Origin of the sequence: Streptomyces sp. CB02009 (assembly GCF_001905825.1) — a bacterium.
Taxonomy (GTDB): Bacteria; Actinomycetota; Actinomycetes; order Streptomycetales; family Streptomycetaceae; genus Streptomyces.
The window spans coordinates 56,406-169,362 of record NZ_LIVV01000004.1; the positions used below are offsets into that span (position 1 = coordinate 56,406).

Annotated in this window: 101 protein-coding genes, 1 tRNA gene and 1 pseudogene (2 of these 103 only partly in view); 37 read left to right on the plus strand and 66 right to left on the minus strand. The window is 73.2% G+C overall.

Going from position 1 to position 112,957, the window contains the following annotated elements; genetic code table 11:
* Positions 1 to 509, minus strand: partial view of an ABC transporter permease gene (locus AMK27_RS16530; RefSeq protein ID WP_073907886.1) — the 5' portion only. The gene continues 193 nt to the left of window position 1, outside the view; the window shows 509 of its 702 coding nt (coding positions 1-509); its start codon is at positions 507 to 509; the stop codon falls past the left edge of the window.
* Position 510: 1 nt separating this feature from the next.
* Complete coding sequence (locus tag AMK27_RS16535) at positions 511 to 1,197, minus strand: ABC transporter permease (protein ID WP_073907889.1); 687 nt, start codon at positions 1,195 to 1,197, stop codon at positions 511 to 513.
* Positions 1,198 to 1,340: 143 nt separating this feature from the next.
* Between AMK27_RS16535 and AMK27_RS16540 the strand changes: the two genes are divergently transcribed.
* Positions 1,341 to 2,408 (plus strand): ABC transporter ATP-binding protein, encoded by a 1,068-nt coding sequence (locus AMK27_RS16540; protein ID WP_073907892.1) that lies wholly within the window; start codon positions 1,341 to 1,343, stop codon positions 2,406 to 2,408.
* A 13-nt stretch (positions 2,409 to 2,421) separates the two neighbouring features.
* Here the strand turns inward: AMK27_RS16540 and AMK27_RS16545 are convergent, their stop codons facing one another.
* Complete coding sequence (locus tag AMK27_RS16545) at positions 2,422 to 3,534, minus strand: alpha/beta hydrolase (RefSeq protein WP_073907895.1); 1,113 nt, start codon at positions 3,532 to 3,534, stop codon at positions 2,422 to 2,424.
* A gap of 165 nt (positions 3,535 to 3,699) precedes the next feature.
* Between AMK27_RS16545 and AMK27_RS16550 the strand changes: the two genes are divergently transcribed.
* The 6 genes from AMK27_RS16550 to AMK27_RS16575 all read left to right on the plus strand — a co-directional run bounded on the left by AMK27_RS16550 (position 3,700) and on the right by AMK27_RS16575 (position 8,546).
* Positions 3,700 to 5,544, plus strand: coding sequence for a phosphatidylglycerol lysyltransferase domain-containing protein (locus tag AMK27_RS16550; RefSeq protein ID WP_198955887.1), 1,845 nt, complete (start codon positions 3,700 to 3,702; stop codon positions 5,542 to 5,544).
* 28 nt (positions 5,545 to 5,572) lie between these two features.
* The gene (gene folP, locus AMK27_RS16555) at positions 5,573 to 6,433 is read left to right on the plus strand and encodes a dihydropteroate synthase (protein WP_073907902.1); all 861 of its coding nucleotides are present in this window, start codon (positions 5,573 to 5,575) and stop codon (positions 6,431 to 6,433) included.
* Entirely contained in the window at positions 6,430 to 6,897 is a 468-nt protein-coding gene (locus AMK27_RS16560) for a nuclear transport factor 2 family protein (protein ID WP_073907905.1), read from the plus strand. The genes folP and AMK27_RS16560 overlap by 4 nt, the downstream gene beginning before the upstream one ends.
* 144 nt (positions 6,898 to 7,041) lie before the next feature.
* Positions 7,042 to 7,401 (plus strand): dihydroneopterin aldolase, encoded by a 360-nt coding sequence (folB, locus tag AMK27_RS16565; RefSeq protein ID WP_073907907.1) that lies wholly within the window; start codon positions 7,042 to 7,044, stop codon positions 7,399 to 7,401.
* Positions 7,398 to 7,997 carry a 2-amino-4-hydroxy-6-hydroxymethyldihydropteridine diphosphokinase gene (gene folK, locus AMK27_RS16570; protein ID WP_073907910.1) on the plus strand — a complete coding sequence of 200 codons (600 nt, stop codon included), beginning with the start codon at positions 7,398 to 7,400 and terminating at the stop codon, positions 7,995 to 7,997. The genes folB and folK overlap by 4 nt, the downstream gene beginning before the upstream one ends.
* Before the next feature lie 63 nt (positions 7,998 to 8,060).
* A complete protein-coding gene (locus tag AMK27_RS16575) occupies positions 8,061 to 8,546 on the plus strand; it encodes a DUF3180 domain-containing protein (protein ID WP_073907913.1) in 486 nt (161 codons plus the stop codon).
* Between the two features lie 27 nt (positions 8,547 to 8,573).
* Here AMK27_RS16575 and AMK27_RS16580 read toward each other — a convergent pair whose 3' ends face one another.
* The 7 genes from AMK27_RS16580 to dacB all read right to left on the minus strand — a co-directional run bounded on the left by AMK27_RS16580 (position 8,574) and on the right by dacB (position 16,590).
* The gene (locus AMK27_RS16580) at positions 8,574 to 9,104 is read right to left on the minus strand and encodes an SMI1/KNR4 family protein (RefSeq protein ID WP_073907916.1); all 531 of its coding nucleotides are present in this window, start codon (positions 9,102 to 9,104) and stop codon (positions 8,574 to 8,576) included.
* 143 nt (positions 9,105 to 9,247) lie between these two features.
* A complete protein-coding gene (folE, locus tag AMK27_RS16585) occupies positions 9,248 to 9,853 on the minus strand; it encodes a GTP cyclohydrolase I FolE (protein ID WP_073907919.1) in 606 nt (201 codons plus the stop codon).
* Between the two features lie 100 nt (positions 9,854 to 9,953).
* Positions 9,954 to 11,972: an ATP-dependent zinc metalloprotease FtsH gene (gene ftsH / locus AMK27_RS16590; RefSeq protein ID WP_073907922.1), complete on the minus strand. Its 2,019-nt coding sequence runs from the start codon at positions 11,970 to 11,972 to the stop codon at positions 9,954 to 9,956.
* Between the two features lie 172 nt (positions 11,973 to 12,144).
* Entirely contained in the window at positions 12,145 to 12,684 is a 540-nt protein-coding gene (gene hpt / locus AMK27_RS16595; RefSeq protein WP_030219931.1) for a hypoxanthine phosphoribosyltransferase, read from the minus strand.
* Positions 12,685 to 12,725: 41 nt separating this feature from the next.
* A complete protein-coding gene (gene tilS / locus AMK27_RS16600; protein ID WP_073907925.1) occupies positions 12,726 to 13,745 on the minus strand; it encodes a tRNA lysidine(34) synthetase TilS in 1,020 nt (339 codons plus the stop codon).
* Between the two features lie 208 nt (positions 13,746 to 13,953).
* Positions 13,954 to 15,093 carry a zinc-dependent metalloprotease gene (locus tag AMK27_RS16605; RefSeq protein WP_073907928.1) on the minus strand — a complete coding sequence of 380 codons (1,140 nt, stop codon included), beginning with the start codon at positions 15,091 to 15,093 and terminating at the stop codon, positions 13,954 to 13,956.
* 93 nt (positions 15,094 to 15,186) lie between these two features.
* Positions 15,187 to 16,590: a D-alanyl-D-alanine carboxypeptidase/D-alanyl-D-alanine endopeptidase gene (gene dacB / locus AMK27_RS16610; protein WP_073907931.1), complete on the minus strand. Its 1,404-nt coding sequence runs from the start codon at positions 16,588 to 16,590 to the stop codon at positions 15,187 to 15,189.
* A gap of 102 nt (positions 16,591 to 16,692) precedes the next feature.
* Between dacB and AMK27_RS16615 the strand changes: the two genes are divergently transcribed.
* Positions 16,693 to 17,184 (plus strand): inorganic diphosphatase, encoded by a 492-nt coding sequence (locus AMK27_RS16615; RefSeq protein WP_024758444.1) that lies wholly within the window; start codon positions 16,693 to 16,695, stop codon positions 17,182 to 17,184.
* A gap of 116 nt (positions 17,185 to 17,300) precedes the next feature.
* A complete protein-coding gene (locus AMK27_RS16620; RefSeq protein ID WP_073907934.1) occupies positions 17,301 to 18,971 on the plus strand; it encodes a threonine/serine exporter family protein in 1,671 nt (556 codons plus the stop codon).
* A gap of 108 nt (positions 18,972 to 19,079) precedes the next feature.
* On the opposite strand, the gene AMK27_RS16625 is transcribed toward AMK27_RS16620, so the two are convergent.
* A complete protein-coding gene (locus tag AMK27_RS16625; protein WP_198955889.1) occupies positions 19,080 to 19,790 on the minus strand; it encodes a DedA family protein in 711 nt (236 codons plus the stop codon).
* A gap of 157 nt (positions 19,791 to 19,947) precedes the next feature.
* Between AMK27_RS16625 and AMK27_RS16630 the strand changes: the two genes are divergently transcribed.
* The 3 genes from AMK27_RS16630 (at position 19,948) to AMK27_RS16640 (ending at position 23,238) form a co-directional block, all read left to right on the plus strand.
* A complete protein-coding gene (locus AMK27_RS16630; protein WP_073907940.1) occupies positions 19,948 to 20,316 on the plus strand; it encodes a YbjQ family protein in 369 nt (122 codons plus the stop codon).
* A gap of 169 nt (positions 20,317 to 20,485) precedes the next feature.
* Positions 20,486 to 21,769 (plus strand): ion channel protein, encoded by a 1,284-nt coding sequence (locus tag AMK27_RS16635; RefSeq protein WP_073907943.1) that lies wholly within the window; start codon positions 20,486 to 20,488, stop codon positions 21,767 to 21,769.
* Between the two features lie 47 nt (positions 21,770 to 21,816).
* Complete coding sequence (locus AMK27_RS16640) at positions 21,817 to 23,238, plus strand: glutamate decarboxylase (protein ID WP_073907945.1); 1,422 nt, start codon at positions 21,817 to 21,819, stop codon at positions 23,236 to 23,238.
* A 40-nt stretch (positions 23,239 to 23,278) separates the two neighbouring features.
* On the opposite strand, the gene AMK27_RS16645 is transcribed toward AMK27_RS16640, so the two are convergent.
* The 7 genes from AMK27_RS16645 to AMK27_RS16675 form a co-directional block, all read right to left on the minus strand.
* Complete coding sequence (locus AMK27_RS16645; RefSeq protein ID WP_241847522.1) at positions 23,279 to 24,385, minus strand: sialidase family protein; 1,107 nt, start codon at positions 24,383 to 24,385, stop codon at positions 23,279 to 23,281.
* Positions 24,386 to 24,704: 319 nt separating this feature from the next.
* Positions 24,705 to 25,469, minus strand: coding sequence for an ABC transporter permease (locus tag AMK27_RS16650; protein WP_073907948.1), 765 nt, complete (start codon positions 25,467 to 25,469; stop codon positions 24,705 to 24,707).
* Complete coding sequence (locus AMK27_RS16655; RefSeq protein WP_073907951.1) at positions 25,466 to 26,527, minus strand: ATP-binding cassette domain-containing protein; 1,062 nt, start codon at positions 26,525 to 26,527, stop codon at positions 25,466 to 25,468. The genes AMK27_RS16650 and AMK27_RS16655 overlap by 4 nt, the downstream gene beginning before the upstream one ends.
* A gap of 143 nt (positions 26,528 to 26,670) precedes the next feature.
* Positions 26,671 to 27,285 (minus strand): PadR family transcriptional regulator, encoded by a 615-nt coding sequence (locus AMK27_RS16660; protein WP_073907954.1) that lies wholly within the window; start codon positions 27,283 to 27,285, stop codon positions 26,671 to 26,673.
* Positions 27,286 to 27,330: 45 nt separating this feature from the next.
* Positions 27,331 to 27,870: a DinB family protein gene (locus AMK27_RS16665; protein WP_073909407.1), complete on the minus strand. Its 540-nt coding sequence runs from the start codon at positions 27,868 to 27,870 to the stop codon at positions 27,331 to 27,333.
* A gap of 88 nt (positions 27,871 to 27,958) precedes the next feature.
* Entirely contained in the window at positions 27,959 to 29,416 is a 1,458-nt protein-coding gene (locus AMK27_RS16670; protein ID WP_073907957.1) for an aldehyde dehydrogenase family protein, read from the minus strand.
* A 101-nt stretch (positions 29,417 to 29,517) separates the two neighbouring features.
* The gene (locus AMK27_RS16675) at positions 29,518 to 30,390 is read right to left on the minus strand and encodes a helix-turn-helix domain-containing protein (RefSeq protein ID WP_073907960.1); all 873 of its coding nucleotides are present in this window, start codon (positions 30,388 to 30,390) and stop codon (positions 29,518 to 29,520) included.
* A 306-nt stretch (positions 30,391 to 30,696) separates the two neighbouring features.
* Between AMK27_RS16675 and AMK27_RS16680 the strand changes: the two genes are divergently transcribed.
* Complete coding sequence (locus AMK27_RS16680) at positions 30,697 to 31,194, plus strand: ATP-binding protein (protein WP_073907963.1); 498 nt, start codon at positions 30,697 to 30,699, stop codon at positions 31,192 to 31,194.
* A gap of 101 nt (positions 31,195 to 31,295) precedes the next feature.
* Here the strand turns inward: AMK27_RS16680 and AMK27_RS16685 are convergent, their stop codons facing one another.
* The 5 genes from AMK27_RS16685 to AMK27_RS16705 all read right to left on the minus strand — a co-directional run bounded on the left by AMK27_RS16685 (position 31,296) and on the right by AMK27_RS16705 (position 36,298).
* A complete protein-coding gene (locus tag AMK27_RS16685; RefSeq protein WP_173861569.1) occupies positions 31,296 to 31,508 on the minus strand; it encodes a DUF397 domain-containing protein in 213 nt (70 codons plus the stop codon).
* Positions 31,509 to 31,717: 209 nt separating this feature from the next.
* A complete protein-coding gene (locus tag AMK27_RS16690; RefSeq protein WP_143204861.1) occupies positions 31,718 to 32,521 on the minus strand; it encodes a hypothetical protein in 804 nt (267 codons plus the stop codon).
* Complete coding sequence (locus AMK27_RS16695; protein ID WP_389808248.1) at positions 32,518 to 33,219, minus strand: SigE family RNA polymerase sigma factor; 702 nt, start codon at positions 33,217 to 33,219, stop codon at positions 32,518 to 32,520. The genes AMK27_RS16690 and AMK27_RS16695 overlap by 4 nt, the downstream gene beginning before the upstream one ends.
* A 113-nt stretch (positions 33,220 to 33,332) precedes the next feature.
* On the minus strand, positions 33,333 to 33,995 hold the full coding sequence (locus AMK27_RS16700) for a hypothetical protein (protein ID WP_073907969.1): 663 nt from the start codon (positions 33,993 to 33,995) through the stop codon (positions 33,333 to 33,335).
* Between the two features lie 233 nt (positions 33,996 to 34,228).
* Positions 34,229 to 36,298, minus strand: coding sequence for an FUSC family protein (locus AMK27_RS16705; protein WP_073907972.1), 2,070 nt, complete (start codon positions 36,296 to 36,298; stop codon positions 34,229 to 34,231).
* A 64-nt stretch (positions 36,299 to 36,362) separates the two neighbouring features.
* Here AMK27_RS16705 and AMK27_RS16710 point away from each other — a divergent pair, with 64 nt between their 5' ends.
* Positions 36,363 to 37,250 carry a hypothetical protein gene (locus AMK27_RS16710; protein ID WP_073907975.1) on the plus strand — a complete coding sequence of 296 codons (888 nt, stop codon included), beginning with the start codon at positions 36,363 to 36,365 and terminating at the stop codon, positions 37,248 to 37,250.
* A gap of 125 nt (positions 37,251 to 37,375) precedes the next feature.
* Here AMK27_RS16710 and AMK27_RS16715 read toward each other — a convergent pair whose 3' ends face one another.
* Together AMK27_RS16715 and AMK27_RS16720 are read right to left on the minus strand one after the other, a co-directional pair.
* A complete protein-coding gene (locus AMK27_RS16715) occupies positions 37,376 to 38,626 on the minus strand; it encodes a DUF2786 domain-containing protein (protein WP_382501548.1) in 1,251 nt (416 codons plus the stop codon).
* Positions 38,623 to 39,012 (minus strand): winged helix-turn-helix transcriptional regulator, encoded by a 390-nt coding sequence (locus tag AMK27_RS16720; protein WP_073907978.1) that lies wholly within the window; start codon positions 39,010 to 39,012, stop codon positions 38,623 to 38,625. Before AMK27_RS16720 ends, AMK27_RS16715 begins: the two co-directional genes overlap by 4 nt.
* A gap of 83 nt (positions 39,013 to 39,095) precedes the next feature.
* Between AMK27_RS16720 and AMK27_RS16725 the strand changes: the two genes are divergently transcribed.
* From AMK27_RS16725 to AMK27_RS16735, 3 genes are all read left to right on the plus strand, one after another.
* On the plus strand, positions 39,096 to 39,914 hold the full coding sequence (locus tag AMK27_RS16725) for an NAD(P)H-binding protein (protein WP_073907981.1): 819 nt from the start codon (positions 39,096 to 39,098) through the stop codon (positions 39,912 to 39,914).
* 348 nt (positions 39,915 to 40,262) lie between these two features.
* A complete protein-coding gene (locus AMK27_RS16730; protein ID WP_241847542.1) occupies positions 40,263 to 41,015 on the plus strand; it encodes an ABC transporter ATP-binding protein in 753 nt (250 codons plus the stop codon).
* A complete protein-coding gene (locus AMK27_RS16735; RefSeq protein ID WP_073907984.1) occupies positions 41,009 to 43,123 on the plus strand; it encodes an FtsX-like permease family protein in 2,115 nt (704 codons plus the stop codon). Before AMK27_RS16730 ends, AMK27_RS16735 begins: the two co-directional genes overlap by 7 nt.
* Before the next feature lie 322 nt (positions 43,124 to 43,445).
* Here the strand turns inward: AMK27_RS16735 and AMK27_RS16740 are convergent, their stop codons facing one another.
* Together AMK27_RS16740 and AMK27_RS16745 are read right to left on the minus strand one after the other, a co-directional pair.
* Complete coding sequence (locus AMK27_RS16740; protein ID WP_073907987.1) at positions 43,446 to 44,036, minus strand: GNAT family N-acetyltransferase; 591 nt, start codon at positions 44,034 to 44,036, stop codon at positions 43,446 to 43,448.
* Positions 44,037 to 44,205: 169 nt separating this feature from the next.
* Complete coding sequence (locus AMK27_RS16745) at positions 44,206 to 45,183, minus strand: NADP-dependent oxidoreductase (RefSeq protein WP_073907990.1); 978 nt, start codon at positions 45,181 to 45,183, stop codon at positions 44,206 to 44,208.
* 141 nt (positions 45,184 to 45,324) lie between these two features.
* Between AMK27_RS16745 and AMK27_RS44180 the strand changes: the two genes are divergently transcribed.
* Together AMK27_RS44180 and AMK27_RS16755 are read left to right on the plus strand one after the other, a co-directional pair.
* Positions 45,325 to 46,569, plus strand: a complete 1,245-nt coding sequence (locus AMK27_RS44180; protein WP_073907993.1) for a helix-turn-helix transcriptional regulator — start codon at positions 45,325 to 45,327, stop codon at positions 46,567 to 46,569.
* Between the two features lie 142 nt (positions 46,570 to 46,711).
* The gene (locus AMK27_RS16755; RefSeq protein ID WP_073907996.1) at positions 46,712 to 48,403 is read left to right on the plus strand and encodes a bifunctional 3'-5' exonuclease/DNA polymerase; all 1,692 of its coding nucleotides are present in this window, start codon (positions 46,712 to 46,714) and stop codon (positions 48,401 to 48,403) included.
* A 125-nt stretch (positions 48,404 to 48,528) separates the two neighbouring features.
* Here AMK27_RS16755 and AMK27_RS16760 read toward each other — a convergent pair whose 3' ends face one another.
* Both AMK27_RS16760 and AMK27_RS16765 read right to left on the minus strand, forming a co-directional pair.
* Entirely contained in the window at positions 48,529 to 49,860 is a 1,332-nt protein-coding gene (locus AMK27_RS16760; protein WP_073907999.1) for a hypothetical protein, read from the minus strand.
* A gap of 188 nt (positions 49,861 to 50,048) precedes the next feature.
* Complete coding sequence (locus AMK27_RS16765; RefSeq protein ID WP_073908002.1) at positions 50,049 to 50,558, minus strand: SigE family RNA polymerase sigma factor; 510 nt, start codon at positions 50,556 to 50,558, stop codon at positions 50,049 to 50,051.
* A 151-nt stretch (positions 50,559 to 50,709) separates the two neighbouring features.
* On the opposite strand from AMK27_RS16765, the gene AMK27_RS16770 reads away from it, so the two are divergent.
* Positions 50,710 to 51,090 (plus strand): DUF6479 family protein, encoded by a 381-nt coding sequence (locus tag AMK27_RS16770; RefSeq protein ID WP_073908005.1) that lies wholly within the window; start codon positions 50,710 to 50,712, stop codon positions 51,088 to 51,090.
* Between the two features lie 30 nt (positions 51,091 to 51,120).
* A complete protein-coding gene (locus tag AMK27_RS16775) occupies positions 51,121 to 52,098 on the plus strand; it encodes a hypothetical protein (protein WP_073908008.1) in 978 nt (325 codons plus the stop codon).
* A gap of 119 nt (positions 52,099 to 52,217) precedes the next feature.
* On the opposite strand, the gene AMK27_RS16780 is transcribed toward AMK27_RS16775, so the two are convergent.
* The 5 genes from AMK27_RS16780 to AMK27_RS43050 all read right to left on the minus strand — a co-directional run bounded on the left by AMK27_RS16780 (position 52,218) and on the right by AMK27_RS43050 (position 56,544).
* Entirely contained in the window at positions 52,218 to 52,916 is a 699-nt protein-coding gene (locus AMK27_RS16780) for a pyridoxamine 5'-phosphate oxidase family protein (protein ID WP_073908011.1), read from the minus strand.
* 201 nt (positions 52,917 to 53,117) lie between these two features.
* A tRNA-Thr gene (locus AMK27_RS16785) sits at positions 53,118 to 53,191 on the minus strand.
* A gap of 85 nt (positions 53,192 to 53,276) precedes the next feature.
* A complete protein-coding gene (locus AMK27_RS16790; RefSeq protein ID WP_073908014.1) occupies positions 53,277 to 54,839 on the minus strand; it encodes an alpha/beta hydrolase in 1,563 nt (520 codons plus the stop codon).
* Positions 54,840 to 55,056: 217 nt separating this feature from the next.
* On the minus strand, positions 55,057 to 56,259 hold the full coding sequence (locus AMK27_RS16795; RefSeq protein ID WP_073908017.1) for a DNA polymerase III subunit delta': 1,203 nt from the start codon (positions 56,257 to 56,259) through the stop codon (positions 55,057 to 55,059).
* 111 nt (positions 56,260 to 56,370) lie between these two features.
* Complete coding sequence (locus AMK27_RS43050) at positions 56,371 to 56,544, minus strand: hypothetical protein (RefSeq protein WP_198955890.1); 174 nt, start codon at positions 56,542 to 56,544, stop codon at positions 56,371 to 56,373.
* Between the two features lie 192 nt (positions 56,545 to 56,736).
* On the opposite strand from AMK27_RS43050, the gene AMK27_RS16800 reads away from it, so the two are divergent.
* Both AMK27_RS16800 and AMK27_RS16805 read left to right on the plus strand, forming a co-directional pair.
* Positions 56,737 to 57,957, plus strand: a complete 1,221-nt coding sequence (locus AMK27_RS16800) for a sensor histidine kinase (protein WP_073908020.1) — start codon at positions 56,737 to 56,739, stop codon at positions 57,955 to 57,957.
* Positions 57,945 to 58,589, plus strand: coding sequence for a response regulator (locus AMK27_RS16805; protein WP_073908023.1), 645 nt, complete (start codon positions 57,945 to 57,947; stop codon positions 58,587 to 58,589). Before AMK27_RS16800 ends, AMK27_RS16805 begins: the two co-directional genes overlap by 13 nt.
* Positions 58,590 to 58,624: 35 nt before the next feature.
* Here the strand turns inward: AMK27_RS16805 and AMK27_RS16810 are convergent, their stop codons facing one another.
* The 13 genes from AMK27_RS16810 to AMK27_RS16865 form a co-directional block, all read right to left on the minus strand.
* On the minus strand, positions 58,625 to 61,045 hold the full coding sequence (locus AMK27_RS16810) for an FtsX-like permease family protein (RefSeq protein WP_073908026.1): 2,421 nt from the start codon (positions 61,043 to 61,045) through the stop codon (positions 58,625 to 58,627).
* Positions 61,042 to 61,941 carry an ABC transporter ATP-binding protein gene (locus AMK27_RS16815; RefSeq protein WP_073908029.1) on the minus strand — a complete coding sequence of 300 codons (900 nt, stop codon included), beginning with the start codon at positions 61,939 to 61,941 and terminating at the stop codon, positions 61,042 to 61,044. Before AMK27_RS16815 ends, AMK27_RS16810 begins: the two co-directional genes overlap by 4 nt.
* 108 nt (positions 61,942 to 62,049) lie before the next feature.
* Positions 62,050 to 65,553, minus strand: a complete 3,504-nt coding sequence (gene tmk, locus AMK27_RS16820) for a dTMP kinase (RefSeq protein ID WP_073908032.1) — start codon at positions 65,551 to 65,553, stop codon at positions 62,050 to 62,052.
* Between the two features lie 146 nt (positions 65,554 to 65,699).
* Positions 65,700 to 68,540 carry a type I DNA topoisomerase gene (topA, locus tag AMK27_RS16825; protein WP_073908035.1) on the minus strand — a complete coding sequence of 947 codons (2,841 nt, stop codon included), beginning with the start codon at positions 68,538 to 68,540 and terminating at the stop codon, positions 65,700 to 65,702.
* Between the two features lie 237 nt (positions 68,541 to 68,777).
* A complete protein-coding gene (locus tag AMK27_RS16830) occupies positions 68,778 to 68,975 on the minus strand; it encodes a hypothetical protein (protein ID WP_073908038.1) in 198 nt (65 codons plus the stop codon).
* A gap of 203 nt (positions 68,976 to 69,178) precedes the next feature.
* Positions 69,179 to 69,970, minus strand: coding sequence for an ABC transporter permease (locus AMK27_RS16835; protein ID WP_073908041.1), 792 nt, complete (start codon positions 69,968 to 69,970; stop codon positions 69,179 to 69,181).
* Between the two features lie 256 nt (positions 69,971 to 70,226).
* Complete coding sequence (locus tag AMK27_RS43705; protein WP_241847523.1) at positions 70,227 to 70,676, minus strand: ArsR/SmtB family transcription factor; 450 nt, start codon at positions 70,674 to 70,676, stop codon at positions 70,227 to 70,229.
* Positions 70,664 to 71,086, minus strand: a complete 423-nt coding sequence (locus AMK27_RS43710; protein ID WP_241847524.1) for a hypothetical protein — start codon at positions 71,084 to 71,086, stop codon at positions 70,664 to 70,666. Before AMK27_RS43710 ends, AMK27_RS43705 begins: the two co-directional genes overlap by 13 nt.
* A 175-nt stretch (positions 71,087 to 71,261) precedes the next feature.
* A complete protein-coding gene (locus AMK27_RS16845; protein ID WP_073908044.1) occupies positions 71,262 to 72,824 on the minus strand; it encodes a N5-glutamine methyltransferase family protein in 1,563 nt (520 codons plus the stop codon).
* Between the two features lie 338 nt (positions 72,825 to 73,162).
* Positions 73,163 to 73,834, minus strand: a complete 672-nt coding sequence (locus AMK27_RS16850) for a small secreted protein (protein ID WP_073908047.1) — start codon at positions 73,832 to 73,834, stop codon at positions 73,163 to 73,165.
* Positions 73,835 to 74,100: 266 nt separating this feature from the next.
* A complete protein-coding gene (locus AMK27_RS16855) occupies positions 74,101 to 76,410 on the minus strand; it encodes a sodium-translocating pyrophosphatase (RefSeq protein WP_073908050.1) in 2,310 nt (769 codons plus the stop codon).
* A gap of 166 nt (positions 76,411 to 76,576) precedes the next feature.
* On the minus strand, positions 76,577 to 77,035 hold the full coding sequence (locus tag AMK27_RS16860; RefSeq protein WP_073908052.1) for an ATP-binding protein: 459 nt from the start codon (positions 77,033 to 77,035) through the stop codon (positions 76,577 to 76,579).
* Positions 77,036 to 77,050: 15 nt separating this feature from the next.
* Complete coding sequence (locus tag AMK27_RS16865) at positions 77,051 to 77,404, minus strand: STAS domain-containing protein (protein WP_015034520.1); 354 nt, start codon at positions 77,402 to 77,404, stop codon at positions 77,051 to 77,053.
* 82 nt (positions 77,405 to 77,486) lie between these two features.
* Here AMK27_RS16865 and AMK27_RS16870 point away from each other — a divergent pair, with 82 nt between their 5' ends.
* Positions 77,487 to 80,051 (plus strand): DEAD/DEAH box helicase, encoded by a 2,565-nt coding sequence (locus AMK27_RS16870; protein WP_073908055.1) that lies wholly within the window; start codon positions 77,487 to 77,489, stop codon positions 80,049 to 80,051.
* 40 nt (positions 80,052 to 80,091) lie between these two features.
* Here AMK27_RS16870 and AMK27_RS16875 read toward each other — a convergent pair.
* From AMK27_RS16875 to ssd, 7 genes and pseudogenes are all read right to left on the minus strand, one after another.
* A pseudogene (locus tag AMK27_RS16875) lies at positions 80,092 to 80,367 on the minus strand (Rv3654c family TadE-like protein); the annotation flags it as partial.
* The gene (locus tag AMK27_RS16880) at positions 80,364 to 80,750 is read right to left on the minus strand and encodes a TadE family type IV pilus minor pilin (protein WP_073908058.1); all 387 of its coding nucleotides are present in this window, start codon (positions 80,748 to 80,750) and stop codon (positions 80,364 to 80,366) included. The pseudogene AMK27_RS16875 and the gene AMK27_RS16880, both read right to left, overlap by 4 nt.
* Positions 80,737 to 80,943: a DUF4244 domain-containing protein gene (locus tag AMK27_RS16885; protein WP_073908061.1), complete on the minus strand. Its 207-nt coding sequence runs from the start codon at positions 80,941 to 80,943 to the stop codon at positions 80,737 to 80,739. Before AMK27_RS16885 ends, AMK27_RS16880 begins: the two co-directional genes overlap by 14 nt.
* A 77-nt stretch (positions 80,944 to 81,020) precedes the next feature.
* Positions 81,021 to 81,842 carry a type II secretion system F family protein gene (locus tag AMK27_RS16890; RefSeq protein ID WP_241847525.1) on the minus strand — a complete coding sequence of 274 codons (822 nt, stop codon included), beginning with the start codon at positions 81,840 to 81,842 and terminating at the stop codon, positions 81,021 to 81,023.
* On the minus strand, positions 81,839 to 82,729 hold the full coding sequence (locus AMK27_RS16895; RefSeq protein WP_445194855.1) for a type II secretion system F family protein: 891 nt from the start codon (positions 82,727 to 82,729) through the stop codon (positions 81,839 to 81,841). Before AMK27_RS16895 ends, AMK27_RS16890 begins: the two co-directional genes overlap by 4 nt.
* Complete coding sequence (locus AMK27_RS16900) at positions 82,726 to 83,895, minus strand: TadA family conjugal transfer-associated ATPase (protein ID WP_073908064.1); 1,170 nt, start codon at positions 83,893 to 83,895, stop codon at positions 82,726 to 82,728. The genes AMK27_RS16895 and AMK27_RS16900 overlap by 4 nt, the downstream gene beginning before the upstream one ends.
* On the minus strand, positions 83,892 to 85,064 hold the full coding sequence (gene ssd / locus AMK27_RS16905) for a septum site-determining protein Ssd (RefSeq protein ID WP_079188485.1): 1,173 nt from the start codon (positions 85,062 to 85,064) through the stop codon (positions 83,892 to 83,894). The genes AMK27_RS16900 and ssd overlap by 4 nt, the downstream gene beginning before the upstream one ends.
* 451 nt (positions 85,065 to 85,515) lie before the next feature.
* On the opposite strand from ssd, the gene AMK27_RS16910 reads away from it, so the two are divergent.
* Positions 85,516 to 86,382: an HAD family hydrolase gene (locus tag AMK27_RS16910; RefSeq protein WP_073908070.1), complete on the plus strand. Its 867-nt coding sequence runs from the start codon at positions 85,516 to 85,518 to the stop codon at positions 86,380 to 86,382.
* 361 nt (positions 86,383 to 86,743) lie between these two features.
* Here the strand turns inward: AMK27_RS16910 and AMK27_RS16915 are convergent, their stop codons facing one another.
* Complete coding sequence (locus tag AMK27_RS16915) at positions 86,744 to 87,562, minus strand: oxidoreductase (RefSeq protein WP_073908073.1); 819 nt, start codon at positions 87,560 to 87,562, stop codon at positions 86,744 to 86,746.
* Between the two features lie 102 nt (positions 87,563 to 87,664).
* On the opposite strand from AMK27_RS16915, the gene AMK27_RS16920 reads away from it, so the two are divergent.
* Positions 87,665 to 88,648, plus strand: a complete 984-nt coding sequence (locus AMK27_RS16920; RefSeq protein WP_073908075.1) for an ATP-binding protein — start codon at positions 87,665 to 87,667, stop codon at positions 88,646 to 88,648.
* 180 nt (positions 88,649 to 88,828) lie between these two features.
* On the opposite strand, the gene AMK27_RS16925 is transcribed toward AMK27_RS16920, so the two are convergent.
* Entirely contained in the window at positions 88,829 to 90,160 is a 1,332-nt protein-coding gene (locus tag AMK27_RS16925; protein WP_073908077.1) for a hypothetical protein, read from the minus strand.
* Positions 90,161 to 90,473: 313 nt separating this feature from the next.
* Here AMK27_RS16925 and AMK27_RS16930 point away from each other — a divergent pair, with 313 nt between their 5' ends.
* The 6 genes from AMK27_RS16930 (at position 90,474) to AMK27_RS43715 (ending at position 98,531) form a co-directional block, all read left to right on the plus strand.
* The gene (locus AMK27_RS16930) at positions 90,474 to 92,825 is read left to right on the plus strand and encodes a SulP family inorganic anion transporter (RefSeq protein ID WP_073908079.1); all 2,352 of its coding nucleotides are present in this window, start codon (positions 90,474 to 90,476) and stop codon (positions 92,823 to 92,825) included.
* 242 nt (positions 92,826 to 93,067) lie between these two features.
* Complete coding sequence (gene acs, locus AMK27_RS16935; protein ID WP_073908081.1) at positions 93,068 to 95,023, plus strand: acetate--CoA ligase; 1,956 nt, start codon at positions 93,068 to 93,070, stop codon at positions 95,021 to 95,023.
* 258 nt (positions 95,024 to 95,281) lie between these two features.
* A complete protein-coding gene (gene nhaA / locus AMK27_RS16940) occupies positions 95,282 to 96,676 on the plus strand; it encodes a Na+/H+ antiporter NhaA (RefSeq protein ID WP_073908083.1) in 1,395 nt (464 codons plus the stop codon).
* A gap of 57 nt (positions 96,677 to 96,733) precedes the next feature.
* Complete coding sequence (locus tag AMK27_RS16945; RefSeq protein WP_073908084.1) at positions 96,734 to 97,231, plus strand: phage holin family protein; 498 nt, start codon at positions 96,734 to 96,736, stop codon at positions 97,229 to 97,231.
* Positions 97,228 to 98,166 (plus strand): alpha/beta fold hydrolase, encoded by a 939-nt coding sequence (locus AMK27_RS16950; RefSeq protein ID WP_073908085.1) that lies wholly within the window; start codon positions 97,228 to 97,230, stop codon positions 98,164 to 98,166. Before AMK27_RS16945 ends, AMK27_RS16950 begins: the two co-directional genes overlap by 4 nt.
* Before the next feature lie 167 nt (positions 98,167 to 98,333).
* On the plus strand, positions 98,334 to 98,531 hold the full coding sequence (locus tag AMK27_RS43715) for a hypothetical protein (RefSeq protein ID WP_073908087.1): 198 nt from the start codon (positions 98,334 to 98,336) through the stop codon (positions 98,529 to 98,531).
* A gap of 45 nt (positions 98,532 to 98,576) precedes the next feature.
* Here AMK27_RS43715 and AMK27_RS16960 read toward each other — a convergent pair whose 3' ends face one another.
* The 3 genes from AMK27_RS16960 to nth form a co-directional block, all read right to left on the minus strand.
* A complete protein-coding gene (locus tag AMK27_RS16960; protein ID WP_073908089.1) occupies positions 98,577 to 99,776 on the minus strand; it encodes a MarP family serine protease in 1,200 nt (399 codons plus the stop codon).
* A gap of 66 nt (positions 99,777 to 99,842) precedes the next feature.
* Positions 99,843 to 100,547, minus strand: a complete 705-nt coding sequence (locus AMK27_RS16965; protein ID WP_073908091.1) for an NUDIX hydrolase — start codon at positions 100,545 to 100,547, stop codon at positions 99,843 to 99,845.
* Positions 100,534 to 101,682, minus strand: a complete 1,149-nt coding sequence (gene nth, locus AMK27_RS16970; protein WP_241847526.1) for an endonuclease III — start codon at positions 101,680 to 101,682, stop codon at positions 100,534 to 100,536. The genes AMK27_RS16965 and nth overlap by 14 nt, the downstream gene beginning before the upstream one ends.
* 269 nt (positions 101,683 to 101,951) lie before the next feature.
* Here nth and AMK27_RS16975 point away from each other — a divergent pair, with 269 nt between their 5' ends.
* Positions 101,952 to 102,626: a Crp/Fnr family transcriptional regulator gene (locus tag AMK27_RS16975; RefSeq protein WP_015034542.1), complete on the plus strand. Its 675-nt coding sequence runs from the start codon at positions 101,952 to 101,954 to the stop codon at positions 102,624 to 102,626.
* 76 nt (positions 102,627 to 102,702) lie between these two features.
* Here the strand turns inward: AMK27_RS16975 and AMK27_RS16980 are convergent, their stop codons facing one another.
* The 5 genes from AMK27_RS16980 to AMK27_RS41855 form a co-directional block, all read right to left on the minus strand.
* The gene (locus tag AMK27_RS16980; protein WP_073908093.1) at positions 102,703 to 103,587 is read right to left on the minus strand and encodes a prohibitin family protein; all 885 of its coding nucleotides are present in this window, start codon (positions 103,585 to 103,587) and stop codon (positions 102,703 to 102,705) included.
* A 139-nt stretch (positions 103,588 to 103,726) separates the two neighbouring features.
* Positions 103,727 to 104,557, minus strand: a complete 831-nt coding sequence (locus AMK27_RS16985) for an MBL fold metallo-hydrolase (protein ID WP_073908095.1) — start codon at positions 104,555 to 104,557, stop codon at positions 103,727 to 103,729.
* A complete protein-coding gene (locus AMK27_RS16990; RefSeq protein ID WP_073908097.1) occupies positions 104,554 to 105,420 on the minus strand; it encodes an NUDIX hydrolase in 867 nt (288 codons plus the stop codon). Before AMK27_RS16990 ends, AMK27_RS16985 begins: the two co-directional genes overlap by 4 nt.
* Before the next feature lie 120 nt (positions 105,421 to 105,540).
* Positions 105,541 to 106,011 carry a RidA family protein gene (locus tag AMK27_RS16995; RefSeq protein WP_073908099.1) on the minus strand — a complete coding sequence of 157 codons (471 nt, stop codon included), beginning with the start codon at positions 106,009 to 106,011 and terminating at the stop codon, positions 105,541 to 105,543.
* The gene (locus AMK27_RS41855) at positions 106,008 to 106,166 is read right to left on the minus strand and encodes a DUF4177 domain-containing protein (protein WP_015034547.1); all 159 of its coding nucleotides are present in this window, start codon (positions 106,164 to 106,166) and stop codon (positions 106,008 to 106,010) included. The genes AMK27_RS16995 and AMK27_RS41855 overlap by 4 nt, the downstream gene beginning before the upstream one ends.
* 122 nt (positions 106,167 to 106,288) lie before the next feature.
* On the opposite strand from AMK27_RS41855, the gene AMK27_RS17000 reads away from it, so the two are divergent.
* Together AMK27_RS17000 and AMK27_RS17005 are read left to right on the plus strand one after the other, a co-directional pair.
* Positions 106,289 to 107,251, plus strand: a complete 963-nt coding sequence (locus tag AMK27_RS17000) for an ArsA-related P-loop ATPase (protein ID WP_198955891.1) — start codon at positions 106,289 to 106,291, stop codon at positions 107,249 to 107,251.
* Between the two features lie 179 nt (positions 107,252 to 107,430).
* On the plus strand, positions 107,431 to 108,741 hold the full coding sequence (locus tag AMK27_RS17005) for an ArsA family ATPase (protein ID WP_073909423.1): 1,311 nt from the start codon (positions 107,431 to 107,433) through the stop codon (positions 108,739 to 108,741).
* Between the two features lie 73 nt (positions 108,742 to 108,814).
* On the opposite strand, the gene AMK27_RS17010 is transcribed toward AMK27_RS17005, so the two are convergent.
* The gene (locus tag AMK27_RS17010; RefSeq protein WP_015034550.1) at positions 108,815 to 109,159 is read right to left on the minus strand and encodes a WhiB family transcriptional regulator; all 345 of its coding nucleotides are present in this window, start codon (positions 109,157 to 109,159) and stop codon (positions 108,815 to 108,817) included.
* A 416-nt stretch (positions 109,160 to 109,575) separates the two neighbouring features.
* Between AMK27_RS17010 and AMK27_RS17015 the strand changes: the two genes are divergently transcribed.
* Positions 109,576 to 111,819 (plus strand): transglycosylase domain-containing protein, encoded by a 2,244-nt coding sequence (locus tag AMK27_RS17015; protein WP_073908105.1) that lies wholly within the window; start codon positions 109,576 to 109,578, stop codon positions 111,817 to 111,819.
* Between the two features lie 134 nt (positions 111,820 to 111,953).
* Here the strand turns inward: AMK27_RS17015 and AMK27_RS17020 are convergent, their stop codons facing one another.
* Positions 111,954 to 112,418, minus strand: a complete 465-nt coding sequence (locus AMK27_RS17020; RefSeq protein WP_073908107.1) for a GatB/YqeY domain-containing protein — start codon at positions 112,416 to 112,418, stop codon at positions 111,954 to 111,956.
* 74 nt (positions 112,419 to 112,492) lie between these two features.
* Here AMK27_RS17020 and AMK27_RS17025 point away from each other — a divergent pair, with 74 nt between their 5' ends.
* Positions 112,493 to 112,957, plus strand: the start of a protein-coding gene (locus AMK27_RS17025) for a metallophosphoesterase (RefSeq protein ID WP_073908109.1). Its footprint extends 474 nt past the window's final position; only the first 465 of its 939 coding nucleotides appear in the window; it begins with the start codon at positions 112,493 to 112,495; its stop codon lies off the right edge, out of view.

Below are 112,957 nucleotides of genomic sequence, written 5' to 3' on the forward strand. Positions count from 1 at the left end.
CCGACCATCGCCGCGACCGTCGCCGTGGCCACCACCTGCACCGCCGCCGAGCGCACCCCGGTCATCACCACCGGCCTGGCCAGCGGCAGTTCGACCTGCCGGAACAGCTGCGCGCCGGTCATCCCCATGCCCCGCGCGGCCCGTACCGCGGCCGGATCCACCTCCCGCACCCCCACGTACGCGTTGGTGAGGAGCGGGGGTATCGCGAACAGCACGAGGGCCACGACGGTCGGCACGTATCCGGCGTTCCGCAGGGGGGACACCATGAACAGGGCGAGGACCGCGAAGACCGGGATCGCCCGCCCCACGTTCGACACGTTCACCGCGAGGGCGCCGCCCCTGCCGAGGTGGCCCAGCCAGAGGCCCAGCGGCAGCGCGAGCGCCGCGGCGATCAGCAGCGCCGCCCCGCTCACGTACACGTGCTCGGCGAGCCGCTGTCCGACGCCCTCCTCGCCCGTCCAGTGCGCGCCGGTGGTGAGCCAGCCCCAGGCATCCGTCACTACGCCCATCTCACCCACCTCCCGGCGCGGTCCGTATCCGGGTCCACGGCGTCAGGAGCCGCTGGAGTCCCAGGAGCAACAGGTCGGCGGCGACGGCGAGCAGCACGCACAGCACCGAGGCGGCGAGCATCTGCGCCTTGAAGAAGGTGGGCAGCGCGTCCTCGATGAGATTGCCGAGGCCGCCGCGGCCGACCACCGAACCGACCGTCGTCAGCGCGATGGTGGAGACCGTCGCCATCCGTATCCCCGCCATCAGCACCGGCAGCGCCAGCGGAAGTTCGACCTGCCACAGCAGGCGCAGCGAGCCGTACCCCATGCCCCGGGCGGCCTCCCGGGTCTCGGCGGGCACGGCGGCGAGACCCGCCAGCGTGTTCCGCACGAGGATCGTCAGCGCGTACAGCACGAGGCCGGTGACCACGAGCGCCGACGAGAGCCCGAACAGGGGCAGCAGCAGGGAGAACATGGCGAGCGACGGCACCGTGTAGAGCAGGGTGGTCAGTCCGAGGACGGGGCCCGCGAAGCGGGGCCTGGCCCGGACGAGCAGCGCGAGGGGCACGGCGACGGCGAGCGCGATCAGCACCGACACGACCGTGATTCCCACATGCTGGAGCGTGGCGTCGGTCAACTCCTGGGAGCGGGTGCGCAGGTACTCACCGCAGATCCAGTCGTTCGTGACCAGACAGTTCGGTGCGCTCATCCGTCCCTCCCCCCGGGTCGCCGATCTTCCGAACGCATGTCTGACGACCCTAACCCCCGGCACCGACAAACCCCGAGACCCGCCACAATGCGGCAACACGCCCTTCACACACCCCCGGCGTCCAGGGGCCAGAATGGGGAACCATGATCCGGTTCGAGCACGTGACCAAGCGGTATCCGGACGGCACCACCGCCGTCGACGACCTCTCGTTCGAGGTGGCGGAGGGCGAACTCGTCACCCTGGTCGGGCCGTCCGGCTGCGGCAAGACGACCACGATGATGATGGTGAACCGGCTCGTCGAGCCGACCTCGGGCCGCGTCCTCGTCGACGGCGAGGACATCGCCGGCGTCGACCCCGTCGCCCTGCGCCGCAAGATCGGCTACGTCATCCAGCAGGTCGGGCTCTTCCCCCACCGCACGGTCCTCGACAACACCGCGACCGTCCCCGCCCTCCTCGGCTGGAAGAAGGCGGCGGCACGCGCGCGTGCCGCCGAACTCCTCGACCTCGTCGGCCTCGACCCGGCCGTCTACGGCTCCCGCTACCCCGCGCAGCTCTCCGGTGGCCAGCGCCAGCGCGTCGGCGTGGCCCGCGCCCTCGCCGCCGACCCGCCGGTCCTCCTCATGGACGAGCCGTTCGGCGCGGTCGACCCGGTGGTCCGCGAGCGCCTGCAGAACGAGTTCCTCGCCCTGCAGGCCACCGTCCGCAAGACCGTCCTCCTCGTCACCCACGACATCGAGGAGGCCGTCCGCATGGGCGACCGCATGGCGGTCTACGGGCAGGGCCGCATCGAGCAGTTCGACGCGCCCGCGACCGTCCTGGGCGCCCCCGCCACCCCGTACGTGGCGGACTTCGTCGGCAACGACCGCGGCCTGAAGCGGCTCGCGGTCACGCCCGTCACGGAGGCCGACCTCGACCCCGTACCGGCGGCAGGCCCCGACGCGGCAGGTCCCGCGGCGACCGGTCCGACGGCGACCGGTTCCACAACGACCGGTCCCGCGGCGACGGACAAGGCCGGCAGCCGCGACGGCGCCCCCGACCCCGTCCCGCTCGGGACCTCGCTCAAGGACGCCCTCGCCGTGCTCCTCCAGCACGACACGGGCCGGCTCACCGTCACCGGCGAGGACGGCCGGCCGCTCGGCGTCCTCACCCCGGAGGGCGTCCACCGCGCCCTGCGCCGGGCGTCGGCCTCCGCCCCGACCCCGGCTCCCTGAGCCCGGCCCGGGCTCAGGTGGCGCTGAGCTTGCCGCTCATCCAGACCAGACCCGGCGGGATCTCGCGGTTCCACGTGTTGAAGTTGTGGCCGCCGCTCTCCAGCGTGATCGACGAGACCTTCGCCGGGCTCTTCACCTTCTTGATGAAGTCGAGCGTGCCCCGGCGGTTGCCCTCGCCCTGCTTCGACGTCGTCACCAGGAACGACGACCGGCCCTGCGGCCGGTGGTCCAGGCTCCACAGCAGGTCGCCCCGCTTGCGCAGGCTGTCGTCCCCGTGGAAGAGGTCACCGGTCGTCACGTCCTCCGCCGCCCGGTAGTACGCGGAGAACCCCGCCCCGGCGGCGAACCGGTCGGGGTGGTGCAGGGCGATCTTCAGCGCGCAGTACCCGCCGGTGGAGTTCCCCATGAAGCCCCAGTTCCGGGGCTTCGTGCCCACCCGGTACGTCTCCGAGACCGCCTTCGGCAGGTCCTCCGCGAAGAAGGTCTCCGTCTGCGGGCCGCCCGGGATGTCCACGCACTCGGTGTCCCGCGGCGGCGCCACCGTCGGACGGAGCATCACCAGGATCATCGGCTGCATCCGGCCCTCCTTCGCCTGGAGGTAGGCCGTCTTCGGGTACTTCAGCCCTTTGATCAGGTTCTCCGCCGTGCCCGGGTACCCCGTCAGGACCACCGAGGCCGGGAAGGTGCGCTGGGCGTACTTCGGCTGGAAGTACTCCGGCGGGAGGTACACGTAGGCCGGCGAGACGATCCCGGACCGCTCCCCCGCCACCACGACCTTCTGTATCTGGCCCGCCGTCGCCGGACGGCCGCCGCCCGGCACGTCGAGCCCCTGCCTGCCCACCACCCTGAGGTCCTTCGAACCGGCCCCGTGGTCGACGACCACCCCCATGTCCTGCTCCTGCCCGAACAGGTCGGCCCACGAGCCGTAGAAGAGGAAGGAACGGTTCGCCGCCAGGCCCACCGCGGCGAACAGCGCCAGCTGCGTCACCAGCAGCAGCCCGATCCGCCCCACCACCGCCCGCCAGCCGCGCCGCGCCAGCCGGGGCCAGAACCAGACCGTGACGAGGAACAGCGCCACGGCGAGGACGACCGCCACCACGAGGACTTTGTTGCTGGTGAGACCCATGGGACGACCGAGCCTTCTTTCTGAGAATTTCCTGTGCACCGATGAACCCGACTCCGCACGGCTCCGTCCTAGAAGGCGCACCAACCGGAACGGCCCGCCGAACGCGCCGCAGGGCCCGACCGGAGTCAAGGACCCTTCGCAGGACCACGGGAAGCACGGGAAGCCATGTCTGTGACAGTAGATGGGGACAAATCAGGATTGGTTCCGGTTCGAGTACGCCGGATTCTCCGCGGCCCCCGCCCCGAGAAGGTCCCCGCGCTCGTCGGCACCGCCTGCACCCTGATCGGCCTCATCGACATCGCCGCAGGCGTCTTCCCCCGCTTCCGCGCCAGCCGGATGCACGCCGTGGCCGAAGTCCTCCCCGGCACCCTCGGCCCCCTCTCCGCCGCCCTCTCCCTCAGCGCCGGCGTCCTCCTGCTGCTCCTCGCCCACGGCCTCAAGCGCCACAAGCGCCGCGCCTGGCGCGCCGCCGTCGTCCTCCTCCCCCTCGGCGCCGCCGCCCAGTTCGTCTGGCGCCACTCCGTCCTCGGCGCCCTCCTCTCCCTCGTACTCCTCACCCTCCTCCTGCGCCACCGCGGCGAGTTCGCCGCCCTGCCCGACCCGCGCAGCCGCTGGCGCGCACTCGCCAACTTCGTCGTCATGGGCGCCGGCTCCATCGCCCTCGGCCTCGTCATCGTCAGCGCCCACCCGCGCCGCGTCATCGGCAGCCCCAGCCTCGCCGACCGCCTCGAACACGTCCTGTACGGACTCTTCGGCGTCGAAGGCCCCGTCGGCTACAGCAACGGCGTCGACTGGACCGTCGGCTACTCCCTCGGCGCCCTCGGCATGCTCACCGCCCTCACCACCATCTACCTCGCCTTCCGCCCCGAGCACCCCGCGGCCCGCCTCACCGACGAGGACGAGATCCGCCTGCGCGCCCTCCTCGACCAGCACGGCGGCCGCGACTCCCTCGGCCACTTCGCGCTCCGCAGCGACAAGGGCGTCGTCTTCTCCCCCAGCGGCAAGGCCGCCGTCTGCTACCGCGTCGTCTCCGGCGTCATGCTCGCCAGCGGCGACCCCATCGGCGACGTCGAAGCCTGGCCCGGCGCCATCGAACGCTTCATGGACGAGGCCAAGGCCCACTCCTGGACCCCCGCCGTCATGGGCTGCTCCGAGACCGGCGGCCAGGTCTGGACCCGCGAGACCGGCCTCGACGCCCTCGAACTCGGCGACGAGGCGGTCGTCGACGTCGCGGATTTCTCCCTCTCCGGACGGGCCATGCGCAACGTCCGCCAGATGGTCAAGCGCATCGAACGCAACGGCTACACCACCCGCGTCCGCCGCGTCCGTGACCTCGACGACGCCGAACTCGAACAGGTCCGCCGCGCCGCCGCCGACTGGCGCGGCACCGACACCGAACGCGGCTTCTCCATGGCCCTCGGCCGCATCGGCGCCCCCGGCGACGGCGACGCCGTCATAGCGACCGCCCACAAGACCGACACCGACGACACCCCCGACTCCGCCTACGGCGACCTCAAGGCGATCATCCACTTCGTCCCCTGGGGCCCGGACGGCATGTCCCTCGAACTCATGCGCCGCGACCGCTCCGCCGACCCCGGCATGAACGAGCTCCTCATCGTCGCCGCCCTCCAGGCCTCCACCGGCCTCGGCATCGCGCGCGTGTCCCTCAACTTCGCCATGTTCCGCTCGGCCCTCGCCCGCGGCGAGAAGATCGGCGCGGGCCCCGTCCTCCGCGTCTGGCGCGGACTCCTCGTCTTCCTCTCCCGCTGGTTCCAGATCGAGTCGCTGTACAAGTTCAACGCCAAGTTCCGGCCCCGCTGGGAACCCCGCTTCGTCGTCTACCGCAAGAGCCGCGACCTCCCCCGCATCGGCTTCGCCGCCATGCAGGCCGAAGGCTTCGTGAACCTCGCACTGCCCCGCCCCTTCACCCGCAGGCGCCCCGCCCCGGCCCCCCGCCCCTGCGCCCACATCGTCGCCACCCCCGCCGAGCGCGAGGTCCGAGCGGCCTGACCGCACCCCTGGGCCCTACGCTGGACACATGAGTACGACGATCGACCGGGGCACCGCCCGAGGCCTGCCGGAGTGGGACCGCTGCGCGGTCATGGGCGTGGTCAACGTGACCCCCGACTCCTTCTCCGACGGCGGCCGCTGGTTCGACACCACGGCCGCCGTCAAACACGGCCTCGACCTCGTCGCCGAAGGCGCCGACCTCGTCGACGTCGGCGGCGAGTCCACCCGCCCCGGCGCCAGCCGCGTCGACGAGGAGGAAGAACTCCGCCGCGTCGTCCCCGTCGTCCGCGGCCTCGCCGCCGAAGGCGTCACCGTCTCCGTCGACACCATGCGCGCCCGCGTCGCCGCCCGCGCCGTCGAAGCCGGCGCCCTCCTCGTCAACGACGTCAGCGGCGGCCTCGCCGACCCCGGCATGGTCCCCGCCGTCGCCGCCGCCGAGGTCCCCTTCGTCGTCATGCACTGGCGCGGATTCAGCCAGGACATGAACAGCCTCGCCGTGTACGACGACGTCGTCACCGAGGTCGTCGGCGAACTCCGCACCCGCCTCGAAGCCGTCATCGACGGCGGCGTCGACCCCGAGCGCATCGTCGTCGACCCCGGCCTCGGCTTCGCCAAGCTCGCCCCCCACGACCTGGCCCTCGTCGCCCACCTCCCCGAACTCCGCGCCCTCGGCCGCCCCCTCCTCGTCGCCGCCTCCCGCAAGCGGTTCCTCGGCCACGTCCTCGCCCGCGAGGGCGCCGCACCCCCGCCCGCGCGCGAACGCGACGCCGCCACCGCCGCCGTCTCCGCCCTCGCCGCCCACGCGGGCGCGTGGGCCGTCCGCGTCCACGAGGTCCGGGCCACCGCCGACGCCGTCCGCGTCGCCCGCGCCGTCGAGGGAGCCGCGTGAGCCGCAGCGCCGACGAGGCGGCCGTCGAAGCCGCCAACACCGCCTTCTACGAGGCGATGGAGACCGGCGACTTCGAAGGCGTCTCCGCCCTCTGGCTCGACGACGGAGCCACCCCCATCACCTGCGTCCACCCCGGCTGGCCCGTCCTCACCGGCCGCGGCGAGGTACTCCGCTCGTACGCCCTGATCATGGCGAACACCGAGTACATCCAGTTCTTCCTCACCGACCTCAAGATCTCCCTCGCCGACGGCACCGCCGTCGTCACCTGCACCGAGAACATCCTCAGCGGCGGCCCCGCCGAGGACGGCGCCGAACTCGGCCCCCTCGTCGGACAGCTCGTCGTCGCCACCAATGTGTTCCGCCACACACCCGACGGCTGGCGCATCTGGTCCCACCACGCCTCCCCCGTCCTCACGGACACCGAGGAAACACCGGACGAGGAGCCCGGCGGCGACACCCCGTGACCACCCCGCCACCCGCCCCGGGGACCCGCCCACGGCCCCCGCAGGCAAGCCCTGTCGGTCCCCGCAGGTAGATTCGATGCTGGACACCCGGCCGTCCGCACCCGGCTGCGTGGCCACCGAACTACGACAGCAGGAGTGATTCGCGTGGATCGTGTCGCGCTGCGCGGCCTCAAGGCCCGGGGCCACCACGGCGTCTTCCCCAAGGAGCGCGAGGAGGGCCAGACCTTCATCGTGGACCTGGTCCTCGGCCTGGACACCCGCCCGGCGGCCGCCGACGACGACCTGGCGAAGACCGTGCACTACGGGATCGTCGCCGAAGAGGTCGTCGACGTCGTCCAGGGCGAGCCCGTCGACCTCATCGAAACGCTCGCCGAGCGCATCGCCCAGCAATGCCTCAGCCACACCGGGGTACAAGAGGTGGAGGTCGTCGTCCACAAACCGGACGCGCCCATCACCGTGCCGTTCGACGACGTGACCATCACGATCACCCGGAGCCGACGATGAAGCCGATGCAGAGCGATCCCACCGTCCAGCCCGTACCGGCCTCCGTCGTCGCCACCGTCGACGCCGCCGACTCGACGCTGTCCAACCCCCGCTGGGCCGTCGTGGCCCTCGGCGCCAACCTCGGCAACCGCCTGGAGACCCTCCAGGGGGCCGTCGACGCCCTCGCGGACACCCCCGGCCTCCGGGTCAAAGCCGTCTCCCCCGTGTACGAGACGGAGCCCTGGGGCGTCGAGCCCGACAGCCAGCCCTCGTACTTCAACGCCGTCGCGCTCGTGAAGACGACCCTGCCGCCCTCCTCCCTCCTGGAGCGCGCCCACGCCGTCGAGGAGGCCTTCCACCGCGTCCGCGAGGAGCACTGGGGCGCCCGCACCATCGACGTCGACATCGTCGCCTATGCCGACGTGGTCTCCGACGACCCCGTCCTCACCCTGCCGCACCCCCGCGCCCACCAGCGCGCCTTCGTCCTCGCCCCCTGGCACGACGTGGACCCCGAGGCACAGCTGCCCGGCCGCGGCACCATCGCCGCCCTCCTCGCCTCACTCGGCGACGAAGGCATCGCCCGCCGCGCCGACCTGGAACTCCGTCTGCCCGAGTAGTCGTTACGCTTCGTGGCAGACCGCACAGCGGAGCACGACCGACGACCAGGAGAAGGACACCCGGTGAAACAACTGCGGCTGAAGGTGCTCGCCGGACTGTTCCTCGTGGCCGGCATCCTCTCCTGGGGCGCCGCACGGCTCTGGGAAGCGGTCGGCACCCTGCCCAGCGTGCCGATCGCGGCGCCCATCGTCCTCACCGTGATCGCGGCCGTCCTCACCGCGACCGCCCTCTCCCTGCGCGCCCGCCTCAAGGCCCAGCGCGAGCGGCGCCCCGGCGCCAAGGGCGTCGAACCCCTGATGGCGGCCCGCGCGGTGGTCTTCGGCCAGGCGAGCGCCCTGGTGGCCGCCCTCGTCGCCGGCATGTACGGCGGCACGGGCGTCTTCCTCCTCGGCTCCCTCGACGTCCCGGCCCGCCGCGACCAGGCCCTCTACGCGGCCTTCTCGGTAGCGGCGGGCATCGCCGTCATCGCGGCCGCCCTCTTCCTGGAGCGCGTCTGCCGCCTCCCGGAGGACGACGACGAGAACGGCCCGGGCAAGGCCCGGGTCTAGCTCCCCGTCCGGCCGGAAGACCGGCGCTCAGCGGCAGAGCGCGTCGATGCCCTCCGAGAAACCCGCGAACTCGGCCTGCGCCTCCCCGACGATCTCCCGAGCACCCCGGCGCGGCGTCGTCGCGAACCGCCCGGCCAGCTCGGCCAGGTCCGCGTCCGGGCGCGGCTCCCGCTCCACGTACAGAGCGGCCTCCATCGGCCCGTAGCCGTCGGCGAGCACCCACAGGAAGTCGGACAGGTTCCCGGCGACGACACCGCGCTCGCCCTCCGACCCCATGAACACCACGGGCTGCTCGGCAAGCGGCTGCCCGGGCCGCACACACCAGATCGCCGCGAGACCGCCGGTCCCGTCCTGCCCGAAGACGCGGTAGTCACCGCCGTCGAGCGCGTGGTTGCCGGTCCAGTGCCGGAGCCAGTCGGTGGTCTCCTCGGCGGAGTCGAAGGCGTTGTACGGCTCGAAGTCGACGCCCTCGCCCTCGTCGCCGTAGTCGAACTCGACCCGGGCGACGGCGGCCAACGCGTCAGGAAAGCGGCGGTCGCCGCCGAACGTCTCGATCATGGCCGCAGGCTAGCCGCCCCCACTGACACCACCGGCCGCCGACCCCGCACCGGGGCCCGGCCCGTACCCCATACCGGTCCCCCTTGATCAGCGATCCACTCCACTGATCGGGGACGGTATGGAGCAAGGGGGACAGCCCGCTGCTAACGGGCCAATATCAGGGACATGGCCTCAGCACGGGTAGTAGCGTCACGAAGTTGACCACGTACCGCCGAGGTCGTCGTCTTGGCGCCCGGCTTGCGGATGCCCCGTACCGACATGCACATGTGCTCGGCCTCGATCACGACGATCGCGCCGCGCGCCTCGAGAATCCGCATCAGCGAATCGGCGATCTGCGTCGTCAGGCGCTCCTGGACCTGCGGGCGCCGTGCGAAGACGTCGACGAGACGCGCCAGCTTCGACAGGCCCGTGATCTTGCCGGTCTCCGCCGGTATGTAGCCCACATGGGCCACGCCGTGGAACGGGAGCAAATGATGTTCGCAGAAGCTAACGAGTTCGATGTCCTTCACGAGCACCATCTCATCGTGCCCGAGATCGAAAGTCGTGGTCAGGACATCCTCGGGCTCCTGGCGCATCCCGGCCAGCAGTTCGCGATACGCACGCGCAACGCGCGCAGGCGTCTTCTGCAGACCCTCGCGGTCCGGGTCCTCGCCGACCGCGATGAGGAGCTCGCGTACGGCTGCCTCGGCGCGCTTCTCGTCGAACTCGCCGATCGTGCCCTCGCCGTCCAGCGTCACCGGGTCGGTCATCTCTGTGCCTCGTTCCGTCTGACTGATGTGCGCGAAATGCCGCGCCCCCACAGGCTAAAACCTGTGGGGGCGCGGCAGCCATTCCGGGGGTGCGGGACGGTCAGTCCTCCGGGGTGTCCACCGGGGCGATCTCGATGCCCTTCGTGGTGTCGACCGCGGGGGCCGCCGAGCCGTTCGCCGTGTTCGTCAGGGCGAGCTCCTTGGGGGAGAGCACCGGCGGACGCGTGGACGGGGTACGGCGGGAGGAGCCGGTCCAGGCCGGGCGGGCCGGGCGCTTGGTGATGGCGGTGAAGATCTCGGCGATCTCCTCCTTGCCCAGCGTCTCCTTCTCCAGGAGGGCGAGGACCAGGTTGTCGAGGACGTCGCGGTTCTCGACGAGGATCTCCCAGGCCTCGTTGTGCGCGGTCTCGATGAGCTTCTTGACCTCTTCGTCGACCAGCGCCGCGACCTCTTCCGAGTAGTCGCGCTGGTGCGCCATCTCTCGGCCGAGGAAGGGTTCGGTGTTGTCGCCACCGAACTTGATCGCGCCGAGCCGCTCGGTCATGCCGTACTGGGTGACCATCGCGCGGGCCGTGGCCGTGGCCTTCTCGATGTCGTTGGCGGCGCCGGTGGTCGGGTCGTGGAAGACCAGTTCCTCCGCCGCACGGCCGCCCAGCATGTAGGCCAGCTGGTCGAGCATCTCGTTGCGGGTGGTCGAGTACTTGTCCTCGTCCGGCAGGACCATCGTGTAGCCCAGGGCGCGGCCGCGGGACAGGATGGTGATCTTGTGGACGGGGTCGGAGTTCGGCGAGGCCGCCGCGACGAGGGCGTGGCCGCCCTCGTGGTACGCGGTGATCTTCTTCTCCTTGTCCGACATGATCCGGGTCCGCTTCTGCGGGCCCGCGACCACTCGGTCGATCGCCTCGTCCAGTGCCGCGTTGTCGATCAGCTTCTGGTCGCTGCGGGCGGTGAGGAGCGCCGCCTCGTTGAGGACGTTGGAGAGGTCCGCGCCGGTGAAGCCGGGGGTGCGTCGGGCGACGGCGCCGAGGTCGACGTCCGGTGCGACCGGCTTGCCCTTCTGGTGGACCTTGAGGATCTCCAGACGGCCCTGCATGTCCGGACGGTCGACGGCGATCTGCCGGTCGAAGCGGCCGGGGCGCAGGAGGGCGGGGTCGAGGATGTCGGGGCGGTTCGTGGCGGCGATCAGGATGACGCCGCCCTTCACGTCGAAGCCGTCCATCTCGACGAGCAGCTGGTTGAGGGTCTGCTCGCGCTCGTCGTGGCCGCCGCCGAGGCCGGCGCCGCGGTGGCGTCCGACCGCGTCGATCTCGTCGACGAAGACGATGGCGGGCGCGTTGGCCTTGGCCTGCTCGAAGAGGTCGCGGACTCGGGAGGCGCCGACGCCGACGAACATCTCGACGAAGTCGGAGCCGGAGATCGAGTAGAACGGGACCCCGGCCTCGCCGGCGACGGCGCGCGCGAGGAGCGTCTTGCCGGTTCCGGGCGGGCCGTAGAGCAGGACGCCCTTGGGGATCTTGGCGCCGACGGCCTGGAACTTGGCCGGCTCCTGGAGGAACTCCTTGATCTCGTGGAGTTCCTCGACGGCCTCGTCCGAGCCCGCGACGTCGGCGAAGGTGGTCTTCGGCGTGTCCTTGGTGATGAGCTTCGCCTTGGACTTGCCGAACTGCATGACGCGGGAGCCGCCGCCCTGCATCTGGTTCATCAGGAAGAGGAAGACGACCACGATGAGGACGAAGGGGAGGAGGGAGAGCAGGATCGAGACGAAGGGCGACTGCTTCGTCGGGGAGACGGTGTAGCCCTTCTCGATCTGCCCGGCCTCGAACTTCTCCTGCAGCTTGTCCGCGACGTCGACGCCCTGGGAGCCGATGTAGCTGGCCTGGACCTTGCTGCTGTTGTCGATCTTCTGACCGTCGACGAGCTCGATCTTGATGATCTGCTCGTCACCGGTGGTGACCTTTGCCTGCTTGACCTGGTTCTTGTCGATCGCCTGGACGACCTTGCCGGTGTCCACCGTCTTGTAGCCCTCGGACGAGCCGACGACCTGCATCAGCACGACCACGGCGAGGACGGCCAGCACGATCCACATGACCGGCCCACGGAAGTATCGCTTCACGTCCATCCATACGGAGCGAGAACGCCCCGTCCCTCCTGCCCGTAGGAAAATGCTGCTGTGAGAGCTGCTGTGTGAAAAAGCTGTTCTTCGGACGGTACCTCAGCATCGTCGCCCGCGACCGCCTTCCCGTGGTTCAACGGGGGGAAGGCGGTGCGGGTTCCCCGAACGGCGCCGGCGTTCAGCCGCCGTAGACGTGCGGGGCGAGCGTGCCGACGAACGGAAGGTTCCGGTACTTCTCGGCGTAGTCGAGGCCGTAGCCGACGACGAACTCGTTGGGGATGTCGAAACCGATCCACTTGACGTCGATCGCGACCTTGGCGGCCTCGGGCTTGCGGAGGAGCGTGCACACCTCGAGGGAGGCGGGCTCGCGCGAGCCGAGGTTCGACAGCAGCCAGGACAGCGTCAGGCCGGAGTCGATGATGTCCTCGACGATCAGGACGTGCTTGCCCTTGATGTCGGTGTCGAGGTCCTTGAGGATTCTGACGACGCCCGAGGACTGGGTGCCGGCGCCGTAGGAGGACACGGCCATCCAGTCCATGGTGACGGGGGTGGAAAGGGCGCGAGCCAGATCCGCCATCACCATCACGGCGCCCTTGAGGACGCCGACGATGAGCAGGTCCTTGCCCGCGTATTCCGCGTCGATCTTCGCGGCCAGCTCTGCCAGCTTGGCGTCGATCTCTTCCTTGGTGATGAGCACCGACTGGAGGTCGGTGCCCATGTCCTTCTCGTTCACCCGGGTCACTTTCGTTGCAGCGTGCGTCAGCCTTGCCGGATGACCAGTCTGCCACCCTGGCGGCGGGCTTCGACGCGGCCGGGCAGGTTGATGGCCCCTTGGCCGCGCCAGCCGGTGATGAGCCGGTCGACTTCTTCGATGTGGCGGGCGAAGAGGGAGCCGGCGGGTGCGCCCTCGGCGATGACGGCGCGGCGCAGGACGCGGCGGCGTACGGCGGGGGGCAGTCCGTAGAGCTTGGCGCACTCCAGGGTGCCCGCCTCGTCGCGTACGCGGGTCTCGGCGTCGGCGGCCCAGGTGTCGAGGGCATCGGCGTCGTCGCGGGAGAGCTGGGCCGTTCGGGCGAGGGCTTCGACGACGCCCTTGCCGAGGGCCTTCTCGAGGGCGGGGAGGCCCTCGTGGCGGAGCCTGGAGCGGGTGTAGGCGGGGTCGCTGTTGTGGGGGTCGTCCCAGACGGCGAGTTCCTGTGCGACGCAGGCCTTGCGCACGGTCTGGCGGTCGAGCTGGAGGAAGGGGCGCCGGTAGCGGCCGGAGGCGCCGGAGATCGCGGCCATGCCGGAGAGCGAGCGGATGCCGGAGCCGCGGGCGAGCCCGAGCAGGACGGTTTCCGCTTGGTCGTCGCGGGTGTGGCCGAGGAGGATCGCGGCGGCTCCGTGCCGTTCGGCGGCGGCGTCGAGGGCCGCGTAGCGCGCGTCGCGCGCGGCGGCCTCGGGTCCTCCTTCGCGGCCGACGGTGACGGCGACGGCCTCGGAGGGGGTGAGGCCGAGGGCGGTCATGCGCGCGACGACCTCGCCCGCGCGGGTGTCGGAGCCGTCCTGGAGTCCGTGGTCGACGGTGATGCCGCCGGCGCGCACGGGAAGCTTGCGGGCCTCGAAGGCGAGGGCGGAGGCGAGCGCCATGGAGTCGGCGCCTCCGGAGCAGGCGACGAGCACGAGGGGGGTGTGTGCGTCGCGTGCGGGGGCGGGGTCGGTCTGGTGCTCGGTGAGAACGTCGTGGAGTACGCGGCGGACCGCCAGGCGTATCGCCGCGACCGCAGGATGGGGACCCATGTCCGGTGCCCTTCGTGAATGGGGTGGGGTGCCTCGGTCGGAGTCTTAACGGTCGGAAAGGGGGGTTCGGTCACTCAGAGTGCGTCGATGGTGACAGAAACCCGGCCGTTACCCGAGCATTGCACGCCTCACCCCATGCCCAGGGTCCCTCGGATGGGTGATTGGTGGGGCGTTCCGACGTGTTCCTGTGCCGTGTGCCGCACCTGTCTCACGAGTCTGCCTTACGGTGCACCCTCGCGATCCAGTCGGCGGGGGCGGCGATCTCGGTCTTGGTGGGGAGCGTGTTGGGCGAGGTCCAGACGCGGTTGAAGCCGTCCATGCCGACCTGGTCGACGACGGCGCGGACGAAGCGCTCGCCGTCGCGGTACTGGCGGAGCTTGGCGTCGAGGCCGAGGAGCTTGCGCAGGGCGAGGTCGAGGCGGGAGGCGCCGCGGGCGCGGCGCTGCTGGAACTTCTCGCGGATCTCGGCGACGGAGGGCACGACCTGGGGTCCGACGCCGTCCATGACGTAGTCGGCGTGGCCTTCGAGGAGGGACATGACGGCGGTGAGGCGGCCGAGGATCTCGCGCTGTTCGGGGGTCTGGACGAGTTCGACGAGGGAGGGGGCGGGTTCGCCCTCCTCGCCCTCGGGGCGGCCGCCGGCGAGGGTCTGGGCGGCTTCGCGGAGGCGTTCGACGACGGTGCCGGGGTCGACGTCGGTGGCGGCGAGGAACGACTGGATTTCGCCCTGGAGGTGGTCGCGGAGCCAGGGGACGGCGGTGAACTGGGTGCGGTGGGTCTCCTCGTGGAGGCAGACCCAGAGCCGGAAGTCGTGCGGGGAGACTTCGAGTTCGCGTTCGACGTGGACGATGTTGGGCGCGACGAGGAGGAGGCGTCCGCCGCCGTTGGCGCCGGCGGGGAGGTCGCGGGTGGCGGGGGCGAAGGTCTCGTACTGGCCGAGGATGCGGGAGGCGAGGAACGACAGGAGCATGCCGAGTTCGACGCCGGTGACCTTGCCGCCGACGGCGCCGAGGACGGCGTTGCCGGGGGTGGTGGAGCGGCGGTCCTGCATCTTGCCGAGGAGCGGGTTGAGGAGTTCGCGGAAGCCGGCGACGTTGGCCTTGATCCAGCCGGCCCGGTCGACGACGAGGACGGGCGTGTCGTGGAGCTCCATGCCCTCGGGGATCATCCGGGTGTAGGCCCGGACGTGTTCCTCCGAGGCTTTGGCGTGCTTGCGGAGTTCGGCGACGACCTCGCGTGCCTCGTCGCGGCTGACTTCGGGTCCGGGCCGCACGAGGCGGGTCGCGGTCGCGACCGCGAGGTTCCAGTCGACCATCCCGGATGTGCCTGCGCCACCGATGCTCGTCATGCGTCAACCGTACGGTCTCGAAGGCTGTTCGGGGTGGGTTCGGGACGGCTTCCGTGCGGGTCCGGGCGGTGTCGTCGCCGTGCCGGGGGGTGGTCAGTGCTGTGCGGCGAGGGCGGCGGAGAGGCGGTCGAGGGCGGGTTGCGCCTCGTACGGGGAGAGGGTGCTGCCGGCGAGGAACGCGAAGGCGAGGAGGCGTCCGTCGGCGGTGACGACGGTTCCGGCGAGGGTGTTGACGCCCGTCAGGGTGCCGGTCTTGGCGCGGACGAGTCCGGCGCCCTCGGTGGCGGGTGCGGTGTCGAAGCGGCCGGCGAGGGTGCCGGTGAAGCCGCCGACGGGCAGTCCGGTGAGGAGGGGGCGCAGGGCGGGGCGGGCGGGGTCGGCCGCTCGGGTGAGGAGTCCGGTGAGGAGGGCGGCGGAGACGCGGTCGCGGCGGTCGAGTCCGCTGCCGTCGGCGAAGCGGGCGCCGGCGACGGGGAGGCCGAGGCGGGCGAGTTCCCCGCGGACGGCCTGGGCGGCGCCGTCGAAGCTCGCGGGCTTCTTGCGGGCGAGGGCGGTCTGCCGGGCGAGGGCTTCGGCGAGGTCGTTGTCGCTGTGGGTGAGGGTGCGTTCGACGAGGTCGGCGAGGGGGGCGGAGTACGTGCGGGCGAGGGGGGCCGCCTCGGGGGTGCGGCCGGGGGCCGGGGTGCCGGTGATCTCGACGCCGGCTGCGGCGAGGTGGCCGGCGAAGGCGGTGGCGGTGTCGCCCGCGGGGTCGGCGGTGCGGGGCGCGGGGCCGCTCTCGCTGTCGTCGAGTCGTCCTTCGTCGGTCATGAGGGCGACGACGGGGGCGAGGTTCTCGTTGGGGCCGATGGGGTGGACCGGGGGGCCCTGGTAGAGGCTCGTGTCGTAGGCGAGGCGTACGGAGGTGTGGCCGCGGGCGGTGAGGGCGCGGGCGGTGTCGGCCGCGAGGGCCTTGAGGCGGGCCGGGTCGAGCGTGGGGTCGCCGCCGCCGGTGAGGGTGACGGTGCGGCCGTCGGGGGCGGCGGTGACGGTGGTGGCGATGCGGTGGTCGGGGCCGAGGGCGGAGAGCGCGGCCGCGGTGGTGGCGATCTTGACCGTGGACGCGGGGGTCATGGGGGTGCCGGCCCCCTCGCCGTACAGCTGCCGGCCGGTGGCGGTGTCGACGACGGAGGCGGTGCGCAGGGGGCCGAGCCCGGGGTCGGCGAGGAGCGGTACGAGGAGGGCGGCGAGGTCCGCGGGGCGGGTGGCGGGCGCCGGGGCGTGCAGGGCGGTGAGGACGCCGGGGGCGCTCGGGGCGGGTGCGGGGCGCTCGGGCGGGGCGGGTGCGGGGGGCGGGGCGTGACGTGCGCCACCCGTCGCCGGGGCGGCGGCGCGGGCCCGCTCGGCCGTACGCTGGCCCGAGTCCCACGGACCGGCCGCGGTCACCGCCACGGCGGCCAGGGCCAGTCCGAGGGCGGCGGAGCCCGCCGTGAGCTGCCACATCCTCGGCTCGGGCATTGCTGACCAGCCCCTTTCGCGATCACACACCTGCGTGAGGGACACTTAATCACCGCGCGTCGTCGCGAGCATTCAGTTGTGTTGATTCAGGAGGAGCCACCCGTGGAGTTCGACGTTCTCATCGAGATCCCCAAGGGATCGCGTAACAAGTACGAGGTCGACCACGAGACGGGTCGCATCCGTCTGGACCGTCGTCTGTTCACGTCGACGGCCTACCCGACCGACTACGGCTACGTCGAGAACACCCTGGGTGAGGACGGCGACCCGCTGGACGCGCTCGTCATCCTCGACGAGCCCACCTTCCCGGGCTGCCTGATCAAGTGCCGCGCGATCGGCATGTTCCGCATGACGGACGAGGCGGGCGGCGACGACAAGCTGCTGTGCGTCCCGGCCACGGACCCGCGCATGGAGCACCTGCGGGACATCCACCACGTCGCGGAGTTCGACCGCCTGGAGATCCAGCACTTCTTCGAGGTCTACAAGGACCTGGAGCCGGGCAAGTCGGTCGAGGGCGCGGACTGGGTCGGTCGCGCCGAGGCCGAGGAAGAGATCGAGAAGTCGTACGCGCGTGCCAAGGAGCAGGGCGGCCACTGAGCCTGTTCTGTTCTGAGCGTGTGAAGGCGGTGCACCCGTTGGGTGCACCGCCTTTCGCACATCCGTCGCACGCTCATACTGGAATCTACGGTTCCCGGGAAAGTGAGGCGGACAGAGTGGTGGCGGAGCCGGACGGCTCGAAGAACGGTCCGGGAGGGGTTCCGGAGGACCGGAAGCCCCAGTCGGACGAGGCACGGAGCGCGTTCGCGCCGCCGGTCGGGGTGGAGCAGCCCGCGCCGCCGGAGGAGGAGCATCCGACCTCCGAGTTCGCCCTTCCGCCGGGGCTGACGGCGGAGCCGCCGGCCGAGCAGGAGGGTTCGGCGTTCGCGCCGCCCGCCACGTACTCGGCCAAGAACTCGCCGCCCGCGTTCACCCCGGCGTACGGGGTGCCCCTGGTGCGGCTCTCGCAGAACGCGCCGTGGCAGGACCGGATGCGGACCATGCTGCGGCTGCCGGTGGGTGAGCGGCCGGTGCCCGAGGCGGCGCGCAAGGAGGACGAGAGCGGTCCCTCGGTGCCGCGCGTGCTCGACCTGACCCTGCGTATCGGCGAGCTGCTGCTCGCGGGCGGGGAGGGCGCGGAGGACGTCGAGGCGGCGATGTTCGCGATCTGCCGCTCGTACGGTCTGGACCGGGTCGAGCCGACGGTGACGTTCACCCTGTTGTCCGTCACGTACCAGCCGTCGCTGGTGGACGATCCGATCACGGCGAACCGGACGGTACGGCGCCGGGGCACGGACTACACGCGGCTCGCGGCGGTGTACACGCTGCTCGCGGACATCAACGCGCGGGCGCACGAGGTGACGCCCGAGGAGGCCTACGGGCGGCTCGCGGAGATACGGCGCAACCGGCACCCGTACCCCGGCTGGGTCCTGACGGCGGCGGCGGGTGTGCTCGCCGGCGCGGCCTCGGTGCTGCTGGGCGGCGGTGCGACGGTGTTCTTCGTGGCGGCGCTCGGCGCGGTGCTCGGCGACCGGCTGGCGTGGCTGTTCGCGGGGCGCGGCATGCCGGAGTTCTACCAGTTCCTGGTGGCGGCGATGCCGCCGGCGGCGATGGGCGTGCTCCTGACGATGCTGCATGCGGATCTGCGGCCGTCGGCGGTGATCACCGGTGGCCTGTTCGCGCTGATCCCGGGGCGGGCGCTGGTGGCGGCGGTGCAGGACGGTCTGACCGGCTTCTACATCACGGCCTCGGCCCGGCTCCTGGAGGTCGCGTACTTCTTCGTCGCGATCGTGGTGGGCGTGCTGTCGGTGCTCTACATCGCCGTGCAGTTCGACGCGCAGCTGAACCCGGAGGGGAAGCTGGAGGCGGTGGAGCGGCCGGTGACGCAGATCCTGGCGTCGATGGTGCTGTGCGCGACCTTCGCGATCCTGTTGCAGCAGTCGCGGGCGACGGTGCTCTTCGCGACCCTGAACGGCGGGGTGGCGTGGGTGATCTACGCGTCGATAGCGGTGACCGCCAACGGGTCGACGGTCATGGCGACGGCGGTGGCGGCGGGTCTGGTGGGCCTCTTCGGGCAGCTGATCGCCCGTTACGAGCACACCTCGTCGCTGCCGTACGTGACGGCGGCGATCGGCCCGCTGCTGCCCGGTTCGGCGACGTACTTCGGGGTGCTCGCGATCGCGCAGAACAACCTGGACCAGGGCTTCGCCTCGCTGGCGAAGGCGGCGGCCCTCGCGCTGGCGATCGCGATCGGGGTGAACCTGGGAGGCGAGCTGGCCCGCCTCTTCATGCAGGCGCCCGGCGCCGCGGCGGCCCGCCGCGCGGCCAAGCGGACGAGGGGCTTCTAGGGCGCGCGTACGGGGGCCCGGGGGCGGCGCGCGGACCGGGACGGCACAGAGGATGAGAAAGGGCCCCGCACGGTGTGCGGGGCCCTTTCGGCGCTTCGGGGGGCGGGGTCAGCGCTTGGCGTGCCGGCCGCGGGGCGGGTTGGGGGTGCCGGGGGCGTCGTGGTCACCGGGGGTGTGGTCGCCCTTGGCCTGCTCCTTCTTCGACTGGGAGCGGGACCTCAGGACCTCGATCACGATCGGCACGACGGAGATCAGGACGATCCCGACGAGGATCATCTCGATGTGCTGGTGCACGAAGTCGATCTTGCCGAGGAGGGCGCCGAGGATGGTCACACCCGCGCCCCACAGGACGCCGCCGATGATGTTGTACGTGATGAACAGGCGGTAGTTCATGCGGCTGACGCCGGCGATGATCGGCGTGAACGTGCGCACGATGGGGACGAAGCGGGCCAGGATCAGCGACTTCGGGCCGTGCTTCTCGAAGAACTCGTGCGCCTTCTCGACGTTCTCCTGCTTGAAGAGCTTCGAGTCGGGGCGCTTGAAGAGGGCCGGGCCGACCTTGCGCCCGAAGAGGTATCCGACCTGGTCGCCGAGGACGGCCGCGGCCACGATCAGCGTGCACATCAGCCACAGCGGCATGTCCAGCTTGCCGGTCGTGATCAGCAGGCCGGTGGTGAAGAGCAGCGAGTCGCCGGGCAGGAAGAACCCGATCAGGAGGCCGGACTCGGCGAAGACAATGGCCAGGACACCGATCGGACCAAAGGTCTGGATCAGATAATCCGGGTCCAACCAGCTCGGTCCGAGGGCAAGCGTGTTCACGGGTTCCGGGCTCCTGCGGTCAAGGGGGCATGGGGGCATGGGGGACGGCTGGCCCCAAGCTATCAACGTGGACCGAACCCGACCGGTTCCACCTGGCGCCCACAGGATGCGGAGAGGGCCCGCTCCCCGGAGGCTGTGGGCCAGGAGGTGTATGCCGATGGGCATCGAGGAGTACGGAGGCGGCCAGGGGTCGCACCCCGACGTACTGGTCGTGACGACGAACGACGTGCCGGGCTTCGAGATCCGGCAGGTGATCGGTGAGGTCTTCGGGCTCACCGTCCGCTCCCGCCATCTGGGCAGCCAGATCGGCGCGGGCCTCAAGTCGATGGTCGGCGGGGAGCTGAAGGGTCTGACGAAGACCCTCGTGCAGACCCGGAACCAGGCCATGGAACGGCTGGTGGAGCAGGCGCGGGCGCGCGGCGCGAACGCCGTGCTGATGTTCCGCTTCGACGTGACGGACGCGGCGGACGTGGGCACGGAGGTGTGCGCGTACGGCACGGCGGTGGTGATCGCCCCGCGCGCCTGACCCTGCGACCCGTCCCCCTTGCTGCCCGGCCCCCGGGGCTCATGCCCCGGGGCCGGGCCTCGGCCGGTTCGGGCGTCGGCGGCCCCGGGCCTGACGCGGTGTGAGGTGCACGTCCGTTCGACCCGAATTTCGGGATGTTGTGCGGCATTTGCTCACTTATGGTGGGTCGGTGGCCACCGATCATGCTCCGCCCCCTCCCCCCGCCGACGCGACCCCGCTGCGGATCCTGCTCCCCCAGGTGCTGCCCGCGCTCGTGGTCGGCGTCGCGGCGAGCCTGCTGCTCCTCGGGATCGAGGCCCTCGCGGATCAGCTCCAGGACGTCCTCTGGCACGACCTGCCGGGTGCGCTCGGCATCGGCGACTACTCCTCCCTCTGGATCATCAGCATGCTCACGGCGTCCGGCATCGCCGTGGGCCTCGTCGTCTGGAAGGTCCCCGGGCACGCCGGGCCCGACCCGGCCTCCCTGGGCCTCGGCGGCGCGCCGCTCGCCCCCGGGGTCGTACCGAGCCTGCTGCTCGCGGCCACGCTCACGCTCGCCGGCGGCGTCAGTCTCGGACCCGAGAACCCGATCATCGAGGCCAACATCGCCCTCGCCTACTGGGTGGGCCGCAGGATGGCCCCCGCCGTGCCGGGCGCCTTCTGGGTCGGCCTCGCCTCGGCCGCCACCATCGGCGCCCTCTTCGGCACCCCGGTGGCCGCCGCCCTCGTCATCTCCGAGGCCCTCGTCGGCCAGCCGGGCCGCGGCTCGCTCTGGGACCGGCTCTTCGCCCCGCTCGTCGCCGCCGGCGCCGGGTCCATGACCACCCAGCTGCTGGCCGACCCCACCTTCGACATGGGGCTCCCGCCCCTCACCGACCCCGGCTGGAGCGACCTGCTCGCCGCCCTGGTGATCGCCTCCGCCGCGGCCGTCTTCGGGCTCGCCGCCTGCTACCTCTTCCCCCATGTCCACGCCGCGTTCGGACGTCTGCGCCACCCCATGCTGATGCTGCCCGTCGGCGGCCTCGTCCTCGGCCTCCTGGGCGCCGCCGGCGGACAGATGACCCTCTTCAAGGGCCTGGACGAGGTCAAGGAGCTCTCCGCCTCGGTCGGCAGCTGGTCCTCCGGCGAGCTCGCCAAGATGGCCGTGATCAAACTCCTCGCCCTCCTCGTCGCCGCCTCCTGCGGCTTCCGGGGCGGCCGGATCTTCCCCGCCGTGTTCATCGGCGCCGCGTTCGGGCTACTCGCCCAGGCCCTCGTCCCCGAGGTCCACCCGGCGGTCGCCGTCTCCGCCGGCGTCCTCGGCGTCCTGCTCGCCACCACCCGGCAGGGCTGGATCAGCCTCTTCGTCGCCGCCGTCGTCGCCTCCTCGGCCTCGATGCTCGCCCTGCTCTGCCTGGCCTCCCTCCCCGCCTGGCTGATCGTCACCGGCCGCCCCCAGCTCGAACTCGACGCCCAGGGCAAGTCCCTGCACTGACCCCCGCCCCTCGGGGGAGCCTCCCCACCGGACAGAAGGAGTCCCCCATGCCGCTCCACAAGGGTCCTGCCGCCTCCCCCGCCGAGCCCGCCCGCCGGCTCTCCCTCAACCCGTTCTTCGGGGAGGCCGCCAACCCGGTCGGCGGCATGACCGAGGCCCCGCCCCACCACCGGCTGCCCGACGGCCCCCTTCCCCCGGCGAGCGCCTACCAGCTCGTCCACGACGAGCTGATGCTCGACGGCAACTCCCGGCTCAACCTCGCCACCTTCGTCACCACCTGGATGGAGCCCCAGGCGGGCGTCCTGATGGCCGAGTGCCGCGACAAGAACATGATCGACAAGGACGAGTACCCGCGCACCGCCGAACTGGAGCGCCGCTGCGTCGCCATGCTCGCCCAGCTGTGGCACGCCCCGGACCCGGCCGCCGCCGTCGGCTGCTCCACCACCGGCTCCAGCGAGGCCTGCATGCTCGCCGGCATGGCCCTGAAGCGCCGCTGGACCAAGCGGAACGCCGACCGCTACCCCGGCACCGCCCGCCCCAACCTCGTCATGGGCGTCAACGTCCAGGTCTGCTGGGAGAAGTTCTGCAACTTCTGGGAGGTCGAGGCCCGGCTCGTCCCCATGGAGGGCGACCGCTTCCACCTCGACGCGGAGACCGCCGCCGCGCTCTGCGACGAGAACACCATCGGTGTCGTCGCCGTCCTCGGCTCGACCTTCGACGGCTCCTACGAACCCGTCGCCGAGATCTGCGCCGCCCTCGACGCCCTCCAGGAACGCACCGGCCTCGACATCCCCGTCCATGTCGACGGCGCCTCCGGCGCCATGGTCGCCCCCTTCGTCGACGACGACCTGGTCTGGGACTTCCGGCTCCCCCGCGTCTCCTCGATCAACACCTCCGGTCACAAATACGGCCTGGTCTACCCGGGCGTCGGCTGGGCCCTGTGGCGCTCTCCCGAGGAACTCCCCGAGGAACTCGTCTTCCGCGTCAACTACCTGGGCGGCGACATGCCCACCTTCGCCCTCAACTTCTCCCGGCCGGGCGCCCAGGTCGTCGCGCAGTACTACACCTTCCTGAGGCTCGGCCGGGAGGGCTACCGGGCGGTGCAGCAGACCTCCCGCGACATCGCCCGCGGCCTCGCCGAACGGATCGAGGCCATGGGCGACTTCCAGCTCCTCACCCACGGCAACGAACTGCCCGTCTTCGCCTTCACCACCGCCCCCGACGTCACCTCCTTCAACGTCTTCGACGTCTCCCGGCGGCTGCGCGAACAGGGCTGGCTGGTCCCCGCCTACACCTTCCCCGCCAACCGCGAGGATCTGTCCGTGCTGCGCGTGGTCTGCCGCAACGGGTTCTCCGCCGACCTCGCCGGACTCCTCATCGAGGATCTGGTCCGGCTGCTGCCCGAACTGCGGAGCCAGTCCCAGCCCTTCACCCAGGACACGAGCGCGGCGACCTCCTTCCACCACTAGGGGATGTCCTGCCGGCCGGGCCGGGCGGCACTCTGACCCGTCAGTCGCCGACCGCGTCGTCGCAGGCCAGCCGGAACTCCGACCAGCGCACCCCGTCCGCGGTCAGCGCGTACGCGCAGCGCGACCCCTCCCGCAGCAGGCCCAGCGGGGTGCGGCGGGTGTGGTGCGTCCCCTCGCCGAGCCCGACGAACGTGCGGCCGCCGTCCACGCTCTCGTATCCCGAGAGCTCCGCCCCGATGCCCACCCGGCCACCGGGACCCGGCACCGGCAGGCCGAGCAGGCTGCGGGGCTGCTCGCTCGGCCCCGTCGTCCACATCCGCTGCCAGGTCCGCCCGCCGTCCACCGAACGGTGCAGCGCCCGCATCGGGTTCTTGACGGGCTCACCGCCCACCAGTTCGCCCATCTCCGCCGCGTACACCGCGTCCCTGCCCACCGCCACCGCCGTGTGCCACCCGGGGCTCGTGACGGGACTCGGCAGCCGGCTCACCGTCCAGCCGCGCCCCCCGTCCCGGGAGACGGCGACCGCCGCCCGCCCCGACAGCGGGTCCGTGCCCGACACCCACCAGGACCCGTCGGGCTCCGGCTGCTCCTGGGGCCGGGGATGCGCCCCCAGGAGGGGAGCCCGGGCCAGCGCCCGGCGCCGCCCGTCCTGCGGCGAGACCACCACGATCCGCTCCCGCTCGCAGTCGTCGGGCAGGGCATCGGGGGGCTCGGCGCAGTCGGTGCCGAGCACCGCCCCCTCGGGTATCTCCGGGGTCGTCCCGACCGTGCGCCGGTCGCCCGCCCGCCAGGTGCGCCCGCCGTCCCCGGTGAACCAGGTCCGCGAGCCCGGCCCGGCACTGCCCTCCTCGACGAGCGCCCGGCCTGGGCCGAGGGGCAGCAGGTTCGCCGATATGCCGTCCGTCCCCAGGACCCGCGGCAGCGGGGACCGCCGCAGCACCCATTTCTCCGCCCCGGCGTCCCGCACGGCCACGTGCTGCCGGCAGAAGCCGTTCTCCGGGGCCGCCGGGTCGCTCACGCACGAGGCGAGCAGCGCGAACCCGCTGCCGTCCCGCGCGAAGCCCAGACTGTGCGCCCAGCCGGGCAGCCCCGGAGCGGACGGAATCCGGGGCGGCGCCCCGAACAGCCCCGGATCCGGGCGCGCCACCGGCCCCTCGCCGCCCCCTCCCGAAGCACCCGGAGCGGACGGAACACCCGAAGCCCCCGTAGCACCGGGGCCGGCCGAAGCCCCCTGGCTCCCGGAGGCCCCCGGGCTCCTCGAACCGCCCGGGTCCACCGCCGGCTTCGACCCCGAACACCCGCTCAACACCACCAGCACCAGCGCCACGACGGCGCCGGCCGCTCCTCCCACGGGCCTGCGCATCGCACGTCCCCCTGTCCTCCCTCGGGCGGTCCGCGGTGAACCGCTGCTTTCAATACACCGCTCACCGCCCTCGGGTTCCCACCTCCGCGCCGCCGGTTCCCGGCTACTTCCCGAGCCGCCCGAACTTCCGTACCGCCAGCGGGAAGAAGACCGCGAGCAGCACCAGCGGCCACACCACCGCCGCCCAGACGTGCCCCGGCTCGCCGCCCGGGTTCCCGAAGAGGTCACGGACCGCCGTCGCGGTCGCCGACATCGGGTTCCACTCCACGAACGTGCCGAGCCAGCCCGGCATCGAGTCCGGCGACGCGAACGCGTTGGAGAGGAAGCCGATGGGCCAGACCAGGATCTGCACCGCCTGCACCAGCTCGGCGCGCCCCGCGACCAGCGCGAGGAAGATCCCGATCCACAGCATCGCGAACCGCAGCAGGAGCAGCAGCCCCAGCGCCCCGAGGGTGCTGCCGAGGCCGCCGTTCGCCCGCCAGCCGATCGCGTACCCGACGCCGACCATCACGAGCAGTCCCAGCGCCGACTGGAGCATGTCGGCGGCCGACCGCCCCACGAGCACCGCGCCGTCGGCCATCGGCATCGCCCGGAACCGGTCGATGACCCCCTTGTTCAGGTCCTGCGTCACCGCCGTCATGGTGCCTTCGAGCCCGAAGACCATGGTCAGCGTGAGCATTCCGGGCACCAGGAAGTCGACGTAGTCGCCGTCGACGCTCCGCCCGCCGCCGACCAGGTAGCCGAACATCAGCAGCATCATCACCGGGAACACGAGCCCGACCAGGACCTGCACCGGCTGTCGCGCCCAGTGCGCCAGCTCCCGGCGGGTCATCGTCCAGCAGTCGCTCACCACGTACGCGGCACTCATGCCGTCACCTCCCTCTCCCGACCCCCGACAGAACCGCCCGCCGCACCCGACCCACCTGAAGCACCCGAAGCACCCGAAGCACCCGGGGCATCCGACGCCTCCGACCCGTCCGACCCGTCCGACGGCCCCGTCAGACGCAGGAAGACCTCGTCCAGCGTCGGCCGCCGCAGGGCGATGTCCTCCGCGTCGATCCCGGCCGCCCCCAGCACCCGCACGGTCTCGGTGAGCGAGGCCATCCGGTCCGCCACCGGCGCGCTCAGCAGCCTCCGGTCGGCGTCCACGCTCACCTCGGCCCGCGGCACGGGCAGCAGCCCGGCCGCCTCGTCGAGCCGCGCCGCGTCCCGTACGACCACGTCGATGCGGTCGGCGCCGACGCGCGCCTTGAGTTCGTCGGCCGTGCCGTCCGCCACGACCCGCCCCTGGTCCACGACCGAGATCCGGTCGGCGAGCTGGTCGGCCTCCTCCAGGTACTGCGTGGTCAGCAGCACCGTGGTGCCTCCGCCGACGAGCGAACGCACGGACTCCCAGACCTCGCCACGCCCGCGTGGGTCGAGCCCCGTCGTCGGCTCGTCGAGGAAGAGCACCTCCGGCTCCGTGATCAGCGAGGCGGCCAGGTCGAGCCGCCGCCGCATACCGCCGCTGAACTGCTTGACCGGCTTGCGGCCGGTGTCGGTGAGGCCGAAGCGCTCCAGGAGCTCGTCGGCCCGCACGCCCGCGTGCCGCGCGCCCAGGTGGTGGAGCCGGCCGAACATCTCCAGGTTCTGCCGGCCGCCCAGCTCCTCGTCGAGGGCCGCGTGCTGCCCGAGCAGCCCGATCCGCCGCCGTACCTCCCGGGCCTCGGTCCGTACGTCGTGGCCCGCCACCCGCACCAGGCCCTCGTCGTGCCGGAGGAGGGTCGCGAGAATCCGTACGGTCGTCGTCTTGCCCGCGCCGTTGGGCCCGAGCAGGCCGTGGACCGTGCCGCGCCGGACCGTGAGGTCGAGCCCGGCCAGGGCGTCCTTCTCGCCGTACCGCTTGCGCGCGCCTTCCACGAGGATCGCGTCCCCAGTCGCCGCCATGTCGATTCCTCCAGAAATCTTTGTAGTCAAACTTGACCAGTCGCCACCGACGGAGCAACGTATGCCCTTCCGGCGGGTTAGTCAAACTTGATTAGTGGATTGCCTCGGTCGATCCGGCGGTGCCGATCGACCCGTGCGCGCGATCAGGTCGCGAAGGGGTTCTCCTCGCCCTCCGCCAGCACGCCCACGAAGGGATCGCCCTCGCCCGCGAACACGTACGCCCCGCCCTCGATCCGCTCGATCAGACCGAGCGTCCACTCCTTGCCGGCGTCCGCCGAGTGGACCCACATGTGCATGATCTCGCCGATGTGCCCGAGCTGGCCGGGGCCGCCCTCCGGCGTGTAGTACTCCGTGACCGCGGTCCGCCACTCGTCGAGCGCCCGCACCCGCTCCCGCAGCAGCTCCGCGGCCTCCGCCCGGGGCAGGTCCACGATGAAGCCGATGCCCGCCGACAGGACGTCCATCTTCTGGTCGTACGTGGTCAGCGCCTCGCGCAGCAGGGCGTAGTACTCCTCGACGCCGCTCGCCGTCAGCTCGTACTCGACGCGCGGCGGCCCGCCCACCGCGCTCGGCGCCACCTCGTGCGCGTGCAGCAGTCCCTGCTTCGCCATCTGCTTCAGCGCGTGGTAGATCGAGCCGGGCTTGGCGTGGGACCACTCGTGCGCGCCCCAGAACTCCAGGTCGTTGCGGACCTGGTAGCCGTGGGCGCGGCCGTGCTGCTTGACCGCGCCCAGGACGAGAAGACGGATCGCCGACATCCCACGTACCTCCTAGTCAATTTTGACCAGGGTACGCGCGCGGGGTCACCGCCCCTGCTCCGCCGCGATCAGCTCGAAGGAGCCCTTGCCGTCCAGGGACTCGCGGATGACGTCGGCGTGCCCGGCGTGCCGGCCGGCCTCCTGCACCAGGTGGAGGAGCATCCAGCGGACCGAGACCCGGCCGTCCTCGGGGAACCAGGGCGCCTTGGGCAGCGGGAACGTGTCGTCCAGGCTCGGCACCGAGCGGATGTACTCCTCGGTCTCCTTCGCCACCCCGGCCCAGAACTCCACGATCTCGGGGATCGTCTCCCCGCCCACGAGCCGGAAGCCCTCGTCCCAGGTCTCCTGGGAGCGCTGCCGCTCGTTCGGCTGCTGCTGGGCCAGCCGGAGCCAGTTCAGCTCGACCTCGGCGACGTGCTTGAGCAGCCCGGAGAGGCTGAGCTCGCTGGCGCTGGGGCGACTCGCCGCCTGCTCCTCGGTGAGACCGAGGAGCGAGCGGCGGATCGCGGCACGCTGGGCCTCGACGAAGTTGAGGAGCGCGCCGCGCTCGTCGCCGTGGGCCTCCGTGGGAACCAGAGCCACCATGATGTCCGCCTTCCGTAGCTGAACCTTCTCGACACCGACCACGCTACGGAGGCTTGCGGACAGGGAGTGTCCTCAAGTGGCGACGGGATCAGAAGGGGAAGCGGCTCCGGCCGTGCTGGATCGAGATCCACTTCTGGGTGGTGAAGCTCTCCACCATGGCCTCGCCGTTGAGCCGCCCGACGCCCGAGTGCTTCTCGCCGCCGAAGGGCACGATCGGCTCGTCGTGCACGGTGCCGTCGTTGATGTGGATCATGCCGGTGTGGATGCGCTTGGCGATGCGCACGCCGCGCTCGACGTTCCCCGTGTGGACGGCGCCGCTGAGCCCGTAGGGGGTGTCGTTGGCGATCCGTACGGCCTCGTCCTCGCCGTCGAACGGGACGATCAGAGCGACCGGGCCGAAGATCTCCTGGCCGAGGACGGGGGCGTCCGGGGCGAAGCCGGTGAGGACGGACGGGGAGACGAGGTTGCCGTCGACCGTGCCGTGCAGGAGCGCCGTGGCCCCGGCCTCGACCGTCTGGTCGACGAGCGAGGAGACGGCCTCGGCCTGCTGGGAGTTGATGAGCGGACCGATGTGGGTGGCCGGGTCGGCGGGGTCGCCGACGCGCAGGGTCTTCACCTTCGCCACGAACTTCTCGGTGAACTCCTCCTCCACCGTGCGGTCGACCAGGATGCGGTTGGCGGCCATGCAGACCTGTCCCTGGTGCACGAAGCGGCTGAAGACGGCGGCGTCGACCGCGTAGTCCACGTCGGCGTCGTCGAGCACGATCAGGGCGCTGTTGCCGCCCAGTTCGAGGACGGCGTGCTTGAAGTTCTGCGCGCAGACCGTGGCGACGTGGCGGCCGACCTTGTCGGAGCCGGTGAAGGAGATGACCTTCGGCACGGGGTGGGTGAGGAGCGCGTCGCCGATCTCGGCGATGTCGGTGACGACGACGTTCAGCAGACCGGCCGGCAGACCGGCCTCCTCCAGGACCTTGGCGACGAGGGTGCCGCCGCAGATCGGGGTGTTCTGGTGCGGCTTGAGGACGACGGCGTTGCCGAGGGCCAGCGCGGGCGCGACCGACTTGATCGACAGGAGGAAGGGGAAGTTGAAGGGGGAGATGACACCGACGACGCCGACCGGGACGCGGTAGACGCGGTTCTCCTTGCCGTCGACCGGGGACGGCAGGATGCGTCCCTCGGGGCGCAGCGCCAGCTGCACCGCCTCGCGGAGGAACTCCTTGGCGAGGTGCAGCTCGAAGGCCGCCTTGAGGCGGGTGCCGCCGAGCTCGGCGACGATCGTCTCGGCGATCTCCTCCTCGCGGTCCTCGACGATCCGCAGCGCCCGCTCGAAGACGAGCCGGCGGGTGTACGGGTTGGTCTCGGCCCACTCGGCCTGGGCGCGCTCCGCGGCGCGGTACGCGCGGTCGACCTCACCGGCGGTGGCGACGGTGATCGAGGCGAGCTTCTCCCCCGTGTAGGGGTTGAAGTCGATGATGTCCCACGAGCCGCTGCCGGGCTTCCACTCGCCGTCGATGTACTGATGGGCCAGGTCGGTGAAGTGCGACATGGATCGAGACCCCTCTACCCGCTCTACTTCCGCACGGATGACAGAAGTGACGTCGAAACGCCGAAACGTCGGAACTGATGTCACGTCATCGTACTGATGTGTCAGATGAGTTGGAGGAGTCCTCGAAGAAGGTCACGGCTTTCGGCCGGATCCGGCCCTTCCTTCTGCAGTCGCTCCATCACGCGCTGGTACTGGGCGACCTCCTCGCGCTTGTCGAGGTAGAGGGCGCTGGTGAGCTGCTCCAGGTAGACGATGTCGGAGAGGTCCGACTCGGGGAAGCTCAGCATCGTGAAGGCGCCGCTCTCGCCGGCGTGCCCGCCGAAGCTGAAGGGCATGATCTGGAGCGTGACGCCGGGGTGTTCGGAGATCTCGATCAGATGCCTCAACTGGCCCCGCATGACGTCCCGGTCGCCGTAGGGGCGGCGCAGCGCGGCCTCGTCGAGGACGGCGTGGAACTGCGGGGCGCGCTCGGAGACGAGGACCTTCTGCCGTTCGAGGCGGAGGGCGACGCGGCGGTCGATCTCGGCGGCGGGGGCGTCGGGCATGCCCCGGGTGACGACGGCCTGGGCGTACGCCTCGGTCTGCAACAGGCCGTGCACGAACTGCACTTCGTAGACGCGGATGAGGGAGGCGGCGCCCTCCAGGCCGATGTACGTCTGGAACCAGCCCGGCAGGACGTCGCCGAAGCTGTGCCACCACCCGGCGACGTTGGCCTCGCGGGCGAGCCCGAGGAGCGAGCCGCGCTCGGCCTCGTCCCCGACCCCGTACAGCGTGAGCAGATCCTCGACGTCCCTGGCCTTGAAGCTCACCCGTCCCAACTCCATACGGCTGATCTTGGATTCGGACGCGCGGATCGAGTAACCGGCCGCCTCGCGGGTGATCCCGCGGGACTCGCGCAACCGCCTCAGCTGTGAGCCCAGCAGGATGCGCCGCACCACACTCCCGCTCGCTCCGCCCGATTCGCCTGCGGTCACGGCTCCCAGCCTCCCCTTACGGTGTCGAGCCCCCGTCGAGCCCCGGATTCTGCCACCAAACGCTTCAGCGCGTACACATTCGATTACGGAAAGACGGCGAGTTCCGGGCAGTCGCGGAAAGTTCGCCTCCCGCGGCGGACGACTTATGCACAGATTAGGCACGGGGACGGACAGGTCCGGCGCGTGCACGTGCATCTGCCCTTGCATCCAGTGGACGCATTCGGAACCATGGACCCCGCGCAGCCGCGTACTCGTTCGTGTTGTCGTGTTGTCGCACCACAGTCGCGATTCCCGGGAGTGCCTCGCATGGGGACGAATGGATCGACCGTGCTCGAGCCGTTACGGCAGGGCCTTCCGCCGATCGATCCCGGCGCCGTCTCCACCTCCGCCTCGTGCGCGCTGCCCGCGCGGTACGAAGCCGTGCGGGGAGCCCGGAAGTTCACCAGCGCGACGCTCGACCGCTGGCAGCTGACCGAGCGCTTCGACGACGTGGCCCTGGTCGTCTCCGAGCTCGTCACCAACGCGCTGCGCCACGCGGTGCCCGCCGACGCGCCCCAGGAAGAAGGCCAGAACCCACCGGTTCGCCTGCATTTGATGCGCTGGTCCTCGCGCCTGGTGTGCGCCGTGCGCGACCCCAGCAAGGAGAGCCCGGAGGCGCGCGGCGGCGAGGAGGACTTCGCCGCCGAGTCGGGACGCGGACTGTTCCTGGTGGACTCGTTCAGCGACAGCTGGGGGTGGCATCCGCTCGCCGGCACGCTGCGGGGCAAGGTGGTGTGGGCGCTGTTCCGGATCGGTCCGGAGTAGCCGCGCCGCACCGCGCACCGTACGTACGGAGGAAAGGGGAAGGGCCCCGGCCGCATCGGCCGGGGCCCTTCTTCTTCTCGCGCGCCCACGCGGGGTCGCGCTCACACCAGGTGGTCGAACTCGCCGTCCTTGACGCCGAGGAGGAGCGCCTCTATCTCCGCCGGCGTGTAGACGAGGGCGGGGCCTTCGGGGTGGCGCGAGTTGCGTACGGCAACGTTTCCCCCCGGCAGTTTGGCGAACTCCACGCAGGATCCCTGGGAGTTGCTGTGTCTGCTCTTCTGCCACACGACGCCTCGCAGCTCCGTGGCCGCCATGCCGTTGTACGCGCGATGCGCATGATGCACTGGAAGCTCCCCGAGTTGCTAGGTGCAGGTGTCAACTTCCTCGGATCATAGCTGTGTTCATATGCCCATGCATGAGCAGATGCACGTGCACGGGGGGTGGCGTAGCGGCTACGCGACAGAGCGTGCCACCTGCGCGTACGGCGCCGCGCCCCGCCTCACCCTACGGGTCGCGTCCCCGCTCAGGAGGGACCGCTCCTGGGGATCAGGGGCAGCTCGGAGAGGAGCTTTCCCGACCGGTCGTACAGCGCCGTGCCGACCTCGCCCATTCCCGGCCCCGTGTGCACGTACCAGACGCCCCAGCCCGGCCTGCCCGGCAGTTCGAGCAGGGTGGCGACGGCCGTGCGGCCCTCGGCGTTCCTCAGCTCGACGCGGCCCGCCGCACGGGTCCCGTAGTAGAGCCCCGAGTGGAAGGCCCCCTTCGGGCCGCCCTCGCTCTGATGGCTCACGCCCGGCTCCGCCACGTCGACGTTGCCGTCGGTGACGCTGCGGGTGTTCTCGTAACCGTCCGGCCCGACCCAGTGCTTGCCCTCCGCCGTCAGCCAGACCTGCCAGCCCTTCCCGGCGTTCACCCGCTCGCCGGAGGCCACGGTCCTGATCGGGGTCGGGTCCGGCGTAGGCGGCGCGTCGCTGGTGCGGACGGACGGCGCCGAGGTCGGGACGACGGTCGGCGGGACGGCGACGGGGGCCGGTCCCGGGGCCGCCGGCGACGGGCGTACGGGGGTCAGGGTGACGACGACGGCCACCACGGACGTCGCGACCGCCAGCACCGAGAGAGTCGACAGCACGGTCGTTCGGCGCCGTCGCCGCGCCCGGCCCGCACGCCGGACGGCCTCCAGCGGGAGCGGGCCCGGGGTGACGTCCGAGGCGGCCCGCGCGAACACCGCGTGCAGGTCGGGCCGCGGGGGGCCTTGCGGGCCGGGCCGGGGCGCGCGTCGCGGGTCGGGCTGGGGGTCGGGGGGTGTCGTCGGCCGTGCGGGGGTCATCGTCGGGCTCCGGTCGGGGCGGGGAGAGTCGGGGCGGGGACGGTGACGAGCCCCGGGTGGGCGCGGAGCGCGGCCAGACCTCGCCGGGCGTGGGTCTTGACCGTGCCGATCGAGCAGTTGAGCACGCTCGCGATCTCCAGCTCGGTCAGATCCTCCCAGTAGCGGAGCACCATGACCGCACGCTGGCGGACGGTCAGATCAGCTAACGCGGCGAGGAGCGCCGTGCGTTGCTCGACCGCCTCCGCGTGACCCGCGGAGGTGTGGCGCAGCGACTCCGGCAGGACCGGCGTCAGGAGGTGGACGACCCGCTTCCGGCGGACCCTGCTGAGGTTGTTGTTGATCAGCGCCCGGCGCACATAGAGGTCGATCTCCCCGCGCGGAACCCGCCGCCACCGCGCGTACACCTTGGCCAGCGTCGTCTGCACCAGGTCCTCGGCCTCGTGGAAGTCCCCAGTCAGGAGCTGGGCCGTACGCACCAGACGCGGCCAGGCGGCGACGGCGAACTCGGTGAAGCCGTCGTCGTCGGAGGTCCCGGTCGTCCTGGTGATCCCGGTGGTCTCAGTCGCCCTGATGGTCCCGGTCGCCCCGGCAGTCCCGGCGGTCGAGGTCGTCCCAGCGGTCCCGGCGGTCCCGGCGCCCGTCCCGGCCTCGGCGACGCGGGTGAGCTCGGCGACCTCGGTGACGGACTCGTGCGGCACGGTGTCGGACCTCGCGATCGGTCGGTGGGCGGTGGCTCGACGGAGCCGTGGAGCGGATGAGGTGAGGCGGCGGGGCCCGCCCCGTGCCGGGCCCCGCCACGTTTCTGCCCGGGTCAGCCGCGGCCGGCCGGGAAGTCGAAGCCCGGGAGCTCGGCCAGGGGCCTGCCCGCGCGGTCGTAGAGAGTGACGCCGAGGCTGCTGCCGCCGTTCCCGTCCGCCGGGCCGGTGTGGGCGTACCAGACGCCCCAGTCGGGGCGGCCGGGCAGGGCGATGAGGGTGGCGACGGTCTTGTGGCCCTCGTCGTCGCTGAGTTCGACGCGGCCGGCCTTGCGGGTCCCGTAGTAGAGGCCGGAGTGGAAGACGCCGGTCGCGTCGCCCTCGCTCTGGTGGCTCACGCCGGGCTCGGAGCGGTCGATGTTGCCGTCGACGACGCTGCGGAAGTTCTCGTAGCCGTCCGGGCCCGTCCAGTGCTTGCCGTCGCGGGTCAGCCACACGGTGAAACCCCCGCCGGCGTCCACCCGCCGGCCCGGACGGACGGTACGGACCGGCTTCGCGGCGGGCGCGGCGGACACGGCGGCCTTGGCCGGGGTCACCTTCGCGGGCTCGGCCCGGACAGCGGTACCGGCCGCCGGGGAAGCGGTGGAGTCCGGGGAGCCCGGGGAAGCGGCGGCGGCCGTGGAGGCGGTGGAGGTCTCGGTGGGCGCTCCGACGGCCGACGGTGCCGCGACCGCCACGGCGGCCACGACGCCGGCCGCCGCCAGCCAGTACTTCTTCATGCGGGTGCTCCTGGGATGGATGTCGGTGGAGGACCGCGTCCGTCCGCGCCCTCTTCCCCTACCAACTCCTCCCGGCCCCGCGCCGGATGACATGCTCGCGAAATTCGTACGGGACGACTCCCCGCCGCCACGACCCGCGCTGTGCCGCCCGGTGCGGCCCACCGTGCCGCCCACGCCGCGGCCCGCCCTGCGGCCCGCCCGACATCCCGCCGTGCGGGAGGGACGGCCGGTCGCTACCGCGCACGCGCCCGCGTGGAGTCCGTCAGCGCCGTCGTGACCTCGTCCAGGGCCTCCAGGAGGAGGACCGCGCCCTTGTGCAGCAGGAAGTGGTCCGGTGCGTCGTCGGCCCACGCGTCCACCGTCTCGCGCAGCTCGTCCCAGCCGGGTGCCCTGCGCTCCCGTACGTCCTTGGCGCCCCGTTCCGTCGCCCGCCGCAGGGACTCCGCGAGGGTCGCCGCGGCGGGCACGGGCGGGGCGCCGGGCTCCGGCAGGTGCGCCTCCATGAGCATCGCCACCCGCCCGAACTCCGCGAGCGCGTGGTCGGCCTGTTCGGTCGCCGCGTGCGAGAGGCCCCGGTGCCGCACGGGCTCGTGCGTGGCCCGCTCCACGGCCTCCTGCCAGGCGACGCGGGCCGCGCGGGTGTTCAGGAGCGCCTCACGGACATCGGGGCTGCCGGGACCGAGCGGATCGGCGTACCGCGCGATGACGACCGCCCCGTACCCGCCGACGGACGCCAGCCAGTCCGCGAGCCGGCCGCGCAGCCGGGGCGTCTCCCAGGCCGGGTAGACGGCGTACGCCAGCATGGCGAGGATCCCGCCGAGCAGGGTCAGCGTCACCCGGTCCCGTACGGTCTGGCCGACGCCGACGCCCTCCATGCCGAGCAGGAAGACCACGTACGCGGCGACGAAGACCTGGCTGACGGCATACCCCGTCCGGATGAACAGGTACATCCCGAAGGCGCACACGACCGCGAGCCCGGCCGACAGGTACACGCCCGGGTGGGCCGACTGCACGACGGCCGTCGCCAGGGCCACCCCGACGAGGGTGCCGCCGAACCGCGCCACCGACCGCGCGTACGTCTGCGAGAAGTCCGGGCGCATCACCATCACCGAGGCCATCGGCGCCCAGTAGCCGTGTCCGAGGGGGAGCGCCGTGCCCAGCAGGTAGCCGGCGGCCGTGACCGCCGAGACCCGGAGCGCGTGGCGCATGACCGGCGAGTCCCGGCGCAGCTCGGCACGGACCTGCGCCGCGACGATCGGGGTCAGCCGGACGAGGGTGGGGCGCTCCCGGGGTGTGGCGCCGTGGCCCGAGGTCTCCGTCCTGGGATCGGCCGTGTCGACGACGTCGCCGAGCAGCGCCGTGAGGCGGATGGCGGCGCGGCGGGGCGGGCCGTGCAGGATCGACAGGGTGTCCGGGGAGTGGAGGGTGGCGACGGCGGGTGCGGGGAGGGTGACCGGTTCGCCGTGCCGGATCGCGTGCGCGGCGGCGTCCAGGACGGTGCCTGCCGCCCCGAGCAGCTCCCGCACGCGCTCGCGTGCCGCGCCCTCCTCCGGGACGCCGACGGCCGGGTCGGCGAGGGAGGCGAGGACCGGGCGGATGCGCTCGGCGAGGCCGCGGGCGCCGTGCAGCTCCGCCGGGCGGCGACGGGCCTGGGCGGGTGTCACGGCGGCCGCGCTGCGGGCGGTCATGAGGGGCAGGGGGTCGAACGGCGCGACCGGGTCGTGGCGCAGGCGGCGGGCGTAGTCCCCCTCCGCGGCGAGCGCGTCCGCGAGGGCGTCGCGCTGGGCGCCCCAGGGGCGCACCGGGAGGAGGACGACCAGACCGGCCTGGACGACACCGCCCGCGAAGATCATGGCCGCGTGGCCGGCGGCGGTGGCGACGGAGGTGGGGAGGGTGACGGTCACCAGCATGATCGCCACGTTGGAGGAGGCGATCATGCCGGCGGTGGGCCCCGCGGCCCAGGCGAGGCCCGAGAGGAAGGTCCAGAGCACCAGCAGGGCCAGGAAGAAGACCTCCTCGGTGCCGACGAGATAGCCGAGGAAGGTCGACAGGGCGAGGCTGGCGCCGGAGGCGAGGGCGAGGGTGGGGCGGGGGCGCCAGGAGCGCTGGAAGGTCGCGATGGCGGCCTGGAAGGCGCCGAACGCGGAGGAGGCGGCGACGGCGGGGCCGAAGACGGCGAGCGAGAAGCCCACCACGAGGGCGAGCCCGAGGGCGGCGCGGGCGGCGATGACGGGGGCGAGCCGCCGCCGCTCGACGGTGAGCCCGGAGCGGGCGGTCTCCTTCAACGCCCGGAGCCAGCTCATGCCCCGAGCGTATCCGTGACCGGACATAACGACCCATTCCACCCGCGCATGGGATTCTGTGTGCATGACGTCCGATGTCACGGCCGCCGACTGGGCCGTGCGGCAGGTCGCCTCCGTCCGGGACGACCCGGCCGGGCGGATGGCCCTGATGGAGCGGTGCTACTACGGCCCGTTCGGCACGGCGCCCCAGCACCTGCCGTTCCGCCGGGCGGCGATGTCCTTCATGCGCTGGCAGCTGCGGCGGGGCGTGCTCCAGCCGGGCTTCGCCGACCGGCCCGGCAGCCCGTGGTGGCGCGCCGTGAACGAGCGCATCCTGCGGGACGGCTGCGAGGCCGTGGGGCTGAGCGGAGGGCTTCCCGGGCGGACCTCGTCCCCCTCGGTCCACCACTGGCTGTCCTTCGTCCACTACCCCACCGCCCGCGCCTGGTACCGGGCGCACAACGGGAGCGTCGTCGCCGGCTACCTCGACCACCGCGACCTCGCGCAGGCCGAGACCGAGGCCGAACGGTTCTTCATGAACGTCGTCCTCTGCCGCGTGCTCTACTCCCACGCCCTCGTCGCCGCACCAGGCCTCTCGCTCGGCCCGCTGCGCCCGCTCGCGCCGTTCCTCGGGGACCCGAGGCTGGGCATGGCCGGGGTCTTCCTCCAGCTGTCCCGCGTGCTCCCCGACGAGTACCCGCTCCGCGACGGCGTGCGGACCTATCTGCGCGGCGAGGTCGGCTTCGGCCGCCTCGTCGACTTCGGCGTGATCGTGCCGCGCCTCCAGCAGCTGTACGAGTGGTCGGCCCACGAACTCGCGGCGCCCGGCCTGCTCGACTGCGTCCGCGACGGCTCCCTGGTCTACGCCTGGGCGTACGAGGACCGGAACGTCTGGAAGCCCCCGGACACGTTCGCGATCCGTCTGGCCCACCGGGCGCTGCCACCCGAGGGGCGGGCCGGGCGGCGACGCTGACCCGCGCCGGCCGGCCGACGACGCCGACGCGCGCCGTCAGGTCCTTGGCGCGCACGCTCAGGCCCCCGCCCCCGCCGCCGCCCCGCGCCCGCCGGATCGGCCCGTGGGTGGAGCCACACCCGTCCTCAGCGCCCCGGCCTGGTACGGCCGTCCCCGACCCCCCGCCGCTCCGGCCCGAGCCCCGCCCGGTCCGCAGCCGAGGCGCCGTGCGTCCAGCCCTCCTCGTCCCAGGCCGCACGCACGCGCGTGGCGCGGGTTTCCGGGAAGAGTTCGTCCGTGCGGGTGGTGACCGCCAGGTCCCGGGAGGCGAGGGCGGGCAGCAGGGTCGGGGCCTCGGACGCCACGCGGCGGGACGTCGCCGCGAGACGGGCGCCGAGCCGGTTCGCGTACGCCAGCAGGAACGACTGCCGGAAGGACTTCGTGCGCTTGCGGCCGCCCGCCCGCTGCTCCGCCTCCGCCCGCGTCATCGCCGCCGTCCCCTGCACGAGCAGCGACGTGTACAGCAGCTCCACCGGGTCGAGGTCCGCCTCGAAGCCGACCACCGTCGAGAAGCCGTACGCCTCGTTCCACACCGCCCGGCAGTGGTTCGCCGTCGCGACCGCGTCGAGCAGGATCGCCTTCGCCTGCTCGTACGGCGGCTCCACCCCGATCCGGACCGCGCCCGGCGTCTCCGGCGACGGCGCCCCCGCCGCGAGCGTCGCCTCGTCCAGGCTGTGCCGCGCCATCAGCTCCTGCGCCTTGGCCGTGAGCGCCTCCGCCTCCTCCGGGTACCCCGTCGCCTCCGCCTTCGCGAGCAGCGCCCGGATCCGGGTCAGCATCCGCGGTTCCCCGGCCGTCGCCGGCGGCAGCGCCTCCCCCGGCACCGGGCCGACCGCGTCGAGCCTCGGCAGCCGCACCAGGAGCCGGTACAGCTCCAGGACCGTCGTCGCGTACGAGAAGCGGTCCGTCGGCCGTCCGGGCGACGGGTCCAGCTCGTCGAGCTGGGCACGCCAGCGGTGCGGCAGCGTGTCGTAGCGGGCCGTCTCGGTCAGGACCAGGCCGGTCAGGATCCGGAGGTGCGCGTCGGAGAGGTCGCGGCGGGCGATGCGTACGAGGTCCGCGGGCTGCCAGCCCCGTCCCCACAGGGTCCGTACGAACTCCTCGCCGCGCCGGCCCAGTTCCGGGTCGGCGGCCCGGTCGGCGGCCAGCAGCGACGCCGCCGTGTCGAGGGAGCCGTCGTCGCTCGCGTACAGCGCCTCGAAGGCCCGGTCGACCGTGCCGCCGGTGCCGGTGCTGCTGCCGGTGCCGGTGTTGCCTGTGCGGCCGCCGTTTCCAGAGCCGCCCGCGCTGCCCGTGCTGCCCGTGTTGCTCGTGTTGCCCGTGTTGCTCGTGCTCACGCCGTCCTCGTGTCCCATGCCTCGCGCGACCGGGCGATCACCGAGCGGTGGTCGAGCGACCAGTCGACGAGCTGCTTGATCAGGTGGGTCATGCTGCGCCCGGTCTCCGTCAGCGCGTACTCCACCTGCGGCGGTGTCGTCGGATACACCGTCCGCGAGACGAGTCCGTCGCGTTCGAGACGGCGCAGCGTCAGGGTCAGCATCCGCTGCGAGATCCCGGTGACGAGCCGCTGCAGCTCCCTGAACCGCCGTGGTCCCGAAGCGAGTTCGACGACCACGTGCACGGTCCACTTGTCGCCGAGCCGGTCCTGGACGTCCCGCACCCCGCAGTCCTCCGCGCAGCTCACCAGGGGTTCGGTGGTTACCTCCGTGTGCCCCTCGGACATCGATGTGCCTCCTTACGCGATCCGCCCCGTCCCACCACGATGGTCTCAGCCACCACGTCCTCACCACGTTCCCAGGGGGAAGCATGCTGCTCGTCACCGGTGTCTCCGGAGCCCTCGGCTCACTCGTGGCCGACCGGCTCGCGGGCCGGCCGGACGTCGCCCTCGGCACGCGCGCGGGGCTGCCCGGCACCCGCCGCCTCGACTTCGACGCGCCCGGGACGCTGCCGGAGGCCTTCGCCGGGGTGGAGACGCTGCTGCTCGTCTCCGCCGGCTACGGGGAGGACGACACGGTCGTGGCCCGTCACGAGGCCGCGATATCGGCCGCGGAGGCGGCGGGCGTGCGCCACGTCGTCTACACCAGCCTCTCCGGCGACGGCGACCACCTCGCCTACGCGCTCGCCCACCGCTGGACCGAGCGACGCCTGCGGAGCTCCGCCAGCGTCGACTGGACGATCCTCCGGAACGGCCTCTACGCCGAGTTCCTGACCTGGATCGCCGCGCCCGACGCCGAGAACCGGATCACCGGCCCGCTCGGCGGGGGCCGCCTCGCCGCCGTCGCCCGCGCGGACCTCGCCGACATCGCCGTCTCGGTCGCGACGGCCCCGGCCGCCCACCGGAACCGGGTGTACGAGCTCGTCGGCGAGCGCGCCCTCGGCGGCGCCGACCTGGCGGAGGCCCTGGGCGCCACGTACGCCCCCGGCACGCTCGCCGACGCCCGCGCCGCGATCGCCGCGTCCGGCGCGGTGCCGTTCCAGGTGCCGATGCTGGCGAGCACGTACTCGGCGATCGCCCACGGCTTCATGGACGGTACGGGGGTGGCGAGCGACCTGCGGACGCTGCTGGGCGGCCGCGAGCCGCTGGACGCGCTCGACGTGTACGTGAAGGCCGTACGGGAGGGTTAGACCCGGCCCGGGGGTAGGGCCAGGCATACCCCCCGGACGCCCGCCAGTGGTCGTGATCGGCGGCGGCGGAAACGGTTCGCTTGAGCCATGACCCCGACGCTCTCGAACACCCCCGCGGCGGCCTCGCCCACGACCTCCGCCACGACCTCCGCGACGACCTCCGCGACGAGCCCCGCCACAGCTTCCGCGACGAGCCCCGCCACGGCCTCCACCACGGCCTCCGCGACGGCCTCCACCGCCGCTTCCACCAGCGCCGTACGGCTCCGCGGGCTCACCCGGCACCACCGGGACGTCCGCGCCCTCGACGGCGTCGACCTCGACTTCGGCGCCGGGACCTTCACCGCCGTCATGGGCCCCTCGGGCTCCGGCAAGTCCACCCTGCTCCAGTGCGCGGCCGGGCTCGACCGGCCCACCTCCGGGCGGGTGGAGGTCGGCGGGGTCTCCCTGGAAGGGCTGAGCGAGCGGCGGCTGACCCTGCTGCGGCGGGACCGGATCGGTTTCGTCTTCCAGTCCTTCAACCTGCTGCCCGCGCTCACGGCCGCGCAGAACGTCGCCCTGCCCCTCCGGCTGGCCGGCCGCCGCCCGTCCCGCACCGAGGTCCGGGAGGCGCTGGCCCGCGTCGGGCTCGCGGGGCGGGAGCGGCACCGGCCGGGCGAGTTGTCGGGCGGTCAGCAGCAACGGGTGGCGATCGCACGGGCGTTGATCACCAGGCCGGCCGTCCTCTTCGGCGACGAGCCGACCGGCGCGCTCGACTCGACGACGAGCCGCGAGGTGCTCGACATGCTGCGGGAGCTGGTCGACCGGGACGGTCAGACGATCGTCATGGTGACCCACGACCCGGTGGCGGCGGCCCGCGCGGACCGGGTGGTGTTCCTGGTCGACGGGCGGGTGGCGGGCGGGCTGGAGGCACCGACCGTGGAGACGGTCGCGGCGCGGATGACCACGCTGGAGACGGTCGCGGCGCGGAACACCACGCCGGAAGCGGACGCGGTCACCGCCACAGCCGCCGCCACGGCCACCGCCGCCGCCCCGCTCCCGGTGACCACCGCCACGGCCACGGCCACGGCCACGGCCACGGCCACCGGGAGCGTCCCGTGCTGACCGTCGTCCTCTCCGGCCTCCGGGCCCGCTGGGCCTCCTTCCTCGGCGGGTTCGTCGCCCTCGCGCTCGGCGTGGGGCTGCTCGCCACCCTGGGCCTCGGCCTGTCCGCGACCCTGCACGCGCCCGAGCGGCCTCCGCAGCGGTTCGCCTCCTCGCCCGTCGTGGTGCAGGGCCAGGACCGGCTGACTCTGGACGTACGGCGCGGACCCGGGACCGCGTCCGTGGCACAGCGGCTCGACCGTCCACAGCCTGTGGACAGTGAACTGCTCCGCGAGCTGGAGGCCCGCTGGCCCGTCACGCCCTCCGGCGGCCCCGACGCCGTCGGCGTCGCCGCCCCCGCCGCCGAGGTCCGCGCCCTCGTGGGCGATCGTGCCCAGGTCCTCACCGGTGACGAACGGCGGCGCGCCGACCCCGACCACGACCGTGACGCCGACGCGCTCGTCGGCGTCAACGTCCTCCTCGGCACCTCCGGCGGCGTCACCGCCTTCGTCTCCGTCTTCGTGGTCGCCTCCACCTTCGCCTTCGCCGTCGCCCTGCGCCGCCGCGAGTTCGGGCTGCTCAGGACCGCCGGAGCCACCCCCGGGCAGATCCGCCGGCTCCTCCTCGCCGAGGCCGCGGCGCTCGGCGTCCTCGCCTCCGCCGCCGGGTGCGCGCTCGGCGCGGCCGGAGCGCCGCTGCTGGCCAGGGCCCTCGTCGACGGCGGCCTCGCGCCCGCGTGGTTCACGGTCGGCGGCCCGGCCTGGCCCTTCCACGCCGCGTTCTGGACGGGTGTGGCGGTCGCCCTGGCCGGGGCGGTCGCCGCGTCCCGGCGGGCCGGGAAGGTCGGCCCGACGGCCGCGCTCCGCGAGGCGGACGTCGACGCCGACGCCCTGCCCCTCGGCCGGGCCCTGCTCGGTACGGGACTGCTCCTGGCCGGCCTGGGGCTCCTGGTGTGGACGTACGCCACGGACCCGTCCGCGCTGCTCAAGCGGAAGACGTACACGACCCTCCCGATGCTCCTGATCACCGGAATCGCCCTGCTCTCCCCGCTCCTGGTCCGGCCGGCGGCCCGGCTCCTGAGGCTGCGGGGGGCCGTGGGGACGCTGGTGCGGGAGAACAGCGCCGCCTCGGTCCGCCGTACGGCCGCCGTCGCCGCCCCCGTCCTCGTGACCGTGGCGCTCGCCGGGACGCTCTTCGGGTCGGCGGCGAGCGTCACGCGCGCGAAGGGCGCCGAGGGGCGCGAGCAGACGGTCGCCGAGTACGTCGTGTCAGGTCCGGCCCTGCGGCCGGTGACGGCGCCCGCCGGGGCCGTCGTCTCCCCCACGGGGCCGACCTCGGTCTTCGTACGGGACGGGGACGCGGCCGTCGTGAAGTACGGGGCGCGGGCGGTCACCGACCCCGCGGCCTTCGCCGAGCTCTCCCGGCTGCCCGTGGTCGCCGGCGATCCGCGGGACCTCGACGACCGGTCGATCGTCGTCAACGAGGAGTTCGAGCGGCGCGGGGTGGGCGAGACCGTCGAGGTCTGGCGGGCGGACGGGACCGGTCCGGTACGGCTCCGGATCGCGGCCGTCCTCGCGCTGGGGACCGGCGACAACGGCCCGTACGTCACCCGGGCGAACGCCCCCGGCTCCGTCCCCGACCGGATCGACGCCCGCGGCGGCGGTACGGCAGCGGTGCGGGCCCTGGAGGCGAGCGGCGGCACCGTCAGGACGGCCGGCGCGTGGGCCGAGGCCGCCCGCCCGTCGAACGGCAGCCCGCAGGCCCGGCTCGGCATGGTCCTGGTCCTTGGCATCGCCCTCGTCTACACGGTGATCGGCCTCGCCAACACCCTGCTCATGGCGACCTCCGTACGCGGCGGGGAACTGGCCTCCCTCCGGCTCGCCGGGGCCACCCGGGCCCAGATCCTGCGGGTGGTGACGGGCGAGGCGACCCTCGCCGTGGCGATCGGCACCCTGCTGGGCCTCGCGGTGACCGCGCTGGTCCTCGGCGCCCTGGGAGCGGGCCTCGCCGCCCTCTCCGCCCCGGTGGCCCTGGCCCTCCCGTGGGGCACGGTCGGCGCGGCGGCGGGCGTGTGCGCGGCGGTCGCGATCGCCGCGTCGGCCCTCCCCGCGTGGCGCCTGACGCGCTGAGCGGCGATGGTGGGACGGACGGGGCGGTGACCGGGGTCGGAGCCGGGTCACCGCCCCGTCCACCCACGCCCGCGTCCCGGACGCTCGACGCACCCGACGACGTACCGGCTGAGCGTCTTCGCCCCTCACCCGGCCCCCGAGGAGCCCCCTGCCGCTCCGGTCCCTCCTCCGGACGAGCCGGAGGAGAGGGGGCACCGGCCCTGAGCAGGGCAGGACAAGAGGCCCGGAACGGGAAGGAGGCCGGGACGCACCCCCGTGCCGCCCCGTCCTCCTCCGCCCCGGGCCCGGCTCAGGCCCCGCCCCCCTCCGCCCCGGGCCCGGCTCAGGCCCCGCCCCCCTCCACTCCCGCCGCCATGGACGCGGACTTCGCCGCCCTCCACTCCGGGGCGAGGACCGACCAGACCTCCTCGTCGTGGCGCCGGCCCCGGTAGGGGTAACTGCCCCTGAGGACCGCGTCCCTGCTCATGCCGAGGCGGCGGGCCACCGCGATGCTCGGCTCGTTGTCGGAGGACACCACCCACTCCACCCGATGGATCCCGCGCACCTCGATCGCCCAGTCGATGAGCGTCCGGGCCGCCCGGGTCACCAGACCCCTGCCGACGGCCGCCGGCTCCAGCCAGCAGCCCGCCTCGGCCGTGCCGTTCGCCGCGTCCAGCTGCCGGAGGATCACCGCGCCGACGAGGGTGCCGTCGGACCAGATGCCGTGGATGCGCCCCGAGTCGGCGGCGGCCTTCTCCGCGTAGAGCCGGAGGAACGCCCGGCTCGACTCCAGGTCGGCGACGACGTCGGGAAGGCCGTTGCGCGCGCCGATGAAAGCGCGCCCCCGGTCCATGTGCGCCAGGAACTCCTCCGCCTGCCACGGTTCGAGCGGACGCAGCTCCGCGCCGTCGTCTCCCAGGGGTATCGCGTACATCGTCGTCGCCTTCCGGGTCGGGACCGCCGCTCACGGCGGAGGAACCGCCCCACCCTCCCCCACCGCACACCCGGAGTCACGGGAGTTACGGGAGCTGCAAGGGGCCACGCGAGCCCCAGCGATCAGGAGCCCCGGGAATCGGGCGATCAGGGGATCGGGGATCAGGGGATCAGGGGATCAGGATCAACTTCCCGCGCACGTGCCCCGATTCGCTCAGCTCCTGCACCCGCGCCGCCTCCTTCAGGGGAAGCGTGTCGGCGAGCCGGACCGTGAGGGTCCCGGCCGCCGCCCCGCGCGCGTGGGCGGTGAGTCCGGCCCGTACGGCCTCGGGGTCGCCCAGGGAACCGGAGAACACGATTCCGTACTTCTCCGCCTCCACGTCCGCGATCGTCACGATCCGCTCCTTCCGCTCCTTCCGCTCCTTCCGCTCCTTCCGCTCCTTCGCGGCCGCCTCCCCGCCGGGCCCGCCCCCGCCGAGGAGTTCGATCGCGACCGGCAGCACCCCGTGCCCGGCCGCGTCGAAGACCGCGTCGACGCCGTCCGGGGCGGCGGCCCGCACCCGGTCGGCCAGGCCGTCCCCGTACGCCACCGGGATCGCGCCGAGTTCGCGCAGGTAGGCGTGGTTCGACTCGGACGCGCTGCCGACCACGGTCACCCCGGCGGCGACGGCGAGCTGGACGCCGACCGAGCCGACGACCCCGGCGGCGCCGTGCAGGAACAGCGTCTCGCCGGCCCGTACGCCGAGCAGGTCGAGGACCCGCTGCGCCGTCTCCCCGGCCACCGGGAGGCTCGCCGCGGTCTCCCAGGACAGTCCGGCCGGCTTCGGCACGATGATGTCGGCGATCGCGTACTCGGCGTAGGCGCCGGTCTTCGTCCAGCCGAGGACCTCGTCGCCGACCGCCAGACCGGTCACGCCCTCACCGAGCCGGTCGACGGTGCCGGCGAACTCCAGGCCCGGGACGGCGGGGAAGGTCGTGGGGTAGAACTCCTCGACCCAGCCGTAACGGCGCTTCCAGTCCACCGGGTTGACCCCGACGGCCGCCACCTTGACGCGGACCTCGCCGGGGCCGGGCTCCGGCACGGCGGCACCCGCCGTGTGACGCAGCACCTCGGGACCGCCGAACTGCTCGTACACGATCGCTTCCATCTCAGCCTCCACAGCCGCCCGTTCACTTCGACGGGTCCCAGCCTGCGACCACGACCGCCTCCTCCCCGCCCTCCCAACGGCCAGTCCCACCTGGCCGAAAGACCGGCCGTCCCCCACCCCTCCCCGCGTACGCTCGCCCCCATGGACGCGCACACGCTGACCACCGCGTACGAGATCATCCGGCAGCCCCTCGGGGAGATCCTCCCCAAGGTCTCGGCGGCCCTCGCCCCGCTCGTCCCGCACGTGGACGCGGCCGAACTCTCCACCCACTGCGCCCACTCCCCCTTCAAGGCACTCGGCGGTACGGAGCTGCTCACCGCCTCCGAACTGGCGCCGCTGCTCACGGCCGGTGTCCCCGGAAGCCCCTGGCAGGGCGTGGCCGTGATCGGCGGCCTGGAGCGCGAGGTCGTCGCCGTCACCAGCCACGCGACCGTGCGCGGGGCGGTCCTCGTACTCGTACGGGAGGACGGCAGCGAGCCGGCCGGCGAGGCCGAACTCGCCGTGGCGCAGGCCCTGTGGGACCTGGTGGCGAGCCACTTCGACCGGTTCGCGACGGAGGCCCTGCCGGGGGCCCTGGCCCGGTCCCGGGCGGCGGCCGACACCCGGGCGCGGGTGATCGCGGAGCTGACCGCGACCCATTCCGCGGCCCTCTCCGGAGTGCTCGGCGTACTGCGCAGCCGGGCCCTGGACGACACGACGGCCCGGGCCACCGCGACCGACCTGGCCGCGTCGGCGCTGATCGAGATGAGGGCGGCGCAGCGGCGGGACCGGGCACTCGCGGAGGAGCCCGCCCAGGACGCCTTCGAACGGCTCGCCGCCGAACTCCGGCCGATGCTGCGGCACAGCCAGGTCAGGCTCGACCTGGGCGCGCCCGACTCCGACCGTACGCTCGCGGCGGACGTGGCGCACAGCGCGCGGGCGATCGTCCGGTCCCTGCTCCTGATCGTCCTCGAACAGGACGCGGTGCACCGGATCCACGTCGGCTGGCAGCTCACCGAACACGAGCTGCGGGTCGCGGTACGGGACGACGGGGCGGGCGCGCTCGCCCCCTGCGACCTGGGCGCGGGCACGATCAAGGACCGGCTCGACGTGCTCGGCGGGCGGCTCGACATGGACCCGGTACCGGGCTGGGGCACGACGATCACGGCGGTGATCCCGCTGGCGGCCCCGGCCGCGCCGGTCGAGGCGGCGCACCCGCTGACCGGCCTCGGCGGGCGGGAGGTGGAGGTCCTGCGGCACCTGGCCCTCGGCCACCGCAACCGGCGTATCGCGGAGGAGCTGCACATCAGCGAGTCGACGGTGAAGTTCCACGTGGCCAACATCCTGAACAAGCTGGGCGTCGACTCCCGTGGAGAGGCGGCGGCCCTCTTCCACGCGGCGGCGTGACACCGCCCCCTTCCCGCCCGGCGGCGTGACACCGCCCCCTTCCCTCCCCGGGCGTGGGCGGGGAGGGCCCCGCGGAGGGGCCCCGCGAGGGGCGGCGCGGCGGAGACCGGGGGTGTCAGTGGCGGGTGCCAGACTCGCACCCATGACCGAGCGGTGGGCCCTCGCAGCCGAAGCCGAGGGAGACGGCGCGCTGCTCGTCCCCCTCGGTCCCGACGGCCTGCCCGCCGGACAGGTGCTGCGCGAGCCGGACCTCGTCGCGGCCGTGCGGGCCAGACCCGAGGTCGCCCGCTGGGTGTGGCGGTCGACGGCCGAGGTGTACCCCCGCCTGCTGGCCGCCGGCGTGCGGGTCGAGCGGTGCTACGACATGGAGGACGCCGAGCAGTTGCTCTTGGGCCACGAGGGGCGGCTCGGCGAGCCCCGTTCCGCGGCGGCGGCCTGGGCGCGCCTGCGGAACGCCCCGGTGCCGCCCGATCCCCCGCAGCGCGGCGCCGAGCCCGGTTCGCAGGACTCGCTGTTCGAGCCGCGCCCCGTCGTCTCCGTCCCCTTCGACGGGCTCCTCGCGGTCTACGCGGAGCAGCTGCGCCGCCACGACCGGGCGGAGCACCCGGGCAGGATGCGGCTGCTCACGGCCGCCGAGTCGGCGGGGATGCTGGTGGCCGCGGAGATGCACCGGGCGGGACTGCCGTGGCGGGCGGACGTGCACCGGGACCTGCTGCACGAGCTGCTCGGCGAGCGGTACGCGGGCGGGGGCGAGCCGCGCCGCCTCGCGGAGCTCGCGGACGAGGTGTCGGCGGCCCTCGGGCGCCGGGTCCGGCCGGACCTGCCCGCCGATGTGGTGAAGGCCTTCGCGCAGGCCGGGGTGCGGCTGAGGTCGACCCGCCGCTGGGAGCTGGAGGAGCTCGACCACCCGGCGGTGAAGCCGTTGATCGCGTACAAGAAGCTGTACCGGATCTGGACGGCGCACGGCTGGTCGTGGCTCCAGGACTGGGTGCGGGACGGCCGTTTCCGGCCGGAGTACCTGCCCGGGGGCACGGTCAGCGGGCGCTGGACGACCAACGGCGGCGGGGCCCTGCAGATCCCCAAGGTGATCCGGCGCGCCGTGGTCGCGGACGAGGGCTGGCGCCTCGTCGTGGCCGACGCCGACCAGATGGAGCCGCGCGTGCTCGCCGCGATCTCCCGGGACCCGGGCCTGATGGAGGTCGCGGGGCACCCCGACGACCTGTACACCCGGCTCTCCGACCGGGCCTTCTCCGGCGATCGCGACCACGCCAAGATCGCGCTCCTGGGCGCGATCTACGGGCAGACCAGCGGCGACGGCCTGAAGAACCTGGCGGCGTTGCGGCGCCGCTTCCCGCGCGCGGTGGCCTATGTCGACGAGGCGGCGAAGGCGGGCGAGGAAGGCCGGCTCGTACGGACCTGGCTGGGCAGGACCAGCCCGCGGGCGGTCGGCTCGGGCGGGGACGAGGAGGCGGGCCTGCCGCAGGAGGGCGGCGAACCGGCGTCGGAAGAAGGGGAGTTCACTCCCGGCTACGCCTCAGGGAACGCGCGGGCGCGGGGCCGGTTCACCCGTAACTTCGTGGTGCAGGGCAGCGCGGCCGACTGGGCGCTGCTGATGCTGGCGGCGCTGCGGCGCTCGCTCGCGGGGATGCGGGCGGAGCTGGTGTTCTTCCAGCACGACGAGGTGATCGTGCACTGCCCGGCGGAGGAGGCGGAGACGGTCACGGCGGCGATCCGGGCGGCGGGGGACGAGGCGGGCCGGATCGCCTTCGGGGACACGCCGGTGCGGTTCCCGTTCACGGTGGCCACGGTGGAGCGGTACGCGGACGCGAAGTGACCGACGCGAAGTAACCGCGGGGAAAGGCGGACGGGCCCCGCACGCCTGCGCGCGCGGGGCCCGTCACCTGTCCGGCCGGTGCTTCGGCGGGGGCAACTTCAGCGGGGAGCCACTTCAGCGGGAAGCTACTTCAGCGGGAGCTTCTGCCACTTCGCGCTCAGAGCGATCGCCTTCAGCTGCTGCATCGTCAGCGCGGGCTCGGCGCGGGTGGCCGCCTCGTGCTGGGTGCCGGCGTTGAAGGCGGACACGACGACCCGGAAGCCCTCCGGGGTCATGGTGTCGGCGGTCCACCAGACGACGCCCTCGCCGCCCTTCTCGCCCGGCTGCTGGGTGAGCTTGACCCTGCGGCCGTCGGGGAGCGTGGTGACCTCGCCGCTGCCGAAGAGGTCGCCGGCCACGTCCGACATGTTCGGCTGGACGTTGATCTGGACGAGGCTCTTCCCCTTGCCGTCGTCGACGACCACGTAGGCGTACTGGCCTTCGCCGCCCTGGTCGGTGACCTTCAGGTCCTTGGGCAGGAGGGAGCGCAGGGTGGACCGGACGGCGTCTCCGCTCGGCTCCACGTGCCGCGGAGGCGTGTCCTGACCGTCCGGTCCACCCTTGCCGGTACCACTGCCCTGGCCGCCCGCGCCGCCGGACATGTCCACGTTCTGGGGCAGCTTCGCGGTCAGTCGGCGCCAGGCGGGGGCCGTGACGAGTTCCTTGAGCTGGGTGAGGGTGAAGGGCGGGTTCTCACGGCTGATCGGAGCGCCCTTCTCGGCGGCGGCGTTGTACTCGCTCGCGTCGATCAGGAAGCCGTCCTGCGTGAGCAGGACCGCACGCCACTGCTTGGTCTCCTCGCGCTTGTCCGGGTACTCGTACCCCTGGAGGATCATGATCCGGGATCCGTCCGCCTCCTTGCCCTCCACGCAGCGGTCGTAGGGGACGGCGACCTTGTCCGGGCAGGACACCTGGTCCTCGCCCGCCTCGCCGTTGCCTGCACGGAAGAGGCCGACGCTGACGGCGGCCTTGCCGTTCCCGTCGTCGAAGACGCCGGCGACGGACTGGCCCGTGCCGTCGAGGTCGTCGAACTGCCATGCCCCGTCCGGGGTGTTGGACTTGAGAGCGGCGGCGAGGTCCTTGACGGGAATCGTCGCCTCGCCCGGCTTCTGCCGGCCGGGGACCGGGTCGGTGGTGGCGGTGGGCCTGGGCGGCGCCGCCACGGAGCTGTTCGGCGCGTCGGCGCCGAGCGGCAGCAGCGAGCCGCCGTACGCACCGCCGACGCCGACGGCGACGAGCGCGAGGACGCCTCCGGTCATCGCGAGACGACGACGGAACAGGCGCCGCCTGCCGCGCCGGAGTCCGCCCTCGACCAGCTCGCGCCGGTCGTCGGCGGCGAAGCCGTCGCCGGTGCGGCGCAGGATCGCGCCGAGCTCGTCCTCGAACCCTTCGTGCTGGGGGCCTTCGTTCTGTGGCATGTCGAATTCACCGTCTCCGGTCAGTGGCGGGGGGACGCCTGGGGTGGCGGGGGGGGGAAGCCTGGGGCGGCGGAGGGAGCGTGGGTGGAAGTCCCGTGGGACGGAAGCCCCTCGGGAGGAGAGCCCCGCGGGGGCGGGGCCGGGGCCGGCGGGGGTCGGGCGGCCGGCGGGGTCGGGGCGGTCGGCGGTCAGCGCGCGGCGAACTCGGTGATGCTGCCGCCGAGTCGTTCACGCAGCTTCGCGAGGGCGCGTACGGAGCGGGTCCGTACCGCGGCGGAGCTGACGTGCAGGGCGTCGGCGGTCTCCTCGATGCTGCGGTCCTCCCAGTACCGCAGCACCACGACCGCCCGGTCCTTGGGTGCGAGCCCGGCCAGCGCGTCGAGGAGCGCGATCCGCAGCGCCGGGTCCTCGCCGTTGTCGGGAGCCCGGTCGGGGAGCTCGCCGAGGGGACGCTCGGTGGCCGACCTGCGCCGCTGGTGGCTGAGGAACGTGCGGACGAGCACGGTCTGGGCGTACGCGGCGGGGTTCCCTATCCGGGCGATGCGGCCCCACAGGGCGTACATCCTGCCGAGTGTCTCCTGGGTGAGGTCCTCGGCGAGGTGGGTGTCCCCGCTGGTCAGCAGGCATGCCGAGCGGAACAGCGGGCCCGTGCGTGCGGCGGCGAACTCCAGGAACTCGTCCGCGCGGGACTTTCTCATGCCCCTCCTTTCCCTCGCGGTCACGTGGCGTGGTCGCCGTACACCTCATTGACGCGACGGGGAGGGGCGAATGTTTCAGCGACTTCGAGGGAATCTGGCGGCGTCTTCGCCGAGTACGTCCAAAAGGGCGGAAAAGGGGTAATCCTGGAGTATGAACACTCTCAGCGCAGCCCAGACCCTGGCCGCGGGAGTCTGGCAGTCAGGCCTCGGACAGGTGCTCGGCGGCATCGTCCTCGTAGCCGTACTGATCGCGGCGTTCTGGCTGGGCACCCGGATCCGCAACCGCGAATCCAGTCCTCCCAAGCCGGACGAGCAGCCCCACCGGCCGGACGACGGCAGCCTGCCGGGCGAGACGTCCGGATACCGCAGGCCCACCGAGATGCCGCAGACGGACGGCGAACACCGGCTCATGCCCTACCAGCTCAAGGACGGCTCCGAAGCGTCGCCCGACCCGCCGACCGAGGAGAAACGCAAGTGGGGCGGGATCTCCAGCGGAGGCTTCGGCAGCGGCGGCACGGGCCACGGCGACTGACCCCCTCCCGCCCGACGGAGGCCGTGCCCCGTGGATGAGAACGCTGTCCCCGCAACGCTCCCGGGAGCTCTCCCGGGAGCTCTCCCCGCAACTCCCTTCGAGGAGCTCCGACCCCGCCTGCGGGCCGTCGCGTACCGCCTCCTCGGCACCTCGGAGGAGGCGGTCGAGGCGGTGGAGGACGTCCGGAGGACCTGGCCGGCCCGGCGCCCGCCGATCGCCCCGGGCCCGGTTCCGGCCCCGTACGACCCCACCGACGCCGTCGCCCGCGCCTGCCTGGACCGGCTCCGCTCCCGCGAGACCCACCGCGAACACCCCTGGGACCCGTGGGACCCCTGGGCCTCTGGCCTGCCGAACCACCGGAGCGAGCCCGAGCAGAACCACCGGAGCGGGGCCGAGGAGAACCACCGGAGCGGGCCCGAGGACGACCCCCGGAGCGAGCCCGGGGAGAACCACCGGAGCGGCCCCGAACCACCGCCCCCGTCGACGGCCCTCGACGGACTGACGCCGCCCGAACGGCTCGCGTACGTCCTGCACGACGAGTTCTCCGTCCCGTACGAGCGGATCGCCCCGGTCCTGGAACGCACCCCCGCCGCCACCCGCCAGCTCGCGGGCCGCGCCCGCTACCGGCTGCGGGAGGCCGAGGAGATGCCGGAGGCGGACCTGCCGCGCCAGCGGGACGTCGTCGCCGCCTTCCTGGCGGCCGCGCGGAGCGGAGACGCCGCCGCCGTGCGCGCGCTCCTCGACCCCGACGTGGTGCTGCGGGCCGACGCCGCGGCGGAGCGGACCGGGGTGACGGCCGCACACGGGCCCGGGGCGGTCGCCGAGGCGCTCGCCCACCGGGCGAGCGCGGCCCGAAAAGCCCTGGTGGACGGGGCGGCGGGGCTGGCCTGGCCGGCCGAGGGCGACCCCGTGCTCGTGTTCGCCTTCACCGTCCTGGAGAACCGGATCACGGCGATCGACGCCCTGGCGGACGCGGACCACCTGGGCCGCCTGAGGCTCCAGCTCTGAGCCCCCACCGCACTCCGGCCGCCCTCGCGGGCCCGCGGGACATCAGCCCGTGACCCCCGGCCGGCCACCACGGGCCCCGGGACGCCACCGCTGCACTGCCACCGGCCGCTCCCCCCGGGTCACTCGCCGCCGAGGACGCGCCCCGCGCGGGACGCCACATGGGGCGGCGGTACGACGTCGGCGGGCAGCACGGGATCGGTGACCGGCTCGCCGAAGGTCGTGACCACGGGCAGCACCCCGGCCCACAGCCCGAGCGCCGCGTCCTCGGAATCGCCGTCGTCCGGCGGGCCGCCGCGGGTCTTCACGGAGGCCTCGGTCAGGTCGAGGGCGAGCACGGCGGTCGCCGCGAGTTCCTTGCGGCTGGGCTGCCGCACGTACTCCCACTGCCCCGGGGAGCTCTGCTCGGTGAGCGCCCGCAGGCCCCGCAGCTTCTCGTCCGGGTCGGTCACGAGGCGCGGGACGCCGTAGATCATCGCGCAGCGGTAGTTCACCCCGTGCTCGAAGACGGAACGGGCCAGGACCAGTCCGTCGACGTGGGTGACGGTGACGCAGACAGTGGCGTCGGGCGCCTGCACGAGGCTGCGGCTAGCGACGGACCCGTGCAGGTACAGCTGGTCGCCCTCGACGCCGTACGCGGTGGGCACCACCATCGTCGTCCCGTCGACGGGGACGCCGAGATGGCAGAGGAAGCCGGCCGCGAGCACGGCGTCCAGATCGGCCCGCCGATGGCTGCCCTTCTCCCGCATCCGCCGCAACCGGGTCCGCTCGGTGACGGGCAGCGCCTCGTCCCCACCGGCCGTGTCCGTTCCGCCGCTCATGCTTCCCCCCGAGTACCTCGCCCGACGCAAAGGATCTTCCGGAGTTCTACGGCCTCCGGCCCCCGCCCCGCCACCCCCGCCCACCTGTCGGAACGGACGGCGCCCGGCGGATCCGGGGCGCGGCCGGGCCGCCCTCCCAAGACCCCCGTCCGGGCATGAAAAAGCCCCAGGTCACGGCGAGTGAGTCCTGGGGCTGATCCGAGCCGCCTTCGGGATTCGAACCCGAGACCTACGCATTACGAGTGCGTTGCTCTGGCCAACTGAGCTAAGGCGGCACGCCGTCCGAACCCATGGTGGGTGCAGCAGCGACGCCAAGTCTACACAGTTTCCGGGAGTGCTCCGACCACCCCCGGAAAGGGCCTATGAGCAGCGCTTTCCTTCGGCGGGAGGGGTGCCGTCGAGGAGGTAGGTGTTGATCGCCGTGTCGACGCAGTCGCTGCCCCGGCCGTACGCGGTGTGGCCGTCGCCCTCGTAGGTGAGGAGGGTGCCGGAGGACAGCTGGCCGGCCAGGGACCGGGCCCACTTGTACGGGGTGGCCGGGTCTCGGGTGGTGCCGACGACCAGGATCGGGGCGGCGCCCTCGGCGGTGATCCGGTGCGGGCCGCCGGTGGGCGGGGTCGGCCAGGAGGTGCAGTTGAGGGCCGCCCAGGCGAGGCCCCTGCCGAAGACCGGGGAGGCCTTCTCGAAGGACGGGACTGCCTTCGCCGCGTCGGCGGGGCCCCGGTAGGCGGCCGGCAGGTCGAGGCAGTTCACGGCCGCGTTGGCGAACATCAGGTTGGCGTACGTGCCGTCCGCCTCCCGCTCGTAGTAGCTGTCGGCCAGCGCCAGGAGGCCCGAGCCCTCGCCGCCGATCGCCTGCGTGAGGGCCTCCCGCAGCTGGGGCCAGGCGCCCTCGTCGTACATCGCCGCGATCACGCCCGTGGTGGCGAGGGACTCGCCGAGCGCCCGGCTCTCGCCGGTGGGCACCGGCTTCGCGTCCACGTCGCGGAAGAACTTCTTCAGCGCCTCGCCCGCCGCCTCGACCGACCCCGTGCCCAGCGGGCAGTCCGGCTTGGTCACGCAGTCCGCGGCGAAGGCCCGGAACGAGGTCTCGAAGCCGGCGGTCTGGTCGCGGTTGAGGTCGATCGCCGGCAGCGACGGGTCCATCGCCCCGTCGAGGACGAGGCGGCCCACCCGGTCCGGGAACAGCTCGGCGTACGTGGCACCGAGGAACGTGCCGTACGAGGCCCCCACGTAGGTGAGCTTCTCGTCGCCGAGCACCGCCCGCAGGATGTCCATGTCACGGGCGGTCTCGACCGTGGAGACGTGCGGCAGGATCTCCCGCGACTTCTTCGCGCAGCCCGCCGAGAAGTCCTTGAAGGCGGCGCTCAGCGCGTTGACCTCAGCGGCGTCGTCGGGGGTCTGGTCGACCTGCGTGAACCTGTCCATCTGGGGGCCCGTCAGACACTCGACCGGTTCACTGCGCGCGACTCCGCGCGGGTCGACGGCCACCATGTCGTAGCGGGCGCGGACGGGTGCGGGGTAGCCGACGCCCGCGTACCCCTGGAGGTAGCCGACGGCGGAGCCGCCGGGGCCGCCCGGGTTGACCAGGAGCGAACCGAGCCGCTTGCCGGGGCCGGTCGCCCCGACCCGCGAGACCGCCAGGTCGATCTGCTCCCCGTCCGGCTTCGCGTAGTCCAGCGGGGCCCGCAGGGTCGCGCACTGGAAGCCCGTGACACCGCAGTCGCGCCAGGTCAGCTTCTGCCCGTAGAACTTCTTCAGCGCCGCGGACGAGGCGGCGGGCGACGAGGACGGCGAGGCCTGCCGCGCGGCCGCCGTGGTGCGGGACGCCGCCGCGTCGCTTCCGCCCGAGCAGCCGGAGAGGATCAGTCCGGCGGCCGCGAGGGCCGTGGCGGACGTACGGAGCAAGCGCCTGGAGTCCATTCCCGGAGCGTATCCGGAGCGGTACGCACCGTGTCCAATCGGACTCCGCGCCCCGGCCTGTCGACCACGTCCGGCACCGGGCCGACGGCTCGTCCCCGGACCGCCGGCTCGTCCCCGGACCGCCTCGCCTCCGGGCCGCCGGCTCGCCTCCGGACCGGTTCGTCTCCGGACCGCCGGCTCGTCTCCGGCCTCCGGACCGGCTCGTCTCCGGAACCGCCTAGTCCCGCAGCGCCAAGGTCATCGCCTCCATCGCGAGCAGCGGCGCCACCTGCCGTTCGAGGGCCTCGCGGCAGGCCAGGACGGCCTCGATGCGGCGCAGGGTGCGCTCCGGCGTGGTGTCGTGGGCGATCCGCTCGATCGCGTCCCGCACGTCCGTGTTGGCGAGGGCCGTGCGCGAGCGGAGCTGGAGCGCCAGGACATCGCGGTAGAAGCCGGTGAGTTCGGTGAGAGCGAGGTCCAGGCTGTCGATCTGCGTCCGCTTCTTGCGCCGCTTCTGGTCCGCTTCCAGGTCCTTCATCACACCGGCCGTGCCGCGCGGCAGCCGCCCGCCGGGGCCCACGCCGAGAGCGGCCTTCAGCTCCTCGGTCTCCCGGGCGTCGGTCTCCTCCGCCACCTGGTTGGCGTCCTCCGTCGCCGTGTCGATCAGCTCCTGGGCGGCCTTGAGGCAACCGCCGACGTCGTGGACCCGCAGGGGCACCTTGAGGACGGCGGCCCTGCGCGCTCGGGCCCGCTCGTCGGTGGCGAGCCGCCGGGCCCGGTCGATGTGGCCCTGGGTGGCCCGGGCGGCGGCGTGGGCCGTCTCCGGTTCGATGCCGTCACGCCGTACGAGCACGTCGGCGACGGCCTCCACCGGGGGCGTCCGGAGGTTCAGGTGGCGGCACCGGGAGCGGATCGTGGGCAGCACGTCCTCGATCGAGGGCGCGCAGAGCAGCCAGACGGTGCGCGGAGCGGGTTCCTCCACGGCCTTCAGGACCGCGTTGGCCGACTTCTCGTTCAACCGCTCGGCGTCTGCCACGAGGATGACCTGCCAGCGGCCGTTCGCGGGCGCGGTGTACGACTTGCGGACGGTGTCGCGCATGTCCTCGACCCTGACCACGGCACCGACGGCGGCGACCGTGGTGATGTCGGCGTGGGTGCCGACCAGGGCCGTGTGGCAGCCGGTGCAGAACCCGCAGCCCGGCGCCCCGCCGAGCGCCCGGTCGGGGCTCACGCACTGCAGCGCGGCGGCGAACGCCCGCGCGGCGGTCTCCACTCCGGACCCCGGCGGGCCGGTGAACAGCCAGGCGTGGGTCATCGTCGAGGCCTCGGGGTCGGGCTCCCCGGCGGCATGGGCGGTCACGAGCGCGTCGGCGTCCCGCGCGGCCGCGGCGAGCTGCTCCTCGACCTTCGCCTGTCCGACCAGGTCGTCCCATACGGCCATGTCTGCCCCTCCTCAGGTACGCCCTCCATTGTGGGGCAGTCCTCTGACAGCACCCGCCGCGCGACGGGGCGGGCGGCGGCGCGACGGGGCGGGCCTCCCTGTCGCGACGGGTCACGCCTCCCTGTCGCGGCGGGTCAGCCACAGGCCGGCGGCGGAGCCGAGCAGGACCGTGCCGGTGGCGACGCTCGCCGCCACGTGGGCGGCGCCGGTCAGGTCGGCGACGGTGTTGACGTAGGCGTTGCCGAGGACGCTCGCCGTGAGCAGCAGCCAGAACAGGACACGCATCGGATCTCCAGGGAGGAAAGAGGAGCAGACAGGATCGATCAAAGGTGCGTGGAGGGGGCTCGGAAGCGGCCGGGTCCCTCCGCATTCGATCTTCGTTGTCCCGGCCCGCCCGCACAGCGGAGCCCGCCCCCGGACCGATGGTGGTGCCTGCTCCACCGCACCTCTCGGGTCCGCCCGCATAACCTGGCGGGTATGCGCGACGCGATCAGGGAATCCGGCCGGGCGTCGCTCCATCTCCTGAGCGGGGCCGCGATCGCGCTCCTCTGCTACCTGATGGTCGGCGTCGCCCTCTTCACGGCCTTCCTCACCGCCACCGTGATCGGCGCGGGCGTGCTCCCCGAGAGCGTGCTGCTGCTGCGCCGGCTGGCCGGCTGGGAGCGCCGCCGGACCGCCGCCCGCACCGGGACGCCCGTCCCGGAGGCGTATCTGCCGCTCGAAGGCCCCCTCCCCGCGCGCGTGCGGACCGCCGTCACCGATCCGGGCACGGGGCGGGACCTGGTCTGGGCGGCCGCGCAGCTGCTGTACGGCATGGGGGTCTGGTTCGCCTCCCTGGTGCTGTGGGCGCCCGCGCTGCTGGTCGACGGTGTGGTGACCGGGCTCGCGGGGCGGCGGCCGGTGGCACTGCCGCTGATCGGACGGCTCGCCGACCTGGGGGCCGAGTGGTCGCGCGCGCTGCTCACGCCGACCCCCGCGGCCGCGCGGGCCGCCGCGCTCGCCGCCCGGGTCGAGGAGCTGACGGCCACCCGGGCCGGCGCGATCGCCGCGCACGGCGCCGAGCTGCGCCGGATCGAGCGCGATCTGCACGACGGCACACAGGCCCGGCTCGTGGCGCTCTCCATGCGGATCGGTCTGGCCAAGCGGGCGTACGACTCCGATCCCGTGGCCGCGCGGAAGCTCCTCGACGACGCGCAGACCCAGGCCGAGGAGGCACTGGCCGAGCTGCGGCACGTGGTGCGCGGCATCCACCCGCCGATCCTCACCGACCGGGGGCTGAGCGGGGCGGTGCGGGCCCTCGCCGCGAGCAGCGGCCTGGAGGTGGAGGTGTCCGTGACGGGCCTGGCCGACCACGCGCCCGGCGACGGTCCGGAGCACGCCGACGACCGCCGGGCGGCCGCCCCCCGCGCCCCCGCCGCCGTCGAGGCCGCCGCCTACTTCGTGGTCGCCGAGGCCCTCACCAACGCCGCCAAGCACAGCGGAGCCACCCGCGCCTCCGTCGCCCTCGTCCGCGAACCGACCGCTCTTCGCGCGCGCGTGGCGGACGAGGGACGGGGCGGGGCCGAGGCCGGCGAGAGCGGCGGCTCCGGGCTCCTCGGCATGCGCCGCCGGGTCGCCGCGCTCGACGGCACCGTACGACTGACCAGCCCCGAAGGGGGCCCGACCGTGATCGAAGTGGAGCTTCCGTGCGTGTGGTGATCGCCGAGGACAACGCCCTCCTGCGGGAGGGCCTCGTGCTGCTGCTGACCTCGTCCGGCCATGAGGTCGCCGGGGTCGCGGCGACCGGCCCCGAGGTCCTGCCGCTGCTCCTGGAGCACCGCCCGGACGTGGCCGTCCTCGACGTGCGGATGCCCCCCGGCTTCCGCGACGAGGGGCTGCGGGCGGCGCTCGCGGCCCGCGAGGAACTGCCGGACCTTCCGGTGCTCGTGCTCTCCCAGTACGTGGAGGAGACGTACGCCGCCGAGCTCCTGGGCGGCGGCGCGCGGGGCGTCGGCTACCTCCTGAAGGACCGGGTGGGCCGGGTGGACGAGTTCCTCGACGCCCTGGAACGGGTCGCCGCCGGTGGTACGGCCCTGGACCCCGAGGTCGTCACCGAGCTGCTCTCCCGCCGCCGCGACGACCCGCTGGACTCGCTCACCCCCCGGGAGCGCGAGGTCCTCGAACTGATGGCGCAGGGGCACGACAACGGCACGATCGCCCGCTCGATGGTGGTCACCGAGCGGGCCGTGCACAAGCACATCGGCAATGTCTTCCTGAAGCTCGGCCTGCCGCCGACCGACAGCGGCGGCCACCGCCGGGTGCTGGCCGTCCTCGCCTACCTCGACGCCTGAGCCCGGCCGGGGACGCCGCCGACTCGGCCCGCGGGTCAGGTCGGCCGCCGCCGCGAGGGCAGGAACACCCCCGCCACCACCGTGACCACCACCGCGCCCGCGATCAGGGCCGCCTGCTCGGGCGGCAGGTACGGCAGCCCGCCCGTGAGGGCCCAGGCGAAGGCGGTCAGCGGCAGTGCGGCCACCACGACGCCGACGAGCAGTCCTGCGGCGGTCAGGAACCCCGCCTCCAGGCCGAGCATCCGGCGCAGCTGCCCGGCCGACGCGCCCACCTGGCCGAGGAGGTGGAGTTCGCCGCGCCGTCCCGCGCCGATGAGGGTGAGGGTGCTGAGGACGGAGAGGAGGGTGAGGCCGCCGATCGCGGAGACGATCACGGCCGAGACGATGCTCTGGAGCGCGGCACCCGGCGGACTCACCTGCTCGGGCGCCACGGGGGGACCCGCGGCCGCCTTCGCCGTGGACGCCAGGACGCGCGCGGGGTACGGATCGCTCATGTGCGGGGCCAGTTCGGCCTTCGGGAGCAGGAACTCGCCGAGCGCGAGCGAGCGTTCGTACACCGCCACCACCCGAAGCCGCTTCGGGGTGCCGTCCCCGAGCCGGAGGTCCACCGTCGAACCGGGGCGTACGTCCAGCGAGTCGGCCATGTCCGAGCCGACCGCGACCGTGCCCGTACGGGCGAGTCCGGTCAGGTCGCCCGTGACGGCCCCGGGGTCGAGCGTGCCCGTCAGGCCCGCCGCGTCCACGCCGAGCACCGGAAGCCGGTCGAGGCGCGGCGCACCGGCCTCCGTCCGGGCCAGGACGACCGTCGAACGCAGGACGTCCGTGGCCGCGTCGACCCCCGGCAGCCGCCGCACCCGCTCCGCCGTCGTCCCGGTGAGCGCGAGGTCGGCGGTCGTCGCCGCCTTCGCCTGCTCGTCGGCGGCCCGCCCCATGGTCGTGCCCGCCGAGAGCTGCACGAGCGCGAAGGCGGTGACGAGGACGACCGGTACGAGCGCCGCCCCGAGGCGCCGCGAGTGGGCGCTCGCACCCGCGGCGGTGAGCCGTCCTGGCGCACCGCCGAACCGGCGGAACGGCAGGTCAAGGACCTTCATCGCCGCCCCGGCGATCCAGGGGCCGAGGACCGCGCACCCGGCGACCAGGGTCACCGTGGCCGCCCCGGCGGCGGCGCCTGCGGCCTCGCCGCCCTGGGCGGTGGCGGTGACGGCCGACGCGACGCCCAGCAGGAGCAGCCCGGCCCCGACGGCCCGCCGCACACCGCCCTTCCCCGGCCGCCGGGGCCGGCGGGCGGCGAACAGGACGACGAGCCGGGTGATCCCCACGACCACGGCCGCGACCACCAGGGAGGCGGCGAACAGCCAGGGCGGGGAGGGGAGTTCAAGGCCCTCGGGAACGACTCCCGCCCGGGTCCGCAGCGCCGACCACAGCCCGAGGAACACCGGTACGGCCACGACCGCGCCGCACAGCGCCGCGAGCCCCGCCACCCGGGTCACCTCCCGGCCGGCCGCCGCCCGCACCTGACGGGCCGTCGCACCGATCGAGAGCAGCAACTCCCGCTCACCGGAACGCTGCTGGAGCGCCTGGGCGACGAGCGAGGCCAGTACGAGCACGGCGACGAGCACGACGGTCCCGGAGATCGCCGCGAGGAGCTGGAGGAGCTCCATGCGCGCGGGCGCCGCGGCGAGGTGTTCGGGCCCGCCCCGGCCGTCGCCGGTGAACGCCCGGAGCGGCTGCCCCGAGGCGGTGTCCTTCAGTCCGGCCTCGTCGAGGGCCGCCCGCACGCGCGCGTGGAGGGTGTCCACGGGTACGCCGGGTTCGGCGAGCACGCCGACGGCGTCGACGGTGCCGGGGTGCCCGGCGAGCCTCCGCGCCTCGGCCGCCGTGACGTACAGGGCGGCGGGCCCGTCGGCGAGGCCGACGACCTTCCGTCCGGCGACGGTGTCCCCGATCCGCGCCCCGGCGGCGGAGCCCATGACGGCCTCGCCCGCGCCGCGCGGCGCGCGCCCGTCGACCAGCCGGTGGGGGGCCAGCCGAGCGGCCTCCCAGGACCGCCCGCCGTAGGCCTTCGGGGCCGGCTGGGCGCCCGTGGCCAGCTCCCGTACGACGAAGGTGTGGTCGGGCACGGCGGCCCGGACCCCCGGGACCGTCCGCAGCACGTCGACGGTCGCGCTCGGGATCCGTACCCGCTCGGTCAGGCCCGCCGACTGCGTCTGCGGCTCGCTCCCCCACGGCTTCGTCGTCCAGCGGACCTCCTGGTCACCGGCGACGACGACGGGCGCGGCGGCGTACCGCTCCACGCGCGCGTGGCCGAGGGCCGCCGAGCCGGCGGCGAGGGCCAGGGCGCCGAGCAGCACGGAGGTGACGGCGACGGCGGCGAACACGGCGGCCCAGGCCTTGCGGTGCGCCCGCAGGGAGCGGGCGGCGAGCAGCCGGACGGCGGGGTTCCCGAGCGGCTTCACCGGGCCACCGCCGTTCGGCGGAACGAGTGGCCGGCGTGAGCGGCCGGCGTGGCGTGAGCGGCCGGTGTGGCGTGAGCGGCCGGTGTGGCGTGCCCGCCCGGAAAGTGCGCGCCCTGAAGGTGCGCGCCCGCCATCTCCCGTACCCCCAGCATCTCCCGTACTCCCGACTCGTCCGGGCGGTCGAGGCGTCCGGCGAGCCTGCCCCGGTCGAGGAACACGGCCTCGTCCGTCCAGGCGGCCGCCACCGGGTCGTGGGTGACGAGGACGACGGTGGTCCCCCGCTCGTCGACCGCGCGCCGCAGCAGGGCGAGGACGCCGGCCGCCGTGACCGGGTCGAGGGCGGCGGTCGGCTCGTCGGCGAAGACGACCTCGGGTTCGTTGACCAGGGCGCGGGCGATGGCCACCCGCTGGCGCTGGCCGCCGGACAGGTTCTCCGGCCTGTCCCCGGCCCGGTCCGCGAGGCCGACGGCCGCGAGACCGGCGAGGGCGCGGGCGTCGAGCTCCCGGCCCTCCCGGGCTCCGGCGAGGAGCAGCGGCAGGGTGACGTTCTCGCGCACGTCGAGGGCGGAGACGAGGTTCAGCGACTGGAAGACGAAGCCGATCCGGTCGCGGCGGAGCCGGGTGAGCCCGGCCGCCTTCAGCGTGGCGAGGTCGGTGCCCCCGATCCGTACCGTTCCGGCCGTCGGCCGTTCGAGTCCCGCGGCGCACCGCAGCAGGGTGGACTTGCCGGAACCGGAGGGGCCCATCACGGCCACGAACCGGCCGCGCGCCACCGTCAGGCTCACCCCGTCGAGCGCGGGGGCCCCGCGCCCGTACGTCCGGCCCACCCCGTCGAGGGCGAGGGCCGCGTCCAGGGCGCGGGCGGCACCGCTCTCCGTCACTGCAGTCGTCGTCATACCGACAACGCTAGAAAAGTGCAGGTCAGCGGGGTATGGGGCTGGCTGCCCGAGAGGGGGTGGAGCTAGCTCCACCCCCTCTGCTCCCTCCCCCGTCCGGGGAGCGGGTCAGCGGCGGCGCCGCGGGCCCTCGTCCTCGTCGTCGTGCGGGCCGAACAGCTCGTCCGCGAGCGTCGGCAGATCGTCGAGCGGGGTCTCCTCCGCCCAGTCGGAGCGGCGGCGGGGCCGGCCGTTCTCGTCGAGCTGGGGCAGCTCGCGGGTCCGGTCGTTCGCGCCCTGCGGCTGCTGCCGGGCGGACCCGGCGTCCCGGAAGATGCCCTGCGGCACCCGGTCGACCGGGTCGGACGGCGGGGTGTCCCGGACGGACGGGGTGTCCCGGACGGCAGGCAGGACGGCGGTCTCCTCGGCGTCCCGCACGGGCCGCAGGACGGCGGTCTCGTCGGCCGCGCGCTCCTCGATCCGGGGCAGGACACTGGTCTCCGCCTCCGGCTTCGTGGTCCGCACGATCGGCGTGGCGACGGTGACCTCCTCGGGCGACACGGTCGGCGCGTCCGGCTCGGCGGCCGGCTTCCCGTCCCGCGCCCCGGCAGAGGTCCCTGCAGACGTCCCTGCCGACGCCCCGGCCGAGGTCCGGCCCCGCGCCCCGGCCCGCGTCGTGCTCGGCTCCGCGATCCGCGGATCCGGCTTCACGATCGGGGTCGCCTGGGTGACCTCGTTGGCCGAGAGCTCGACGGCCGCGGCCTCGGCGGCCCGCGCGGCCCGCACGGCGGCGGCCTCCGCCTCGGCCTCTGCCTTCTCCCGCGCGGCCTTCGCGTCGGCGGCGGCCTTCGCCTCCGCCGCTGCCTTCCTCTCGGCGGCGGCCCGCTCGGCGGAGGCCTTGGCCGCCTCGGCGCGGAGGGCCGCGGCGGCTTCCGCGGCGGCGCGCTCGGCAGCGGCGCGCTCCGCCGCCGCCTTGGCCGCGGCCTCGGCAGCGGTCTTCTCGGCGGCGGCCTTCGCCGCGGCCTCCTCCGCCGCCTTCGCGGCAGCCGCGGCCTCGGCCATCCGGCGGGCCTCCTCCGCGCGGAGCAGGGCCTCCTCCGCCTTGCGCTGCTTCTCCAGGCGGCGTTCCTCCGCCTCGGCCCGCAGCCGGGCCTCCTCCTCGGCCTCCTTGCGGAGCCGCTCCTCTTCCTCCTTGCGGGCCTTCTCCTCGGCCGCGAGGCGCCTGCGCTCCTCCTCGGCGGCGACGCGGGCCTCCTCGGCCTTGCGCCGGGCCTCCTCGGCCTGGCGCTCGGCCTCCAGGCGGCGCGCCTCCTCCTCCTCGCGGCGCTTGCGCTCCTCCTCCTCGGCGCGGAGCTTGGCGAGCTGCTCCTGGCGCTCGCGCTCCAGGCGCTCCTCCTCGGCCTTGCGGGCGGCCTCCTCCTCGGCGCGGCGGCGGGCCTCCTCCTCGGCCTTCCGGCGGGCCTCCTCGACGGCCTTCACCTCGGCCTCGGAGAGCGGCAGCATCCGGTCGAGCCGGTGGCGTACGACGGTGGTGACGGCCTCGGGCTCCTGCCCGGCGTCGACGACGAGGTAGCGGCTGGGGTCGGCGGCCGCGAGGGCGAGGAATCCGGCCCGTACGCGCGCGTGGAACTCCGGCGGCTCGGACTCCAGGCGGTCGGGCGCCTCGGTGAACCGTTCCCGCGCGGTCTCGGGGGAGACGTCGAGGACCACGGTCAGGTGCGGGACGAGCCCGTCGGTCGCCCAGCGCGAGATCCGGGCGATCTCGGTCGGTGAGAGGTCTCGGCCCGCGCCCTGGTAGGCGACGGACGAGTCGATGTAGCGGTCGGAGAGGACGATCGCGCCCCGCTCCAGGGCCGGCCGGACCAAGGAGTCGACGTGCTCGGCGCGGTCGGCGGCGTACAGCAGGGCCTCGGCGCGGTTCGAGAGCCCCGCCGACGACACGTCGAGGAGGATCGAGCGGAGCCGCTTGCCGATGGGGGTGGCGCCGGGCTCGCGGGTGACGACGACCTCGTGGCCCTTGGCCCTGATCCACTCGGCGAGCGCCTGGACCTGGGTGGACTTGCCGGCGCCGTCGCCGCCCTCCAGGGCGATGAAGAAGCCGGTCGGGGAAGGCGCCTGCACCGGGTCGGAGCCGCGCACCGCGTCGCGCAGGTCGCGGCGGAGCGGGACGCCCGCCCGGTCGTCGGTCTTCGCCAGGACGAGCGCGGCGACCGGCAGCAGCAGGGCGCCGATCAGGGCGAGCGTGAAGGCGGCGCCGCCGTGCTCGAAGACGAAGGTCCCCGAGTCGGAGGCGAGCCGGTGCGGTCCGATCGCGGCCGCGAGCAGCGGCGCGGCGAGCGCGCCGATCGCCATGCCGACGCGGGCGGTGGCCTGGAGGTGCTCGGTGGTGCGGGCCCTGCGGGGCTCCTCGGTCTCCTGGTCGACGAGGGTGTGCCCGGTGTTCGCGGCGACTCCGGCGGCGTAGCCGGCGAGGACGGAGAGGAGCAGCACGGTCGCCGTGTCCGGCACCAGGCCCATCGCGATCAGCGCGACGCCGGTGACGGCGGTCACGAGCGCGAGCAGCCGGCGCCGGGACAGGACGGGCAGAACCGAGCGGGCGGTGCGGATGCCGACGGCGGTGCCGCCGCTCAGCGCGAGGACGAGCAGCGCGTACGTGACGGGCCCGCCGCCCAGGTCGTAGGCGTGGAGTACGGCGACGGAGGCGGCCGCGGCGATGGCTCCGGCGACGGTGGCGCAGGTGAGGACGAGCAGCGAGAGGGCTCCGGTACGGCCCTTCTCGGCGCCTCCCTCGGCGCCCTTGTCGGTCGGCCGGCGCAGTCCCTCCAGGGGCGAGCGGGGCCGGGGGGTCTCCCCGCCGGGCAGCGCCATCGCGTACAGGACGGTGACGGAGGCGGCGAACAGACCGGCGGCCACGTACGAGCCGAGGGCGGCCTGGTGCAGCGAGAACCAGTCGATTCCGGCGCCGAGCAGGTTGCCGATCAGGGTGGCGACGAGCAGGACGGCGGCGGCGACCGGGACGGCGAGGAAGGTGGTGCGCTGGGAGAGCCGGCGCAGCGCGCCGAGGTGGTCGGGCAGCGGCCGTACGACCCCGCCCTCGATCGGCGGGGCGGGCAGCAGCGCGGGCGCGGCGCCCTCCCGGCTGACCGTCCAGAGCCGCTCGGCCGCGCCGGTGACGAAGACGGTGCCGAGCAGGTACCAGAGGGCGTTGCCGGGGGTCCAGTCGATCCACAGCGGTGCGATGACGAGCAGCGCGATCCGGACGCCGTCGGCGCCGATCATGGTCCAGCGCCGGTCGAGCGCGCCGCCGGGTCCGGTGAGGGCGGTCAGCGGACCGAGGAGGACGGCTCCGAAGAGGACCGAGGCGAGCAGCCGGGCGCCGACGACGGCGGCCACGGCGAACGCGGCGCCCCGTTCGCCCCCGCCGAGCGCACCCTCGGTCACCGCGGCCTGGAGGCCGAGGAGGACGAGCACGAGGAGGGCGAGCGCGTCGCCGGTGCTGCCGACGAAGTGGGCGCTCCACAACCTGCGCAGTGGCTGGTGGCGCAAGAGGGCGCGTACGGCACGCTCCCTGGAATCCGCGACGAGTGCGGCGTCGGAATCGCCGAGGCGGTCTGGCTGCTCTGCTCGCGTCATCCGTCCACCCTATCCGGACGGCCTTGCTCCCCGTGGCCTCCGCCCGAACATCCGGACGAGCCTGTGACAGGACGTACACACGAACGAAAAAGCGGGGGTGGAGGCGATCGCCTCCACCCCCGCCGGAACGTTCGTCCGCGGACCGGCTACTCCGGCTTCGCGGCCGCCGTCTTCTTCGCGGCGGTCGTCTTCTTGGCCGTCGTCGTCTTCTTGGCGGCCGTCTTCTTGGCGGTCGTCGTCTTCTTCGCCGCGGTCTTCGTGGCGGTCTTCTTCGCGGTGGTCGCCTTCTTGGCCGGGGCCTTCTTGGCGGTCTTCTTCGCCGGTCCCTTGGCGCGCTTCTCCGCGAGGAGCTCGTAACCGCGCTCCGGCGTGATGTCCTCCACGCTGTCGCCGGTGCGCAGGGTGGCGTTGGTCTCGCCGTCCGTCACGTACGGGCCGAAGCGGCCGTCCTTGACGACCACGGGCTTCTCGCTGACCGGGTCGGTGCCCAGCTCCTTCAGCGGCGGCTTGGCCGCCGCCCGGCCCCGCTGCTTCGGCTGGGCGTAGATCGCGAGCGCCTCTTCGAGGGTGATCGTGAAGAGCTGCGCCTCCTCGGTGAGCGACCGCGAGTCCGTGCCCTTCTTCAGGTACGGGCCGTAGCGGCCGTTCTGCGCGGTGATCTCGACGCCCTCGGCGTCCGCGCCGACGATCCTGGGCAGGGACATCAGCCGGAGCGCGTCCTCCAGGGTGACGGTGTCGAGGGACATCGACTTGAAGAGGGAGGCGGTACGCGGCTTCACCGCGTTCTTGCCGGTCTTCGGGGTGCCCTCGGGCAGGATCTCCGTGACGTACGGGCCGTAACGGCCGTCCTTCGCGACGATCTGGTTGCCGCTGACCGGGTCGGCGCCCAGCTCGAAGTCGCCGCTCGGCTTGGCGAGCAGTTCCTCGGCGAGCTCGACGGTCAGCTCGTCGGGTGCGAGCTCCTCGGGGACGTCGGCGCGCTGGTGGCCCTCGGCCTCCTTCTCGCCGCGCTCGACGTAGGGGCCGTAGCGGCCGACGCGGAGCACGATGTCGTTGCCGACGGGGAAGGAGGAGATCTCGCGGGCGTCGATCGCCCCGAGGTCGGTGACGAGTTCCTTGAGGCCGCCGAGGTGGTCCCCGTCGCCGTTGCCGGCGTCCGCGGCGCCGCCGGAGGCGGCCGTACCGGCCTCGCCCTCGCCGAAGTAGAAACGCTTCAGCCACGGCACGGACTGGGCCTCGCCCCGCGCGATGCGGTCGAGGTCGTCCTCCATCCGGGCGGTGAAGTCGTAGTCGACGAGCCGCCCGAAGTGCTTCTCCAGCAGGTTGACGACGGCGAAGCTCAGGAAGGACGGCACGAGGGCCGTGCCCTTCTTGAAGACGTAGCCGCGGTCGAGGATCGTGCCGATGATCGACGCGTACGTCGACGGGCGGCCGATCTCGCGCTCTTCCAGCTCCTTGACCAGCGAGGCCTCGGTGTAGCGGGCCGGCGGCTTGGTCGCGTGGCCGTCGACGGTGATCTCGTCGGCGGTCAGCGCGTCGCCCTCGGCGACCTGGGGCAGGCGCCGCTCGCGGTCGTCGAGCTCCGCGTTCGGGTCGTCGGCGCCCTCGACGTACGCCTTCATGAAGCCGTGGAAGGTGATCGTCTTGCCGGAGGCGCTGAACTCGGCGTCGCGGCCGTCGGCGGCCCGGCCGCCGATCTTCACGGTGACCGAGTTTCCGGTGGCGTCCTTCATCTGGGAGGCGACGGTCCGCTTCCAGATGAGCTCGTACAGCCGGAACTGGTCGCCGGTCAGACCGGTCTCCGCCGGAGTGCGGAAACGATCACCCGAAGGACGGATCGCCTCGTGCGCCTCCTGCGCGTTCTTGACCTTGCCCGCGTAGACGCGCGGCTTCTCCGGCAGGTAGTCGGCGCCGTAGAGCTGCGTGACCTGCGCGCGCGCCGCCGAGACGGCGGTGTCGGAGAGGATCGTGGAGTCCGTACGCATGTAGGTGATGAAGCCGTTCTCGTACAGCTTCTGCGCCACCTGCATGGTCGCCTTCGCACCGAAGCCCAGCTTGCGGCTCGCCTCCTGCTGGAGGGTGGTGGTGCGGAAGGGCGCGTACGGGGAGCGGCGGTACGGCTTCGACTCGACCGAGCGCACCGCGAACGCGGTGTCGGCGAGCGCGGCGGCCAGGGCGCGGGCGTTCGCCTCGTCCAGGTGGAGGACGCTCTCGCTCTTCAGCCGGCCGTCGGCGCCGAAGTCACGGCCCTGCGCGACCCGCTTGCCGTCGACCGCCGCCAGGCGTGCGACCAGCTGCGACGGGTCGGACGCGTCACCGGTGCGGCCGGTGGCGAAGGTGCCGGTGAGGTCCCAGTACTCGGCGGAACGGAAGGCGATGCGCTCGCGCTCCCGCTCGACGACGAGGCGGGTGGCCACCGACTGGACGCGGCCCGCCGACAGCTTCGGCATGACCTTCTTCCACAGGACCGGCGAGACCTCGTAGCCGTAGAGGCGGTCGAGGATGCGGCGGGTCTCCTGGGCGTCGACCATGCGCTGGTTCAGCTCGCGCGGGTTGGCGACGGCCTCGCGGATCGCGTCCTTGGTGATCTCGTGGAAGACCATCCGGTGGACCGGGACCTTGGGCTTCAGGACTTCCTGGAGGTGCCACGCGATGGCCTCGCCCTCGCGGTCCTCATCGGTGGCGAGGAAGAGCTCGTCGGATTCGGCGAGGAGCTCCTTGAGCTTCCTGACCTGCGCCTTCTTGTCGGCGTTGACGACATAGATGGGCTGGAAGTCGTGCTCGACGTCGACGCCGAGGCGGCGCACCTCACCGGTGTACTTCTCGGGCACCTCCGCGGCGCCGCTGGGGAGGTCTCGGATGTGCCCGACGCTCGCCTCGACGACGTAGCCGGGGCCCAGGTAGCCCTTGATCGTCTTCGCCTTGGCAGGCGACTCGACGATGACGAGTCGGCGGCCGCCGTGTGCGGCTTCGCTGGTCGGGGACAACTTCGCTCTTCTCTCCGGATCGACACTCTCTGGCACGTACGGCGCTGGCACGCACGGCAGCGGCACGGACGGTGACGCTCCCGTCGCTGCGGAGTGTGACGGTACAACCCGCCCCCGTGTCAAACGGCGAAAGCCCGCAACGGCCACTCGAACGGTAACCCGAGTCCTGGCATTCCTGCCGCCCGGACTCCCGGTCGGGCGGGGCGCGACAGGATCAGGAGAGGACCGGCGAGGGGGTCAGAGGCGGCCGAAGCACCAGACGCCGAGGGCGAGGAAGGCGGCGCCGGAGAGGCTCGTCAGCGCGACGGCGGCGCGCGGGGCGACCCCGTGGGCGACGGGCTCGCCGTGCAGTGTCCGCACGGTGGTCCACAGCAGCAGCGCGCCTCCGAACAGCGTGAACGCCGCCCCCGCGAAGATCGCCGGCCCGCTCTCCATGCCCGTACCCCGTTCCGTTCACGTGCGGTGTTGGTCTCCCGCTGCCGAGGCTGACACCTCCCGGCGTCGTGGGCGCGAATTCCGGGTGAACGACGCGGAGCATCCCGTACGGTTTCACGAAGATGGCCGGTAGTGACCCACCCGTCACTTCGCGCAAAGCTCCTGCTTCCCGGGCTGCCCGGGCCGCCCTCACGTCTCCTCCGTCACATCGTGTCGAGGGTGGCCCGGCGACGGCTGCCCCGCTCGAAGACACCGAGCAGGACGACGGCGAGCAGCCCCCAGCCGGCGCCCACGGCGAGCTCGGCCCCGAGCAGCGAACCGTCCAGACCGCCCCCGGCGGTCAGCCCGCGCGCCGCGTCCGCCGCGTGCGTGAGCTGCAGCAGCTCCCCGGCGGCCCGCATCCACCCCGGCAGCGTCTCCCGGGGCACGGCCGCGCCGGTCAGCAGGAGCAGTACGGAACTGGCCACGTTCGACACCAGGAACACGTCGCGGAAGCGGAGCCCGAGCGCGCCGAGCGCGAGCCCGAACGCCGAGCAGGCACCGGCCGCGACGAGCAGCACGAGACCGAGACCGGGCAGCGCCCCGGCGGGCACCGGCAGCCCGAGGACGAGCGAGGCGGCGGTGAGCACGAAGGCGCTGACGAGCAGCCCGTTGAGCACGTACGGCAGGGCGCGCCCGGTCCACAGCGGGACCCGGTGCCGGGGCGAGAGCAGGACCGCGCCGAACGTGCCGTACCGGCGCTCGTTGACGACGGCCATCGTGCCGCCGTACACACAGGAGGCGGAAGCCGCGAGGACGGCGTTCCCCACGAGGTGGAAGCGGTCGTCGGCGACCCCCAGTTCACGCCCCGGGTAGACGAAGAAGAAGACCTGGAGGAGCGGCCCGACCAGCAGGGTTCCGATGAACTTCGGCGGGGTCGTCCAGTTGAAGAGGGCCCGGTAGGAGATCGCCCCGCCGACGACGACGAGCCGCGCGGTGCCGAGGAAACGGAACATGGTTGTCGTGCCACGCCGTTGGGCCCGAGGAGCCCGAACAGTTCCCCCGGCGCCACGTCGAACGTGACGCCGCGGACGGCCTCGGTCTCAGTCTCGGTCTTCCGGGACTTCGGCCACCCGGTCCTGCCGGTGAAGGTGCGGCGCAGCGCGTCCGCCTCGATTGCGAGCATGCGCGGGACGGTAGGAGCCCGGGGAGGGCCGCGGCCATCGATTCGGAACGCCCCGAATCCTCGCGCCGCCTCCGGCCGGCCCGTCGTCAGGCCGCGGCCGCCGCCGCGAGGGCGCCCTCGCCGGCGAGCAGCGCGAGCAGGGAACGCCCGGTGTCCGTCAGCTGGTAGTACACCGAGCGCCCGACCCGGTGGCGGGTCACGACGCCCGCCTCCGCGAGCACCGACAGGTGCTCGGAGACCGTGCTGGGCGCGAGGCCCAGGCGGTCGGCGAGACCCGCCGTGGTCAGCGGACCGCCCAACTCGCGCAGGACCGCCGCCCGGCCGCGTCCGAGCATCAGCCCCAGCCGGTCCTCGGCGACGGGCTCGGGCGGCTCGCGCAGGGCGCCCGCGCCCCGGGCCTGGAAGCTGAGCGCGAACACCTCGGGGTCGTCCGTCGAGTACAGCCGGCAGCCCTCGGCGAAGACCAGCGGCACGAGGACGAGACGCCGCTCGCCGGGCGCGTACTCCGCGTCGACGTACTTGGTCAGTTCGAGCACGGGCGGCTGCCACCGCCCCCGCGCCTCCAGGCCGGTGAACAGCGCGTCGACGCCCTCGGTCCGAACGTCCTGGCGCGGACGGGCACTTCGTCCTCGACGAGCCGTCGCATCGTCGGCCAGTACGGCTCGACCGCGCCCTCCCAGTAGGCCGCGTACGCGTCGGCGAGCGCCGCGCAGGCGGCCTCCGGGTCCTTCAGATAGGGCCGCAGGAAGGGCGCGTCGGCCATGCCGGGGTAGCAGACGGCGACCTGGTCGCGGACGAACTCCGGGTCGGTGGCCCGCAGCGCGGCGAGCTCCTCGTGGACGTGGACCGTGCCGAACGGCCGGGGCAGCAGGAAGTCCGAGACCGTGTACCGCCCTTCCGCGAACAGGTCCCACAGCGGCCTGAGCCGGTCGTCCTCGCGCCACACTCCCCCAGACTTCGTCCGGGGGTGCCCCCACCCGCCGCCTGCCCGACCCACTCCTGGTACGGCCAGGAGGGGTGGCGGCGCGGCAGCGCGAGGTGGATCGAGCAGAACGCGTCCCGCAGCGGGCTGATCGCGATCCGGGTCGCCCCGAGCGAGGCCTCGTCCAGCTCGATCCGTATCAAGCGCCGTCCCCTCCCGAGGCGGGCGCGCCGTCCCCGTCCCCTACGGGCAGCAGGAAGCCCTCCTCCACGAGCAGCCGGATCGCCTGCGGGGTGCGGTCCCGCAGTATCACCGGGTCCTCGCCCATCAGCTGCCCGATCGCGTCGAGGATGCGCCCCGCGCTGAGGGTGCCGTCGCAGACCCCGGCGAACCCGGCGCCGACGTGGTCGACCCGGGTGGCGCGGCGCATGCCCCGGTTCTGCCGGAGCACGACGTGCTCCGGGTCCTCGGCGCCGGGGAGTCCGACCTGCTCCTGCACGACCTCGGGCGCGAGCGTGAACCGGTCGGCGAGGAGGGCCGCGTCGTCATGGGAGCGGAGGTAGTCCTGGCGCTCGAAGTGGGCGCGGACCGTGGGGCCGAGGGGCTGCTCGACGGGGTGCGGCCACTCCTCGACGACGATCGACGGCTCGACGGCGCCGGACGCCACGGCCTCGTTCCGCCGGACCGTGATCCAGCCGAAGCCCACCGCACGCGTCTTGCGGGCCTCGAACTCGTCGAGCCAGCGCCCGTAGGCCTCGCCGTACGCGTCCGGGTCGCCGCGGTGGTCGCCGCTGTCGCGCAGCCACAGCTCGGCGTACTGGGTGACGTCCTGGACCTCGCGCTGCACGATCCAGGCGTCGCAGCCCGCGGGCACCCAGGACCGCAGCCGGTCCTGCCACTCCTCGCCCTCGACGTGCTGCCAGTTGGCGAGGAACTGGGCGTACCCGCCGTCGTTCAGCCGGTCGCCCGCCTGCTGCACGAGGGTGCGGCAGAGGTCGTCGCCGCCCATCCCGCCGTCCCGGTAGGTGAGCCGGGCGCCGGGGGAGATCACGAACGGCGGGTTGGAGACGATCAGGTCGTACGTGTCCCCGTCGACCGGCTCGAACAGCGAGCCGGTCAGCAGCTCGGCCTCCCGGGCCCCGGAGAGCGCGAGGGTGAGCCGTGTGAAGTCCAGGGCGCGCGGGTTGAGGTCGGTGGCCGTGACCAGGGTGGCGTGCTGGGCGGCGTGCAGCGCCTGGATGCCGGAGCCGGTGCCGAGGTCGAGCGCGGAGGACACCGGCGTACGCACCGTGATCCCGGCGAGGGTGGTGGAGGCACCGCCGACGCCGAGGACGACCCCTTCGTCCTTCCTGCCGATCCCGCCGGCTCCGCCGACGGCGCAGCCCAGGTCGGAGACGATGAACCAGTCCTCGCCGTCGGGCCCGCCGTAGGGCCGGACGTCGACCGTGGCGGAGACGGTGTCGTCCTCGCGGACCACCCAGCCGTCGGCGAGGGCCTCGTCGAGCGGGAGCGCGGCGGCGGCCCGCTCGTGTCCGACGCCCTGCTGGAGCAGGAAGAGCCGGACGAGGGTCTCCAGCGGGGAGTCGCCGCGGGTGGCGCGCAGCGCGGGCACGGTCTCGCTGCGCGCGAGCGCGGCGTAGGCCGGGGCGCCGAGCAGTTCGAGGAGTCCGTCGGCGGTGAAGTCGGCGGCGAGCAGCGTCTCGCGCAGACGGGCGGCGTGCGCGGGCACCGGGAGGCGGGGGGGCAGGCTGGTCGTACTCACCGCTCCATTGTGACCGCCGCCACCGACAACCGGGCGGCCGACCCGGCGGCGGGCGTCGAGCGACCGGCGGACGACGGACGACGACCCGGCGGCGTGCGGCGGATCGCCGCTGCCACCGGGCCGGGCGGGGCACCTGGCGGAGGTCCCCGTCGGGCCGCCGCGGCCGGAGGTCCCGGGCGGGACGAGGGCGGCGGGACGGCCCGAGTGGGACGACGCGAGGGGGACGGCCCCGGCGGCACGGCCGCGAGCGGACGCCCGAGTGGGACGCCCCCCCGGCGGGACGGCTAGGAGCGGGACGACCCCGGGCGCGCGGCCCGAAGGGGATGCCCCCCGCGGGGCTACTCCTCGGTCTTGGCCGAAGCGCTCGGCTTGGCCGGCTTGGCCGAGGCCTTGTCGGAGGTGCCGGAGCCGGAGGCGGTGGAGCCGGGCTGCGGGGACGCCGAGCCGGAGGTCTTCGGCGAGGCCGACGCCGTGGGCTTCTGGCAGCCGGGCTGCTTGGCCATCGCCTGGCCCAGCTCGCCCTCCTCCAGCTTGGACAGGGCGTTCTGGTCCATCTTCTCGATCCTGGTCAGACCGTCCGCGACGCCCTGGAGGCCGTCCGCGAACTTCTGCTGGTTCGTCGGGTCCAGCGCGTCGACCTGCTTCTTGAGGCCCTCGTAGGCCACCGCGGTCGCGTTGAGCTCCTTGATCGCGTCCTGCTGGACCGTCTGGCCGTTCTCGACGGGCGGGGCTCCGGCGCTCTCGACGGCCTTGGCCAACGCCCGGTCGGCGTCGGCGATGTCCTGGAACGCCTTCGAGTCGGCCGCCTGGATCTCCGCGGGCTTGCTGTCCGCCGCCGTCGAGATGATGATCTGGTGGGCGTCGGCCCGCTTCTGGATCTGGGGCTTGGCCTGGTCGCAGAACGTCTTCGCCCAGTCGTCCACCTTGTTGCCCTCGTCGTCGCTGCAACCGGACAGCGCGAGCACGAGTACCGCGCCGCCGGACAGTGCGGCCGCAAGCTTCTTGTTCACCGGATCGGTCCCTTCCAAGGCTCTCGGCCCCGGAACATACACGCCGAACGGGCTACTTCCACCTTTCGTGCGACCGATTCATCCCGTATTGCAGTCTTTTGACCCAAGGGAGAGACCTCTCACGCGCCCCCGACGCGCCCGGGAATGAGACGGACACCACGCGTCGAGCCGGTCCTGACACCGCGTCCCGAGCCCGAACGGACGGCGCGGACGGACAGTCCGACCGGGCCCGCTCGGAGCCCGCTCTGAGCCGCTCGGACACCACGTCAGGACACCGTCACGGAACGCCTCTTGGAGACCCGCACGGCGGCGATGACGACGATCAGCGCGACCCCCGCGACCGCCGCACGGAGCCCCGCGCTGGCGTCGCCCCCGTAGCTGAACCGCACGACCGCGGGGGCGATGAGCAGCGCCACCAGGTTCATCACCTTCAGGAGCGGGTTGATCGCCGGTCCTGCCGTGTCCTTGAACGGGTCGCCGACGGTGTCCCCGATGACGGTCGCCTCGTGCGCCTCACTGCCCTTGCCCCCGTGGTTCCCGTCCTCGACGAGCTTCTTCGCGTTGTCCCAGGCGCCACCGGAGTTGGCGAGGAAGACGGCCATCAGGGCCCCCGTGCCGATCGCGCCGGCGAGGTACGCCCCGAGCGCGCCGACGCCCAGCGCGAAGCCGACCGCGATCGGGGCCATCACCGCGAGCAGTCCGGGCGTGGCGAGTTCGCGCAGCGCGTCCTTGGTGCAGATGTCGACGACCCGTCCGTACTCCGGCTTCTCGGTGAAGTTCATGATCCCGGGGTGCTCGCGGAACTGCCGCCGCACCTCGTAGACCACCGATCCCGCCGACCGCGACACGGCGTTGATCGCGAGCCCCGAGAAGAGGAACACGACCGCCGCGCCGAGGATGAGGCCGAAGAGGTTGTTGGGCTGGGAGATGTCCATCGAGAGGGTCAGCTCGTCGGCCTTCGCGCCGACCTCGGCGACCGAGGTGGCGATCGCGTCCCGGTACGAGCCGAACAGCGCCGCGGCCGCCAGGACGGCGGTGGCGATGGCGATGCCCTTGGTGATGGCCTTCGTCGTGTTGCCGACGGCGTCCAGATCGGTGAGGACCTGGGCCCCCGCCCCCCGTACGTCCCCGGACATCTCCGCGATGCCCTGGGCGTTGTCGGCGACCGGGCCGAAGGTGTCCATGGCGACGATCACGCCGACGGTGGTGAGCAGCCCCGTACCGGCGAGGGCGACCGCGAACAGCGCGAGCATGATCGAGGAGCCGCCGAGCAGGAACGCCCCGTACACGGTGAGGCCGATCAGGAGCGCCGTGTAGACCGCGGACTCCATGCCCAGGGCCACGCCCGCGAGGACGACGGTCGCGGGGCCGGTGAGGGAGGACTCGCCGACGTCCCTGACCGGCCGGCGGCTCGTCTCCGTGAAGTAGCCGGTGAGCTGCTGGATGAGCGCGGCGAGCACGATCCCGAGGGCGACGGCGACCAGGGCGAGCACGCGCGGATCCCCGGCGCGCTCGCGGATGCCCGGCTCGGTGACGCCCTCGAGCGCGGCGTAGGAGGAGGGCAGGTACAGGAAGGCCGCGGCGGCGACTCCGGCGAGCGAGATCACGGCGGAGACGAGGAATCCGCGGTTGATCGCGCTCATCCCGCCACGGTCGGAGCGTCGCGGGGAGACGGCGAAGATGCCGATGACCGCGGTGATCACGCCGATCGCGGGCACGATCAGCGGGAACGCCAGGCCGTGGTCGCCGAAGGCCGCCATGCCGAGGATGAGCGCGGCGACCAGGGTGACGGCGTACGACTCGAAGAGGTCGGCCGCCATGCCCGCGCAGTCGCCGACGTTGTCGCCCACGTTGTCGGCGATGGTGGCCGCGTTGCGCGGATCGTCCTCCGGGATGCCCTGCTCGACCTTGCCGACCAGGTCGGCGCCGACGTCGGCGGCCTTGGTGAAGATGCCGCCGCCCACCCGCATGAACATGGCGATGAGCGCGGCGCCGAGGCCGAATCCCTCCAGGACCTTGGGCGCGTCGGCGGCGTAGACGAGCACGACGCACACGGCCCCGAGCAGTCCGAGGCCCACCGTGCACATGCCGACGACCCCGCCGGTACGGAACGCGATCCGGGTGGCCCGGTGGGCCACCTCCGTCAGGTTCCTCCGGGGTTCGCCCTCGGCCGGCGTGGCCTCCCGGGCGGCCGCGGCGACCCGCACGTTGGCCCGTACGGCGAGCCGCATGCCGATGTACCCGGTGAGCACCGAGAAGAGCGCCCCCACCAGGAAGAAGAGGGAACGTCCGGCGCGCTGCGACCAGTTGTCCGCGGGCAGCAGCATCAGCAGGAAGAACACGGCGACCGCGAAGACGGCGAGGGTCCGCAGCTGCCGTGCGAGGTAGGCGTTGGCCCCCTCCTGCACGGCGGCGGCGATCTCCCTCATCCGCTCGGTGCCCTCACCGGCCCTGAGCACTTGGCGGACGAGGAGCCGCGCGACGACCAGCGCGGCGAGGGCGACGGCGCCGACGGCGTACACGATCGTCCGGTTCCCGCTCGTGAGCACCGCCGCGGCGAGAGATGTGGGGTACATGGGGACGGATCATAGGGAGACATACCGGTACACACGGGGATGCCGGAAACCCCCGCGCGGATGCACCAATCAGGGGGCGGCCTCCGACACGGGCCGCACGGGCGCAACGAGAAGAGGCCCTGCGGGGCAGGGCCTCTTCTCGTTGCGCTTCATGGCTCCGTACGGGTCAGGACAGGATGTCCGCCGAGTTCACCGGCCAGCTCATCCGGATGGTGCCGCCGTCCTCGCCGGCGCTCACCTCGACATCGTCGACGAGCCCGCGGATCACCGCGAGCCCCATCTCGTCCTCACCGTCGGCGTCGTCGAATTCCTCGGCCGGGGCCGCGTCCCGCGCGCCGGGGACACCGACGGCATCGGCCGCCGCGACCCCCGCACCCGGGACCTCGTCGCCGACCTCGATGGAGAAGGTCTTCTCCTCCTCGGTCAGCACGACCCTGATGGGCGTCGTCACGTCGTTGCTGCGGTGCAGCCCGACGGCACGCGAACACGCCTCGCCGACGGCGAGGCGCACCTCGTCGAGGACCGCCTCGTCCACCCCGGCCCGGCGCGCGACCGCGGCCGCCACCAGGCGGGCCGTACGGACGTGCTCGGGCTGAGCGCTGAAGCGGAGTTCAACGGTGGCCATACGAACCCCCTGGGCTCAGTCGACGGCGTTGACGGCCTCGTCGACCGAGGTGTGGATCGGGAACACCTTGGTGAGACCCGTGATCCGGAAAATCTTCAGAATGCGCTCCTGGTTGCAGACCAGACGCAGCGAGCCCTCATGGGCACGAACGCGCTTCAGGCCGCCGACGAGCACACCGAGGCCGGTGGAGTCGAGGAAGTCCACGCCCTCCATGTCGACAACCAGGTGGTAGCTGCCGTCATTCACCAACTCGACCAACTGCTCGCGCAGCTTGGGCGCGGTATACACATCAATCTCGCCACCGACCTCGACGACCGTACGGTCGCCACCAGCGCCGGACACATTGCGAGTCGACAGGGACAGGTCCACGGATCCTCCAGCACCTTGCTATCGAACGATCGTTCCCACTGGGTCTCCCGGGCGGGAGTCAGGGAACTGATCGCCAGCCGCGATGGCATTCAATCACTTACCAGCAGCCATGCACGACGCCTTGGAAGCATTGTCCGTCATGGCAGTGACACACTCGGTGCCGATGGCCAAGAATCAGCGCCCCCGTGGACCGGCCGGAGACATGGGCAGCCGCCCCTCTCCCGGCATGGTCCTCGACCGGCTCACCTCGGGCGAGAGCCGGGCCGCGCGCATCACTCATACGGAGCACATGCCCGCCCGGGAGGGTCGTCATGCAGTCTGGCCGCATCGCATCCGCCCGGAGGTGATCGCGGCGATCGAGGCGGCTGGCATCGAGCACCCCTGGGCGCACCAGGCGGAGGCCGCCGAGCACGCCCTGGACGGCGAGAACGTGGTGATCGCCACCGGCACCGCCTCCGGCAAGTCGCTCGCCTACCTCGCCCCGGTCCTGAGCACCCTCCTGGACGGCTCGGAGGCCCCGAACGGCCGCGGGACCACCGCCCTGTACCTCTCGCCCACCAAGGCCCTCGCCGCCGACCAGCGGCGCGCCGTCCGGGAACTGGCCGCCCCGCTCGGCAACCGGATCCGCCCCGCCGTCTACGACGGCGACACGCCCGTCGAGGAACGCGAGTGGGTCCGCCAGTACGCGAACCACGTGCTGACCAACCCCGACATGCTCCACCGGGGCATACTCCCCTCCCACCCCAGGTGGGCCTCCTTCCTGCGCTCCCTGCGCTACGTCGTGATCGACGAGTGCCACACCTACCGGGGCGTCTTCGGCTCCCACGTCGCCCAGGTGCTCCGGCGACTGCGCCGGATCTGCGCCCGGTACGGCTCCGAGCCGGTCTTCCTCCTCGCCTCCGCCACCTCCGCCGAACCCGCCCTCGCCGCCGGCCGCCTCACCGGCCTGCCGGTCACCGAGGTCTCCGACGACGCCTCCCCGCGCGGCGAGCTGGTCTTCGCCCTGTGGGAGCCGCCGCTGACCGAGCTGCACGGCGAGCGCGGCGCGCCGGTGCGCCGCACGGCCACCGCGGAGACCGCGGACCTGCTGACCGACCTGACCCGCCAGGGCGTCCGCTCGGTCGCCTTCGTACGCTCCCGGCGCGGCGCCGAGCTGATCTCGGTGATCGCCCAGGAACGCCTCGCCGAGACCGACCGCGCCCTCGCCCGCCGGGTCGCCGCCTACCGCGGCGGCTACCTGCCCGAGGAGCGCCGGGCCCTGGAGCGGGCCCTGCACTCCGGCGAGCTCCTCGGCCTGGCCGCCACGACCGCCCTGGAGCTGGGCGTGGACGTCTCGGGCCTGGACGCGGTCCTGATCGCCGGCTACCCGGGCACCCGGGCCTCCCTGTGGCAGCAGGCGGGCCGCGCCGGCCGCTCGGGCGAGGGCGCCCTGGCGATCCTGATCGCCCGCGACGACCCGCTGGACACCTTCCTGGTCCACCACCCGGAGGCGATCTTCGACCAGCCGGTCGAGTCGACCGTCCTCGACCCCGACAACCCGTACGTCCTCGCCCCCCATCTCTGCGCGGCCGCCGCCGAGCTCCCCCTGACCGAGGCGGACCTGGCCCTCTTCGGCCCGGCCGTCCCCGACCTGCTGCCCCAGCTGGAGGGCGCGGGACTGCTGCGCCGCCGCTCCACCGGCTGGTACTGGACCCGCCGCGAGCGGGCCGCCGACCTCACGGACATCCGGGGCGGTGGCGGCAGCCCCGTCAGGATCGTGGAGTCCGGCACCGGCCGGCTGCTCGGCACCGTGGACGAGGCCGCCTCCCACGCGGCCGTCCACGAGGGCGCCGTCCACCTCCACCAGGGCCGCACCTACCTGGTGCGGGAGCTCGACCTCAAGGACTCCGTGGCGCTCGTGGAGGAGGCGGTCCCGCCGTACTCCACCACCGCCCGCGACACCACCTCCATCGCCGTCCTGGACACCGAGACCGAGATCCCCTGGGGAGCCGGCCGCCTCTGCTACGGCTCCGTCGAGGTCACCAACCAGGTCGTCTCCTTCCTGCGCCGCCGTCTGATCACGGGCGAGGTGCTCGGCGAGACCAAGCTCGACCTGCCGCCCCGCACCCTGCGGACCCGGGCCGTGTGGTGGACGGTCACGGAGGACCAGCTGGACGCCGCCCGGATCACCCCCGAGACCCTCGGGGGCGCCCTGCACGCCGCCGAGCACGCCTCCATCGGCATGCTGCCGCTCTTCGCCACCTGCGACCGCTGGGACATCGGCGGAGTCTCCGTACCGCTCCACCCGGACACCCTGCTGCCCACCGTCTTCGTGTACGATGGCCATCCGGGCGGCGCGGGCTTCGCCGAGCGCGCCTTCCACACGGCCCGCGCCTGGCTGACGGCCACCCGGGAGGCCATCGCCTCCTGCGAGTGCGAGGCGGGCTGCCCGTCCTGCATCCAGTCCCCGAAGTGCGGCAACGGCAACGACCCCCTGCACAAGCGCGGCGCGGTCCGCCTCCTCACGGAGATCCTCCGCGAGGCCCCGAAGCAGCCCCCGACTGCGCCGGAGACACCGGAGGCGCCGGAGGCACCGGAGGCACCGGAGAAGCCTCGGACGCCTGGGACGCCGCCGGTGGAGGCTCCTGAGGTCCCGCCCGGGACCTGACCTCCGGCCGGTAGGGGCCGCGCACGACCCGGGCGGTCACCTCCGCGAGCTCGCCCCCCACCGCACAGCCCACCAGCTCGGCGCCCTGTGCGGCGGCCACCCGGGTGGCCGCCGCACAGGCCTCGGCCTCGCCCCACAGCGCCCGGTCGGCGGCGGCGAGCGCCGCCAGGTCCGCCGCGCCACCGGCCCGGTGCCTGGCCGCCACCGCCTGCCCGAGCGCGAGCACCGCCCCGAACACCACGCACAGCGCGCAGGCCGCGAACGCCGCCCACACGGTCGCCGCGCCCCGGTCCCGGCCGCGCGCCCCGGCCGTCACAACGGGCCTCCGCTCTCCGGGGCGCCCGGTGCCGGGCCGCCGATCGTGAGGTCCTCCGCAAGCGCCGCGGCCTCCGCCCGCAGGGTCAGGCCCATGCCCCCGGGCCCCGGCGCCGGGGCCTCCACCGTCACCCGCCACAGCTCCCCCGACCGCGTCACCGCGACCCGGGCGCCCTCGGGCGCGGCGGCCCGCGCGGCCGACTCGGCGGAGCCCGCGGGCTCGGCGCGGGCCGCGACCCGTGCCCCGGCCCGCGCCGCGTCCACACAGCGGATCTGCGCGGCGGCCGCCGCCAGCGCCCAGAGCAGGGTGACCGTGAAGAGGGCGAGGACAGGCAGCACCAGCGCCGCCTCCACGGTCACGAAACCCCGGTCAGAACGGCGCATCGAGAGCCTTGCCGATCATCGACTCCAGCGCTCCCGAGACCGTCTCGCTGGTCACGATCTTGTACAGGACCGCGGCGAACCCGGCCGCCGCGATCGTCCCCACCGCGTACTCGGACGTGGTCATCCCCTCGTCCCGGCGCGCCGCTTCCCGCCGCGCCCGCCACCAACGACCCATCGCCGCCTTGACTCCCATGCCGACCTCCTCGATCCGTCGTTCTCTTCGTGCTCTTCGTGCTCTTCGTGCTCTTCGTGCTCTGCTCGCCGTGCCGTTCATCCGTCCAGAAGCCCCGTCGCCAGGCCGATCACCACCGGGGCCACCCCCACCGCCAGGAAGGCCGGCAGGAAACAGAGCCCCACGGGCCCGCTGATCAGCACCTGCGCCCGGCGCGCACGTGCTGCGGCGGTCCGGGCGCCGGCCGACCGCAGCGCGGCCGCGTGCCGGGCCACGGCCTCCGCCGCGGGTGCGCCCGAGGACCCGGCCCGTTCCATGCAGCGCGCGAGGCCCGAGGCGCCCGGTATCGCGCCGAACCTGCGCCACACCTCGGCCGGTTCGCCGCCGAGCCGCAGTTCGGCCGCCGTCCGGCTCAGTCGCTCGCCCAGCGCGCCGCCGAGGGACCGGCCGACGGCCTCCGCCGCCTCCCCGGGCCCGGCTCCGGCCGAGGCACAGGCCGCCAGCAGGTCGGCGGCCAGCGGAAGATGCCGCACCGCGTCGTCCTCGGCCTCCGTCGGCGCGGCGGCCCTGCCCGCCGCGCCGCGCCTGACGGCCGCGGCCACCAGCGCGGCCGCCACCAGGCCTCCGAACACCCCGAACAGCACCCAGCCCAGCCCGGCCGCCCCGAGAGGCGCCACGCCGTACCCCGCCCAACGCGGCAGCCCGGCAAGCCCCCTCGGTGGTCTCGCGCCCGAGGCCGAGGCCTGCGTCGAGGCCTGCGTCAGGGCCGGCGTCCGGGCCGGTGCCGCGGCCAGCAGCAGGTGACGCAGCCTCCGCCGCATCCCTCGCGCCCTCCGCCGGCACACCAGCTCCCGCACCCCCTGCTCGCAGCAGACCACCGCCACGGCCACCACCGCGGCCGCCTGCACGGCCCCGCTCACGCCCGCTCCCCTCCTCGGACGATCCGCGCGGCCCACCACAGCCCGGCCGCTTCCAGTGCCCCGCCGACGACGAGGCAGCCCAGGCCCGCGGGCGTGTGCAGCAGGACCCGCAGCGGGTCCGCGCCCAGAGCCGCGCCGAGGGCGACACCGGCGAGCGGCAGCACCGCGAGGACGGCCACCGTCGCCCAGGCGCCGGCGAGTTCGGCGCGCAGCCGCTCGCGCTGCTCGCGATGGTCCCGGAGGGCCGCTTCGAGCCGGTCGAGCCCGGCGGCCAGACCCGCGCCGCCGTCCACGGCCACCTGCCAGCACGCCGCCATGCCCGCGAGCCCGTCGGCGCCGTCCTGCCCGGCCGCTCTCCGCAGGGCCTCCGGCACGTCCCCGCCGAACCGGGCGGCCGCGAGCACCGCCACCTCCTCTTCGCCGAGCGCGCCCGTCTCACGGGCCGCGAAGGCCAGGGCCTGCGCGGGCTGCCAACCGGCCCTCAACTCCCCCACGACGGCCCCGCACAGGGCCACCACCTGCTCGGCCCGCGCCTCGCGCTCCCTCCGGCGCCCGGCCTCCCGCAGCCGCCGCCCGACGAGCGGCACCGCGAGGGCCCCCGCCACCAGCGGCAGCGGTGACGCACCGAGCACCGCGACGACTCCCGCCGCCGGCAGGCACAGCCAGGCCCTCCGCCCCCGCAGCACGGCCCACCAGCGCGCGGCCACCGCCGACCACATCACGGGGCCGCCTGCCACTCCCGGGAGCCCGGCGCCCGCACCGGCGAGCAGCATTCGCGCCCGGCCCGTGACGCGCCTCCGCTCGACTGCCTCCCACAGCGCCACGACCGCGCAGACCGTCAACGCCGCCTGGGCCACGTCCCGTACGGACAACCCCGTCGTGCTCACGCTCCCCCTCCGATCAGCGACCTCAGCCGCTCCCAGCCCCGCTCCCGCACGAACCCGGCCGCGTCCCACCGCAGCGCGGGAACGGTCCGCACCAGGCCGTCCCGGTCCCGCTCCAGGACGTGCGCCTCGGCGATCCGCCGCCGTCCGTCCCGGTCCCGCGCCAGATGGAGCACGACGGACAGACCGGCCCCCAACTGGCTGTGCAGGGCGGCCCGGTCGAGCCCGGCCGCCGTCCCCAGGGCTTCGAGACGCGCCGGCACGTCCGCCGCGGTGTTGGCGTGGACCGTGCCCGAGCCGCCCTCGTGGCCGGTGTTGAGAGCGGCGAGCAGATCGACCGCCTCGCCGCCCCGGACCTCGCCGACCACCAGCCGGTCCGGCCGCATCCGCAGCGCCTGCCGGACCAGGTCCCGCAGGGTCACCAGCCCGGCACCCTCCTGATTCGCGGGCCGCGCCTCCAGGCGCACCACGTGCGGATGGTCGGGCCGCAGCTCCGCCGAGTCCTCGGCGAGGACGATCCGCTCCCGCTCCCCCACCAGGCCGAGGAGGGAGGCGAGCAGTGTGGTCTTCCCCGTCCCCGTGCCACCGCTGACCAGGTACGACACCCGGGCGTCGATGAGCGCGCGCAGGATGGGGGCGCCGCCCGGCGGCACCGTGCCCGCCGCCGCGAGCTCCTCCAGGGTGAAGGCGCGCGGGCGGACCACCCGGAGCGACAGGCAGGTCGAACCGACCGCCACCGGTGGCAGCACCGCGTGCATGCGGGTGCCGTCGGGCAGTCGCGCGTCCACCCAGGGCCTGGCGTCGTCGAGCCGGCGCCCTGCCACCGCCGCGAGCCGCTGGGCGAGCCTGCGCACGGCGGCGGCGTCGGTGAAGGACACCGGGGCCCGCTCCAGACCGGCGCCCCGGTCCACCCACACCCGGTCGGGAGCCGAGACCAGGACGTCGGTGACGGCCGGGTCGGCGAGCAGCGGTTCGAGCGGCCCTGTGCCGATCAGCTCGCACCTCAACTCTTCCGCCGCACCGAGCACTTCCGTGTCGCCGAGCAGGCGCCCCTGCGCCCTCAGCGCCGCCGCGACCCGCGCCGGGGTGGGCTCGGAGCCGCTTGCCGCGAGCCGCTGCCGCACCGCGTCGAGCAGCCCCGCGCCGCCGCCGGCCGCGCCCCCGGTCACACCGCACCGCCAGGGGCGAGGGCGCTCGCCCAGAAGGCGTCGCAGAACCGTCCGAGGGGGCCGCGGGGCTCGGCACCCGGCGGCACGCCCGCGTCCTGGTCGGCCACGATCCCTGGGTCGTAAGGAAGTTCACCGGCGAGCGGCAGCCGCAGCGCGTCGGCGACCCACCGCTCGTCGAGCCCGGCCGCGTACGGTCCGCGGACCACGGCCCGCAGGTCGCGCACGTCCATGGAGAGGGTGGACGCCACCCGGTGCGCGGCCGCGACGGCCCTCAACTCGCCTGGCACGACGAGCAGTCCGAGATCGAGCTGGGCCAGGGCCTCGACGGCCGCCACGTCGGCCGCGCGCGGCAGGTCGACCACGACGACCCCGCCCCGGCGGCGGGCCGCGGCGAGCACGGACCGGACGGCCTCGGCCGGCACCGACGCCGCGGGCTCCCTGCCCCAGCTGAGCACCCGGACGCCCCGCACGGACGGCAGGGACTCCTCCAGGGCGCCCCCGGCCAGCCGGCCCTTCGAGGCCGCGAAGTCGGGCCATCGTCTGCCCTGCTCGCGCTCGCCGCCGAGCAACACGTCGAGGCCCCCGCCCAGGGGGTCGCCGTCGACGAGCAGGGTGCGGCGCCCGGAGCGCGCGGCGGCCAGGGCCAGGCCGCAGGCCAGGGTGGAGGCGCCCGCGCCGCCTCGGCCGCCGACGACCCCGATGGTGACGGCCTGTCGGCCCACGCCCTCGGCCGCGTCGGCGATGCGGTCGACGAGGAGTCCCTCGGCGTCCGGCAGCCGCAGGACGCACTCGGCCCCGATCTCGACGGCGAGCCGCCACACCTCCGCGTCGTCCCGGTCGCGCCCGACGAGGACGGTCCCCGGGCGGCGCGCAGCTCCCCGGCATCGCGCCGCGCTGTCGTCGCCGACCAGGACGAGCGGTGGATCGGTCCAGCTCGCCCGCCGCTCCGGCACCCGGTGGTGCACCTCGGGTTCGACACCGGCCGCCGCGCACAGCCGCAGGAGGTCGTCGAGCAGTCCGAGGTCCTCCGTGACGATCAACGGCCCGGTGCGGCGCTGCTCCTGGCCGCCCGGCCCGTCCGGACCGCTCGGCACCGGGGCCCGATCCGCCCCGCCCGGCGCCGAGGTCCGCCTCGCACCCCTGCCCCCGGAAGTCCTGGATGCCTCCATGGCACACACCCCTCTCGCGATTCCTGCCGTTCGCGAACTTCGCGACAGGAATCACCGTGGGGCCGTACCGGAAATCCTGGGGATCTCGCCGAAAAACTGTGGATATCCGAAGCCCTGTGAATATCTTCGTCACCCCTCCGGGGGCTGCCCGGAACGCATCCTGCCGGTTACTGTGAGTGATGAATCGAGGGCCCGGCAGAGCGCTGGGACGATGTCCGGCCGACGGCCGGGAGGGAGGAGGCGGACGATGTCCCAGAGCACCGAAACGGCTCCGGACATGCGACGACCCCCGCCGGGGGGGAGAGCGGGGGTCGTCTCTCCGGCCGACTCGGGGGGGGAGGAGCCGGACCGGGTTAGCACGGTCGCGAACGATCCGTGACTTCCATGGTGTACCCGAGAGCCTTCTCAGGCAAACCCACGCGCCCCAGCGTACGCCGAATGGCGGGCACCTATGCTCAGGCTTGTGGAAAACCACTCCTTGCCGCGCACAGCCGCCTTCTTTGACCTGGACAAGACGGTCATTGCGAAGTCCTCGACGCTGACCTTCAGCAAGTCCTTCTACCGGGGCGGACTGATCAGCCGCCGCGCCGCCCTGCGGACGGCCTACATCCAGTTCGTCTTCCTGGCAGGTGGGGCCGATCACGACCAGATGGAGCGGATGCGCGAATACCTTTCCGCGCTCTGCAAAGGCTGGAACGTGGCCCAGGTGAAGGAGCTCGTCGCCGAGACCCTTCACGACCTGATCGACCCGATCATCTACGACGAGGCCGCCTCCCTCATCGAGGAGCACCACGCCGCCGGCCGCGACGTCGTGATCGTCTCGACCTCCGGCGCCGAGGTCGTCGAGCCGATCGGCGAGATGCTCGGCGCCGACCGGGTCGTCGCCACCCGGATGGTGGTCGGCGAGGACGGCTGCTTCACCGGCGAGGTGGAGTACTACGCCTACGGGCCGACGAAGGCCGAGGCCGTCCGGGAGCTCGCGGAGTCCGAGGGCTACGACCTCTCGCGCTGCTACGCGTACAGCGACTCGGCGACCGACATCCCCATGCTGGAGGCCGTCGGCCACCCGTACGCGGTCAATCCGGACCGGGCGCTGCGCCGTGAGGCCGTGGCGCGGGAATGGCCGGTTCTCGCCTTCGAGAAGCCGGTACGGCTCAAGCAGCGGCTGCCCGAATTCCGTATGCCGCCCCGCCCCACGCTCGTGGCCGCGGCGGCGGTGGGCGCGGCGGCCGTGGGGGCCGGACTCGTCTGGTACGCCGCCCGGCGTCGGCAGGCCGCGCTCGCCCATCGGCTCACGGACGGCTTTGCCCGAATTTGAGCAATGCGCAGAGAAGTGGAGCCAGCACTTTCGCTTCCACCCCGACAGGAGTAGAAAGGAATCAGGCCCGCGAGACCGAGGACATCCGAGAGGATCACCTGTTGAGCATGAAGGCCCCACGGACCTAGCACAGAAACCGAGCACCCACGCGACGTCGACCCGTCGATTACGGGCCAGCCGCACCAGGCCACGGGCAAAGTTCCCGGCCTGATGGGCACTTATTCGAGGACGCATGGTAACTGGGTGGACGTGCCAGCGGCGGTACCTGAACTGGTGCCGCCGCAACCCGTTCCGGGCCCCGCGAGGGGCCCGGATTCGTTAGGTCAGGGTCGGGATCGCTCCCGCAGACCGCGCCGCCGGTTCAGGCCGCGCCGCGCTGGAGGGCCTCGCACACGGCCGTCGACTCGCGGACACCGAGTTCGACCGAGCGTCCGCAGTGCGCGATCCAGCCGCCCACGCCCTCCGGCGTCCCGGACAGGTAGCCCTCGAAGGCGGCGAGGTACGCGGCCCGTCCCTGCTCCGCGTGACCGACCTCCGCCGGGCAGATCGCCTTGGGGTCGAGGCCGCTGCCGACCAGCGCGATCCGCTCCGCCGCCCGCGCGACCAGTCCGTTGTACGAGGTGAAGGGGCGCAGCGCGAGCAGCTCGCCGTGGACCACGGCGGCCGTCACGAGCGCGGGGGCCTCGCCGCCCGCGACGATCAGCTCCGCCAGGCCGTCGAGTCGTCCGCCGACCTCGGCGGGCGTCGGGAGCGGGACCGTGACCAGCGGTTCGTCGACCGTCTCGCCGTCCAGCCGGGGCCGGCCCACCGAGGTGCCCGGGTCGCCCGCGGCGACCAGGTGGAGCCGGGCGAGGACCCGCAGCGGCGACTGGCGCCAGATGGAGAGCAGCTGACCGGCCTCCGCGCCGAGGCGCAGCGCGGCGCCGACCGTGCGGGCCTCCGCGTCGGCGCTGAAGTCGGTGCGGCGGCGGACCTCTTCCAGGGCCCAGTCGGCGCCGGAGAGCGCGGCCGAGCCGCGCGCCCCGCGCAGGGCCGCCTCGGAGGAGATCTCGTTGCTGCGGCGGCGCATCACACGGTGGCCGTAGACCCGGTCGACGGCCTTGCGTACGGAGTCCACCGCGTCGGCGACGCCCGGCAGGGAGCCGAGGGCGGCCAAGGGGTCAGAGGCGTGCGTACTCATAAGTAGGGAGGCTACGCGCCCGTGCGGCCCGCCCCACGATGGAGTGGTCTTCTTCACGCATCCCGACCACGCGGCGCGTTCATACCACTACCCTAGGTGAACATGAAGATCGCTTTCGTGGGGAAGGGCGGCAGCGGCAAGACCACGCTGTCCTCGCTCTTCATCCGCCACCTCGCCGCCAACGAAGCCCCGGTCGTAGCCGTCGACGCCGACATCAACCAGCACCTGGGCGCCGCGCTCGGCCTGCCCGACGAGGACGCCGCCGCGCTGCCCGCGATGGGCGCGCATCTGCCGCTCATCAAGGAGTACCTGCGGGGAAGCAACCCGCGGATCGTCTCCGCCGACACGATGATCAAGACGACTCCGCCCGGGGAGGGGTCGCGGCTGCTGCGGGTCCGCGAGGAGAACCCGGTCTACGAGGCCTGCGCGCGGACGGTGCCGCTCGACGACGGCGACATCCGCCTCATGGCGACCGGCCCCTTCACCGAGTCGGACCTCGGGGTGTCCTGCTACCACTCGAAGGTCGGCGCGGTGGAGCTCTGCCTGAACCACCTGGTGGACGGCGCCGACGAGTACGTGGTGGTCGACATGACCGCCGGCTCGGACTCCTTCGCCTCCGGGCTCTTCACCCGCTTCGACATGACGTTCCTGGTCGCCGAGCCGACCCGCAAGGGCGTCTCGGTCTACCGCCAGTACAAGGAGTACGCGCGGGACTTCGGCGTCGCGCTGAAGGTCGTCGGCAACAAGGTGCAGGGCCAGGACGACCTGGACTTCCTGCGCGCGGAGGTCGGCGACGACCTGCTCGTGACGGTGGGCCACTCGGACTGGGTCCGCGCCATGGAGAAGGGCCGCCCGCCCCGCTTCGAGCTCCTGGAGGCGGACAACCGGATGTCCCTCCAGGCGCTCCAGGACGCGGCGGACGACTCGTACGCCGACCGCGACTGGGACCGCTACACCCGCCAGATGGTCCACTTCCACCTGCGCAACGCGGAGAGCTGGGGCAACGCCAAGACGGGGGCCGACCTGGCTGCCCAGGTCGACCCCGACTTCGTCCTCGGCGAGCCGATGACCGCGCAGCTCGGCTGACCGCACCCGGCGGCCGACGGCCGGCGGACGGCCGGCGGACGGAGTCCGGCGCAGCGCCACGAAGCCCGTGAGGCGCCCCGGCGCCGAGCGGCGCGAGGGGGCGAAGAGAGAGGGGCCCGGGGCCGACCTGGCTGCGCAGGTCGACCCCGACTTCGTCCTCGCCGAGAGCCTCGGCGTCGTTCAGCCCGTCTGCCGCCCGTCGTCGGGGCGGGCGGCGGCCGGGGCGCCGGCGGCCGTGGCGGGGGCGGCCGGGACCTTCGCCGGCTGGGGGGCGAGGAAGGCCTTCCAGCCGGCCGCCGGGGCCTCGCCGACCTTCAGGGTGCGCATCTTGGCGATGACGTCCGGGTCCTGGGCGTCGAGCCAGTCGGCGAGCTGCCGGAAGGACACGCACTTCACGTCCTTCTGGACGCAGACCGTGGCGATGGTCTCCTCGATGGCCCGCATGTACACGCCACCGTTCCAGGACTCGAAGTGGTTGCCGATGATGAGCGGCGCCCGGTTGCCCCGGTAGGAGCGCTCGAAGGCCTGCACCAGGCCGTCCCGCATCTGGTCGCCCCAGCGCTCGCGCTGGGACGGGTCGCCCTGGGTCGTGCCCGGGGACTGGTTGACCATGAAGTTGTAGTCCATGGACAGCGTCTGGAAGGCGCGGCCCGGGACCGGCACGAGCTGGAGGGACAGGTCCCACAGGCCCAGGTCCTTCTTGGGCCAGATGTGGTCGTTGACGCCGCTCGTGTCGTAGCGGAAGCCCAGCTGCGCCGCCGCCTGGACGAAGTTCGTCCGGCCTTCGAGGCAGGGGGTGCGGGCGCCGACGAGCTCCTTGTCGTAGTCGAAGGGCAGCGGCTGCTCGGCGCGCAGCCCCGAGTTGGTCTTCCAGTTCTTGACGAAGGACTTCGCCTGCCTGATCTCGCTCTTCCACTCCTCGACGGACCAGGTGCCGACGCCGCCCTCGGCCCCGCAGAAGTGCCCGTTGAAGTGGGTGCCGATCTCGTTGCCCTCCTGCCACGCGCCGCGAAGTTCGCGGACGGTGGCGCGGATGCCCTCGGTGTCGTTGAAGCCGATGTCGGAGCGCCCGGCACTGTGCTGCGGCGGGTCGTAGAGCTCCCGCTTCTCCTCGGGCAGCAGGTACACGCCGCTGAGGAAGTACGTCATGGTGGCGTCGTACTTCTTGCCGACCTCGCGGAAGTGGGAGAAGAGCTTCTGGCTGTCCTCGCCTGCGCCGTCCCAGGAGAAGACGACGAACTGCGGCGGGGTCTCGCCCGGCTTGAGGCGCTGCCAGACGGGCTGGTGGGGCTGGGCGCCGGTGAAGGCGGTGGAGCCGTCGCCGATCAGCCGGACCGCGTTCGGCGGGGCGGCGGCGGGCTCCTTCTTGGCGCCCGCACCGCCGGGCGCGCTCTTCGTGGCGGTTCCGTCGGAGCCCGAGCAGCCGGCGAGGCCGCCGATCAGGGCGACGGCGAGGGCACCGGCGGCGAGCGCCTTCCTCTGGGCAGTGGTCCTTCTCCCGGCGGCTGTCATGCGCGCACCTCTCCTCGGTTCCGTACGAGCGGCGTCAACGTCGCACCGCGACAGCCGGAGAGATGAAACGACAAGCGGTATTTCGTTCGCCCTTCACCGGAACCGGTGAATCGTTGCCCTGTTTGCCCCGAAAATAATGCCGGAGACTTTACCCTCCATTACGATTCGATTACCGAGCGTTGATCCTCGCCTGGCGGGGATCCCGCCTTGCCGCCGCAACGCATCCCGCCGCTGCACGCCGTGACCCACGGCCGCGAGCCCCCCACGTTCGTCCCGCACGAACCGCGACCGCGCCGCCCCGGAGGAGACGGGAATGACCCTCTGCACCCCTGCCCGCACGCCCAACCGACCCCGCGTCCAGCGGCCGCACAGCCCGCCGGAGCGGCCGCGCCGCTTCCGTGTCGCCGGCGTCGACCTGTCGGCGTCCATCGCCGTCTTCCTGATCGCGCTGCCGCTCTCGCTCGGCATCGCGCTCGCCACCGGAGCCCCGCTCCAGTCCGGCCTGGTCGCCGCCGCCGTCGGCGGTCTGGTCGCCGGCCGCTTCGGCGGCTCCCCGCTCCAGGTCAGCGGCCCCGCCGCCGGCCTCACCGTGGTCACCGCCGAGCTGATCCAGCTGTACGGCTGGCGCACCACCTGCGCCATCACGGTGCTCGCGGGCCTCGCCCAGCTCGGGCTCTCCGTCCTCCGGGTGGCCCGCTCGGCCCTCGCCGTCTCGCCCGCGATCGTGCACGGCATGCTCGGCGGCATCGGCGTCACCATCGCCCTCGCCCAGCTCCACATCGTGCTCGGCAGCACCCCGCAGAGCTCCGCCGTCGACAACTTCCTGGGACTGCCCGCCCAGTTGGCGCACATCCACCCGGCGGCCCTCGGCATCAGCGCCCTCACCGTCGTCGTGCTGCTGTGCTGGCCCCGGCTGCCCGGCCGGGCGGGGAAGCTCCTTCGCAAGGTCCCGGCCGCGCTCGTCGCGGTGGCGGGGGCGACCGCGGTGGCGACGCTCGCCGGACTCACCGTCCCGCGCGTCGACCTGCCCTCCTGGAGCAGCCACGCGCTGCCCGGTCTGCCCGAGGGCCCGGTGCTCGGCATCGCGGCCGGCGTGCTGACGATCACCCTGGTCACCAGCGTGCAGTCGCTGCTGTCCGCCGTCGCGGTCGACAAGCTGGTCGCCGCCCGCCCGGACGGCGGCTTCGGCATCCCGCGCACCGCCCTCGACCGCGAACTCGCCGGCCAGGGCGCCGCCAACGTGGTCTCCGGGGCGCTCGGCGGGCTGCCGGTGGCCGGCGTCGCGGTCCGCAGCGTCGCGAACGTCTCGGCGGGCGCGGTGAGCCGCGCCTCCACCATGCTGCACGGTCTGTGGATCGTGCTCGCGGCCCTGCTGCTCGTGCCCGTGCTCGACCTGATCCCGCTGCCCGCGCTCGCCGCCCTGGTCATGGTGGTCGGCATCCAGATGGTGAGCATCACCCACATCCGCACCGTCACCCGGCACCGCGAGGTCGTGGTCTACGCGGTGACGCTTTCCGGCGTCGTCCTCGTCGGCATCCTGGAGGGCGTCGCCCTCGGCATCGCCGTGGCCATCGCGGTCGCCATGCAGCGGCTCGCCCGCACGCGGATCACCCGGGAGGAGCGGGACGGACGGCAATTGCTGCACGTCCGGGGCCAGCTGACCTTCCTCGCGGTGCCCCGGCTCAGCCGGGCCCTGCACCAACTGCCCAGGGGATCGGACGTCGTGGTGGAGCTCGACGGCTCCTTCATGGACCACGCCGCCTACGAGACCCTCAGCGACTGGACCGCGGGGCACCTGGCCCACGGCGGGACCGTCGAGACCACCGGCCCCTCCGGTACGAGGATCGCCGAGTCCACCCCCTCGGACGTCGCCGCGCACGCCTGCTGCCGGCCCTGGACGCCGTGGCACAACCACCAGTGCGGCGAGCAGCCGGTCGAGCGAGCCGACGAGGCCGTGGAGGCCCCTCGGACGACGGGTCTGAAGCTGGCCAGCGGCATCGGCAAGTTCCAGCGGAACACGGCCCCGCTGGTCCGGGACGAGCTCGCGCGGCTCGCCCGGGAGGGCCAGACCCCCTCGCAGCTCTTCCTGACCTGCGCCGACTCCCGCCTCGTCACGAGCATGATCACGTCGAGCGGCCCCGGTGACCTGTTCACCGTGCGGAACGTCGGGAACCTCGTCCCGCTGCCGGGCGAGGAGAGCGACGACTCGGTGGCGGCGGCGATCGAGTACGCGGTGGATGTGCTGCAGGTCGAGTCGATCACCGTCTGCGGCCATTCGGGCTGCGGCGCGATGCAGGCCCTGCTCAACGCGGGCCCGGACGACCCGCCGACCCCGCTCCGCCGCTGGCTGCGCCACGGCCGGCCCAGCCTGGAGCGGATGGTGAGCAGGAGACACGCCTGGGCCCGGATCTCCGGGAGGCTTCCGGCGGACGCCGTCGAGCAGCTCTGTCTGACCAACGTGGTCCAGCAGCTGGAGCACCTGCGGGCGTACGAGCCGGTGGCGCGGCGGCTCGCCGAGGGCACGCTCTCGCTGCACGGCGTGTACTTCCACGTGGGCGAGGCGCAGGCGTACCTCCTCTCCGGGACGGACGAGGTGCACTCGTACGACGACGTCTTCACCCAGGTCATGCCGACGGAGCCCCGGGAGGCGGCGACAGCGTCCTGACCGCGCACAGGTCGGCGCCGTCCCGACCGCGGCCGGGGCGCGCGTCCTGAACCTTTCGCCCGCCCGGTCCGTGAGACTGTGTGGCCCCTTCTCCCACCGCTCGGGAGGAGGGGCCCCCGCACGCCGTACGACTCACAGGTCTAAACCAATTGCCCGGAGGCTCTTGTCACCCGGGCCTTCGACTGATGAGGTATGACGCGGGACACATACGCACAGAGGACGCCCTGGGAAAGGGAGATGTCGTGAGCAACGAAAGCCTGGCCAATCTGCTTCGGGAAGAGCGTCGATTTTCGCCGCCCGCCGAGCTGGCCGCGCACGCCAACGTGACGGCGGAGGCGTACGAGCAGGCCAAGGCGGACAGGCTGGGCTTCTGGGCCGAGCAGGCCAAGCGCCTGACCTGGGCCACCGAGCCGACCGAGACCCTCGACTGGTCGAACCCGCCGTTCGCCAAGTGGTTCGCGGACGGCGAGCTGAACGTCGCGTACAACTGCGTCGACCGGCACGTCGAGGCCGGCCACGGCGACCGGGTCGCCATCCACTTCGAGGGCGAGCCGGGCGACAGCCGCGCGATCACCTACGCCGAGCTCAAGGACGAGGTCTCCAAGGCGGCCAACGCCCTGACCGAGCTGGGCGTCCGCAAGGGCGACCGCGTCGCCGTCTACCTGCCGATGATCCCCGAGGCGGCCATCACGATGCTGGCCTGCGCCCGCGTCGGCGCCGCCCACTCGGTGGTCTTCGGCGGCTTCTCGGCCGACGCCGTGGCCTCCCGCATCCAGGACGCCGACGCCAAGCTGGTCGTCACCGCCGACGGCGGCTACCGCCGCGGCAAGCCGAGCGCCCTCAAGCCGGCCATCGACGAGGCCGTCGCCAAGTGCCCGCAGGTCGAGCACGTCCTCGTGGTCCGCCGCACGGGCCAGGACACGGCGTTCACCGAGGGCCGCGACGTGTGGTGGGACGACATCGTCGCCCGCCAGTCCGCGGAGCACACCCCGGAGGCCTTCGAGGCGGAGCACCCGCTCTTCATCCTCTACACCTCGGGCACCACGGGGAAGCCGAAGGGCATCCTGCACACCTCCGGCGGCTACCTCACCCAGGCCGCGTACACCCACCACGCCGTCTTCGACCTCAAGCCGGAGACCGACGTCTACTGGTGCACCGCCGACATCGGCTGGGTCACCGGGCACTCGTACATCGTCTACGGCCCGCTGGCCAACGGCGCGACGCAGGTCATGTACGAGGGCACCCCTGACACCCCGCACCAGGGGCGGTTCTGGGAGATCGTGCAGAAGTACGGCGTCACCATCCTCTACACGGCGCCGACCGCGATCCGAACGTTCATGAAGTGGGGCGACGACATCCCCGCCAAGTTCGACCTGTCGAGCCTCCGGGTGCTCGGCTCGGTCGGCGAGCCGATCAACCCCGAGGCCTGGGTCTGGTACCGCGAGCACATCGGCGCGGGCAGGACCCCGATCGTGGACACCTGGTGGCAGACCGAGACCGGCGCGATGATGATCTCGCCGCTGCCGGGCGTCACCGAGACCAAGCCGGGCTCCGCCCAGCGCCCGCTGCCGGGCATCTCCGCCACCGTCGTCGACGACGAGGCCAACGAGGTGCCGAACGGCGGCGGCGGCTACCTGGTCCTCACCGAGCCGTGGCCGTCGATGCTCCGCACCATCTGGGGCGACGACCAGCGCTACATCGACACGTACTGGTCCCGCTTCGAGGGCAAGTACTTCGCCGGCGACGGGGCCAAGAAGGACGAGGACGGCGACATCTGGCTGCTCGGCCGGGTCGACGACGTCATGCTCGTCTCCGGGCACAACATCTCGACCACCGAGGTCGAGTCGGCCCTCGTCTCGCACCCGGCCGTCGCAGAGGCGGCCGTGGTCGGCGCCGCCGACGAGACCACCGGTCAGGCGATCGTCGCCTTCGTCATCCTGCGCGGTACGGCCAGCGAGGACGACAGCCTGGTCGCCGAGCTGCGCAACCACGTCGGCGCGACCCTCGGCCCGATCGCCAAGCCGAAGCGCGTCCTGCCGGTGGCGGAGCTGCCGAAGACCCGCTCGGGCAAGATCATGCGCCGTCTGCTGCGCGACGTGGCGGAGAACCGCGAGCTGGGCGACGTCACGACGCTGACCGACTCCTCGGTCATGTCGCTCATCCAGACCCAGCTGCCGTCGGCCTCCAGCGAGGACTGAGCCCGGCCGTAGGGCGCGGACACCGCGCCCGTACTCGGCGAGACGCCCGCCCCGATCCTTCGGGGCGGGCGTTTCGCTTGCCCGCCCCCGAAGGGACGAAAGGCGCAGATGTCCCTAAAGTGAATCTCGCCGGACCCAACCCACGCTCGTTAGGTAACGTAAGCATCGCGTCAACGACGCGACAAGAAAACCTAGGTGCGCCGGGAAGTCTGGTCGGCATGTGCTCAGTCCTGCCCACCCGACCGGAGGTTCTCCCCCGTGGCCGCGCCCGCACCCACCGACCGCAAGTTCCTCGGCCGTCTCTCCCTGCCCGAGCGCCAGTACCTCACCGACGCCCTGCGCACCGAGACCGTCGGTGGTGTCCTGCTCCTCGTCGCCGCCGTCGCCGCCCTCGTCTGGGCCAACACCCTGAGCGGCAGCTACGAGGCCGTCAGCGACTTCCACATAGGCCCCGCGGCCCTCGGCCTCGACCTCTCGATCCAGCACTGGGCGGCCGACGGCCTCCTCGCGGTCTTCTTCTTCGTCGCCGGCATCGAGCTCAAGCGCGAACTCGTCGCGGGCGAACTGCGCGACCCCAGGGCCGCCGCGCTGCCCGTCATCGCCGCCCTCTGCGGCATGGCCGCGCCCGCCCTCGTCTACGCCCTGGTCAACACCGTCGGCAACGGCTCGATGGACGGCTGGGCCGTCCCCACCGCCACCGACATCGCCTTCGCGCTCGCCGTCCTCGCCGTGATCGGCACCTCGCTGCCGTCCGCGCTGCGGGCCTTCCTGCTCACCCTCGCCGTCGTCGACGACCTCTTCGCGATCCTGATCATCGCGGTCTTCTTCACCAGCGACCTGAACTTCGCCGCGCTCGGCGGCGCCTTCGCCGGACTCCTCCTCTTCTGGCTGCTGCTCCGCAAGGAGGTCCGCGGCTGGTACGTGTACGTGCCGCTGGCCCTGGTCATCTGGGGCCTGATGTACAACAGCGGCGTCCACGCCACCATCGCCGGTGTCGCCATGGGCCTGATGCTCCGCTGCACCACCCGGGAGGGCGAGAAGCACTCCCCCGGCGAGCACATCGAGCACCTCGTCCGCCCGCTCTCGGCCGGCCTCGCCGTCCCGCTGTTCGCGCTCTTCTCGGCCGGCGTGAGCATCTCCGGCGGCGCGATCCGCGACGTCTTCACCCAGCCCGTCACCCTCGGCGTCGTCCTCGGTCTCGTCGTCGGCAAGGCGGTCGGCATCTTCGGCGGCACCTGGCTCGCCGCCCGCTTCACCCGCGCGGAGCTCAACCCCGACCTGACCTGGCCGGACGTCTTCGCCGTGGCCACCCTCGCCGGTATCGGCTTCACCGTCTCGCTGCTCATCGGCGAGCTCGCCTTCGCCGGCGACGAGGCCCTCACCGACGAGGTGAAGGCCGCGGTCCTCATCGGCTCGCTCGTCGCGGCCGTCCTCGCCTCCGTCCTGCTGAAACTCCGGGTCCGGAGGTACCAGGCCCTGGTCTCCGCCGAGGAGCGCGACGACGACCAGGACGGCATCCCCGACATCTACGAGGAGCACGACCCGGCGTACCACCTGCGGATGGCCGAGATCTACGAGAAGAAGGCCGCGGAACACCGTCAGCGCGCCCAACTGGCGGGGGCACCGCGCGACGGGGCCGACCGTCCGGCATGATCTGAGTCGGACCGCGTAGAAGAGAACTCGGACCGCAGAAGAGAAGAGGGAGCAGCGATGAGCGACCCGTACGACGGCACCGAGCGCAGCCTCGGCCAGCTGGTCGCCTCGGCGACCGCCGAGATGTCCGCGCTGGTGCACGACGAGCTCGCCCTGGCCAAGGCCGAGATCAGGCAGGACGTCAAGCGCGGTGTGATCGGGAGCGCGGCCGGGATCACGGCCGCGGTCGTGCTGCTGTTCTCGCTGCCGATGCTGAGCTTCGCGCTCGCGTACGCCATCAACACCTGGACCGGCGGGCACAACGGCAACGGGGGCTGGAACCTCGTCTGGTGCTTCCTGCTGTCCTTCGCGGCGAACGTGCTGCTCGCGGTGCTGCTCGGCGTGATCGCGTACGCCAAGTTCAAGAAGGTCAAGCCGCCGGAGAAGTCGATCGCGTCGGCCAAGCAGACGGCCGCGGTGATCTCCACCGTCAAGCCGCACCCGCGCCCGGAGCCCGCCAAGGCACTGGACAAGGCGCTGGACAAGGCTCCCGCTGTGGCACGCTCGTCGGTATGACCCTCCCCGAGAGCAGCAACGGCGGGCCCGTCCGGCTCGACGGGCCGTGGACCCATCGCGATGTGGCCGCCAACGGTGCCCGCTTCCACATCGCCGAGATGGGCGACGGCCCGCTGGTGCTGCTCCTGCACGGCTTCCCGCAGTTCTGGTGGACCTGGCGCCATCAGCTGCCCCTGCTCGCCGAGGCCGGTTTCCGGGCCGTCGCGATGGACCTGCGCGGGGTCGGCGGCAGCGACCGCACCCCCCGGGGTTACGACCCCGCCAACCTGGCCCTCGACGTCACCGGTGTCATCCGCTCACTGGGCGAGCCGGACGCGGCGCTCGTCGGGCACGACCTGGGCGGCTACCTCGCCTGGACTGCGGCCGTCATGCGGCCCAAGCTGGTGCGCCGGCTGGTGGTCTCCTCGATGCCGCACCCGCGCCGCTGGCGTTCGGCGATGCTCTCCGACTTCGCCCAGTCGCGGGCCGGTTCGCACATCTGGGGCTTCCAGCGGCCGTGGCTGCCGGAGCGTCAGCTCGTCGCGGACGACGCGGCGCTGGTGGGCGAGCTGATCCGGGACTGGTCGGGGCCGCGGCCGGTCCGCGCCTCCGAGGAGCAGGCGATCGAGGTGTACCGGCGGGCGATGCTGGTCCCGTCGACGGCGCACTGCTCGATCGAGCCGTACCGCTGGATGGTGCGGTCGCTGGCCCGCCCGGACGGCATCCAGTTCAACCGGCGCATGAAGCGGCCGGTGCGGGTGCCGACCCTGCATCTGCACGGCTCCCTGGACCCGGTGATGCGGACCCGCAGCGCCGCGGGATCGGGCGAGTACGTGGAGGCGCCGTACCGCTGGCGGCTCTTCGACGGGCTCGGCCACTTCCCGCACGAGGAGGACCCGGTCGCCTTCTCGACGGAGCTCGTCAACTGGCTGAAGGACCCCGAGCCCGACCGCTGACGGGGTCTCGCCGGGCCCCGGACCGGGCCCGAGCCCGATCGCTGACGGCCCCTCTGGCCGCCCCGGTGCGTACAGACTTCCTTCGAACGGCCATGTGCCTCGCGCATACTCCAATTGGCGGGCCCCGGGGCGGTTACCGACCTTGGGGCACGGGCAGACGTCGAAGTATGGGCTGGACGCACGACTACGGTGACACGACAGCACGCAACCGCCGCTCGGCCGCCGGGCCGGGCTCCCGCGAGGGGGCCGGACCGCCGGACCCGGGCGGTGCGCACGCCGCGCAGGGGGTGGGGATCTCACGCATCCTCCGCCGCCGGGCCCGCTGGGTCTCGGCCAGGCTGAGGCATCCCCGCGACACCCCGTAACAACACTCCTGACAGCGCCGGGGACCCCGCACGGGGTCCCCGGCGTCACAGCGCGCAGGCCTGGGTGTCGACCTGCTGGTTCGCGGTCCTGCCGCGCTCGATGTCCTCGCGGATCTCGTCGACGGTCAGGGCGTAGCCGGTGTTCGCGTCGTCCAGCGAGCGGGCGAAGATCACGCCGGAGACCTCGCCGTCGACGGTGAGCAGCGGGCCGCCGGAGTTGCCCTGGCGGACCGTCGTGTACAGCGAGTACACGTCCCTGCGCACCTCGCCCCGGCGGTAGATGTCGGGCCCGTCCGCGTTGATGCGGCCGCGCACGCGCGCCGAGCGGACGTCGTACGAGCCGTTCTCCGGGAATCCGGCGACGATCGCGCTGTCGCCGCTGCGGGCGTCCTCGTCGGTGAAGGTCAGCGGCGTGGCCCGGAGGTCCGGCACGTCCAGGACGGCGATGTCGCGCTGCCAGTCGTAGAGGACGACCTTGGCGTCGTAGAGCCTGCCCTCGCCGCCTATCTGGACGGTCGGCTCGTCGACGCCGCCGACGACGTGGGCGTTGGTCATGATGCGGCGGTCGGCGAAGACGAATCCGGTGCCTTCGAGGACCTTGCCGCAGCTCTGCGCGGTGCCGACGACCTTCACGATGGAGCGCTGGGCGCGGGCGGCGACCGGGCTCTGGGTGAGCTCCGGGTCGGGGGGCATGACCGGGGTGATCGGCTCGTTGGCGAAGGGGCTGAAGACCGGCGGGAAGCCGCTGCGGGCGAGGGTGGAGCTGAAGTCGTCGAACCAGCCGGACGCCTGAGCGGGCATCACCTGCTCGACGCCGAGCAGCACCTTGGAGTTGCGTACCTCCTTGCCCAGGGTGGGCATGGTGGTACGGGCGAGGCCCGAGCCGATCAGCCAGGCCACGAGCAGCATCGCGACGACGTTGACCAGGGCGCCGCCGGTGGCGTCGAGGGCGCGGGCGGGCGACCAGGTGATGTGCCGGCGCAGCTTGTTGCCCAGGTGGGTGGTGAAGGCCTGGCCGACGGAGGCGCAGATGATCACCACCATCACGAAGACGACCGTCGCCGTGGTCGAGACCTCGCTGTTGTCGGTGAGCCGGTCCCAGAGGATCGGCAGCAGCAGGACGGCGACGAGGCCGCCGCCGAGGAAGCCGATCACGGACAGGATGCCGACCACGAATCCCTGGCGGTAGCCGATGATCGCGAACCAGACGGCGGCGAGCAGCAGCAGGATGTCCAGCACGTTCACCGTCAATTGCCTCGCAGATTCGTTTCCGGTCGCCGGGGATCAGCCGTTCCGCCGGGGTTCAGCCTGTCATGAGCGCCAGTCGAGCGGGACCTGTCTCGACCGGTCCCAGGCCCGCTCCCAGCCGGAGAAGTGGAGCAGTCTGTCGATCACTCCGGCGGTGAAACCCCAGACCAGAGCGGATGCGACCAGGAACGCGGGGCCCTGGTGGCCGCTCGGGTGGACCGCGGTGGCGCGGTTCGCCGGGTCCGTGAGATCGGCCACGGGCACGGTGAAGACCCGGGCGGTCTCGCCGGGGTCGACCACGCCGACGGGGCTGGGGGCGCGCCACCAGCCGAGGACCGGGGTGACGACGAAGCCGCTGACCGGGATGTAGAGCTGGGGCAGGACGGCGAAGAGCTGGACGCCGGCCGGGTCGAGGCCGGTCTCCTCCTGGGCCTCGCGCAGCGCGGCGCGCAGCAGCCCGCCGTCGGCGGGGGCGCCGTCCGCGGGGTCGAGGGCGCCGCCGGGGAAGGAGGGCTGTCCCGCGTGCGAGCGGAGGCTGCCGGCCCGCTCCATGAGCAGCAGCTCGGGGCCGCGGTCGCCCTCGCCGAAGAGGACGAGGACGGCGGACTGGCGTCCGGCGCCGCTCGCGGGCGGCAGGAAGCGGCTCAGCTGCTCGGGCTCGACCGTGCGGGCGGCCCGGTCGACGGGCTCGAGCCAGTCGGGCAGTCCGTCCCTGCTGAGCAGCCCGCCGGTGCCGGGCCCGTGGATCTCTTCGTCAGTGCGCGTCATAGGCACCCCCGAGTTTCACAACGCGATCGATGGACGGGTTCGTTCCCTCGGGAGACCCCCGGTGGGGCTCCCGTGCGGGCTCCGCGGGGGAGCCCTCCCGGGCGGGGCCGGACAACGGGTCCCAGCCTTCGCTCGCGCCCAGTGGGGGCGCCGGGCGGCCCGGGTAGCCGGGCGGCGGGTCGAGCCGCTGGCCGGGGAGGCCGCCCATCTCGTACTTGAGCAGCTTCCTCGCCTTCTCGGGATCGGTCTCGCCCTCCCCGTACGACGGGCAGAGGTGGGTGATGGGGCATGCCCCGCAGGCCGGCTTGCGGGCGTGGCAGATGCGGCGGCCGTGGAAGATCACCCGGTGCGAGAGCATCGTCCACTCGCTCTTCGGGAAGATCGTGGCGATCTCGGCCTCGATCTTCACGGGGTCGTCGGACTCGGTCCACCGCCAGCGCCGGGCGAGCCGCATGAAATGGGTGTCGACGGTGATGCCGGGGACCCCGAAGGCGTTGCCCAGGACGACGAAGGCGGTCTTGCGGCCGACGCCGGGGAGCTTGACGAGGTCGTCGAGGCGGCCGGGGACCTCGCCGCCGAAGTCGTCCCGGAGGGCGGCGGCGAGACCCATGATCGACTTGGTCTTGGCGCGGAAGAAGCCGGTGGGGCGGATGAGCTCCTCGACCTCCTCGGGCACGGCGGCGGCGAGGTCCTCCGGGGTGGGGTACTTCGCGAAGAGGGCCGGGGTGGTCTGGTTGACCCGCAGGTCGGTGGTCTGCGCCGAGAGGACCGTGGCGACGAGCAGTTCGAAGGGGTTGCGGAAGTCGAGCTCCGGATGGGCGTACGGGAAGACCTCGGCGAGCTCGCGGTTGATCCGGCGGGCCCGCCGGACCATCGCGAGGCGCGACTCGGGCTTGGCGGGCTTGGCGGCTTTGGCGGAGCTCGCGGGCTCGGTGGGCTTGGCGGCCTTGGTGGAGCTCGCGGGCTCGGTGGCCTTGGTCGCCTTGGCAGCCTTGGTCGCCTTGGTCGCCTTGGTGGCCTTGGTGGCCTTCCGGGGCTCGGCCGCCTTCACGGGCTTGGCCGCCCCGGCTGCCTCGGCCGCGGGCTTCGCAGGCTCGGCGGCCTTCCGATTTGCGGCTTTCGCACGTTTCGACACGCCGTGTTCGCCCACAGCGGAATTACCTTCGGCCGACACTCTTTCAGCCCCCTTGGCCTGCGCTCTCACCGGCGAGTTGGACACCCGGCCAGCCTAGGGGCCGCCACCGACATCCGCCCCGGGCGTGGCCGATCAGCGCCCAATCGGGCCCCTGACGTACGGACGAGCGACTCGGTACGTCAAACTTGTTGTGATTGATCGCACGGTTTTGTACGTCCGGCATCATGGGACGCAGGTCCCTGAGCAGGTCGACAGTATGGAGAGAACTCGTGGACGACGTTCTGCGGCGCGCCCCGCTCTTCGCGGCGCTCGATGACGAGCAGGCTGCCGAGCTGCGCGCCTCGATGAGTGAGGCGACGCTCGCCCGTGGCGACGCGCTCTTCCACGAGGGCGACCCCGGCGACCGCCTGTACGTGGTCACCGAGGGCAAGGTGAAGCTGCACCGCACCTCCCCCGACGGCCGGGAGAACATGCTGGCCGTCCTCGGCCCCGGCGAGCTGATCGGTGAGCTGTCGCTCTTCGACCCGGGCCCGCGCACCGCCACCGCCACCGCGCTGACCGAGGTCAAGCTGCTCGGTCTGGGCCACGGCGACCTCCAGCCCTGGCTGAACGCGCGCCCCGAGGTGGCCACCGCGCTGCTGCGCGCCGTAGCCCGCCGGCTGCGCAAGACCAACGACCAGATGTCCGACCTGGTCTTCTCCGACGTCCCGGGCCGTGTGGCCCGCGCGCTCCTCGACCTGTCGCGCCGCTTCGGCGTGCAGTCGGAGGAGGGCATCCACGTCGTCCACGACCTCACCCAGGAGGAGCTGGCCCAGCTGGTCGGCGCCTCCCGCGAGACGGTCAACAAGGCGCTCGCCGACTTCGCCCAGCGCGGCTGGCTGCGCCTGGAGGCCCGCGCCGTGATCCTGCTGGACGTGGAGCGCCTCGCGAAGCGCTCGCGCTAGTCGTCGCACGCGAAGGGCCGCCCCGGCCGACCGGCCGGGGCGGCCCTTCGCGTGTGCCCGCCGGGCGGGCCGGCCGTCAGCGCTTCGAGCCGTCCACGATCACCGGCGCCGAGGAGCCGTTGGCGCAGGGCACGGTGTAGATCGGGTTCTTCGCCGCGGCGTCCTTGAACGCGTCGATGCACTGGTTCATCAGGACCCGGTCCGTCAGCGAGTCGTTGAGGATCTTGTTGGCGCGGGCGATGCCCTCCGCCTCGATCCGGCGGCGGTCGGCCTCGGCCTTGGCGGTGCGGGCGGCCTCGGTGGCGCGCTCGGTGGCCTGCTGCTGCTGGATCTTCCGGTCGATCTGGGCCTGGAGCGAGTCCGAGGGCTTCACGTTGCGCAGGTTGACCGTGGTCACGTCGATCCCGCGCGGCGCCAGGCGCTCCTTGATCAGGGAGCCGATCTCGGCGTTGATCTTCTCGCGGTCGGAGGCGTAGCCCTGCTCGCTGGTGTAGCGGGCGAAGACGTTGCGGACGATCTCCCGGCTGTCCGGGTAGACGAGGCGCTGCTGGATGGCGTCCTCGCTGCCCGCGAGCTTGTAGAGCTCCACGGACTTGGTCGGGACGACGGCCCACTTCACGGTGACCTCGGCGTACATGACACCGCCCTGCGAGGACCGGACCTCGACCACGTCCTTGTCGGAGAGGTTGAGGTCGACCGGGCGGGTCGAGAAGGTCGTGACGTCGGTGAACGGCGACTTCACGTGCATGCCGGAGGTCATGGGCGAGCCGACCTTGCCGAAGGCGACCGGGACGCCGACCTCGTACGCGCTGATCACGTACGTCATGCTCACGATCAGCGAGAAGACACCGGCCAGGACGGCTCCGAGGGCGCCGAACTTCAGCCCCTTGGAGTCATTGGCTCTGCCGACGAAAAAGAGCACCACTGCGGCTATGACCAGCAGGATGGCGATGACGAACACGGGCGTTCCCCCCGAAAGCTACGGCCAGAAGTAAGCGGAGCGTAAAGCACAGGTCAAGACGACCGACGCGCCGGGGTCCCGCGCGGTTCCGGATCGTGACAACTCCGCGCCGCCGATCGTGACAACTCCGCGCCGCCCCTCAGACCAGGCCGCGCTCCCTCAGGTACTCCAGCTGCGCCCGTACGGACAGCTCGGCCGCCGGCCACAGCGAGCGGTCCACGTCCGCGTACACGTGGGAGACGACGTCCGCGGCCGTCCGGTGGCCGTTCTCCACCGCCGTCTCCACCTGGGCCAGCCGGCTCGCCCGGTGCGCCAGATAGAACTCCACGGCCCCCTGCGCGTCCTCCAGGACCGGTCCGTGCCCCGGCAGGACCGTGTGCACCCCGTCGTCGACGGTGAGCGAGCGCAGCCGCCGCAGCGAGTCCAGGTAGTCGCCGAGGCGCCCGTCCGGATGGGCCACCATCGTCGTCCCGCGCCCCAGGATCGTGTCGCCCGTCAGGACGGCCCGGTCGGCCGGCAGGTGGAAGGAGAGCGAGTCGGAGGTGTGGCCGGGCGTCGGGACGACCCGCAGCTCGAGACCGCCGACCGCCACCACGTCCCCCGCGCCGAGCCCCTCGTCGCCGAGCCGCAGCGCCGGGTCGAGGGCCCGCACGGCCGTCCCGGTCAGCTCGGCGAAGAGCCCGGCGCCCTCGGCGTGGTCCGGGTGCCCGTGGGTCAGCAGCGTGAGCGCGACCCGCTTGCCGAGCTTCTCGGCGGTGCCGATCACCTGCCGCAGATGGCTCTCGTCGAGCGGCCCCGGGTCGACGACCACGGCGAGGTCGGAGCCCGGCTCGGAGAGCAGCCAGGTGTTGGTGCCGTCGAGGGTCATCGCGGACGGGTTCGGCGCGAGGACGTTCACGGCGCGCTCGGTCGCGGGCCCGGAGACCACGAGTCCGCGGGGCTGGCCGGGCAGGGCGGCGGCGTCGCTCATCGGTCGCCTCCCATCGGGATGATCTTCGTGAACTCCTCGTGGCCCGGCCAGCTCAGGACCAGCTCCTCGCCGTCCAGACGCGCCTGCGCGAGCACCGGGGTCATGTCCTGCTCCCGCGCCCCCGCGAGGGCCTCGGCGGCCGTGCCGTACGGCTCCAGGGTGCGCAGGGTCGAGATCGTCGGCGGCATCATCGTCAGCTCGCCCCGGTCGTAGCCCGCGGCGGCGTCCGCCGGACGGATCCAGACGGTCCGGTCGGCCTCGGTGGAGGCGTTCCTGGTGCGCTGCCCGGCCGGCAGGGCGGCCACGAAGAACCAGGTGTCGTACCGGCGCTGCTCGAACTCCGGCGTGATCCAGCGGGCCCAGGCGCCGAGCAGGTCGGAGCGGACGACGAGCCCGCGCCGGTCCAGGAAGTCGGCGAAGGACAGCTCCCGGGCGACGAGCGCCTCCCGGTCCCGCTCCCAGTCCGCGCCCGTCGTGTCACCGACGACCTCGTCGCCGGTCTCCCCGGCGAGCAGGACGCCCGCCTCCTCGTACGTCTCGCGGACGGCGGCGCAGACCACGGCCTGGGCCTGCGCGGGCTCGTCGAGGCCGAGCCGGGCCGCCCAGGTCTCCAGGGAGGGCCCCGCCCAGCGCACCGGGTGCTCGTCGCGCGGGTCGACCCCGCCGCCGGGGTAGGCGTACGCGCCGCCGGCGAAGGCCATCGAGGCGCGGCGGCGCAGCATGTGGACGTCGGGACCGGCGGCCCCGTCCCGCAGCAGCAGGACGGTGGCGGCGCGCCGCGGGGTCACCGGGGTGAGCTCACCGGCGGCGAGGGCGCGGATGCGGTCGGGCCACTCGGGCGGGTACCACTGACCATTCGACATGGCCGGATGCTATGCGCAAGTACATGAATGCACGAGAGCCGGTTCCCGCCGGGTGGACCCTTGCGGGCCCGCCCGGCGGAACCGGCTCCGTGGCAGGTGCGGACGGCCGTGGGCGGAGGCTCAGGCCTCGACCAGCTCGACCTGGACCTCGACCTCGACGGGGGCGTCGAGCGGCAGCACGGTCACGCCGACGGCGCTGCGGGCGTGCACGCCCTTGTCGCCCAGGACCGCGCCGAGCAGCTCGCTGGCGCCGTTGATGACGCCCGGCTGCCCGGTGAAGTCGGCGGCCGAGGCGACGAAGCCGACGACCTTCACGACCCGCTTGATCCGGTCGAGGTCGCCGGCGACCGACTTCACGGCCGCGAGGGCGTTCAGCGCGCAGGTCGCGGCGAGCTTCTTGGCCTCCTCGGCGGTGACCTCGGCGCCGACCTTGCCGGTCAGCTGGAGTTCGCCGCCGACCATCGGGAGCTGGCCCGAGGTGTAGACGTACACGCCCGACTGCACGGCCGGCTGGTAGGCGGCCAGCGGCGGCACCACGGCGGGCAGGGTCAGGCCGAGTTCGGCGAGCTTCGCCTCGACCTTCCCGCTCACGACTTGGCCCGCTTCAGGTAGGCCACGAGCTGCTCGGGGTTGTTCGGCCCGGGCACGACCTGGACGAGCTCCCAGCCGTCCTCGCCCCAGGTGTCCAGAATCTGCTTGGTCGCGTGCACCAGAAGCGGCACCGTGACGTACTCCCACTTGGTCATGGGCCCGACTGTATCCGCTGTCGCGGGACGGCTCTCCGAGGCTGCCCTGAAGCCGCCCCCCGGGGGCTTCTCAGGGGCGGCCTCCTGATTGGGCGCGGCCGCCAGTGGTTAGGCTCGACAGCGTGAGCAGGCTCCAGGTCGTCAGCGGCAAGGGCGGTACCGGTAAGACGACGGTCGCCGCCGCCCTCGCGCTCGCCCTCGCGACGGAGGGCAAGCGCACCCTTCTCGTCGAGGTCGAAGGCAGACAGGGCATCGCACAGCTCTTCGAGACGGAGGCCCTTCCGTACGAGGAACGCAAGATCGCCGTCGCCCCGGGCGGCGGGGAGGTGTACGCGCTGGCGATCGACGCCGAGCGCGCGCTCCTCGACTACCTCCAGATGTTCTACAAACTGGGGACCGCGGGGCGGGCCCTGAAGAAGCTCGGCGCGATCGACTTCGCGACGACGATAGCGCCGGGCGTACGGGACGTCCTGCTGACCGGCAAGGCGTGCGAGGCGGTCCGGCGGCGCGAGAAGCACGGCGGCCACACCTACGACCACGTGGTCATGGACGCGCCACCCACCGGCCGCATCACCCGCTTCCTCAACGTCAACGACGAGGTGGCCGGCCTGGCGAGGATCGGCCCGATACACAACCAGGCGCAGGCCGTCATGCGGGTCCTCAAGTCCCCCGAGACGGCCGTGCACCTGGTGACCCTCCTGGAGGAGATGCCGGTCCAGGAGACCGCGGACGGCATCGCGGAGCTCCGCGCGGCCGAACTGCCGGTGGGGCGGGTCGTGGTGAACATGGTCCGGCCGCACGTCCTCGACGAGGCGGCGGTACGGGCCGCGTCCGGCGACCACCGGGACGCGATCGCCAGGACGCTGGCCTCCGTGGGCGTCACGGGCGGGACGACGCTCGTCGAGCCGCTCCTGGAGCAGGCGTCCGAGCACGCCCGGCGGGTGGAGCTGGAGCGGGCCCAGCGCGCGGTCCTGGACGGCATCGGCGTCCCCTCGTACGAGCTCCCGTTCCTGGGGGACGGGGCGGACATCGCGGGGCTCTACCGACTGGCGAAGGAACTGCGGAAGCAAGGGGTGGGCGCGTGACGGAGAAGTCCCCCGGCCGCGGCACGGCCCCGGCCACGACCCCCGACGGCCGCGGCCCGGCACCGGCACCGGCACAGGCCACGACCCACGACGGCCACGACCCGGCACCCGACGGGCGCGACGGCCGCGAGGGCCGCGGCCCGGCCCCCGAGGCGCACGGGCTCGACGCCGTTCCCGTCCTGGAGCTCGACCCGCTGATCGACGACCTCGGCACCCGCATCATCGTCTGCTGCGGCGCGGGCGGCGTCGGCAAGACGACGACGGCGGCGGCGCTCGGCGTGCGGGCGGCGGAGCGCGGCCGCCGGGTCGTCGTCCTCACCATCGACCCGGCCCGCCGGCTCGCCCAGTCGATGGGCATCGACTCCCTCGACAACACCCCGCGCAAGGTCGACGGGATCAAGGGCTCCGACGGCGGCGAACTCCACGCGATGATGCTGGACATGAAGCGGACCTTCGACGAGATCGTCGAGGCGCACGCGGAGCCCGACCGGGCGCGGGCGATCCTGGAGAACCCCTTCTACCAGTCTCTTTCGGCCGGATTCGCCGGTACGCAGGAGTACATGGCGATGGAGAAGCTGGGCCAGCTCAGGGCGCGCGACGAGTGGGACCTGATCGTCGTGGACACCCCGCCGTCCCGCTCCGCGCTGGACTTCCTGGACGCGCCGAAGCGGCTCGGGTCCTTCCTCGACGGGAAGTTCATCAAGCTGCTCATGGCGCCGGCGAAGGTCGGCGGCCGGGCCGGCATGAAGTTCCTGAACGTCGGCATGTCGATGATGACGGGGACCCTCGGCAAGCTGCTGGGGGGTCAGTTCCTCAAGGACGTGCAGACGTTCGTGGCGGCGATGGACACGATGTTCGGCGGTTTCCGGACCCGGGCCGACGCCACGTACAAGCTGCTCCAGGCCCCGGGCACGGCTTTCCTCGTGGTGGCCACGCCGGAGCGGGACGCGCTGCGGGAGGCCGCGTACTTCGTGGAGCGGCTGGCCGCCGAGGAGATGCCGCTGGCGGGTCTCGTCCTCAACCGTGTGCACGGCAGCGCCGCCGCCCGGCTCTCGGCCGAGCGGGCGCGGGCCGCGGCGGAAAATCTTGACGAGCGGCGCATTGTGGATCAGGGGGCCGGGAAGACTGAGCGAGGTGGCTCCCCGGCCACCGAGCCCGAGCACGAGCCGTCAGATCTCGCCACCGCCGCCACCCCCGCACCTCCCGTACCCCAGGCTGCCCCCACAGCCGACCCGGCACAGGAATCAGCTGGAGACGCCGCAGAGCACACCGATCACGGAGACGACTCCGACGTACGACATCTCACCGCGGGACTTCTGCGCCTGCATGCCGAGCGCATGCGGGTGCTCGCGCGTGAGCAGCGCACGCGTGACCGCTTCACCGCGCTTCACCCCGAGGTGGCGGTGACCGAAGTGGCGGCCCTGCCCGGCGATGTCCACGACCTCGCCGGGCTGCGGGCCATCGGCGACCGGCTCACGGCCGGGCGGTGATCCCCGTCGTACGGACCCCTGTCGGGGCCCGGCCCCTCGGGGGCCGCCCCGTCGGGGGCCGGCCCACCGCGGTCTAGCCGACCGCGGCGTACGCCTCGTACGTCGCGTCGTCCTCGATCGCCACGGGCAGCAGGCCCGCTCCCCGCTCGTACTCCGTGCGCGCGGTCTCCAGGAGACGGCGCCACGACGTGACGGTCGGCCTGCGGCGCAGCAGGGCGCGTCGCTCGCGCTCCGTCATGCCGCCCCACACACCGAACTCCACGCGGTTGTCGAGGGCGTCGGCGAGGCACTCGGTCCGCACCGGGCATCCGGTGCACACCGCCTTTGCCCTGTTCTGTGCCGCTCCCTGCACGAAAAGTTCATCCGGATCGGTAGTGCGGCAGGCCGCCTGCGCACTCCAGTCAGCTACCCAGCCCATACCGGCGCCGTCCTCTCCCGAATCGAGGCTCCCCCACGGCGGCAGAGGCATATTCACCGCTGCCAGTTGGGACGTTACGGAAGGTGGGCACAGCGCAACACCCCCTTCGGGCCCAATCTTGGATGGCCCGAACGGACTATGCGTGCGCGTCAGATCACCCAGGGGAGTGATCGAAGGACATGCGTGAGATAGCGGACATATCACCTGGATACGCCCGTCTTCGACGGTTCCACTTCGGGCACCGTGTGACGCATGAGCCGGAATCGGACACGAGGTCCCCATGTTTCGGGGTCACGGGAATTCATGCCGAAGTCACACCCGGGTCTTGATGCCAGACCACACTGCTGTGACAGTTGGGAGCAGCTTAGGCCAAGGCATATACGTGTGTCCGGCGAATGAGAACGTAGGCTGCCCCCATGGCAAAGAAGCGCTCCGGCGGTGGTCTGACCGGGACCCAGCAGGCCGCCAAGTTCCTCGGTGTCAGTGTGCTCGCGGGAGCCGTGCTGGCGGGCATCGCCCTGCCCGCGGCCGGCGCACTGGGCCTGGCCGCGAAGGGCACGGTCGAGGGATTCGACGAGATCCCCTCCAACCTGAAGACCCCGCCGCTGAGTCAGCGCACCAAGATCCTCGACTCCGAGGGCGGCCTGATCGCCACGGTGTACTCGCGGGACCGGACGGTCGTCCCGCTCGACAAGATCTCCCCGTACATGCAGAAGGCGATCGTCGCGATCGAGGACGGCCGCTTCTACGAGCACGGGGCGATCGACCTCAAGGGCGTGCTGCGCGCGATCAACCGCAACGCGCAGTCGGGCGGGGTCTCGCAGGGCGCGTCCACCCTCACCCAGCAGTACGTGAAGAACGTCTTCGTCGAGGAGGCCGGTGACGACCCCGAGAAGGTCGCGCAGGCCACCCAGCAGACCATCGGCCGCAAGGTCCGCGAGCTGAAGTTCGCGATCCAGGTCGAGGAGGAGCTGGGCAAGAAGAAGATCCTGGAGAACTACCTCAACATCACGTTCTTCGGGCAGCAGGCGTACGGCATCGAGGCCGCCTCGCAGCGGTACTTCTCCAAGCGCGCCGCCGACCTCAGCCTCGGCGAGGCGGCGATGATGGCCGGCCTCGTCCAGTCGCCCAGCCGCTACGACCCGATCAACGACATCCAGGAAGCCACCAAGCGCCGCAACGTGGTCCTCCAGCGGATGGCCGACGTGAAGGACATCAGCCAGGCCGAGGCGGACGAGGCGAAGGCCGCTCCACTCAAGCTGAAGGTCAAGACGCCGAAGAACGGCTGCATCACCGCCGTCGACGGCGCCGGCTTCTTCTGCGACTACGTCCGCAAGACGATCCTCAACGACCCGGTGTTCGGCAAGACGGCCGAGGAGCGCACGAAGCTGTGGAACCTGGGCGGTCTCACCGTCAAGACCACGCTCGACCCGCGCGCGCAGGCCGCCGCCAACGAGGCCGCCGTCGCGAAGATCAACAAGGACGACCCGGTCGCCGCCTCGGTCGTGCAGGTCCAGCCCGGCAGCGGCAAGATCCTCTCGATGGGCCAGTCCCGCCCGTACGGCCTGGACCAGAAGCAGCACCAGACGACGCTGAACCTGGCCGTCGGCAGCAAGATGGGCGGCACGACGTACGGCTTCCAGGTCGGCTCGACCTTCAAGCCGATCACGGCCGCGGCGGCCCTGGAGAAGGGCCTGAGCCCGGCGCAGACCTTCGACACCCCCTGGAAGATCAACATCCCGGAGGGCGACTTCACCCGCTGCGACGGCAAGCCGGCCGGCTACCAGAACTGGGAGATCGGCAACGAGCTCAAGTCGGAGGAGGGCTCCTTCGACATGACCGGCGCCCTGGGCAAGTCCATCAACACGTACTTCGCCAAGCTGGAGCAGATGGCCGGCCTCTGCGAGACGATCACGATGGCCAAGAACGTCGGGTACGAGCGCGAGCTCGGCAAGAAGGTCAAGGAACTCCCCTCGATCACCCTCGGCGCGCAGGAGAGCACCCCGCTCGACATGGCGACCGTCTACGCGACCTTCGCCAACCGCGGCATGCACTGCACCCCGATCGCCATCGAGTCCGTCAAGGCCGCCAACGGCGACAAGCTCAACGTGCCGGACACCAAGTGCACCCGCGCGATGAGCGAGCGCACCGCCGACATGATCAACCAGATGCTGAAGGGCGTCGTCGAGGACGGCACGGGCACCAAGGCCGGCCTCAGCGACCGCGACAACGCGGGCAAGACCGGTACGACCAACGACCGCAAGGACGCCTGGTTCGTCGGCTACACCCCGAACCTCTCCACCGCGGTCTGGGTCGGCGACGACGTCGGCGAGAAGCAGTCGATGTACGACATCACCATCGGCGGCGTGACCTACGACAAGGTCTGCGGCGGCTGCCTCCCCGGCCCCATCTGGAAGATCGCGATGACCGGGGCGCTCAACGCCTCCGAGACTCCGGGCTTCGCCCCCATCGCCGTACCGCGGGCCGAGAAGCCCAAGGACCCGAAGGAAGGCGACGAGGGCCCGAACAAGCCGAACAAGCCCCGTAAGCCGCGCGACGGCAAGCCGGGCGACACCAAGCCCCCGGCCAACACGTTCCCGCCGATCACCCTGCCGGACGGCGTCATCGGCGGCGGCAACGGCCGCGGCGGAAACCGCTGACGCACCCGGACACGGAAGAGGGCGCCCCCACCTCGGTGGGGGCGCCCTCTTCGCTTCGGTCCGCTGCCGCGCAGCGCGGGGCTCGGCCGGCTGCCGCGCCCGGAGGTCGTCGGCCCGCTGCCGCGCCCGGAGGCTCAGCCCGCGAGGAGCTTCTTCACGGAGGCGGCGACCCGGCCGCCGTCGGCCTGCCCGGCCACCTTCGGGTTCACGATCTTCATGACGGCGCCCATGGCACGCGGGCCCTCGGCGCCCGCCGCCTTCGCCTCCGCGACGGCCGCGGCGACGATCCCGTCGAGCTCCTCGTCGTCGAGCTGCTTCGGCAGGTACGCGTCGAGGAGGATCCCCTCCGCCTTCTCCCGCTCGGCCGACTCCAGACGGCCGCCCTGGGCGAAGGCGTCCGCGGCCTCGCGGCGCTTCTTCGCCTCCTTGGCGATCACCTTCTGCACCTCGTCGTCGGAGAGTTCGCGCTTGGTCTTGCCCGCGACCTCCTCCTTGGTGATCGCGGTGATGGTCAGCCGCAGGGTCGAGGAGCGCAGTTCGTCGCGCTCCCGGATCGCGGCGTTGAGGTCGGCCTGGAGCTTCGCCTTCAGCGTGGTCATGGGGTCAAGTGTGGCAGGTGCGGCGCCCCGCCCGCCCGCGCATTTACGCCCGGAGGGTCTGCGACGATGGGGGGATGCGCGCACGGTACGGCATCCCCCTGAAGATCACGGCAGGCCTCACGGCCACGGCGGCCGCGGGAATCGTCTACGCGGCGGGCTTCGAGGCCCGCTCGTTCCGGCTCCGCCGCGTGACGGTCCCGGTGCTCCCGCCCGGCATGGCCGATCTGCGGGTCCTCCAGGTCTCCGACATCCACATGGTCAGCGGCCAGCGCAAGAAGCGCGCCTGGCTCCAGTCCCTCGCCGGGCTCCGCCCGGACTTCGTCGTCAACACCGGCGACAACCTCTCCGACCCGGAAGCGGTACCGGAGGTCCTCGACGCGCTCGGCCCGCTGATGGAGTTCCCGGGCGTGTACGTCTTCGGCTCCAACGACTACTACGGGCCCCGGCTCCGCAACCCCGGCCGCTACCTCCTGGAGCGGGCGCAGGGCCGGCACGGCCTCAACGGCAACAAGCCGGTGGTCGGCGCCGTCCACAACCCG

What these genes read in the sequence shown, in the direction of transcription:
- AMK27_RS16800 (WP_073908020.1), top strand. Translation starts at nt 56,737, where the DNA reads ATGCGCGACGCGATCAGGGAATCCGGCCGGGCGTCGCTCCATCTCCTG.
- AMK27_RS16910 (WP_073908070.1), top strand. Translation starts at nt 85,516, where the DNA reads ATGCTCAGGCTTGTGGAAAACCACTCCTTGCCGCGCACAGCCGCCTTC.
- AMK27_RS16685 (WP_173861569.1), bottom strand. Translation starts at nt 31,508, where the DNA reads ATGGCGGCCACGGAGCTGCGAGGCGTCGTGTGGCAGAAGAGCAGACAC.
- AMK27_RS16880 (WP_073908058.1), bottom strand. Translation starts at nt 80,750, where the DNA reads ATGCGCCGTTCTGACCGGGGTTTCGTGACCGTGGAGGCGGCGCTGGTG.
- AMK27_RS16640 (WP_073907945.1), top strand. Translation starts at nt 21,817, where the DNA reads ATGCCGCTCCACAAGGGTCCTGCCGCCTCCCCCGCCGAGCCCGCCCGC.
- tilS (WP_073907925.1), bottom strand. Translation starts at nt 13,745, where the DNA reads ATGGGTCCCCATCCTGCGGTCGCGGCGATACGCCTGGCGGTCCGCCGC.
- AMK27_RS17020 (WP_073908107.1), bottom strand. Translation starts at nt 112,418, where the DNA reads ATGACCACGCTGAAGGCGAAGCTCCAGGCCGACCTCAACGCCGCGATC.
- AMK27_RS16655 (WP_073907951.1), bottom strand. Translation starts at nt 26,527, where the DNA reads ATGGCGGCGACTGGGGACGCGATCCTCGTGGAAGGCGCGCGCAAGCGG.
- AMK27_RS16965 (WP_073908091.1), bottom strand. Translation starts at nt 100,547, where the DNA reads ATGACGCGCACTGACGAAGAGATCCACGGGCCCGGCACCGGCGGGCTG.
- AMK27_RS16745 (WP_073907990.1), bottom strand. Translation starts at nt 45,183, where the DNA reads ATGGAAGCGATCGTGTACGAGCAGTTCGGCGGTCCCGAGGTGCTGCGT.
- AMK27_RS16790 (WP_073908014.1), bottom strand. Translation starts at nt 54,839, where the DNA reads ATGGACTCCAGGCGCTTGCTCCGTACGTCCGCCACGGCCCTCGCGGCC.
- AMK27_RS16830 (WP_073908038.1), bottom strand. Translation starts at nt 68,975, where the DNA reads ATGGAGAGCGGGCCGGCGATCTTCGCGGGGGCGGCGTTCACGCTGTTC.
- AMK27_RS16730 (WP_241847542.1), top strand. Translation starts at nt 40,263, where the DNA reads ATGGGCCCCTCGGGCTCCGGCAAGTCCACCCTGCTCCAGTGCGCGGCC.
- AMK27_RS16855 (WP_073908050.1), bottom strand. Translation starts at nt 76,410, where the DNA reads ATGTACCCCACATCTCTCGCCGCGGCGGTGCTCACGAGCGGGAACCGG.
- AMK27_RS16545 (WP_073907895.1), bottom strand. Translation starts at nt 3,534, where the DNA reads ATGGGTCTCACCAGCAACAAAGTCCTCGTGGTGGCGGTCGTCCTCGCC.
- AMK27_RS16705 (WP_073907972.1), bottom strand. Translation starts at nt 36,298, where the DNA reads ATGAGCTGGCTCCGGGCGTTGAAGGAGACCGCCCGCTCCGGGCTCACC.
- folK (WP_073907910.1), top strand. Translation starts at nt 7,398, where the DNA reads ATGAAGCCGATGCAGAGCGATCCCACCGTCCAGCCCGTACCGGCCTCC.
- AMK27_RS16740 (WP_073907987.1), bottom strand. Translation starts at nt 44,036, where the DNA reads ATGTACGCGATACCCCTGGGAGACGACGGCGCGGAGCTGCGTCCGCTC.
- AMK27_RS16720 (WP_073907978.1), bottom strand. Translation starts at nt 39,012, where the DNA reads ATGTCCGAGGGGCACACGGAGGTAACCACCGAACCCCTGGTGAGCTGC.
- AMK27_RS16580 (WP_073907916.1), bottom strand. Translation starts at nt 9,104, where the DNA reads ATGATCGAGACGTTCGGCGGCGACCGCCGCTTTCCTGACGCGTTGGCC.
- AMK27_RS16670 (WP_073907957.1), bottom strand. Translation starts at nt 29,416, where the DNA reads ATGTCGCACTTCACCGACCTGGCCCATCAGTACATCGACGGCGAGTGG.
- AMK27_RS16755 (WP_073907996.1), top strand. Translation starts at nt 46,712, where the DNA reads ATGACCGAGCGGTGGGCCCTCGCAGCCGAAGCCGAGGGAGACGGCGCG.
- AMK27_RS16725 (WP_073907981.1), top strand. Translation starts at nt 39,096, where the DNA reads ATGCTGCTCGTCACCGGTGTCTCCGGAGCCCTCGGCTCACTCGTGGCC.
- AMK27_RS16680 (WP_073907963.1), top strand. Translation starts at nt 30,697, where the DNA reads ATGGGGACGAATGGATCGACCGTGCTCGAGCCGTTACGGCAGGGCCTT.
- AMK27_RS16860 (WP_073908052.1), bottom strand. Translation starts at nt 77,035, where the DNA reads ATGGCCACCGTTGAACTCCGCTTCAGCGCTCAGCCCGAGCACGTCCGT.
- AMK27_RS16925 (WP_073908077.1), bottom strand. Translation starts at nt 90,160, where the DNA reads ATGACAGCCGCCGGGAGAAGGACCACTGCCCAGAGGAAGGCGCTCGCC.
- dacB (WP_073907931.1), bottom strand. Translation starts at nt 16,590, where the DNA reads ATGCCCGAGCCGAGGATGTGGCAGCTCACGGCGGGCTCCGCCGCCCTC.
- AMK27_RS16945 (WP_073908084.1), top strand. Translation starts at nt 96,734, where the DNA reads ATGAGCGACCCGTACGACGGCACCGAGCGCAGCCTCGGCCAGCTGGTC.
- folP (WP_073907902.1), top strand. Translation starts at nt 5,573, where the DNA reads ATGAGTACGACGATCGACCGGGGCACCGCCCGAGGCCTGCCGGAGTGG.
- AMK27_RS16700 (WP_073907969.1), bottom strand. Translation starts at nt 33,995, where the DNA reads ATGAAGAAGTACTGGCTGGCGGCGGCCGGCGTCGTGGCCGCCGTGGCG.
- AMK27_RS16930 (WP_073908079.1), top strand. Translation starts at nt 90,474, where the DNA reads ATGACCCTCTGCACCCCTGCCCGCACGCCCAACCGACCCCGCGTCCAG.
- tmk (WP_073908032.1), bottom strand. Translation starts at nt 65,553, where the DNA reads ATGACGCGAGCAGAGCAGCCAGACCGCCTCGGCGATTCCGACGCCGCA.
- AMK27_RS43050 (WP_198955890.1), bottom strand. Translation starts at nt 56,544, where the DNA reads ATGCGTGTCCTGTTCTGGCTGCTGCTCACGGCGAGCGTCCTCGGCAAC.
- AMK27_RS16985 (WP_073908095.1), bottom strand. Translation starts at nt 104,557, where the DNA reads ATGAGCGACGCCGCCGCCCTGCCCGGCCAGCCCCGCGGACTCGTGGTC.
- AMK27_RS16870 (WP_073908055.1), top strand. Translation starts at nt 77,487, where the DNA reads ATGGCATTCAATCACTTACCAGCAGCCATGCACGACGCCTTGGAAGCA.
- ftsH (WP_073907922.1), bottom strand. Translation starts at nt 11,972, where the DNA reads ATGGACGTGAAGCGATACTTCCGTGGGCCGGTCATGTGGATCGTGCTG.
- AMK27_RS41855 (WP_015034547.1), bottom strand. Translation starts at nt 106,166, where the DNA reads ATGACCAAGTGGGAGTACGTCACGGTGCCGCTTCTGGTGCACGCGACC.
- AMK27_RS16630 (WP_073907940.1), top strand. Translation starts at nt 19,948, where the DNA reads ATGGGCATCGAGGAGTACGGAGGCGGCCAGGGGTCGCACCCCGACGTA.
- AMK27_RS17015 (WP_073908105.1), top strand. Translation starts at nt 109,576, where the DNA reads ATGGCAAAGAAGCGCTCCGGCGGTGGTCTGACCGGGACCCAGCAGGCC.
- AMK27_RS16915 (WP_073908073.1), bottom strand. Translation starts at nt 87,562, where the DNA reads ATGAGTACGCACGCCTCTGACCCCTTGGCCGCCCTCGGCTCCCTGCCG.
- AMK27_RS16660 (WP_073907954.1), bottom strand. Translation starts at nt 27,285, where the DNA reads ATGTCGGCGATCCGTCTTCTCGTCCTGGGCGCGGTCAAGCAGCACGGC.
- AMK27_RS16770 (WP_073908005.1), top strand. Translation starts at nt 50,710, where the DNA reads ATGAACACTCTCAGCGCAGCCCAGACCCTGGCCGCGGGAGTCTGGCAG.
- folE (WP_073907919.1), bottom strand. Translation starts at nt 9,853, where the DNA reads ATGACCGACCCGGTGACGCTGGACGGCGAGGGCACGATCGGCGAGTTC.
- AMK27_RS17010 (WP_015034550.1), bottom strand. Translation starts at nt 109,159, where the DNA reads ATGGGCTGGGTAGCTGACTGGAGTGCGCAGGCGGCCTGCCGCACTACC.
- AMK27_RS16835 (WP_073908041.1), bottom strand. Translation starts at nt 69,970, where the DNA reads ATGTTCCGTTTCCTCGGCACCGCGCGGCTCGTCGTCGTCGGCGGGGCG.
- AMK27_RS16550 (WP_198955887.1), top strand. Translation starts at nt 3,700, where the DNA reads ATGTCTGTGACAGTAGATGGGGACAAATCAGGATTGGTTCCGGTTCGA.
- AMK27_RS16665 (WP_073909407.1), bottom strand. Translation starts at nt 27,870, where the DNA reads ATGGTGGCTCTGGTTCCCACGGAGGCCCACGGCGACGAGCGCGGCGCG.
- AMK27_RS16650 (WP_073907948.1), bottom strand. Translation starts at nt 25,469, where the DNA reads ATGAGTGCCGCGTACGTGGTGAGCGACTGCTGGACGATGACCCGCCGG.
- AMK27_RS16710 (WP_073907975.1), top strand. Translation starts at nt 36,363, where the DNA reads ATGACGTCCGATGTCACGGCCGCCGACTGGGCCGTGCGGCAGGTCGCC.
- AMK27_RS16885 (WP_073908061.1), bottom strand. Translation starts at nt 80,943, where the DNA reads ATGGGAGTCAAGGCGGCGATGGGTCGTTGGTGGCGGGCGCGGCGGGAA.
- AMK27_RS16920 (WP_073908075.1), top strand. Translation starts at nt 87,665, where the DNA reads ATGAAGATCGCTTTCGTGGGGAAGGGCGGCAGCGGCAAGACCACGCTG.
- AMK27_RS16990 (WP_073908097.1), bottom strand. Translation starts at nt 105,420, where the DNA reads ATGTCGAATGGTCAGTGGTACCCGCCCGAGTGGCCCGACCGCATCCGC.
- AMK27_RS16540 (WP_073907892.1), top strand. Translation starts at nt 1,341, where the DNA reads ATGATCCGGTTCGAGCACGTGACCAAGCGGTATCCGGACGGCACCACC.
- AMK27_RS16815 (WP_073908029.1), bottom strand. Translation starts at nt 61,941, where the DNA reads ATGACGACGACTGCAGTGACGGAGAGCGGTGCCGCCCGCGCCCTGGAC.
- AMK27_RS16950 (WP_073908085.1), top strand. Translation starts at nt 97,228, where the DNA reads ATGACCCTCCCCGAGAGCAGCAACGGCGGGCCCGTCCGGCTCGACGGG.
- AMK27_RS16780 (WP_073908011.1), bottom strand. Translation starts at nt 52,916, where the DNA reads ATGAGCGGCGGAACGGACACGGCCGGTGGGGACGAGGCGCTGCCCGTC.
- AMK27_RS43715 (WP_073908087.1), top strand. Translation starts at nt 98,334, where the DNA reads ATGGGCTGGACGCACGACTACGGTGACACGACAGCACGCAACCGCCGC.
- AMK27_RS16535 (WP_073907889.1), bottom strand. Translation starts at nt 1,197, where the DNA reads ATGAGCGCACCGAACTGTCTGGTCACGAACGACTGGATCTGCGGTGAG.
- ssd (WP_079188485.1), bottom strand. Translation starts at nt 85,064, where the DNA reads ATGGAGGCATCCAGGACTTCCGGGGGCAGGGGTGCGAGGCGGACCTCG.
- AMK27_RS16765 (WP_073908002.1), bottom strand. Translation starts at nt 50,558, where the DNA reads ATGAGAAAGTCCCGCGCGGACGAGTTCCTGGAGTTCGCCGCCGCACGC.
- AMK27_RS44180 (WP_073907993.1), top strand. Translation starts at nt 45,325, where the DNA reads ATGGACGCGCACACGCTGACCACCGCGTACGAGATCATCCGGCAGCCC.
- AMK27_RS16760 (WP_073907999.1), bottom strand. Translation starts at nt 49,860, where the DNA reads ATGCCACAGAACGAAGGCCCCCAGCACGAAGGGTTCGAGGACGAGCTC.
- AMK27_RS16605 (WP_073907928.1), bottom strand. Translation starts at nt 15,093, where the DNA reads ATGACGAGCATCGGTGGCGCAGGCACATCCGGGATGGTCGACTGGAAC.
- AMK27_RS16795 (WP_073908017.1), bottom strand. Translation starts at nt 56,259, where the DNA reads ATGGCCGTATGGGACGACCTGGTCGGACAGGCGAAGGTCGAGGAGCAG.
- hpt (WP_030219931.1), bottom strand. Translation starts at nt 12,684, where the DNA reads ATGGGCACCGACCTCCAGTCGGTGCTCATCACCAAGGAAGAGATCGAC.
- AMK27_RS16690 (WP_143204861.1), bottom strand. Translation starts at nt 32,521, where the DNA reads ATGACCCCCGCACGGCCGACGACACCCCCCGACCCCCAGCCCGACCCG.